Here is a 115,343-nt window from a genome sequence, read left to right as displayed (position 1 = left end):
TGAATGTATTAATGATATACAGGAAGTGATTTTGCAATTAAAGGAAGAAAAGAATAATAAGTGTAAATTATACAAATGCCTGGGAACCTTTTCAGGAATCCTAATTGCTGTTTTATTAATATGAGATGAAAGGAACAATTATGGAAATAAATATGATTTTTAAAATAGCGGCAGTAGGTATAATTGTGTCGGTTGTAGGTCAGATTTTAAAACACAGCGGTAGAGAGGAACAGGCTTTTTTGACAAGTCTGGCAGGTCTTATATTAGTCTTAACGTGGATTGTCCCATACATATATGAGCTTTTTGAAACAATAAAGAAATTATTCAGGTTGTAAGGACAGGTAAAAGATGATTGCAGTAGGAGTTATTAGTATTGCCACGGTGGTTTTAGGAATTCAGTTTAAAAATGTTAAACCCGAATATGGAATATTATTATCCATAACAGGATGTTTAATTATATTTATAATGATGCTTACAAAACTTACTTACATTATAAATATATTTAACCAGATATCAGAATTGACCAATGTTAGCAAAGAGTACATTAAAATATTGTTAAAAATAACAGGTATAACCTTTATATGCGAAATTACTTCAGATATATGTAAGGACTGTGGATATGTTGCCATATCCAATCAGGTTCAGATATTTGGAAAAATATCAATTCTGGTCATTAGTTTACCTATTTTTTCAGAGTTAATATTAAAAATAGGAAAAATGTTATCTTAGGGTTAATTGATTTATGAAAAAGATTATTTTAATTATAATGTGCATCACTGTTACTTTGTCAGTTGGCAATGTTGCAAAGTGTAGTGATAAAAATATTAAAGAAAAATCATATAATGAAGAAACGTTTATCAGTATGGATGATTTTCAATTTGATGAGCCACAAAGAATTCTTAGAGAGTCCGGTAACAGAGATATAAGTGTTAAGGAAATTATAAACAATATTATAAAAGGAAAGGTCATTACTATTTTAGGAGAAATAGTTAAAAGTATATATTATAAGACTTTTGGAAATAATTCTTATCTGTTTAATATTATTTGGCAATTATTCTTAACAATAATTATCTCGTGCTTTTTTACAAATTTTACAAAAGTTTTTTCAAAGGACGATGTTTCAGAAACAGGTTTTTTTATATGTTATCTTGTTTCAGTTACGTTTATGTTTGGTCTTTTTAGTGAACTGTGTAATATTGCTGTTGATTTTGTTGAGATGTTACTTAAATTTATGTATGGAATTGTACCAACATATTTTTTGTCAGTGGCAATTACGGGACAAGTTTCTGCTTCAGGTTTTTATCAGCTTTGTTTGGTAATTATATCAGTAGCCCAATTTGTTTTCCTACATATAATAATTCCGCTAATTAAAATATATGTTGCAGTTAGCATAGTGAACAACATATCAAAGGAAGACTTTTTGTCAAGAACAGCAGTGGTGGTTGGAAATATAGTGAATTTTCTTATGAAAACTTTTGTGGGAATCGTAACAGGACTGAATATAATACAGGCTCTTATTTTGCCATCAATTGATAGCACAAAAAATCAAACCATAAGAAAGGTAATAGGAAGTGTGCCGGTTGTTGGAAATAGTACAGATGCAATAACAGGCATATTTTTAGGATCTGCTAATTTAATAAAAAACGCTATTGGAACAACGGCTATTATAGTGATTGTTGTTTTATGTGCGGTGCCTTTTTTGAAAATTCAATTGTATTCTTTTTTGATGCAAATAGTGGCTGCTTTGGTTCAGCCTATTGCAGATTGTAGAATTGTTGCCAGTTTTAATTCCATGTCCATAGGAATGCGAATGCTTTCAAAAGTCATAACCGGTTGCAGTCTCTTATTTATAATAAGTATTGCTATAATATGTATGTGTACAGGAAAGGGGTAAAATGGAATTTATATATAGTTATATTAAAAATATTTGTATATTTATGTTGGTAATTACCATTATTACAAATATTTTTCCAGAAAGAAGATACATAAAATATATTAAATTTTTTGCAGGTATCCTTTTGATTTTGATTGTTTTGTCTCCGGTTTTTAAGATTACCAAAAAAAATATTAATGTGGATAGAATAATTACAGAAAATATTAATATAGATGCAAAAAATCAGTTAGACACCCGTCTAAATGATTTTGAAAAGAAAATAGAAGAGAGGCTAAGTGAAAAGTATGGAAATGAAACAGGAAATAATTGACAAGCTTACTAACCTGAAAAAAATAGGAAAAGAAAAAATAATTTTATTGGCACTTGCTGGCATATTATTAATTGGTTCATCATATTTTGAAAAAGTAGATAATAAAGAAAAAACAGTCAAACACACAGAAAAAAGCATATCAAAGGAAAGCTATGAGAACAAAACTAAAAAAGAAATAATAAATATTATAGAGAGTATAGATGGAGTTACAAATGTAAATGTAATGATTACTTTCAAATCAGGTAATGAAAAAATTTTACAGGTTGATAAAGAGGAAAGTCAAGAATCCGGGGAGAAAAAATCTTCTAAAGTTTCAACAGTTATCTTTAATGGAAGTCAGGAAGAATATCCTTACATTATAAAAGAAATATATCCGCAAATTGAAGGTGTGGCAGTTACGGCAAAGGGACTAAAGGATGCTGAAAAAATAAATGAGATAACAAATATGATTAATGCATTATTTAATATACCCGTTCATAAAATATCTATAATTAGTAATGATTAAAAGGAGGAAATATGAAAAAAATCTTAAAGAAAAACCAATTCATTGTTACGTTCTTAGCTGTGTTAATTGCAGTGGCAGGATATCTTAATTATTCTGCAAACCTTGATAAGAAAAATGAATCAAAAAAGGTAACTAATGATACATACGAATCAATTTATTCCAAAGATAATTTACTTACAAATAATGAAGACATAGAAAGTATGGATAAAGAAGAAGAGACTACAGAGGAACCGGGAGCTGCTGTTCTTACAAATGGAAGCACATTAAGTTCTTATATGGTTCAGGCAAAACTGAACAGAGAGCAGACAAGATCTAAAAACAAAGAAACACTGTTAGAAGTAATTAACAATAACGATATAGGCGATAAGGAAAAAAAGAAAGCTGTTAAATCAATGGTTAAAATTACTGAAAACAGTGAAATGGAAAACAATATTGAAACATTGCTTAAAGCAAAAGGATTTAACGATATTATAGTTACCATAAATGATAATCAGGCAGATGTTATTTTATCAGACACAGAAGTAAGTGATGAGAAAAGAGCACAGATTGAAGATGTTATAAAAAGAAAAACAAATATATCTGTTAACAATATAACTATTACACCGGCAAAATAAAAAAAGAAAAACGATATATGAAAGTCTTTATTAAAATATAAGAATCATATATCGTTTTCTTTATTTATGCATATGTTTTTTTATGGCATCAATTGTTTCCTGACTAATAACATGTTCAATTCTACATGCATCTTCAGTAGCAACATCTTCAGATACACCAAGTTTTATAAAACATTCAGTTAAAATCTGATGACGTTCATATATCATTTCCGCAAGACTTTTTCCGTCATCAGTTAAATATATAAAACCGGAATCTGTTACAGTTATATAGTTGTTTTCTCGAAGATGTTTCATGGCGATGCTGACACTTGATTTCTTAAATCCTAGTTCATTAGCAACATCAACAGAACGAACAACAGGAAGACGTTTACTTAAAACAAGAATTGTTTCTAAATACATCTCTGAAGATTCATTACTTTTCATTAATAAGCTCCTTTTCACATTTATAACAATGATTATATCAAAAAATAAGGCAAAATTCAATTTGTGTATTAGTGTGGTTTGTGTCAAGTAATCGTTGGCAACTTTCCTTTTCTCTTTTTCTATACGATTATTATCTACTTTTTTGTATGCCAAATAAACCCTGTCGGGTTTCTCTTTATGTTTTTTAACAGAATACTTTCTTAAATATTTTTCTTGATTCAGTCTGCACTGCATCCCTTATCGGTACATTTCCATTCATTAAGTCAATGTATCTGTTTCCCTTTCCGTCTTTTTTCGGAGCCTTTGCTGCACTTATGGTTTCTATTATTTCCTGCATCTGCATCGTGAATAACAGTCCGTCTGTATATCTGTCTATAGTTTCTATCAATTCCCTGTTTTCCCTTCGATACAATGCCTTTGCCAGGTTATTTGCTCCTGATTTTGACCATCTCATTCTACGATGTTTCATTCTTAATGTTATTACCGTACAGTTCTGGTTTTCCTGAACTCCCAACCCCTTATATACCATTCCTTTTGGTGGGGCAGATATTTCTATTCCCCTTTTGTCATAAGGTAACAGTCCTTCTTTGTTATTGGCAAGATATTTATATAACTTCATTGCTTTATTACTTCGGTTGTCTTTTTCATCCGGACTTTCAACACTTGTTGCGTATATCTGGATGTATTTAAGCATTTCTTCCATTTTCTCTTCCTCAAACAGTTGCCTTATGTCTGTCTGTGCCTTCTTATCCGTTATTTTTCTCAGTATTTCCTGATATATGTGATAACGGTCAAGCTGAAAAATTACATCAGGATCGTATTCGTCTTTTATCCAACTCCCTCCATCTCCGTTAAGTATTCGCTGTCCGATTTCATCAGCATTGTATTTCTTTCTGATGCATGCCTCACGTTTTTGGTGAAACTCACTGCTTTCTTCCATTCCCGCAAGCATGTGTTTTCCCACAAGAGTGCTTCGTTTCTGTTTTTCCTTTTCCTCATCCCAACCTTCATACATCGTGAAAACTTTCATTTCCTGCTTCTTTGTCTTTTTATGCTTTTTGTCCTGCATGTTCAGCCACACACCGTCCATTTCCTCAAACAGCACTGGTATCTCCCTTTTCCCTTCCGACTGATCCGCATTCATCTGTTTTACCGCATGTTTTTCTTCCTCACTTATTTTTTCTCCAAGACGCTGTATCACGTTCCACACACCTGCGGCACTTATGCTCTGACCGCACGTACTGCTTATTGTTTCCGCAGTTACACGATATGGTGTCTCCGTTACCGCCATTACAATCTTTTCCGCAAGATTTTTGGAAATCATACCTATCTTATCCATCTGCATTGCCTCATCCAACAGATATACATATGCCTTTTCTCCATCCGGTGTGATTGTTCCGTATATTCTCCGACTGTATTCAACAGTACCGTAAACTGTCTTTATGTTGGTTTTTCTTTTTCCCTTATCCCTGTAAGATTTTCTTTCTCTTTGTTTTGCAAGCTCGTCATCATATGTTTCCAGAATCATCTTTGTAATTTCACAACCAAGTTCACATACATGTTTAAACACTTTTTTCTCTAACTCCTTGAAAGAAATCTCTTTTTCAGCTAAACTATTAAACATCATACAGTCTCCTTTACGTATTTTTCTGAGCAGTTAATATCATAAAGAAAAACTGTATGATTGGGAAGTGGTTTTTTCTACTTCCCATTTTTTTATTTATTTTTTGCCAACTAAAATTTTACACTAACATTAGTGTGTTTTTTTACTATATTTACAATAAGGAATATACATAACAAACAAAAATTAGTAAGGACGAAAAAATATTATTGACATCTAATGAAAGTTAGACTATACTAACTAGAGTAAAAAATAGCAACAGAGAAAAGAGGAACTTATGATGCCTTTAACAATGGTGAATTCAGGGGAAGAAAATGAAATAAAAAGAGTTGGTGGAAAAGAAGAAACTAGACGCTTCCTTGAAAACTTAGGTTTTGTACAAGGAGCAAAAGTTACTGTTGTGTCTCAAATTGGAGGCAACGTTATTGTTAATGTTAAAGAATCCAGAGTCGCAATTGGCAAAGATATGGCCAATAAGATAATGGTTTAATTAATACATAAAGGAGAGGAGCTTTTTATGAAAACGTTAAGAGAAGTAGCAGTAGGTCAAACTGTTAAAGTTAAGAAACTTACTGGCGACGGCCCTGTAAAAAGAAGAATCATGGATATGGGAATAACTAAAGGCGTGGAAGTATACGTTAGAAAAGTTGCACCACTTGGTGATCCTGTAGAAGTAACTGTTAGAGGTTATGAATTATCTTTAAGAAAAGCAGATGCCGAAATGATTGAAGTAGAATAATTTTTTTTACTATACAGTTAGAAAACACTAACAAAAGATAGCAAAGACAAACAATGGGAGGAAAATAGTAATGTCGATTAAAATTGCATTGGCTGGTAATCCAAATAGTGGTAAAACAACTTTGTTTAATGCTCTAACAGGATCAAACCAATTTGTAGGTAACTGGCCCGGAGTAACAGTAGAAAAAAAAGAAGGTAAATTAAAAGGACATAAAGATGTTAAGCTTATGGATTTACCTGGTATTTATTCTTTATCACCATATACTTTGGAAGAAGTTGTGGCTAGAAATTATCTTATTAACGAGGTACCTGATGCAATCATCAATATTGTTGATGGTACAAATATAGAAAGAAACTTATATCTTTCAACACAGATTATGGAACTTGGTATTCCTGTAATCATGGCTGTTAATATGATGGATATCGTTGAAAAGAAAGGTGATAAGATTCATATTGACAAACTTAGCGAAAAGTTAGGTTGTGAAGTTGTTGAAATATCTGCTTTAAAAGGAAAAGGTATTAAAGAGCTTGCAAACAAAGCAGTTAAACTTGCTGAAAGCAAGCAGGAAAATAAAATAGCACATAAATTTAATGAAAAGCTTGAAACAATCATTGATGAGACAGAAGCTCTTTTATCATCAGAAGTTCCTGATGCACAGAAAAGATTCTTTGCAATTAAGTTGTTAGAAAAAGATGATAAGATTTCAGAAAACTTAAAGGATGTTCCAAATGTAAACAATCAGATTGAAGCATTAGAAAAAGAGTTTGATGATGATACAGAAAGTATTATTACAAATGAAAGATACGAATACATATCTTCAATAATTAACGGATGCTATACAAAGTCAAACAAAGAAAAATTAACAACATCTGACAAAATTGATAGAATTGTTACTAACAGATGGGCAGCTCTTCCAATTTTTGCAATTGTAATGTTTGTTGTATATTATATTTCAGTTACAACAGTTGGTACAATTGTAACTGACTGGACAAATGATGTATTGTTTGGTGAGATTATTCCACCTGCGATTGAAAAAGTATTAGTAGCGCTTAACTGTGCTGACTGGTTACAGGGACTTATCCTTGATGGTATTGTTGCGGGTGTTGGTGCTGTTCTTGGTTTTGTTCCACAGATGTTAGTATTATTCTTCTTCTTAGCTGTACTTGAATCTTGTGGTTACATGGCAAGAGTAGCGTTCATCATGGACAGAATTTTTAGAAAATTCGGTTTATCAGGTAAATCATTTATCCCTATGCTTATTGGTAGTGGTTGTGGTGTTCCTGGTGTAATGGCTTCAAGAACAATTGAAAATGACAGAGATAGAAAAATGACAATTATGACAACTACATTTATTCCATGTGGTGCTAAATTACCAATCATTGCGTTAATCGCAGGTGCGTTATTTGATGGTGCCTGGTGGGTAGCTCCAAGTTCATATTTTGTAGGTGTTGCAGCAATTATCGTATCTGGTATTATTTTAAAGAAAACTAAATTGTTCGCAGGAGATCCTGCACCATTCGTAATGGAACTTCCAGCATACCATTTACCAACAGCAGGTAATGTTTTAAGAAGTATGTGGGAACGTGGATGGTCATTCATCAAGAAAGCAGGAACAATTATTACACTTTCAACAATCTTACTTTGGTTCTTAATGAACTTTGGTTGGCTTGACGGACACTTTGGCATGCTTGATATGGAAACACAGTTAAATGACAGCATTTTAGCAAAAATCGGTGGTGTTATCGCGCCAATCTTCAAACCTCTTGGATGGGGTAACTGGAAAATGGCAGTTGCTGCTGTTACTGGTCTTATTGCTAAGGAAAACGTTGTTAGTACATTTGGTATGTTATTCGGATTTGGTTCTGAAATCGCAGAAGACGGTCAGGAAGTTTGGGGAACACTTGCTCATAGCATGAGTGCTATTGCAGCTTACTCATTCTTAGTATTCAACTTATTATGTGCTCCATGTTTTGCAGCTATGGGTGCTATTAAGAGAGAAATGAACAATACAAAATGGTTCTTCTTTGCAATTGGATACCAGTGTGGTTTAGCTTACTTAGTTTCACTTTGTATTTTCCAAATCGGTTCATTATTTACAGGAGCAACATTTGGATTTGGTACAATTTTTGCCGTTGCAATAATAATCGCATTTATTTACTTATTATTTAGACCTTATAAACAAAGTAAAACTTTAAAATATTAATAAAAATGGCAGACTTGCCGTGTAAATCATTATGAAATATGGAAATGAAACTGGGCATTTCGTTTCCGACTTGAAAGGAGAGGGTTTTATGAATGGAATAGTAGGAACATTTATTGTTTTAGCTGTTTTAGTAGTTATTGTGTGTTTAATAGTTAGAAGCATGATAAAGGATAAAAAAAGTGGAAAATCTCTCCAATGTGGTGGAGATTGCAGTAAATGTAGGGGCTGCCACTAAGGCTTAGAAAAGGACTGGATAGGTAATTGAAATTTAAAGTTCGTTACTTATTCAGTTTTTTTCTTTAATAATAAGATTAAGATTTAAAATTGAAAGTTTCAAATTGCCATTATATTAATATACAACTTAAAGTATAAACTCCAATAATATAAAAGGTTGTAGATTTTAGAAATAAATTGAAAACTTAATGTAAGTATTAATGAAGATTATTTTAAGAAAGGAATAAAGATGTTTTTAGAGGTAAAAAATTTAAAGAAAAGTTTTGGACAGGGAGAGAACTCTGTAGAAGTTTTAAAAGAAATTGATTTTAATGTAGCTAAAGGTGAAATCTGTGTAATGTTAGGACCTTCAGGTTCAGGTAAATCTACACTTCTTAACATAATAGGAGGTATAGATAACGGCGATGAAGGATATGTAGCAATTAATGGAGAAAAAACTTCAAATATGAGCGAAGGCGAATTAACGAATTACAGAAGAAAACACCTTGGCTATATTTTTCAAATGTATAATCTTATTCCTAATTTAAATGTAAAAGAAAATATTGAAGTAGGTGCATATTTAAGTGACAATCCTTTAGATATTGATGAACTTCTTAATACTTTAGGCTTGTATGAACACAGAAATAAGTTACCAAATCAGTTATCCGGTGGTCAGCAACAAAGAACAGCCATTGGAAGAGCTATTGTAAAAAATCCTGATATTTTATTATGTGATGAGCCAACGGGAGCTCTCGATTACAATACTTCAAAAGATATTTTACAGTTAATTGAAGATGTAAACAAAAAATATGGCAATACAATTATCATGGTTACACATAATGATGCAATAAAAAATATGGCAGATAAAATCATTAAATTAAAAGATGGACAAATAAGAAAAATAGTTGAAAATGAAAATAAAATATCTGCTAAAGATCTTGACTGGTAGGGGGGGATTGGTATGAGAAGTCCTTTACTGAAAAGATTACCAAGAGAGTTAAAAAGTGAACTTGGAAAATATATAGCAATATTTCTTTTTATGACATTAACAATCGGTTTCATATCAGGTTTCCTTGTTGCCGGTTCAAGCATGAAGAAAACTTATGATGACAGTTTTGAAAAATACAATATTGAAAATGGTCATTTTGTTTTAAAAAATGATTTGTCACATAGTGATAAAAAAGAAATAGAAAAAAATAATATAAAAATATATAAAAATTTTTATAAAGAGTTACAAAGTGACAAAAAACTATCAGGAAGTGAAAATGCAACTTTACGTTTGTTTAAAAACAGAAAAGATGTAAATAAAATCTGCATAATGGATGGTGAACTTCCTAAGAAAAATAACGAAATAGCTCTTGATAGAATGTTTGCGGATAACAATAAAATCAAAATAGGCGATACGGTTGGTTTTTCAAAAGAAAAATACAAAGTTACAGGTTTAGTGGCGTTGTCAGATTACAGTGCACTATTTTCAAATAATACAGATCTTATGTTTGATGCTGTGTTGTTCGGCGTGGCAATTGTTACAGACGATCAGTTTGATGCCATTGACAAAAATACATTTTATGATTATGCATGGAAATACAATAATGAACCTGCAAATGAAAAAAACGAAAAGAAGAAATCGGACAAGTTAGTTAAGGAAATATCAAAAGTAGTCTATGCAGGCGGAAATGAAATTAATGAATATGTACCAAGATATACTAATTCGGCTATTAATTTTACAGGCGATGATATAGGTAGTGATCATTCTATGATGATTGTGCTTTTATATATTTTAATTATAATTTTAGCATTTGTATTCGCTGTTACAATTAATCATACAATTGTAAATGAAGCAACGGCCATAGGTACACTTAGAGCCATGGGCTATTCAAAGAAACAGTTGGTAGTACATTATATGGCACTTCCAATCATAATTTCGCTTATAGCTGCAATTATTGGAAATGTTTTGGGCTATACAATATTTAAAAATGTTGCGGCAGGAATGTATTATGGAAGTTACAGCCTTACAAAATATAAGACAATTTGGAATGCAGAAGCGTTTATTTTAACTACGGTTGTTCCTTTGATAATTATGCTTGTAATTAATTTTATTACATTAATGTCTAAACTTTCCATAAGTCCACTTAAGTTTATCAGAAAGGATTTAACAAGAAAGAAGAACAGGAGAGCATTAAAATTACCAAACTTTAAATTTATTACAAGATTCCGTTTGAGAATAATTTTACAAAACAAAGGTAATTACATAACTTTATTTGTTGGTATTTTGTTTGCCAATATTATGCTGTTATTTGGTATGATGATGCATCCTTTATTAACACATTATCAAAATGAAATTGTAGACAATATGATTGCAAAAAATCAATATGTGTTAAAGAATTCTGTCCAGGTAAAAAATAAAGATGCTGAAAAATACAGTTTAACATCTTTACAGATTAACAGACGTTCTCTTAGTGAGGATATAAGCCTGTATGGTATTGAAGAAGACAGTAAATATTTTAAAAAGAACGTAGAAAATGGAATGTATATTTCCGATGGCTTATCAGAAAAATACAAAATAAATAAAGGTGATACTTTTACATTAAAAGATAAATACAGTGGTAAAAAATACAAAATAAAGGTAGCCGGAGTAATTAATTATCCGGGTAGTCTTTCAGTATTTATGACAAGAGATAAACTAAATTCATTAATTGATAAGGACAAGAATTATTTTTCAGGCTATTTTTCAAATGAAAAATTGTCCATTGACGACGAAGATGTTGCAAGTATAATAACAGAAAAAGATATGACCAAAACCTCCAGACAGCTAAACGTTTCAATGGGGAATATGTTTTATCTTATAAATGTTTTTGCAATTTGTCTGTTTGTTTTACTTATTTATCTTTTAACAAAATTAATAATTGAGAAGAATAAAAATTCAATCTCAATGGTTAAAATTTTGGCTACAATAATAGGGAAGTCGGTAAACTTTATATAACAGCAACAACCTGGATGGTTGGCTTGTCAATAATTATAAGCCTTATTTTATCAACAGAAATTATTGATCAGATTTATTTTGAAATGATGAAAGATTATAATGGTTGGCTAACTTTATATTTGGAACAAAAAACTTATGTTGAAATGTTTATCATAGGAATTGTCTGCTATGGTATAGTTGCATTTTTCCAGTTTAAAAAAATTAAGAAGATACCAATGGACAACGCACTTAAAAACGTTGAATAGGAAATTAAAACGTTAATATGGAAAATGTTTAAAAAAATCAAAAAAGTTGCATATTTTTTTCTTGTTTTCATATATCATAAAAAAGAATTGAATTATATTTCATAGTATGGTAATTATATACGTGAAAGTATATTTTCAAAACAAAAAATATTTTATAGAATGAGGCATGAATAATGAGAGATGAAATTATTGAAATTTTGGAGATGATTAGTCCGGGAATTAGTGTGGAAAACAATAATTTAAACCTTGTAGAATATTTAGAATCTATGGAAATGATTGAATTTATTGAGGAGCTGGAAAACAATTTTGACATCGAAATTCCTTCAGAAGAAAAGATTGAAGAAAATTTTGAAAATATTGAGTCAATAATGGAAATGATAGTGAAACTTCAATAAATTTATAAAAACAAAAACAGCCATTTGAAGGTAATGTGGTACCTGTCAGATGGCTGTTTCTGTTTTGCCTAAATGGTTGTAAATTTATATTATTAATGATATACTATCGTTAGTTTATAAGGTTATCCTTAAGGTAGGAGGTTTGAAATGGAAGATGTAAGAAACACATATAGAATAAACGAAAAATCAGAATTAGGTGATGTTCATATTAGTGATGATGTACTTGCTGTTATTTCAGCAATGGCAGCTTTAGAAGTTGATGGTGTTGTTGGTATGGCTGGTAATATCACATCAGAGATTGTTGCAAAACTTGGCATGAAGAAACTTTCAAAGGGCGTTAGAGTTGATGTAGCTGAAGGTAGCGTTATGGTAGATGTTTCAATTATTATCAGAATGAACGAAAAGATTATTGAAGTATCTAAGAAAGTACAGGACAGAGTTAAAACTACAGTTGAAAATATGACAGGCTTGAAGGTTGAGAATGTTAATGTAAACATTTCAAGTGTTTTATCAAAATAATTTAGATTAACGTAGGGTGTCTGTTAGGACACCCTTTTTGAACGTAATAACATAATTAATAATCAGATATGTGGAGGAAATATGAAGAGAGCCGAAATCAGAGAATATGTTTTTAAATTGTTATATTGTACAGAGTTCCATGAGGATGAAGATTTACAAAAACAATATAGATTATACATGGAGAATTTAGAACAGTTAGGCGAAATTAAAGAAATAAAGGAAAAAGATAAAGAATATATAATTAATCGTGTTACAGATATAGTTTCAAGAATTGATGATATTGATAAAGAAATTGACAAGGTAGCTGTATCATGGAAAACAGACAGAATGGCAAAAGCTGACCTAAATATTCTTAGATTAGCTTACTATGAAATGAATATTGATGATGATATACCAAAGCCTGTTGCCGTAGACCAGGCTGTTGAACTTGCCAAAAAGTACGGAACAGATGATTCACCATCATTTGTTAATGGGGTTCTTGCAAAATTATTTTAGGAGATAATATATGCCGTCTATATACACAGTTGGTCAGGTAAACACATATATAAAGCAAATGTTTAGTCAGGATTTTATGCTGGCTAATATTTGCATTAAGGGAGAAATAAGCAATGTAACTTATCATTCTTCAGGTCATATATATTTTACATTGAAAGATAAGACAGGTGTAATTTCAGCCATAATGTTTAAGGGTAACAGAAACAATTTGAAATTCACATTAGAAGAAGGACAGAAGGTAATTGTTTTAGGCAGCGTTAACGTCTTTGAAAGAGATGGAAAATATCAGTTATATGCAAAAAGTATAACCTTAGAAGGTGCAGGCCTACTATATCAGCGTTTTGAACAGTTAAAAAACGAACTTAGTGAAATGGGACTTTTTGATAACATGTATAAGAAACCCATACCTAAGTATTCTTTAAAAATTGGAATTTGCACAGCAAAAACAGGTGCTGCAATACAGGATATTATTAATATTACAAAGCGAAGAAATCCTTATGTGCAGTTATATTTATATTCAAGTCTTGTACAGGGGGCAGAGGCTGCAATAGATATTGTAAACGGTATCAGATATTTAGATTCATTGTCTCTAGATGTAATTATTGTGGGCCGTGGTGGTGGCTCCATTGAAGATTTGTGGGCTTTTAATGAGGAAATAGTGGCAAAAGCTATTTTCGATTGTAATACACCTATTATTTCGGCGGTAGGTCACGAAACTGATACAACAATTGCTGATTATGTGGCAGACTTAAGGGCACCAACTCCAAGTGCTGCGGCTGAGATAGCTGTATTTGATTACAATGAATATTTACTTAATATCACACGTTACAAACAGTTGTTACTATCTCAGATGGTTAATAAAATTTCAAACACACGTAACAATTTGAAATATATACAGACCAAACTTAATCTATATAATCCAATTAATCAGTTAAATACCAAAAAACAGTATTCAGATGAATTATATACAAAACTTAATGATGCTTTTAATAGTTTATTCACTAACAGAAAGCATATGCTTGCAATATATGCGGAGAAACTTAACGGTTTATCTCCTTTAAATAAAATTTCAAAAGGCTTTGCTTATTTTGCTAATGATAAGGGCGAAGCAATTAATTCTGTAAAACAGGTTAATGTAGGTGATGATGTTATGTTGACTGTTAAGGATGGACAAATAAAAGCAAAAACCTATGATATAACTGAAGGAGTTTATAATGGAAAATAAAAAAAATATAGAACAGAACTTTAATGAAGTTGAAAAAATTATTGAAGCAATGCAAAAAGAAGATGTTACATTAGATGAGTCTTTTAAATTATATAATCAGGGCTTGAAAATAATAAAAGACTGCAATCAGCAGATAGAGACTATTGAAAAACAAATTAAAATAATAAATGAAGAAGCACAGCAGAACGTTTAACAGACATTTAGGAGTTATTATGAACGATTTCAATACAAACTTAAAGTTAAAAACAAAAGAAGTAGAAGATATTATATATAATTATTTTCCAAAAGAAGAAGGCAAACAGAAAATAATTATTGAGGCAATGAATTACAGTCTTAAAGCAGGTGGAAAAAGACTTCGTCCAATGCTTATAATGGAAACGGCAAAATTGTTTAAAGACGATGTTACAAATGTTTATCCTTTTATGGCAGCGATAGAAATGATTCATACTTATTCTTTGGTACATGATGATTTACCTGCAATGGATAATGATGAATATCGTCGTGGCAAAAAAACTACACATGCGCAGTATGGCGAGGATTTGGGTATATTAGCAGGAGATGGTCTTCTTAATATGGCCTATGAGATTATGTCTCAGGCTGTAATAAAAAGTGATAAGCCTATGAAAGCTGCAGAGGCAATGGGTGTAATTGCAAAGAAAGCAGGCGTCTATGGCATGGTTGGCGGTCAGACTGTTGATGTAATAAATGAAAATAAAAAGATGGATATGGATACAATTATGTATATCCACAATTTGAAAACGGCAGCTTTAATAGAAGCTTCCATGATGGCAGGTGCAATTCTTGCAGGGGCAAATGAAGTTGAGATTCTAAATGTAGAAAAAATAGCAAAAAACGTTGGTATAGCCTTTCAGATACAGGATGATATTTTGGATATTACAAGTACAACAGATGTTTTAGGCAAACCTGTTCACAGTGACGAAAAGAACAACAAAACAACATACGTTTCTCTTTGTGGCATAGAACAATCAAAAAAGGATGTTGAAAAATATTCAAAAGAAGCAATTGAAATTTTAGATAATATTAACGGCAATAATGATTTCCTAAAACAATTAATAATTAAATTAATTAATAGGAAAAAATAAAACTAAAGCGTAAGAAATATGGGACAAATATTAGATAATATAAATAAAGAAAATGATATAAAAAAAATAGATAAGGATTTATATCCTATTTTGGCTGAAGAAATAAGAAGTTTTTTAATAGAAAAAGTCAGCAAAACAGGTGGTCATCTTGCGTCAAATTTAGGTGCTGTAGATATGACTATAGCTCTGCATGCAGTTTTAAATTTCCCACAGGATAAAATTGTATGGGATGTAGGTCATCAGTCATACACACATAAAATTTTAACAGGTCGTAAGGAACAGTTTGATACATTAAGACAGCTTGATGGTATAAGTGGTTTTCCAAAACGACACGAAAGCGATACTGATTCTTTTGACACAGGGCACAGCTCAACATCAATATCTGCGGCGCTTGGTATGGCTATGGCAAATAAGCTTAATAATAACAATAATAAGGTTGTGGCGGTTATTGGTGATGGAGCACTTACCGGTGGCATGGCTTTGGAAGCTCTTAATAATGTTGCAAGTTTAGGAAAGAATTTTGTAATTATTTTAAATGACAACAATATGTCTATTTCTCAAAATGTTGGCAGTATGTCAAACTATTTAAATAAGTTAAGAGTTGGAGAACACTACAATTACCTGAAGGAAGATGTTGAAACATCTTTAAGCAAAATTCCAAAAATCGGTAAAAAAATAGTTAAAAAAGTAAAGAAAACGAAAGATAATATTAAGAACTTTATTATACCAGGTGGTTTGTTTGACGATTTAGGAATCACATATATTGGACCCGTTAATGGACATGATATTAATGGAATGATTAGTATTTTTAAAAATGCCTTAAAAATAGACCATCCAATTGTTATACATGTAAAAACAACAAAGGGAAAAGGATATTTACCTGCGCAAAATAATCCGTCAAAATTTCATGGCATAGGAAAGTTTGATGTTGAAACAGGAGAGGAAGTAAAGTCTTCAGCTGCAGGAACAATGTCTTACACAGAAGTTTTTTCAAGAACATTAGTTAAATTGGCTAAGAAAAATAAAAAAATATTAGCTATTACAGCAGCAATGCCTGATGGCACAGGTCTTTCAAGATTTCAAAAAGAATATCCTGACAGATTTTTTGATGTAGGTATAGCTGAGGAACATGCAGTAACTTTTGCGGCAGGACTTGCAGCCAGTGGCTATAAACCTGTTGTTTCAATTTATTCATCTTTTTATCAGAGAGCTTATGATCAGATACTACATGATGTGTGTCTTCAAAACTTACCTGTTGTAATGATTGTTGACAGGGCAGGTCTGGTAGGTCAGGATGGTGAAACACATCAGGGAATATTTGATGTATCTTTTATGTCAGCAATTCCTAATTTAACAATAATTGCTCCAAAAGATACAAAGGAATTAATTGAATCTGTGAAATTTGCAATGGAATATAATGGTCCTATTGCCATACGTTTTCCTAGAGGTACAGCTTATGTGGCAGAGAAAAAAACGACTAGTCCGGTTGAACTTGGAAAAAGTGAAATTGTAAATTATGGTTATAATATTGCCATAATCGCAGTTGGAAATATGTTTGAAGAAGTAGAAAAAACCTATAATTTGCTTATGAAAGAAAACATTAATCCAACAATTGTAAATGCAAGATTCGTAAAACCATTAGACAAAGATATGATTGAACATGTTGCAAAAAGACATAAACAGATTATTGTAGTGGAAGAAGCTATAAAAAAAGGTGGTTATGGCGAGGCAGTATCCACATACGTTCAGGAAAACTGTTTAGATTGTAATGTAAAAATCATGGCAATTGAGGATTGTTTTGTTGAGCAGGGCTTGGTTGATGAATTAAGAGAAAAAATCGGCATTAGTAGCAAAAAAATATATGAGAAGGTTAAAGAGTTAGTATAATGAAAGAAAGATTAGATGTTTTACTTGTAAAAAGAGGTTTGGCACCTTCAAGAGAAAAAGCAAAAACAATAATTATGAGTGGCATTGTTTTTGTGGATAATCAAAGAGAGGACAAGGCCGGAACTTTTTTTAAGGATGATGTTAATATTGAAGTAAGAGGTAAAACTCTTAAATATGTAAGTCGTGGGGGCTTAAAGTTAGAAAAGGCAATGGATTGTTTTGGAGTACAGTTAGATGGAAAAATCTGTATGGACGTAGGTGCTTCAACAGGCGGTTTCACAGACTGTATGTTACAAAACGGAGCTGTAAAAGTTTACTCAGTTGATGTAGGTCATGGACAGCTTGCCTGGAAACTGGTTCAGGACGAAAGAGTTATATGCATGGATAGAACAAATATCCGTTATGTAACACCTGAAGATATTGATGAGGTTATAGATTTTGCCTCAATTGATGTTTCATTTATATCACTTACAAAAGTTTTATTACCTGTAAAAAATCTTCTTACAGAAAATGGTCAGATTGTTTGTCTTATTAAACCACAATTTGAGGCAGGAAGAGAAAACGTGGGAAAGAAAGGCGTTGTAAGAGATAAGAAGGTTCATAAAGATGTTATAGAAAGTGTTATAACATTTGCCATGAGTATTGGATTTGATATTATTAATTTGGATTTTTCACCTGTGAAAGGCCCTGAAGGAAATATCGAATATTTATTATATTTACAGAATACAAATAAAGAACAAGGCGAAAAATTATCAGATATAATACCTGAAGAGGTCGTGGAAAAATCACATCAGGAATTGGATAAATAGAGGATTACATGAAAAAGTTTTGCGTTATAACAAATAGTTTAAAAGATAATAAACTGGAAATTTCTTATAAAATATTAGATTATATTACAAAAAGTGGTTGCCAGTGCGTGCTAATCGATAATGTGGATTATAGCACAGGGGAGTACAAAGTTCTTAAAAGTAAGGATATACCAGGTGATACACAATGTGTAATCAGCATTGGTGGAGATGGAACTTTACTTCATGCCACAAAGGATTTTATAGACTTAGATGTTGTTTTTGTTGGTGTAAATAAAGGAACCCTTGGTTTTTTGGCTGAAATTTCACCGGACAATGTAAAAGAATCTTTAGACAAGTTAATAAATGATGATTTTAATATTGAGTCACGAATGATGCTTGATGGTAGAATTATAAGAGATGGCAAGCAGGTTTACTCATCAACAGTATTAAATGATATTGTAATACATAGAGGTGGAGATTTAGCCATTACTGACTATCAGGTGTACGTTAATAAAGAAATATTAGGTAACTATCATGCAGATGGCATAATTTTATCAACGCCAACAGGCTCTACTGCGTATAATTTATCGGCAGGTGGTCCTGTTGCAAGACCTGATTCAAATATGATTATACTAACACCTATATGTCCACACACACTTGCAAACAGAAGTCTTATTTTGTCAAGACACGATAATATAGAGGTTAAAATTGGTAAAAGTCGTATTGCAAACGAAGAAAATCGTAGGATTTCCTTTGATGGAGATGGCATTTTCAAAATTATATCAGGAGATATAATTAGTATAAGTGAGTCTGAAAAAACAACAAAGATTGCTAAGTTAGATGAAGGCAGCTTCTTACAGGCAGTAAAAGATAAACTAAATTAAGGTATGGGTAATTATGAAATCAAAAAGACAAAGAAAAATTATAGATTTAATTGGAGAATATGATATTGATACACAGGAGGAACTGGCAAAAAAATTAATTGAAAGTGGTTTTAAGGTAACTCAGGCAACAGTATCAAGAGACATAAGAGAACTTAATTTAATAAAAACATCATCTGCAAACGGTGGTCAAAAATATGCTGTGCCCGTTAATACGGCAATTACACATGACAGTAAATACATGAGAGTTTTAAATGATGGAATTGTTTCTATGCAGTGCGCAGAGAACATTTTGGTCATTAAGACAATTGCAGGCATGGCAATGGCAGTTGGAGCAGCAATAGATGCAATTGAAATTAATGAGATTGTAGGCTGTATTGCAGGTGATGACACAATTTTTCTTGCAATAACAAGTAAGGAAAATGCAAAAAAGGTTAAAGGAATTATTACGGAAATAATTGCTTAGTGGGACAAATGGAGAGAAGCACATAAAGGAGGAAATATGTTAATAAATTTACACGTAAAAAATCTGGCATTAATTAAAGAGGTTGACGTAGATTTTTCTAATGGACTTATTGTGCTTACAGGAGAAACCGGTGCCGGTAAATCATTACTTTTAGGTTCCGTTAATATTGCACTGGGGAATAAGGTTTCAAAGGACATTATTAGAAACGGTGAAGACTTTGCATTAGTAGAGCTGACTTTTTTAACGAAAAAAGAACAAGCCGATTTTATCAGAAATATGGATATTTTTGTTGATGATGACAATATTATTACTGTTTCAAGAAAAATAACGGAATCCAGAAGTGTTTCAAAAATTAATGGTGAAACAGTTAATGTTAAAACTCTTAAAACCATTATGGAAATGTTAATCGATATACATGGTCAACATGATCATCAATCATTATTATATCCTGCAAAACATCTTGAAATTTTAGATAAATTTGCAAAGGACAAAATTGAAGATAAGTTAGCTGATTTAAAAGAATTAAATAATAATTATAAAAAATTAAAACAAAAATTAGATGAATATTCTATGGATGAGGCACAAAGAGCCCGAGAAATAGAATTTGCCAAATTTGAAGTAGATGAAATAGAACAGGCTGATTTAAAAGAAAATGAAGATGTTGACTTGGAAACAACTTATAAAAAAATGGCAGGCGCAAAGGATGTGGCGGTGGAACTTTCGTCCATATATCAGCTTATAAGTTATGAAAATGAAAATGGTGTTGGTTCGCAAATTAACAGAGCTATTTCGCTTATTAATTCTGTTAAGTCTGATGATGAAAAGATTACACAGTTTAAAGAGTGCCTTTATGACATTGACTCCATGTGTAAGGATTTAGATTCTGACATTGTAGATTATACAGAAAGTCTTGAGTTTGATTCTAATTATATTAACGAAATTGAAAACAGATTAAATACAATTAATCATTTAAAAATAAAATACGGTAATTCAATTGAAAAAATCCTTGAATATCAAAATGAAAAACAAAATTATTTAGATGAATTAATTAATTATGAAGAGGAAATAAATAATATTAAAAGCGAAATTGATTCCATATATTTGGATATGGAAAAAATATCATTGGACATATCTGAGGAAAGAAAAAAAGCAGCTTTAGTTTTACAGGAACAGGTAACTAAATCTTTAATAGATTTGAATTTCATGGCTGTTAATTTTGAAATAAGTATTGAAAGAAGTAATACAATTACGGATAATGGATTTGATAATGTTAATTTTATGATTTCTACAAATCCGGGAGAGCCTGTAAGGCCGTTAAATAAGGTAGCATCAGGTGGTGAACTTTCACGTATTATGCTTGCCATAAAATCAATTCTTGCCTCAGAAGATGAGATAGATACTTTGATTTTTGATGAAATCGATACAGGTATTAGTGGTAAAACAGCCACTATGGTAGCAGAAAAAATGGCAAACATCAGTAGGCATCATCAGGTAATATGTATTTCTCATTTATCACAAATAGCTGCTATGGCAGACAATCATTATCTTATTGAAAAGAAGTTGGAAAATAATAGTACAATTACCAACATTAAGAAATTATCAGGTGATGAGTCAATAGAAGAACTTGTTAGAATTAATGGTGATGGTACTGTTAGTGAGGCGGCAATTTCTCATGCAAAAGAAATGAAAGAAATGGCAGAACGAACAAAAAGTTACTTGATTTAAAATTGAAAAATTAGAGATATTAAAAAGGAAGGCGAAAGTCTTCCTTTTGTTTATTTATGACGTAAGAAAATTCTCTGTAATTTCTTGCTACATAAATAAACGTTCCCCTAGGGATGCACATTCGTTTAAAAGAAATTAGTAATTTGGAGGTTATGTTATGAGAAAAATATATAGAAATACAATTATTGCATCCATATGTATTGCTGTTTTAATAATAGTTGTTTCAGTAATTTGGAATGTACAGAAAAATCTTCCAAATACTATTTTTGTTAATTCAAATGATAATGCTAATTATGAATTTGGGATTCCTGTTTCTTTAAATATTAATAAAACTACCGGAAAGGATAAAATAACTCTTACTGGCAAGAATAATATTATTACGGGAAAAGTAGGCTCTTATAGGGGAAAATATAAGCTTTTCGGGATTCTTCCTGTAAAAAACACAAAAGTAAATGTTATTGATAAAACTTATGTTTATCCTGTTGGCCTTCCCATAGGGCTTTATTTAAAAACTCAGGGTGTGATGGTAATTGGTAGTGGATGTTTTGAAAATGTTAAAGGAGAAAAAATAAATCCTGCCAAGGATAAAATTGAATCAGGAGATTATATTATAAAATTTAATAAACATATAATAAGTAATAAGGCACAATTAGTTTATTTGATTAAGGAAAATAAGAATAAACCGGTTGTTTTTACTATAAAATCAAATAGTGGAATTAAGTTAGTGAAACTAAAGCCTGTTAAAGCAAAAAATGGCAATTATATGTTTGGCATCTGGGTTAGAGATGATTCTCAGGGAATTGGAACAATGTCTTTTATTTACGAGAATAAATATTTTGCCCTAGGTCATGGAATAAGTGACATTGATACAGGTAAGCTTTTGTCCTCAAAAAATGGTTCTATTTATAATGCAAATATTTGGGGAATTAAAAAGGGACAAAACGGAGAGCCGGGTGGTCTTTTGGGAAGCATTATATACAATAATGAAAATTATTTAGGAACCATAAAGTCTAATAATAATTGTGGTATTAATGGCGAGATACAATATAATCTTGTAAAAAAATACAAATTAAAGAAAATGGAAATGGCATTAGGAAATAATGTGCATACAGGAAAAGCAAAGATTCAACTTATTTGGGACAATAAAGCCACCTGGTACAACATAGAAATCTTAAAAGTAAATAGAACAAATAAAGAAAAAAATATGATTGTTAAGATTACCGATAAGAATTTATTAAAAAAGACAAATGGAATTGTTCAGGGCATGAGTGGTTGTCCCATTGAACAGGACGGAAAAATAATAGGAGCAGTAACACATGTATTAGTCAACGACTCTACAAAAGGATACGGTATATTTGCAGAAAATATGTTTCTTGCAAATTAATATAATTTATAAAAATATTTCAAAAGAAAAAATGAATATTTCATATATAAATAAGTCGAAAAATGTAGTATAATGTATAAATAAACAAATTTAAGGAGACCTAAAATGGCAAGAAATAATACAGAAATTGTATATAAAATAGAAGAAATGATAAAAAAATATAACAAAAAACCTGAAAAGAAGGTTAAGAAAAAAGATATTGTAGATTTATTACAAAAAGCAGATATCATTATGGCGATGAAGAGTGATTTTGAAGATGCTTCTTTGTCATATGAAACTATAGAAGGTGTTTCAATGAAACCTGACATTGTGAAAGATGGTGGAAGAAGCAGATTGCTTCCGGTATTCACATCTTATGCACAGATACCTGATGATTATATGGAAAATTTTTCTTTTGTAAAGGTTTCTGCAACATACGCATACAATTTTATGAATGAATGTGAAGATTTAAACGGTATGGTTCTTAATCCGTTTACAGAATATAATTTAGAACTTAGAAAGAAACATCAGACATCAAAAGAAAACCTGGCTGCAACAAAGCATTACAAAACTCCAAAGAAGGCTGCTGCAAAGTCTGTGGAAAATGAAGTTCAGGCAATGATTATTTATAACAATAAGAAATATCAGATTAATAGAATTCCGTTTACAATTGGGAGAGAAAATGCAAATATTGTTGTGCCGGAAACTTACATATCCAAGATTCACGTGGTTATTTCATGTAAGGATGGAAAATACCGTATTGCAGATTATGATTCAACTAACGGAACTAAGGTTAATGGTACACAGTTGCGTCCGAAAGTATATTACGAACTTAGAGACGGCTATAGAATTGAACTTGCTGAAAAGGAAGAAATGGTAGTGTACATTAACTAAGAAAATATTGACATTATTTTAAAAAAATCGACATTTATATATGGTTTTTATAAGCTTTTTTACATTTTTTAACACTGTGAAAAAATATATGTAAACTTAATTGTCGAAAAAAGGATTTTTATGCGAATTCTTTAAGTTGAATATCTTCATCTAACAAACTATAATCTTCTTTGTCAAAAGAATTTAAACAGTGCTGTGTTTTGACAAAATTAGGAGGAATGATGAACACGAACTTAAATAATCGCAATATAAATAAAACATATACCGGAAACTCAGAAAAAATATCTGTTATTATTGTTGATGACAATGAAAAAGTAATCGAAAACATAGATTCAGCATTATCAAAAGATACAGCAATTCAGATTATTGGTAAGGCTAAAAATGGTCAGGAGGCTTATGAATTAATAAGAAAGTCAACACCTGATGTTGTTATTTTAGATTTAATTATGCCAAAGATGGATGGTTTATCGCTAATGAATAAGGTTAATGAAGATGGTGCAATGATTAAGATGCCTTTTTTCATTATAACTTCAGCAATTAGTAATGAGAATGTTATTCAGGATGCATTTGGTTATGGAGCAGGGTATTATTTACTAAAACCATTTGAAACAAACATGATAGCAGATAGGGTAAAAGGTGTAAAATCATACAACAAGAGAATACCTGAAACTAAAAAAATTATTGGTGCAGGAGAAGATAGAAAACATTTTATGGAGCGTAACATTGAAAATGATGTTACATCAATTATTCATGATGTTGGAGTGCCTGCACACATTAAGGGATATCAGTATTTAAGGGAAGCAATTATTATGTCAGTAAATGACAATGAAATGCTTAATTCCATTACGAAAATATTGTATCCTTCAATTGCAAAAAAATTCCAGACAACATCCAGCAGAGTAGAAAGAGCCATAAGACATGCTATTGAAGTGGCATGGAATCGTGGAAGAATGGATACTATTGATGAGTTGTTTGGATATACTATAAATGCAGAAAAAGGTAAGCCTACAAACTCTGAATTTATAGCATTAATAGCTGATAAGATTAGACTTGAATACAAATGTAGATAATTAATCATATAATACAAAAGAATTAATCTGGAGGAGGAAGATATGAAGAAGATATTATTTGCAGCATCAGAATGTGTACCTTTTATTAAAACAGGGGGATTGGCAGACGTTGTAGGTTCTTTACCAAAATGTTTTGACAAAGAAAAATATGATGTTAGAGTTATGATTCCAAATTATATGTGTATTGACCAGAAATGGAAAGAAAAAATGACTTATGTTGATCATTTTTATATGGACTTATGCTGGAGAAGACAGTACGTTGGAATTATGGAAATGGAATATGAAGGAGTTAAATTCTACTTCATTGATAATGAATATTATTTTTCAGGAGAGAGACCATACAGTGATCCAAGATATGATTTAGAGAAGTTTGCTTTCTTTTCAAGAGCAGTATTATCGGCTCTTCCAGTAATAGATTTTAGACCGGATATTATACATTGCCATGATTATCATACAGGTTTAATTCCTGTTTATTTGAAAGACAGTTTTGCCAATGGAGAATTCTATCAGGGCATTAAGTCTATTATGACTATACATAACTTAAAGTTCCAGGGTGTTTGGGATATTGATACAATCAAGGATTTAGCAGGTTTATCTGATTATTATTTTACATCAGATAAGTTAAAAGATTACGATAATGGTAATTACCTTAAGGGTGGTATTGTATATGCAGATATGGTTACTACAGTTAGTGATACTTATGCAGAAGAAATAAAAACACCTTTCTTTGGAGAAGGTCTTGATGGATTAATGAGAGCAAGATCTAATTGTCTTAGAGGTATTGTAAATGGTATTGATTATGATGAATATAATCCGGCTACAGACAAATTAATTGTAAAGAATTTCAGCAAAGATAATTTCCGAAGAGAAAAAGTTAAGAATAAAACAGCTTTACAGAAAGAGTTAGGCTTGGAAGTAAATCCTAAGAAGATGATGATAGGTTTGGTAAGCAGACTTACAGACCAAAAAGGTTTGGATTTGGTATCCTGTGTTATGGATGAAATGTGTCAGGATGAACTTCAGTTTGTTATTCTTGGTACAGGTGAAGAAAGATACGAGAATATGTTCAGACATTTTGACTGGAAATATGGAAAAGATGTTTCTGCTAATATATATTATTCTGAAGAACTTTCTCATAAAATATATGCAGCCTGTGATGCTTTCTTAATGCCATCATTGTTTGAACCATGTGGATTAAGTCAGTTAATGAGCATGAGATACGGTACATTACCTATTGTTAGGGAAACAGGTGGCTTGAAAGATACAGTAGAACCTTATAATGAATATGAAAATACAGGTACTGGATTCTCATTTAAGAATTATAACGCACATGAGATGATGGGAACTGTTAGATATGCAGAGCATATTTATTATGATAAGAAGCGTGATTGGAATAAGATGGTGGATAGAGCCATGGAAGTAGATTATTCATGGAATACATCAGCTAAGAAATACGAAAAATTATATGACGAATTAATCGGATAATAGTAGAACGTTTATATAAGTTTATAATTTATAATAGGGAATCTTAAGGAGATTCTATTAACTATAAAAAGCAGAGCTTTTATGGCTCTGCTTTTTAAGTACCTTCTTTTAGAATTAATATTTTATTTTTAGTTTAGGTTGTTAATGTTTAGCAATATTTAGCTACATTTATATTGTCGATATTTTGCCTTACTTTAGATTTCTTTTATATTGTTGATATTAGGCTCCGCAATCATGGAATAATTGGTATGATAAATAACAAATCCCGGCATTGCACCGGCAACTTTCTTTACATGCTTTTTCTGAATATAGTCTATTTCAACTTTATCCTGGTTTGAACCTTTGGAATAGAAAGCTGCAAGTCTTGCGGCCTCTTCAAAAGTGTTATCAGGCAATTCCTGATTGTTGCATTTTACAATTACATGTGAGCCAGGAAAGGATTTGCTGTGGAACCACCAGTCATTTCCGGTTGCAACTTTAAATGTAAGATGTTCATTTTGAATATTATTTTTGCCAACGTACATATCAAAGCCATCTGATGAAATAAAGTGTAAAGGTTTGCTATTGTTTTTAGCTTTCTTATTGGTATGTTTTTTCTTTATAAAACCTGTCTGAACCAATTCTTCGTTTATTGCTTTTAAGTCATCTTCAGTTGTTGCCATGTCTATTGCAACGTTAATTGACTCAAGATAGTCAATTGAATTTTTTGTTTCGACTATAATTGTTTCCAAGGCCTCGCTGGTTCGCTTTAATTTGGAATATTTATTAAAATATTTTTTGGCGTTTTCAATAGGCGAAATAGTAGGATCCAAAGTGATTTTAACTGTTTTACCATTATAGTAGTTGACAGTTTCAAATTCTTTAGAACCTTCTTTTATTGAGTAGCCATAAGTTGTTAAAAGGTCGCCATATTCTTTGAATTTGTCTTTTTTTTCTGTGTCCTTTAACTGCTTTAACTGTATGTTGTATTTTTTGTTATCTCGCTCTAGAGCATTAGTTACAATTTTTCTTAAATCTACAGATTTCTGTCTCATTCTTGTGTATAAGTTCTTTTTAGAATAATATGTTTCAAGTAAAGTGCTTATACTTTCAAAGGATGTTGTTGTGCAGTCACTGTAAGTTGACAAAATGGTTACACCATATTCCTCAGGTTTTCCGTTTTTCTCGTAAATTGTAGGTATAAAATCACAATTTTTAACTTTGTTAATTAGCTGATAAAAATACATCCAAACGATGTTCTGGTCCCCATGTTCTAAAACATTAGCAGGCATTGATGAATCAAATTTGCCCTCATAACAAATGTTTTCAGCAATAGTAGGACTGATACCTGTAAAAGATGTATAAATAGCTTTTGACAAAGGCATAGGCTTTGAAAAAACTGTTTTAAAGAAAACTTCCTTTTCTACATCAAGAGGGTTAAGCTTTTCAGAGGTATGAGGAATGAAATATTCTTTTCCCGGTAGAACCTGTCTGACTGAACTCATAATTGAATTAACATGCTTAATGCTGTCCAAAATGGTTCCTTCGTTTACAAAAATAATATTGCTGTGTTTACCCATTAATTCTATGATTAAATGTTTGGTTTTTATGTCGCCTAATTCATCTAAATGCTGTATTTCAAAATCAACAATTCGTTCCATCCCCGGCTGGGTAATTGAAATAATACGTCCATTATTTATATGTTTCCTAAGAAGCATACAAAAATTAGGTGCGGTAAGAGGAGCCGGTTTGTTTTTATCTGTAAGATATATTAAAGGAAGACTTGCGTTAGCACTTATCAGTAAACGATATTGATTTTTACCATTCTTGATTGTAAGTAATAATTCATCGCTTTCTGTCTGTGCAATTTTGTATAATCTTCCATTAAGTAATTTATCATTAAATTCTGCTACCAAAGCAGAAATGGTAACACCATCAAATGCCATATAATAATCTCCTTTAAAATTAAAAAATAAATTTTTTTACATCACACTTATTTTATAGGTTTTTAATGTTATTTGCAAATTATTATGTTATTAAAATTCAACATTAAAACTTGTACTTGATTTTTCTACATTTTATTAGTAAATAATATTCCTGTTTAGATGCAGTATTTGAAAAAATATCTGTATTAAAGGGAAAGTGTTACTTATATTTAAGTGTAACTTGACGGTCGTGTTTATATGAATTATAATAAATAGAACTGTGGATAGATGTACACAGAGGAGGAAAGATGCTAAAAAGTATGACAGGATTTGGCAGAGCTGAGGTTTCAGAGGGTGATAGAAAAGTCACTGTTGAAATGAAATCTGTTAATCATAGATATTTGGAATTAGGTATAAAGGTACCTAGAAAACTAAATTTCCTTGAAGGAAGTGTTCGTAATGAAATGAAGAAATTTGTTAGCAGAGGAAAAGTCGATGTATTTATTTCTTATGAAAATCTTGGCAAAGGTGACGAATGCATAAGATACAATTCAATGCTTGCAAAAGAATATTTTGATTGTTATGAACAAATCAGCAGGGAACTTGGGTTAGAAAATGATGTAAAAACAAGTTACATAATGAGAAGCCCTGATGTAATTACAATTGAAAATGCACAGGATGATGAAGAGGCAATTGAAGCTTTGGTAATTAAAGCAATTGATGAAGCTGTTATTAAGCTAATAGAAACGAGAGAAGAAGAAGGCAAACGTTTACAGGTTGATTTAATTTCAAAACTTGACGGTATGATTGAAAATGTTAAATTTATTACAGAAAAATCTCCGGTTATTGTTGCTGAGTATAAGGAAAAGATTACAAATAAGATTCACGAGTTGCTGGAAGATAACCAAATTGACGAGTCAAGAATCGCTCAGGAAGTCACTGTTTTTGCTGACAAGGTATGTGTTGACGAGGAACTTGTAAGACTTGACAGTCACATTAAGGCAATGCGTGAAGATTTAATAAAAGGTGGAACTGTTGGTAGAAGACTTGATTTCATTGCACAGGAAATGAACAGGGAAGCAAACACCACATTGTCAAAAACAAGTGATTCTGAAATATCAGACCATGCAATTATGTTAAAAACTGACATTGAAAAAGTCAGAGAACAAATACAAAATATAGAATAAAAGAGTGTGTATTATGAAAAAAGGTAAATTATTAGTAATTTCCGGTTTTTCCGGTGTTGGAAAAGGGACTGTTGTTAATTATCTAAAGGAACACAAGGATACTTACAAGGTTTCAGTTTCCGTAACAACAAGAGAACCCAGACCAAATGAAATCCCCGGAGTTCATTATCATTATATTTCAAATGAACAGTTTGAAACAATGATTAATGAAAACAAGCTTTTAGAATATGCTGGATATGTTGATCATTATTACGGAACACCAAGAGAATTTGTAGAGGAAAATCTTAACAGTGGAAATGATGTAATATTAGAGATTGAAACAAAGGGTGCTTTGCAGGTAAAGAAAAACATGCCTGAAGCTATTTTGATTTTTATATTACCTCCAAGTGCTGATGAACTTAGAAACAGATTAGTTGGTCGTAATACTGAAACAGAAGAAGTTATTAATGACCGTTTGAAAAAGGCGGCAGAAGAAACTGACAATATGGAAAAATACGACTATTTCGTATTAAATGATGAAGTTGAAAAATGTGCAAAGCACATTGAAAATATAAAAAATGACAACAATCCTCAGTCTCTAGACATGGATTTTGTTAATCAAATAAAAAGCGAAATATTAAAATTCGCCGAAAGGAGATAAAAATGTTACACCCATCATATTCAGATTTAATGGCAGTAGCTAATAGTGATGTAGAGGACGGTGAACAGCCGGTTGTACAGAGCAGATATTCAATTGTTATGGCTACATCAAAGAGAGCAAGACAGATTATAGCAGGTGACAAGCCACTTTTAGACAAGGACGCTGAAGGTATGAAACCATTGTCAATTGCTGTAGAAGAATTAGCAGAATCTAAAATTAGAATTTTAGGAGATGACGAAGAAGAATAAAGTGTCAACAGACACTTTATTCTATTTTAAAGTTTAAGGAGTTTATATTTTTGAAGGTACTTTTTATTTCATTAGGTTGTGACAAGAATTTAGTGGATTCAGAGCATATGTCTGGAATTTTATCTAAAGCCGGTTATGAATTTACTGACGATGAAAGAGAAGCAGACGTAATTGTTATTAACAGTTGCTGTTTTATAAATGATGCCAAAGAAGAAAGTATTAATACTATTTTTGAAATGGCAAGATACAAAGAAGAAGGAAATTGCAAGGCGTTAGTTTTAGCCGGTTGTCTGGCTCAAAGATATTATGAAGAAATGGATGAAGAAATTCCTGAAATTGATATTTGTATAGGAACTACAGCCATAGACAGTATTGCCAATGCCTTAAATGAATTTTTTATAAACAGGAAAAATATTCATGTTATTAATGATATAGATAAATTAGCGGGAGTTAATGCTCCAAGAAACCTTTCAACACCAGGCAATTACGCATATTTAAAAATTGCCGAAGGTTGTGATAAATATTGCACATATTGTATTATTCCAAAGATTCGTGGAAATTACAGAAGTGTAGATATGGATGTACTTATTGAAGAAGCAAAGGATTTAGCAAACAGAGGTGTAAAAGAACTTATATTAGTGGCTCAGGAAACAACAATGTATGGTAAAGATATTTATGGAAAAAAATCTTTGCATATTCTATTGAAAAAATTAGCTGAAATACAGGGAATTCAGTGGATAAGAATTTTGTATTGTTATCCTGAAGAAATCTATGATGAGTTAATAGAAACCATAGCTACTGAAAAGAAGATATGCCATTATTTGGATATTCCAATACAGCATGCCAGCGACGATATTCTTAAACGTATGGGAAGAAGAACTTCCAACAAACAGTTAAGAGAAATCATTGGTAAGTTAAGAAAAAGAATTCCTGATATAATTTTAAGAACAACTTTAATTTCAGGTTTTCCCGGAGAAACACAGGAAGACCATGACATATTAATGAAGTTTGTAAATGAAATGGAATTTGACAGACTTGGTGTATTTACTTATTCACCTGAGGAAAACACACCTGCAGCATCAATGCCTGATCAAATAGATGAAGAAGTTAAAAATTTCAGAAGAAATGAAATTATGGAACTTCAGCAGGATATTGTTTTTGACACTACAGAAAAATATGTAGGAAAAGAATTTATAGCAATGATAGAAGGAAAAATTTCTGGCGAACATGCCTATATAGCAAGAACATATATGGATTGTCCGGGAGTTGACAGTAATATATTTGTTATGACAGATGAAGAACTTATGACTGGTGATTTTGTAAAAGTTAAAGTCACAGGTACAAATGATTATGACTTAATAGGCGAACTGATATAGCCGGTAAGGAGACAAAATGAATTTAGCAAATAAATTAACAACATTCAGAGTTTTATGTATTCCAATTTTCGTTGTATTTATGTTAATTGAATCAATTCCATATAATTACTATTTAGCGGCAATTGTTTTTATTGTTGCAAGTATAACTGATTTGTTTGACGGAAAAATTGCACGAAAGTATCATTTAGTAACCAATTTTGGAAAATTTATGGATCCTTTGGCAGATAAAATGCTTGTTAGTGCAGCACTTATTTGTTTAACACCAAAAATGATACCATCATGGGTGGTAATAATTATAATTAGTAGAGAATTATTTATTAGTGGTTTTAGAATGCTTGCCGCTGATCAGGGCATTGTTTTAGCAGCCGGTTGGTGGGGCAAATTTAAAACTGCTTTCTCAATGGTTATGATTATTGTACTTATTGTTAATACACCATTAAACAATTCTGTTTTATATATTATTGGACAGATTTTAATATGGATATCATTGGCACTTACAATTATTTCTATGATTGAATATGTGTCTAAAAATTTTAATGTTTTAAAAAATTAATTTGGAGGAAATAATATGTTAGCTTACAGTGAAATGAGCAAGGATGAACTAAAGAAAGAACTTGAAGGTTTAAAAAAAGATTATGAAGAGATTTGTAAAAAGAATATAAGTCTTGATATGTCTAGAGGTAAACCTGGCAAAGAACAGTTAGACTTAAGTATGGATATGTTAGATGTTTTAACAAGTGAGTCTGATGTACATGCATCAAATGGAATTGATTGCCGTAATTATGGCGTTTTAGGTGGTATTCCTGAGGCAAAGAAGATGATGGCTGATATTATGGGTACAACAGAAGATCATGTTATTATATACGGAAATGCAAGCTTAAACATAATGTATGACTCTATTTCAAGAGCCTATTCACATGGTGTATTAGGATGCACACCATGGTGCAAGCTTGATAAAGTAAAATGGTTATGTCCTGTACCGGGATATGACAGACATTTTGCAATTACAGAATACTTTGGTATTGAAATGATAAATATTCCTATGAAGGCAGATGGACCTGATATGGATATGATTGAAAAATTAGTTGCAGAAGATGATTCAATCAAGGGTATTTGGTGTGTTCCAAAATATTCAAATCCAACAGGTGTTTCATATTCAGATGAAGTTGTAAAGAGAATGGCAGCACTTAAACCTGCAGCAAAAGATTTTAGAATTTATTGGGATAATGCATACGCTATTCATCATTTATATGAAGATAGACAGGATGAAATATTAGATATTATTTCAGAATGTGAAAAGGCAGGAAATCCTAATTTAGTATATGAATTTGCATCAACTTCAAAAGTAACATTTTCAGGTTCAGGTGTAGCTGCAATGGCTTCTTCAAAAGAAAATGTTAAGTCTATTTTGGAACAGATGGCAATTCAGACAATTGGTTATGATAAAATGAATCAGTTACGTCATGTAAGATATTTCAAGAATTTTGATGGTGTAAAGAAACATATGATGAAACATGCAGAGAAAATGAGACCAAAATTCAAAGCTGTTCTTGATATGTTAGAATCTGAATTAAAGCCATGTGGAGTTGGAGAGTGGACAAATCCTAACGGTGGATACTTTATTTCTTTTAATACAATGGAAGGTTGTGCAAAGAAAGTTGTTTCAATGTGTAAGGATGCAGGTATGGTATTAACAGGTGCAGGTTCACCTTTCCCTTATGGAAAGGACCCTGAAGACAAGAATATTAGAATTGCACCTTCATTTGCAACGCCAGATGAATTAAAGGAAGCTAGTGAAATCTTAATAATTTGTACAAAGATTACAGCTCTTGAGAAAATTCTTGGTTTATAAGAGAAGTATAAGATTATAAGTTTTAATAACATGGGTTATTGCATGTTGCTTTAAATTTAATTATTTAAAGATAACTTAGTAAAGTGAAACATATAAAGAGAAAATATATAAAAGAAAAAACTATTATAGAATGATTTATTTAAGATGACAGTTAAGTTGTTTGCGTAAATTTTTTATAATAGTTTTTTACATAATGGAGATAAAAAATAATGTCAAATAAATTTGTAGATGACCTTTTAAAATTTGAAATTATTAAAAATAATGATTTGGTTTGTAAAGATTGTGAATATTGTTTTGATGATGAAAAGTTACCTTGTAATACATCAAAATGTATGATATATGAAATGAAACCGGACGAAGTAATCGATGGCGGTGATTGTATAGAATATGAAAAGAGAATATAATTACCTTAACACAAAGCAACATAAAAGTAAAAATTAAACATATAAGTAAAGTGTTGCATAATAGTAAAAAAACATATATAATATTTATTAATTAATTGTTGACACAAAGAACGGATTGTACTATTATACTTATATGACGAACATAGGTTCGAACAGAAAGGACGAATTATGAATAAAGAAGAAAAATTAAAAGCATTAGATGCAGCAATATCTCAAATAGAAAGACAGCATGGAAAGGGTGCTATTATGAAACTGGGAGATTCGGGAAAGATTAACGTAGAAACAATTCCAACAGGCTCTCTTAGCTTAGACTTAGCATTAGGTTTGGGTGGTATACCTAAGGGTAGAGTAGTAGAAATATACGGACCTGAATCAAGTGGTAAGACTACAGTAGCTTTACATATGATAGCAGAAGCACAGAAAAGAGGCGGTGTGGCAGGATTTATTGATGCGGAGCATGCCTTAGATCCTGTATATGCCAAGGCAATTGGTGTAGATATTGATAATTTGTATATTTCGCAGCCAGATTATGGTGAACAGGCATTGGAAATCACAGAAACAATGGTTCGTTCAGGAGCTGTAGATATCATTATTGTTGACTCTGTTGCAGCATTAGTTCCTAAGGCAGAAATCGATGGAGATATGGGCGATTCTCATATGGGACAGCATGCCAGATTAATGTCACAGGCATTAAGAAAATTAACAGGTATAATGAACAAAACAGGTTGCACAGTTGTATTCATTAACCAGTTAAGAGAAAAAATTGGTGTAATGTTTGGTAATCCTGAAACAACAACAGGTGGTAGAGCGCTTAAGTTCTATGCATCAGTCAGACTTGATGTAAGAAGAGTTGAAACATTGAAGGCTGGTGGAGAAATGGTTGGTAATAGAGCCAGAGTTAAAGTGGTTAAGAATAAGATTGCACCTCCTTTTAAAGAAGCAGAATTCGATATTATGTTTGGTAAGGGAATCTCAAAAGAAGGCGATATTTTAGATTTAGCTGCTAAGAGTGGAATTGTTATAAAGAGCGGTTCATGGTATGCATATAATGGCGAAAAGATTGGTCAGGGACGTGAAAATGCAAAGAAATATTTTATGGAACATCCTGACATCATGGAAGAAGTAGATGCAAAGGTAAGAGAGTTTTACATTCATCCTGAAGATGAGGAAGAAACAGAGGCAGAAGCTAATAACACTGAAAAAACATCTGAGGAAGAATAATGCATAGAATCATTAAAATGGAACCTGTTGGAAATCGCTTTAAAATAACCTTGGATGGAGAGTTACAGTTCTATCTATATAAAGGTGAGGTAAGAAGATTAAAATTAATTGAAGATAATGAAATTTCCGATAGAGAATACAACGATATTATGGATATTTTATACAAAAGAGCCCGAGAAAGGGCTCTTTATATTCTAGATGATTCGTATAAAACAAGAAAACAAATTATAGATAAATTAAAGTCAGGTTTGTATCCTGAAAATATAATTTACAAAGTTATTGATTATTTAGAAGAGTATAATCTTATTAATGACAAGAGATATGCCATGTTATATCTTGATTACAAGAAAAGTGTTTATAGTAAACGAAAAATTATACAGGATTTATATACTAAAGGAATCTCAAAAGAACTTATAGATGAAGCTTTTATGGAAAGTGATTTTTCGGAAGATGATTCAATTTCTAGTGTATTAAAAAAACGTGCAAAAAGATATGATTTGTCTGATTCAAAGGATTTGCAAAAACTTTATAGGTATTTAGTTGGAAAAGGATATTCTTTTTCAATGGTAAAAAAAGCAGTTGATAACTATATTTTGGAACAGAAAAATTCTTTTTATGAGTAATGAAATCACATAATGTAAATATATATAAAATCAGTGTTTTAGAACTACTACTTTGCTTGACATTAAACGGGTAATAAAGTAAAATGGATATGTTGTAATGTACAATGAAAATTAAATAAGGAGGTGCTCCTGTGAATACTACTACTTGGATTATCATACTTGTTGCAGTGATTCTCGTGGACACTTTGATTTCAGCATTAGTTGCAATTTCTATAAAGAAAAATTCTGATGCCAAGAAAATTGGTACTGCTGAGGATAAAGCTCGTGGAATTATTGACGATGCAATTAAAACAGCAGAAGCAAAGAAAAAAGAAGCTCTTTTAGAAGCTAAAGAAGAGAATTTAAAAACTAAAAATGAGCTTGATAAAGAAATCAAAGAACGAAGATCAGAAGTTCAACGATATGAGAAGCGTGTTCTTAACAAGGAAGAAGCAGTTGAGAAAAAATCAGATGCCCTTGATAGGAAAGAAAATAGCTTAAAATCTCGTGAAGAAGAATTAAACAAAGCTAAGGAAAAAGTAGAACAATTAAGCGAACAGCGCATACAGGAACTGGAGAGAATCTCTGGATTAACCTCTGAACAGGCAAAAGAACAATTATTACAAACTGTTGAAGAAGAAATTAAGATTGAAACTGCAAAAGTAATTAAGGAACATGAAAAACAGGCCAAGGAGGAAGCTGATAAGAAAGCTAAGGAATTGGTTGTTAATGCAATTCAGAAATGTGCAACAGACCATGTTGCTGAAACAACTATTTCTGTAGTTTCATTACCTAATGATGAAATGAAAGGTAGAATAATTGGTAGAGAAGGAAGAAACATCAGAACTCTTGAATCTCTAACAGGTGTTGATTTGATTATTGATGATACTCCTGAAGCAGTTGTTTTATCAGGATTTGATCCAATTAGGAGAGAAGTAGCCCGTATTGCTCTTGAAAAACTGGTTGTTGATGGAAGAATTCAGCCAACTAGAATTGAGGAAATGGTTAATAAGGCTCAAAAAGAAGTTGAGACTATGATTAGAGAAGAAGGTGAGGCAGCAACTCTTGAAGTTGGTGTACATGGAATTCATCCGGAACTTGTTAAACTTTTAGGAAAGATGAAGTTTAGAACAAGTTATGGACAAAATGCCTTAAAACATTCTATTGAGGTTGCTCTTATCTCGGGTCTATTAGCTTCAGAGCTTGGATTGGACGTTAGAGTAGCAAAAAGAGCAGGCTTATTACATGATATTGGTAAGGCTGTTGACCATGAAAAAGAAGGTACACATATTCAGTTAGGTGTTGATTTATGTAGAAAATATAAAGAATCAGCTACAGTTATTAATGCGATTGAAGCTCACCACGGTGATGTTGAACCTGAAACATTAATAGCATGTATTGTACAGGCTGCTGATGCTATTTCTGCTGCAAGACCTGGTGCAAGACGTGAAACAGTGCAGACTTACACAAACAGACTAAAACAGTTAGAAGACATAACAAACTCATACGAGGGAGTTGATAAATCTTTTGCCATTCAGGCAGGTAGAGAGGTTCGTATTATGGTTATACCGGAAAAGGTTAGTGATGCTGACATGGTATTAATGGCTAGAAATATTGCAAAGCAAATCGAAGATGAGCTTGAATATCCTGGTCAGATAAAGGTTAATATCGTGAGAGAATCAAGAGCCATAGATTATGCAAAGTAAAATCTACGATAATAGGAAATGTGAGAAATCGCATTTCCTTTTTTTATGTAATAAGAAATTTCTGCAGAATTTCTTATTACATAAAAACGTTCCACTAGGGATGCACCCTCGCACAAAAAGAAAAATATTGCAAAAGCAATATGTGCTGGGTGCGTAGAATGTCGCAAGCGACATTCTTTAATCCATAATAAGAAATTCCACCACAGGATAACAGAATTGTGCTATAATTTTTATAGACTGAAAAAATAGGAGGAAATATGTTTAAATTAGGTTTTATTGGAATGGGAAACATGGGCAGTGCTATATTAAATGGAGTTTCTAAATTATATAATAAGGATGATATAGTATTCCATAGTAGTACCAAGAAAAAAATGGAAAAGATAAGTGAAGAAACAGGTGTTAAGTTTTTAAATAACAACGAAGATGTTATAAAGAATAGTAAGTACATAATATTAGCTGTTAAACCACAGATGTTTGATAGTGTTTTGCCACAGGTAAAAGAAAATGTTGCACAGGAATCTGTAGTTGTTTCACTGGCACCGGGGGTTACAATTGAGCAGTTGGAAGATATGTGTGGAACTAAGAAGATTGTAAGAACAATGCCAAATACTCCTGCAATGGTAGGGGAAGGCATGACAGGCGTATCCTACAATGAAGAATTTTTCTCTCAAGAAGAAAAAGAAGAAATTGAGAAAATTTTCTCATCATTTGGGAAAATGAGAGTTGTTGAGGAAAAAATTATGGATGCAGTTGTATGTGCAAGTGGTAGCTCGCCGGCATATGTATTTATGTTTATAGAAGCATTAGCAGATAGTGTTGTTAAATGCGGAATGAAAAGAAGTGATGCGTACGAGTTTGTGGCCCAAACTGTTTTAGGTTCTGCAAAGCTTATGCTTGAAACAAACGAACATCCGGGTGTACTGAAGGATAATGTATGTTCTCCAGGTGGGACAACAATTGCAGCGGTTGAACAGTTAGAAAATAATGGTTTTAGAAAAGCACTTTTTGCCGCAAGTGATGCATGTTATAAAAAATGTAAGGGTATTGAATAGGGTGATGAAATGGAAAAGTTTAAACGTATTAATAGAGAAAAAGTTTATGATGGAGCAATATTAGAATTCTGTAAAGATGAAATTATTACACCGGAAGGAAAGAAAGTATATTGGGATTTCTTGCAACATAAAGGTGCCGCGGCTGTTATACCGGTAATGTCTGATGGTAGAATTATTATGGTAAGACAGTGGAGAAATGCCATTGACAAGTATACTTTGGAAATCCCGGCTGGTGGAAAAGATTCGATTGATGAACCAACATTGAAATGTGCGGCTCGTGAGTTGGAAGAAGAAGCAGGATATAAGTCAGAGAAAATTGAATTTTTACAAACATTAGCTCCGGCAGTTGCATATTCAGGTGAAAAAATAGATGTGTATGTTGCCTTTGATCTTGAAAAAACACATCAACATTTAGATCCTGATGAATATATTGATTTAGAAGTTTATACTGTAGAAGAATTAATTGAGAAAATTTTAAGCAATGAAATCAATGATGCAAAAACAATATCATCTATTTTGACTTACTATCATAAATATTGTACAAAGTAATATAATATATAAAAGTATTAAAGGTATATTATGATAAATGAGCTTAAATAAAGTATTTGCAAATTATAAAGTCTATGGAATTGTAATTGGAGCTATTATTGGAATAATAGTTTACAATACAATAGCCATAGATTTTTTTGCAAGAAGAGAAGAAATTATATATACTGAACAATTAATTAATATATTTATTATTATGCTATGCAACAATCTGAAAAGATATATTTTTATATGTATACCCAATTTCTTGAAACATAGAGAAGCTTTTTGGGCGGTTTTAATATTTGTATATACAATAAAATTTACAGCAACACTTGTTATTGCAATAAGGCTGTCAGATGTCTCATGGGTTATATGCAGTTTTAGATGGTTTGCATTTTTAATAATGATTATGTATGAAACATATTGTAAGAAAAAATATAAAAGATTAGCATCTATATCTTTTCTTGTTGCAACTACATTTATTGAAAGCTTTCTTATAAATATTTTCTAAAATAATACAAATTAATTAAAAAAATTCCGAACTATAAAATAATTAAAATAGTTCTCAAAAACTATAAATAATTAAAATAATTCTAAAACTATAAATAATTAAAATAGTTCCCAATTTTATAATAGTAAAATATTACAAAGTTAAATATAAAATCAATCTAAAAGCATAGATGCAAAAATATACAATATGATATAAAAATATTAAATGGACTATTAAAAACAGTAAAAAAACATTTAGAAAAATATTATGAAAAATTATTAAGAAAATTTATCAAGAAAAAATATTAAAAATATTGAGAAAATCACAAAAATTACTATATATTGTTTCTTTCAAAAACCTCAATAATATATGTTGTATAATGTACATATTATGGTAAAAAGATAGATAAAAAAACAATTTGATTTTATAAAAAAACACTTATATAATAGGGAATACAGCGATAAGAAAAGGGATAAGTATATGCAGGATTTAATAAATGAATTTGTTTTACAATTGCATAAAAAGAAGAATATATCTCCCAATACAGAAGAATCGTATATTCGAGATGTAAGGAAATTATTTGAATATTTTGAAAAGGAAAATAAGAAAGTTCAAATTAACACTATTTTAAAAGAAGATTTGGAAGAATATATTATTCATTTACAAAGTATAGGAAGAGCGCCAACAACAATTTCCAGAACAATTGCATCCATTAAAGCGTTCTTTAATTTCCTGTATACAGAAGCATATATAGAATTTAATCCGGCGGCTAATTTAAAATCACCTAAAATAGTAAAGAAGACACCGGAAATCCTTTCTGTAAAAGAAATTGACTTGCTTTTAAGTCAACCATCGGGAAAAACACCAAAACAGTTAAGGGATAAGGCTATGCTTGAATTATTGTATGCAACAGGTATGAGAGTTACAGAACTTATTACATTGAAAATAACAGACGTTAATATTAATGTTGAAAAGATTACATGTCATGATCGAAAAAAAGATAGGGTTCTTGAATTTGGTCAGGAAGCACACAAGGCTTTAACTGAATATTTGGAAGAGGGAAGACCACAGTTGATAAGCAAGAACATAAAAAGTGATGTGCTTTTTCCTAATTGCACCGGTGGAGAAATGAGTAGACAGGGGTTCTGGAAACTGCTTAAAAAATACGGTGAAAAAGCTGGAATTAACAAGGATATAACACCTCACACATTAAGACATTCGTTTGCAGCACATTTAGTTGAAAATGGTGCGAATTTAAAGGTTATACAGAAAATGCTGGGGCATTCAGATATATCAACTACACACATGTACATGGAAACAGGTAGTAGTAGAGTAAAAAATATATATGATAAGACACAAAATATTGTATAATGACTTATGGTAAGATTAATAATCAGCTTTTAGTGTGCAGATTGTGATATATATATATTAAAGAGGGAAAGGGAAACTAAAGATGAATAAAAATTATGCTGAAAAAATGACGTACATAGCAAGAATTATAGGTGTTATTGTAATGGTAATTGGCATTGCAATTGCTTTTGTGATAAATATTAAATATCAGAACAGATATGAACTAGATGCATTATCAGAAGTTAATTATGGCATTGGCATTGCAACAGTATTTTTCTCGATTGTTTTAGGAACTTTGTTTATTTTTATTGGTGAGATTTTTAAGTTTTTTAATGCACAGAACGATAATAAATAATATAACATAAGTAGAACAGACAGTTAAAAAAGGAACGTTTACTTAACAATTATATTTAACCGATAAAATCGGCTAGGTATAATAAAGTAAACGTTCCTTTTATTTTCAGAATTATATATAGAAATTTAATGTATTAAAATTCTATAAAAGATTTGAATTCCAATTTAAATCACATTGTCTTTTTTTTATGCTTCTTCAGCAATGAGGTAAAGTAATTTTTCTGTATCTTCCCAGCCTAAACATGGATCAGTAATAGATTTACCATAACAATGACCATCAACAGGCTGATTTCCACCTTCAATGTAGCTTTCAATCATTAAACCTTTAACAAACCCTTTTAAGTCCTTTGAATGTTTACGGTTATGCATGATTTCTTTTGCAATTCTAATTTGTTCCATATATTTCTTGTTTGAATTTGAATGATTACAGTCAACAACAAGAGCAGGATTTGCAAAACCTTTTGCAACATATTTTTCATGTAAATTCACCATATCTTCATAATGGTAGTTTGGAATGCATGAACCATACTGGTTTACGGCACCACGTAAAATTGCATGGGCTAAATCGTTCCCTTCAGTTTGAACATCCCAACCTCTATATAAGAATGAATGTGAAGCCTGTGCAGCTTCAATAGAGTTTAACATAATTGAAATATCTCCACTTGTAGGATTCTTCATACCAACAGGAATATCTAAACCACTTGATGTAAGACGATGCTGCTGGTTTTCAACTGAACGGGCACCGATTGCAACGTATGATATGCAGTCTGAAAAATATCTTGCATTTTCAGGATAAAGCATTTCGTCAGCAATTGGTAATTTTGTATCTTCCATAATCTTTAAAAACATCTGACGAATTGTGATTAATCCCTGCAATAAATCAGGTTTCTTTTCAGGATCAGGCTGATGTAACATACCTTTATAGCCTTTACCTGTTGTACGTGGTTTATTTGTATATACTCTAGGAATAATATAAAGTTTATCTTTAACTTCTTCCTGAACTCGTGCTAATCTTTGAACGTAATCCTCAACAGCATCCTGATTATCTGCTGAACAAGGGCCGATGATAACAGCAAATTTGTCACTTGCACCTGTGAAAATATCACGAATTTCGGCATCGTTCTTTTTCTTTTGTTCTGCTACAGCCTCAGGAACAGGATACATAGTCTTGATTTCCATTGGTGTAGGTAATTTCCTAAAAAATGTACTTCCCATAATGTCTCCTTAAATATTAGTTATATAAATTTATCTAAAATTATGATGCATAATCATAAAGCAACATAAAATATGCTAAACAATTATAACATAAATTCATAATTATGCAAAAGTAGTATAACATATATATAAAATAATTCAACGGTTTAAAGTGTGAAAATCATAGCAGGATACTTGGATTTTTATAAAAATACTATCTAATAAAAATAGTTCATATTTTTTTCAAATATTTTGTTTATAGTAAACACAGTTACTATCTTATTATTATAAATATATAAGTAATCTTTCAAGGAATACAATGAAGTGCAATAATTATATTTACTATATTTATATAGGAACAAGATGAGAGTAAATATTAAAAATAACTTGAAAAAAATGTGAAATGTTGTATCATTGTGAAAGGGTACGCCCTAAAAAGAAATGTTTTTCTATATATTTATGTAATGGAGGAAGAATATTGGATAACGAAAATAAAGATATAAAATCAAATGAAAAAAAATCGGACAATGAAAATGTTGATAAAAAAATAGATGAAAAGAAATCAGATAATGAAATAGATGAAACAATATTAGATAATGAAAAAATAAAAAAAGATATTAGTGATATTGTTCAAAAAGGGAAAGAAAGATACAAAACTTACAGAGCTTTCTTTGCTAAAACATACAATAAACACATAATTTATATGTATATAACAATTGCTCTGTTGGTCAATCTATTAATCGAAATGATGGCAAGAGGTTCTTTTCTGAAAGGAATTTATTTCTTGATTGGTTCACCTTATGTATTTTTATGCAATTCAGTAATTATTTTGATGACACTGTCGGTTACATTGTTAATGAGAAGACGACTTTGGGGGTTATCTTTAATCTCTGTTATATGGATTATATCTGGTATAACAAATGCTGTTTTACTTGCAAACAGAGTAACGCCTTTTACTGCAGTGGACTTAATGCTTATTGATAGTGGCTTGGGCGTTATTACAAAGTATTTTTCATTTTTTCAAATTATTTTAGTAATTCTTGCTTTAATATTTGTAATTGCATTATTGGTTTACGGATTTTTTAAGGCACCAAAAGTCAGACATAGAATAAAATATCCAAGAAATATTATTGGAATTTTAATAATATGGTTAATAGGTTTTGGAACTTTATCCCTTGGTTTAGGTTCAAATTTAATATCGCTTAAGTTTGGAGAATTAAGAGTTTCCTATTACCAGTACGGTTTTGTTTATTGCTTTTCAAATAGTTTGATTAATACAGGAATTGCAAAACCAAACACATATTCAAATAAAGAAATTAAAAAGATTGTAAAAAAGAAGGATACAACCAAATTAAGCAAGGCAAAGAAAAAACCGAATATTTTATTTTTGCAGTTAGAATCATTTTTTGATATGAACAATATGAAAAATATTAAGTTGTCAAAGAATCCTGTTCCTAATTTTGAAAATCTTCTTAAGAATTATCCAAGTGGTTATTTTAATGTGCCAATTGTTGGTGCAGGAACTGTAAATACAGAATTCGAAGTAATGACAGGTATTAATTTGGATTTCTTTGGACCGGGAGAATACCCTTTTAAAACAAAATTAGTTGATACTACCTGTGAAAGTATTAGTTATAACCTGAAAGAATATGGTTATAAGTGTCATGCCATTCATAATAATACAGCTACATTTTATGGTAGAAATCAGGTATTTGCAAACTTAGGCTACGATACTTTTACAACAATTGAAAATATGGATGTAAAGAAGTTTACGCCTATGGGCTGGGCTAAAGACAAAATATTAACTAAATATATTATGGAAGCTCTTAATTCCACAAAAGATCAGGATTATATTTACACAATATCGGTTCAGGGACATGGAAGCTATCCAACAGATGGTAACTATAAATATCCTATAAAAGTCAGTGGTGATGTTGATGAAGCTACAAAGAATAAATATCAATATTATGCTATGGAAACATATCAGATGGATAAGTTTATAGGAAAACTTGTTAAGACTTTAAGTGAATTCGATGAAGACACAATTCTTGTAATGTATGGTGACCATCTACCAAGTTTCGGCTTAAGTGGAGAAGATTTGGTAAATGGGGATGTTTATCAGACACAGTATGTAATTTGGTCTAACTTCAAAAATGATTACTACAAAAATGAAGACATTGAAGCTTATCAGTTAGAATCAAAGATTCTTGGTGGATTGAACATGAATGCCGGTGATATTAATAAATATACACAGGAACACAAGAAAGATGATAGCAAATCGTATCAGGAAGGGTTAAAAAATCTTGCTTATGACCTGCTATATGGTGATAATTATGCCAGCAATGGTAGGAATCCTTATAAGCCAACAAATATACAGCTTGGTTTGCATGAAGTGAAAGTTAGTTCGGTTACACCGATGTATAACTCTGACGGTGAGGTTTGTGTATACGGAAAATATTTTACAAACTACAGCAAAGTTTATGTGAACGGTGAAAAGAAGGAAACAACATTTGTTGACAAAAACACCTTGACTATCGATTATCCTGATTTGAAAAATGGCGACCAGATTTCGGTTTACCAGCAAAATTCTGATGATCATGTATTGTCAAAAACTGAACCGTATACATTTACTGATGATGAATTAGCACCGGAAACAACTTCTTCTAAAAAAGCTGTTTCATCATCAAAAAATAAAAAACAAAAAAATAGCAAGAAAAAAACTAAAAATACAAAATAAAATAGCATATAAGTTTTAAAACTCCATTACAATATATAAAGATGTAATGGAGTTTTTTTATGAAAAAAATTATTACGTTTATATTAATAATGACTTTGACTTTAAATTGTACACAGGGGAATGCAATGGTCAAAGGACAAAATAATGATAAAAGTATGTCTAAAAACATTACTAAAAATGTTGCTAATTCAAATGTGGAAAATGATACTGCAAAGGATGAATATAATGCAAAGTCCTATGTTTTAATGGAAGCTAAATCAGGTAGCATTATTAAATCCAATAACGAAAATGAAAAATTAAGTCCTGCAAGTATTACAAAGATTATGACTTTGATTTTGATATTTGATTACATACATAGTGGCAAAATAAAGTTAGGGGATATGGTTACAACAAGTGCAAAAGCTAAAAGCATGGGTGGGTCACAGGTTTTTTTAGAAGAAGGAGAACAACAGAATGTGGAAACTTTAATAAAATGTATAATCATCGCTTCCGGTAATGATGCTTCAGTTGCTATGGCAGAACATATTGCAGGAAGTGAGGAAGAATTTGTAAAACAAATGAATACAAGAGCAAAGAAACTTGGTATGAATAATACAAACTTTATAGACTGCTGCGGTCTTACTGATTCAGATGATCATTATACTACAGCAAAAGATGTGGCAACAATGTCCAGAGAGCTTATTACAAAGTACCCGGAAATATTTAAGTATTCAACAATATGGATGGAAATGTTTACTCATAAAACTGCTAAAGGTGAATCAAAATTTATGCTTACCAATACAAATAAGTTACTTAAAGTAAATAAGTATGTAAAGGGCTTGAAAACGGGCAGCACCTCTAAGGCTAAATATTGTGTCTCTACAGTTGCTGAGAAAGATAATGTGGAATTAATTGCTGTAGTAATGGCTGCTGCTGACTACAAGGAAAGATTTAATATATCCCAAAAACTTATAAACTATGGTTTTGCAAATTGTAAAGTTTATACAGACAATAAAAAATATAATGGAAATATTAAAATATCCAATGGGAAAAAGGAAAGTTTAAAAATTAAAAAAACTGATTTTAGTTATGTTGATACAAAAAATAATGATTTATCGAAAATAAAAAGAAAAATCAGCATCAAGAAAGACCTTCAGGCACCGGTAAGAAAAGGTGAGATAGTAGGCAAAGCCTCATATTACTTAAAAGGAAAGAATATCGGAGAAGTAAATATAGTATCAGAGGAATGTGTAAATAAAATGAACTACGGTTTTTCATTAATTAAATGTATGCAGATGTTTTTTAGAATTGGATAATTAGGTATATGATAAAATCAGACAACTACAATGCATAATCATATTATATAAATACACTGGATAACTATGTTAGATAACTACATTAGTTAATTGCGTAAGATAACTGGATTTGATAACCGTATGTATAGTTAGTGTAAAATTTTAGTTGGCAAAAAATAAATAAAAAAATGGGAAGTAGAAAAAACCACTTCCCAATCATACAGTTTTTCTTTATGATATTAACTGCTCAGAAAAATACGTAAAGGAGACTGTATGATGTTTAATAGTTTAGCTGAAAAAGAGATTTCTTTCAAGGAGTTAGAGAAAAAAGTGTTTAAACATGTATGTGAACTTGGTTGTGAAATTACAAAGATGATTCTGGAAACATATGATGACGAGCTTGCAAAACAAAGAGAAAGAAAATCTTACAGGGATAAGGGAAAAAGAAAAACCAACATAAAGACAGTTTACGGTACTGTTGAATACAGTCGGAGAATATACGGAACAATCACACCGGATGGAGAAAAGGCATATGTATATCTGTTGGATGAGGCAATGCAGATGGATAAGATAGGTATGATTTCCAAAAATCTTGCGGAAAAGATTGTAATGGCGGTAACGGAGACACCATATCGTGTAACTGCGGAAACAATAAGCAGTACGTGCGGTCAGAGCATAAGTGCCGCAGGTGTGTGGAACGTGATACAGCGTCTTGGAGAAAAAATAAGTGAGGAAGAAAAACATGCGGTAAAACAGATGAATGCGGATCAGTCGGAAGGGAAAAGGGAGATACCAGTGCTGTTTGAGGAAATGGACGGTGTGTGGCTGAACATGCAGGACAAAAAGCATAAAAAGACAAAGAAGCAGGAAATGAAAGTTTTCACGATGTATGAAGGTTGGGATGAGGAAAAGGAAAAACAGAAACGAAGCACTCTTGTGGGAAAACACATGCTTGCGGGAATGGAATAAGAAGGCACAGACAGACATAAGGCAACTGTTTGAGGAAGAGAAAATGGAAGAAATGCTTAAATACATCCAGATATACGCAACAAGTGTTGAAAGTCCGGATGAAAAAGACAACCGAAGTAATAAAGCAATGAAGTTATATAAATATCTTGCCAATAACAAAGAAGGACTGTTACCTTATGACAAAAGGGGAATAGAAATATCTGCCCCACCAAAAGGAATGGTATATAAGGGGTTGGGAGTTCAGGAAAACCAGAACTGTACGGTAATAACATTAAGAATGAAACATCGTAGAATGAGATGGTCAAAATCAGGAGCAAATAACCTGGCAAAGGCATTGTATCGAAGGGAAAACAGGGAATTGATAGAAACTATAGACAGATATACAGACGGACTGGTATTCACGATGCAGATGCAGGAAATAATAGAAACCATAAGTGCAGCAAAGGCTCCGAAAAAAGACGGAAAGGGAAACAGATACATTGACTTAATGAATGGAAATGTACCGATAAGGGATGCAGTGCAGACTGAATCAAGAAAAATATTTAAGAAAGTATTCTGTTAAAAAACATAAAGAGAAACCCGACAGGGTTTATTTGGCATACAAAAAAGTAGATAATAATCGTATAGAAAAAGAGAAAAGGAAAGTTGCCAACGATTACTTGACACAAACGTATGTATAATAAAAGTTGAAAAAAATCTGATTTTTTTGTACAATACTATTTTGAGTAAAAATATAAATTATGAGGATTAATATTTAATGGAATTAGAAGTAAAGTTAGAAGCGTTTGAAGGTCCGTTGGATTTGCTTTTACATTTGATTGAAAAAAATAAGGTTGATATATACGATATACCAATTGTTGAAATTACAGAACAATATTTGGATTATGTAAGTAAAATGCCAAAAGATGATTTAGATCTTGCAAGTGAATTTCTTGTAATGGCTGCAACTCTTATTGATATAAAAAGTAAAATGCTCTTACCTAAAGAAATTGACGAAAATGGGGAAGAGATTGATCCAAGAGCCGAACTTGTTGAAAAATTAATTGAATATAAAATGTATAAATATGCATCTGTTGAGTTACGTGACATGCAGGTTTATGCCGGAAAGTCCTTATACAAAGAACCTACAATTCCTGAAGAAGTTAGCAAGTATCAGCAACCTGTTGATTTAGACCAACTTTTAGAGGGTGTTGATTTATCTAAACTTAATGAAATATTTCAGATGGTTTTAAAACGTCAGGTAGATAAAATTGATCCTGTTCGTAGTAAATTTGGAAAAATTGAAATGGAAGAAGTAAGTTTGCCGGACAAAATTGATTATGTGGCAAACACTGTAAGGAAAAAGAAAAAATGTAGCTTTAAACAATTACTTGAAAAATCAAAGTCAAAAGTTGAAGTTATTGTTTCTTTTTTGGCTGTTTTAGAATTAATAAAGATAGGAGAAATTGAGGTTCATCAGGAGAAAACTTTTGGTGATATATATATTGACTCAATAGTATAATTATGGAAATAAGTTACAAAGCACAGGTAGAGGCGATTCTTTTTACAATGGGAGAATCAGTTGAAAAAAATAGAATTGCAAAAGCTCTTGACATAACACAGGGACAATTGAAAAAAATTGTAAAAGAAATGCAGGAAGATTATGCAAAGGATGAAAGAGGAATTAAAATCATAGAATTGGAAAATTCCTATCAGTTATGTACAAAGCCTGAATTATATGAAACTTTAATAAAAGTGGCTAAGCAACCTAAGAGACAGGTTTTAACAGATGTCATGATGGAAACATTGTCAATTATTGCATATAAACAGCCTATTACTAAGTCAGAAATTGAAAGAATAAGAGGCGTTAAATCTGATTTCGCAGTTAATAAATTAGTAGAGTATATGCTTGTTGAGGAAGTTGGCAGATTACAGACTCCAGGAAGACCCCTTCTTTTTGGAACAACGGAAGAATTTTTAAGAAGATTTGGAGTTGAGTCTTCAGATAAATTACCAATTATATCTCCTGATATGATTGAAGAGTTTAAACATGAGGCAGAAGACGAAATAACATTGAAATCAAATGACTAATAAAATTATGCCTAAAAAGTCAGAAGAATAATTAAAGTTAAGACATAGATATGTATTTTAGCAACAATGTAAGAAGAATAAATAAGTAAAAAGAAAAATGATATGTATTCCTGTAATAAAGTAAGGAGACATATCATTTTTTTGTGTAATAAAAAATAAAACCATGAATATATTTAATAGATAACAATTAAACAGGTATATGGTATGCTACGTGAGAAAACAATATTTATTAAATTAACTAAAATAATATTTACTAAATCAACTAAAATATCAAAAAGAAAAATAAGTAGAATGGTTATATTTGCTCTTTTGTGTTCTTCTATAAATTTTGTAAATAATACATATGCAAAAGAGAGAAGTATAGATGAAAGTGATTTGTCAGCCAAGGCTGCTGTCTTAATTGATGGTGAAAATGGTAGGATTCTTTTTGGAAAAAATGAAAAAGAAAAAAGAGCAATGGCAAGTACCACGAAAATTATGACTTGCATTGTAGCACTGGAAAACTGCAAAGCAAATCAAGTTGTGGAAATAAGTTCAAAGGCTGCATCCATGCCGAAAGTGAAAATGAATGTTATAAAAGGTGAGCAATATTACCTGAAAGATTTACTATATGCAATGATGCTTGAATCTTATAATGATGTAGCTGTTGCAGTGGCAGAGAGCATTGGTGGAAATGTTGAAAACTTCGCAAAGATGATGAATGAAAAAGCAAAAAAAATCGGTGCAAATAATACAAGTTTTGTAACTCCAAACGGATTAGATGCAAAGGAACATTATTCCACAGCCTATGATATGGCAAAAATCGGAGCCTATGCCATAAAAAATAAAAGTTTTTTAGAAATTATAAATACAAAAAAATATAATTTGACGGAAATAAAAAACAAACGTAACATAACGGTGTTTAATAAAGACAATTTTTTGAATTTAGAAAATGATGCCATAGGAATTAAAACAGGCTTTACATGTAATGCAGGATATTGCTTTGTAGGTGCAATAAAAAATAATAGTCGGACATTTGTATCCTGCGTTTTGGCTTCCGGTTGGCCACCAAATAAAGGGTATAAATGGAAGGATACTATTAAACTTATGGATTACGGAAAAGATAACTACGAATTCAAGAATATTATTGAAAAGAACAAACCGATAATGCTACCTGTTGAAAACGGAATAAAAAGTGAAATAAAGTGTACTTTAGATTCTTCCCTGAAAGCACTTGTTAGTAATGAAGATAAAATAAACATAAAAACAAAAATAGATTACAAACTTCCTATTAATGTTAAAGATAAAGTAGGAAGTGTGTGGGTTTATATAAACAACAAAAAAGTAAAAAACATTAAAATTATCTCAAAAGAAAAAGTATATAAATTTGATTTTACTTATTGTTTAAGAAAAGCTCTTTCGTATTTTATTTTGTAAGAAAATAGTAAAAGGAATAAAGCAAATATATTGTAATATTAACTTTATTTATATAGTTAGATGTGGTATATTTAAAGCTAATGTGGGTGTAAAAAAACTTACATGAATAATGGTAGATGACGCATATTTAGGAGGCATTATGGAATTTACAAAAATGCAAGGGTGTGGAAACGATTATGTTTACGTGAATGGCTTTGAAAATAAAATTGATAATCCAAATAAATTATCAGAAATAGTTAGCGACAGACATTTTGGCATTGGCTCAGATGGACTTATTGTTATTAATCCTTCAGAAAAGGCAGATTTTAAAATGAGCATGTATAATGCAGATGGCTCAGAAGGAAAAATGTGTGGCAATGGAATTAGATGTGTGGCAAAGTATGTTTATGATAACAAGATGACTGATAAAACAACAATTACAGTTGAAACTCTTTCAGGTATAAAAACTTTAGAATTAAATGTTAAGAATGATAAAGTTGAAACTGTAAAGGTTAATATGGGAACACCTATTTTGTTACCAAAATATGTGCCGGTTGTTTCTGATAAAGATAAGGTTGTTGACGAACCTATTGTTATTGATGATAAAGAATATAGAATCACATGTGTTTCTATGGGAAATCCACATGCTATAACATTTATAGAGAACACTGATGATTTGGAAATAGAAACAATTGGACCGAAGTTTGAAAATAATCCTATTTTCCCAGACAGAGTTAATACAGAATTTATTCAGGTATTAGACAGAAATACTGTTAAGATGCGCGTGTGGGAAAGAGGTTCAGGTGAAACATTTGCCTGTGGTACAGGTGCCTGTGCAACAGTTGTGGCCTGCGTGCTTAATGGATTAACAGACGACAAAGTTACAGTGAAACTTTTAGGTGGTGACTTGTTTATTGAATATAACAGAGAAGAAAATACTGTTTATATGACAGGTCCGGCAAAAGTTTCTTTTACAGGAAAAATTGAAGTTTAAGTTAGTGGAAAATGTACTAATAGCTTTATGTGTAGGCAATGTTATACAGAAGGTTTGTACACGAAAATATTTATACAAAGTTTTTTAAAGAAGGCGGAAATATGTTATTAAAAGATTTATTGGAAAAACTTGAATATAAAGTTGTAAATGGTGATGATTCCGTAGAAATCAATCACTTACAGAATGATTCAAGAAAAGTAGAAAAAAACGATGTTTTTGTTTGCATTAAAGGTGCAGGTTTTGACGGACATAAATTTGTCAAAGATGTTTATGATAAAGGCGCAGTAGCTGTAGTAGTTATGGAAGATGTAGAACCTGTAGAGGGGCTTACAATAATTAAGGTTGAAGATACAAGACTTGCTTTGGCATATATGTCTGCTGCATATTTTGGCAATCCTGCAGAAAAAATTATTACTGTAGGTATTACAGGAACAAAAGGTAAAACAACTACTACATATATGGTAAGACAGGTTCTTGAAAGTGTTGGTATTAAAACAGGTTTAATTGGTACAATTGAAACTATTATTGGCGATAAAGTTATACCGGCAAAAAATACAACCCCTGAGTCCTATGTTGTACAGGAAACTTTTGCTGAAATGGTAAAAGAAGGTTGTAAGTGTGTTGTAATGGAGGTTTCATCACAGGGACTAATGCTTCACAGAGTGTCAGGCTTTACATTTGATTATGGTATTTTTACAAACATTGAACCGGACCATATTGGCCCAAATGAACATAAGGATTTTGATGATTATCTAAGATGCAAGAGCATGTTATTGAAACAATGTAAACATGGCATTGTAAATATGGATGCAGATTTTATTGATCAGGTTCTTGAAGGCCATACCTGCGATTTGGAAACATTTGGCGTTAACGGAGATTATGATTTTAAGGCTTCTGATATTAATTTGTTTACTAAACCCGGTTGCCTATGTGTTTCATATAATTTGTCAGGCAAGATGAACTTCTCGGTGGAAATTCATGTTCCGGGAAATTTCAGTGTATATAATTCCCTTTGTGCCATTGCAATTTGCAGTCATTTTACACAGGATATTGAGGCGATAAAACAGGGACTTTTAGATGTTAGGGTAAAAGGCCGAGTTGAAATTGTACCGGTTTCAAAAAGATTTACTTTAATGATTGATTATGCTCATAATGCCATGAGCTTAGAAAGTCTTTTGACAAGTTTAAGAGAGTACAATCCTAAACGTTTGGTAACTGTGTTTGGCTGTGGTGGTAACAGGTCAAGAGACAGACGTTTTGAAATGGGTGAAGTTTCATCAAAACTTGCAGATTTTACAATAGTAACATCTGATAATCCAAGATTTGAAGAACCTATGGATATTATAAATGACATTTTAGTTGGTATTAAAAAAGGTGACGGAGAACATGTTACCGTTCCTGATAGAAAAGATGCTATCAGATATGCAATACAACACGCAAAAGACGGCGATGTAATTGTTCTTGCAGGTAAAGGACATGAAGATTACCAGGAAATTAGAGGTGTTAAACATCCAATGGATGAACGTGTTTTAATAAAGGAAATTATTAATGAAGATGAAATAAAAGCAATTTTGTAAATAATAACTAATGAAAGAGAGAATTTATTATGTGTGGAATTTGTGGCTTTATAGGAGAAGTTGAAAACAGTAAAGCAGTTTTAAAAAGAATGATGGACAAGATTGCCCATAGGGGACCTGATGACGAGGGAATGTATGTTGATGAACATGCTGCAATCGGTCATAGAAGACTTAGTATTATTGATTTAAATCATGGTGCACAGCCAATGTACAACGAAACAGGAGACATTGCTATTGTGTTTAATGGAGAAATATATAACCATTTAGATGTAAGAAAAGAACTTATTGCAAAAGGACATGTTTTTGCAAATGAGTCTGATACAGAATGTTTGGTACATGCTTATGAAGAGTACGGTACAGACATGCTGTCAAAACTTCGTGGTATGTTTTCTTTTGTGATTTGGGACAGCAAAAACAAAACAGCATTTGGTGCAAGAGACCATTTTGGAATTAAACCTTTTTATTATTCACAAATTAATGGCTCTTTAGCATTTTCATCAGAAATAAAAGCAATTTTGGAATTTCCGGGCTTTAAGAAGGAAGTAAATGAAGAAGCTCTTGAACAGTATTTAAGTTTCCAGTATTCTGTTCTTCCTGAGTGTTTCTTTAAGGGAGTGTATAAACTTCCGGCAGGACATTATATGATTTATAAAAATGGTGAAATGACTGTTAAAAGATATTTTGACCCGATGATGGAACCAAAGGAAAAGGGTGATTTGGAAAAAACTGTATCAAAGATAGAAGAAATTGTTGACAATACAGTAAATGCGCATATGATTGCTGACGTAGAAGTAGGTTCACTTTTATCAAGTGGTGTTGATTCAAGTTATGTTGTTTCAGAGTTCCCTGGAACAAAAACTTTTACAGTAGGATTTCTTGATAAACAAAGCAAGTACAATGAAATACGTTATGCTGAAAGTCTTGTTGATGAATTAGGAAAAGAAAATTACAGTAAAACAATTGACAGTGATGAATATTTTGATTCTATTTCATCAGTAATGTATTATATGGATGAGCCTTTAGCAGATCCATCATGTATAGCTCTTTATTTTGTTGACCAGCTTGCGGCTGAACAAATTAAGGTAGTTTTATCAGGTGAGGGGGCTGACGAATTCTTTGGGGGGTACAATATTTATCATGAACCATTGTCATTAAAAGGTTATCAGAAGATACCTAAGTGTATAAGAAAAGGTTTAGCTAAAGTTGCAAGTGTTATGCCTGATATAAAAGGGCGTGATTTTATTATAAGAGGTAGCAAAACAGTTGAAGAGAGATTTATTGGTAACGCTAATATGTTCTCAGTAAAAGACAGAGAAAAACTTCTTAAGACAAAATTAACACACAAGTCACCACAGGACATCGTTGCTCCAACATATAAGAAAGTAAGTCATTTAAATGATATAGCTAAAATGCAGTATATTGATACAAATTTCTGGCTTCAGGGAGATATCCTATTGAAAGCAGATAAAATGAGTATGGCTCATTGTCTGGAATCAAGAGTACCTTTCCTTGATGTTGAAGTGTTCAATTATGCAAAAACATTACCTATTGATTTTAGATGTAATGAAGAGGCTACAAAGAGAGCTTTTAGAATTGCAGCTAAGAGACATATACCTGAAAAAACAGCGAACAAGAAAAAATTAGGCTTCCCTGTTCCAATCAGAGTATGGTTAAAAGAGGAGAAATATTACAACAAAGTAATGGAAACATTAACATCAGATGCATCAAAGAAATTCTTTAATACTGACATTTTGGTTAAGTTAATGGAAGACCACAGAAACGGAAAAGCAGATAACAGCAGAAGAATCTGGACTGTATATGTTTTCCTTGTTTGGTATAATGTTTACTTTGAAACAGAGGACTTTAAACCTATTAATAGTGAATGGATTAAAAACAGAATAAGAACAGCATAAAATAATTAAGTTTTTGTTTGGAAAAATTTTGAAATATAAATTGCTATTTGACACGAAAAGTGTTAATCTATACAAGGCGAAAAAGTGGTTGTTTTTTGCAAACACAAGTAAAGCCAATGACGGTATTTAGAATATTGTCAGTGGCTTTTACTATGTAAAACTTTATTAATATAATGGAGGACTGATTATGAGTACATCAGCTAAAACTTCAGCAAGAACGAGAATTGAAGCTCTTCTTGATGACAACAGTTTTGTTGAAATCGGTGCATTAGTAACAGCTAGAAGCACAGATTTTAACATCAAAGCCATTGATACTCCATCAGACGGTGTTGTTACCGGTTATGGATTAATTAATGGTAGATTAGTTTATGTATTTAGCCAGGATTCATCAGTGCTTGGTGGCTCTGTTGGTGAAATGCATGCTAAGAAAATTTCAAATATCTATGATATGGCTCTAAAAATGGGAGCACCTGTTATTGGTTTAGTGGATAGCACAGGCCTTAGATTACAGGAATCAGTAGATGGACTTGAAGCATTTGGTTCAATTTATATGAAACAAAGCGAAGCTTCAGGAGTAATTCCTATGGTAACAGCCATATTTGGAAATTGCGGTGGAGCATTAAGTGTAATGGCAAATCTTTCTGATTTTACATTTATGGAGAAAGATAATGCTGCATTATTTGTTAACTCACCTAATGCTATTGATGAAAACAGAAAAGAAGTATGTGATACTTCAGCAGCTAAATTCCAGAGCGAAGAAGCTGGTAATGTAGATTTTGTTGGAACAGAATCAGAAATAATTTCAGGTATTATTAACTTGGTTTCAATTTTACCTTCAAATTATGAAGATGAAGTTTTGTCAGACTGCACAGATGATTTAAACAGAGCAGCAACAGGCTTTGATTCAGGATTAGAAGATACAAAGTTAGCTTTAACAGCTATTTCTGATGACGGTTTCGTTGTTGAAACAAAGAGTGCTTACGCACCTGAAATGTTAACTGCATTTATAAAATTAAATGGAGCAACAGTTGGTGTAGTAGCTAATAGAACAAAAGTTTACGACGACAATATGGAAGTTGTAGCAGAATACGAACCTAAGCTTACAGCTAATGGTTGCGATAAGGCTGCACAGTTTGTATATTTTTGTGATGATTTTTCAATTCCTGTTCTTACACTCACAAATGCTACAGGATTCAAAGCATGCAAGTGTCAGGAAAAACGTGGCGCTAAGGCAACTGCAAGATTAACTTATGCATTTGCAAGTGCGACAGTTCCAAAAGTAAATGTTATTATTGGTGAAGCTTTTGGTAGTGCCTATGTAACAATGAACAGCAAGTCAATTGGTGCAGATATGGTATTTGCTCTTCCAACTGCAAAGGTAGGAATGATGGATGCAAACGCTGCAGCAAAGATTATGTATGCAAAAGAAATTGAAGAAGATGCAAGCGTTCTTGCTGAAAAGACAGCAGAATATGCTCAGTTACAGGGAAGTGTAACAAAGGCAGCATCAAGAGGATATGTTGATAATATCGTAGAACCTGTTGATGTAAGAAAATATGTTATCGGTGCCCTTGAAATGTTATACACAAAGAGACAGTAGGAGGATATTATGAAGGTTATGAAAAGATTGCGTTTAGTAATTTCTCTTGCTTCATTACTTATGTGTTTAGTATTTTCAAACACATGTGTTTTTGCAGATCAAACTGTTGATTTAGGTGGCACAAATGCTGCTGAAACAACTTTATCAGCAGAAGATCAGAAAACATTTGCAAACGGTAAAATTACAATGGCACAGATTAAGTCATTGTTTGAAAACTATGTAACAAACGGATTAGCTAATTATGGAGAATGTTCTAAGGATGAGTTAGACTATCTTGGTGAATATTATAGTTCACAGACAGATATGTTTGAAAACTTTGCTAAAACTGTTGGAGATGAACCTTGTGGTACATACAAAGACTATGGCAAGATTGAAGTAACAGAAAATGAAGATGGAACAATTGATGCAACTTCAATGTTACATTTTGAAAATAAAGATTTAAAGATGATTATGCATATTTCTTTATTTGATACTTTAGGACCACAGGCTACATCTGTAGAATTCAGTTTGCCTGACACAGCAGAAAATTCTATCGGAGCAAAAATGGCTTCTGCAGGAGCTAATACATTAATGGGAATGGGAACAGTATTCGCTGTACTTATTTTTATTTCATTAATTATTTCATGCTTTAAGGTTATTCCAAAGATTACTGAAGCTAGAGCAAATAAAAACAAAAAAGCAAATATTACAACAGAAGAAGGCAAGTCTGAAACTGTATCAGCAAATGAAACAGTTGATGCGTCAGATGATTTGGAATTAATTGCTGTTATTGCATCAGCTATTGCAGCCAGTGAAAATACATCAACAGACAGCTTCGTTGTAAGATCAATTAGAAGAAGATAAATTACTTTTGTAAATTTAGGAGGAATTTAAAAATGAAAAGTTATACAATAACAGTAAATGGTAATGTTTATGACGTTACTGTAGAAGAAACAGGTTCTACACCTAGTGCACCTGTAAAGGCAGCTGCACCTGCAAAGGCTCCAGCCGCTGCTCCAGCTCCAGCTGCAACAGGCAGTGAAGGAAGCGTTAAGGTAACAGCACCAATGCCTGGTAAGGTATTATCAATTAATGCTAACCCTGGACAGTCAGTAAAGAAGGGTGACACAATTTTAGTATTTGAAGCAATGAAAATGGAAAACTCTGTAGTTGCTCCTGAAGATGGAACAGTTGCAAGTGTTGCATTTGGCGTAGGTGATTCATTTGAAGCAGGCGCAGTTATTGCAACATTAAATTAGTTGTTTTACAAAGAACTGGAGGTAACAAATGAACATCTTAGATACATTGGGAAATTTGGTAAACCAAACAGCATTTTTCAGCTTAACTGTTGGAAACTACATTATGATTTTGGTTGCCTGTGTTTTCCTATATTTAGCAATAAAAAAAGGATATGAACCATTGCTTTTGGTTCCAATCGCTTTTGGTATGCTATTAGTTAATATGTATCCGGACATTATTAAAGCTCCTGTAGGAGATGAAGCAGGTGGATTACTTCACTATTTTTATATTTTAGATGAATGGAGTATTTTACCATCACTTATTTTTATGGGTGTAGGTGCAATGACTGACTTTGGTCCGCTTATTGCAAACCCTAAGAGTTTCTTACTTGGTGCTGCAGCACAGTTTGGTATATATTCAGCATACTTTTTGGCAATTTTCATGGGATTTGGTGGAAAGGCAGCTGCTGCAATTTCAATTATCGGTGGAGCTGATGGACCTACATCAATCTTCCTTGCTGGTAAATTAGGTCAGACAGATCTACTTGGACCTATTGCTGTTGCGGCTTATTCATACATGGCATTAGTTCCAATTATACAGCCACCAATTATGAAATTGTTCACAACTGAAAAAGAAAGAAAAATCAAAATGGAACAGCTTAGACCTGTTTCAAAGTTAGAAAAGATTCTTTTCCCAATTATTGTTACAATAATTGTAGTAATGATTTTACCTACAACAGCACCATTAGTAGGTATGCTTATGTTAGGTAATTTATTTAGAGAATCTGGTGTTGTTAAACAGTTACAGGAAACAGCTAGTAATGCACTTATGTATATCGTAGTTATTTTACTTGGTACAAGTGTAGGTGCAACAACATCTGCTGAAGCATTCTTAAATGTTAGTACAATTAAGATTGTTATTTTAGGACTTGTAGCATTTGCTGTTGGTACAGCGGCAGGTGTACTGTTTGGTAAATTATTGTGTTTAGCAACTCATGGTAAGGTTAACCCACTTATTGGTTCAGCTGGTGTATCAGCGGTACCAATGGCAGCAAGAGTTTCACAGAAGGTTGGAGCAGAAGCTGATCCAACAAACTTCTTATTGATGCATGCTATGGGACCAAACGTAGCCGGTGTAATTGGTACTGCAGTAGCAGCCGGTACATTTATGGCTATTTTTGGAATCTAAAGTTATCCTATTACATGAGAAATATTGGAGGAAAATTAAAATGGCAGAAAAAAGACCAGTAAAAATTACTGAAACTATATTACGTGATGCTCATCAGTCATTAATCGCAACAAGAATGCCTACTGAAGAAATGCTTCCTATCATTGATACAATGGATAAGGTTGGATATCATGCTGTAGAATGTTGGGGTGGTGCAACTTTTGATGCTTCACTTAGATTCTTAAAAGAAGATCCATGGGAAAGATTAAGAAAATTAAGAGATGGATTTAAGAATACAAAATTACAGATGCTTTTTAGAGGACAGAATATTTTAGGATACAGCCATTATTCAGATGATGTTGTTGAATATTTTGTTCAAAAGTCAATTGCTAATGGTATTGATATTATTAGAATTTTTGACTGCTTAAATGACTTAAGAAACTTAGAAACAGCAGTAAAGGCTGCTAATAAGGAAAATGGTCATGCACAGATTGCATTATCATACACACTTGGTGATGCGTATACACTTGATTATTGGAAAGAAACAGCTAAGAGAATCGAAGATATGGGTGCTAACTCACTTTGTATCAAGGATATGGCCGGCCTTCTTACACCATATAAGGCAACTGAATTAGTTCAGGCTTTAAGAGAAGGAACAGATATCCCTATTGATCTTCATACACACTATACATCAGGTGTTGCAGCTATGACATACATGAAGGCTGTAGAAGCAGGATGCGATATTATCGATACTGCAATTTCACCATTCTCAATGGGTACATCTCAGCCTGCTACAGAAGTTATGGTAGAAACATTTAAGGGAACACCATACGATACAGGCTTAGATCAGAAGTTATTAAAAGAAATAGCAGATTACTTCAAACCATATAGAGAAGAATGTTTAGCTAATGGATTATTAAATCCAAAGGTTATGGGTGTTAATATCAATACACTTCTTTATCAGGTACCAGGTGGTATGCTTTCAAACCTTGTTTCACAGTTGGATGAAATGGGTGCGTCAGATAAGTTTGATCAGGTGTTAGAAGAAGTTCCTAGAGTTCGTAAAGACTTTGGTGAACCACCACTTGTTACACCATCAAGCCAGATTGTTGGTACACAGGCAGTTCTTAACGTAGTTATGGGCGAAAGATATAAGATGATTAACCAGCAGGCTAAAGATCTTCTTGCAGGAAAATATGGCCAGACAGTTAAGCCATTTAACGAAGAAGTTCAGAAGAAGGCTATCGGTGATGAAGAAGCTATTACATGCAGACCTGCAGATTTACTTGAACCATCACTTGATAAGTTCGAAAAGGAATGTGCTCAGTGGAAACAGCAGGATGAAGATGTGTTAACATACGCTTTATTCCCACAGGTTGCAAAAGAATTCTTTGAATACAGAGAAGCTCAGCAGACAAAGGTTGATCCATCTGTAGCAGACAAAGAAAACGGAGCATATCCAGTTTAAATTTGTATTATATGACACCTTATGCTTTAATAGGCATAGGTGTCATATTTATATAACGATTAGGATGTTTTAATATATGAGTAGTGTTTTAATTATTGGCGGTGGAGCTGCTGGAATGATGGCTGCGATTGCTGCCGGATATAATGGAAATGAAGTTCATTTATTTGAAAAAAATGACAGATTAGGTAAAAAAATTTTTATAACAGGAAAAGGCAGATGCAATATTACAAATGCATCTTCAATTGAAAATCATTTTTCGAATATAATTTATAATGAAAAATTTCTGTACAGTGCATATAATAATTTTTCCAGTGAAGATATATGCAATATGATAGAAAGTACAGGCGTAGAAACAAAGATAGAAAGAGGGAACAGAGTTTTTCCTTTAAGTGATAAATCATCTGACGTTATATGGGCGCTTGATAAAATGATGAAAGATATTGGCGTTAAGGTTCATTTAAAGTCAGAGATTATTAAAATTGAAAATTCTAACAATAAGGTTATTTTAATAGATAAACACAATAATAAGTTTGCAGGTGATAAATGTATAGTGGCTACAGGTGGTATGTCTTATGAGTCTACCGGGTCAACAGGTGATGGCTATAAGTTCGCAGAAAAAATGGGACATACTGTAAGTAAAACATATCCATCACTTGTGCCTTTCAATATTAAAGAAGAAATGTGCAAGCGATTGCAGGGGCTTTCCCTGAAAAATATAAAACTTACTATAACCGATGAAAAGGGAAAGGTTTATTTCCAGGAACAGGGCGAAATGCTTTTTACTCATTTTGGTATAAGCGGGCCCCTTGTATTATCAGCAAGCTGTTATATATGCGATAAATTTAAAGAGCATGATTTTTATGCATATATAGATTTGAAACCAGCATTGGATAAAGAAACTTTAGATAAGAGAATTCTAAAAGATTTTAATGAAAATATAAATAAGAATTTCAATAATTCTTTGGACAAGTTATTGCCTAAAAAGATGATTGAACCAATTATTGAATTGTGCAATATAGATCCTTATAAAAAAGTCAATGAAATTACAAAAGAAGAACGAGAAATTCTTATTGAAAACATAAAAAACATACCTTTAACAATTTCAGGAACGAGAGGATTTAATGAGGCAATTATAACCAGAGGAGGAATTTCTGTTAAAGATATTAATCCGAAAACAATGGAGTCGAAAATTGTTCCGAATATGTACTTTGTTGGTGAAGTATTGGATTTGGATGCAAAAACAGGTGGCTATAACCTGCAAATCGCCTGGAGCACAGGATATTTGGCAGGAAGTAGTATATATTAAATAGTGGAGGAACAAATGTATAATATAGCAATTGATGGTCCTGCAGGAGCGGGAAAAAGTACAATAGCAAAAATTGTGGCAAAGGAGTTAGGCTTTATTTATGTTGACACAGGTGCAATGTATAGAACAATGGCTTTAGCTTGTTATAGAGAAGGCATTAGTGCAAAAGAACATAAAAAGGTGGCAGAAAAATGTGAGTCCGTAGATGTTTCCCTTGGCTATGAAGATGGAACACAGAAAGTATTTCTTAATGGAGAAGATGTGAGTACATTAATTAGACAGGAAGAAATTGGTAATATGACAAGTGCTATTGCAGTATATCCTGAAGTTAGAAAAATTTTGGTTGAAATGCAAAAGAAACTTGCAAAAGAAAACAATGTAGTTATGGATGGCAGAGATATTGGTACAGCAGTATTACCAAATGCTGATTTGAAAATATATTTAACTGCCAGCTCAAGAACAAGAGCAATGAGACGTTATAAAGAACTTGTGGAAAAGGGAGAACAATGTGATGTTGATGCAATAGAGGCAGACATCAAAGACAGAGATTATAGAGACATGCATAGAGAAGTTTCTCCCCTTTGTCAGGCAGAAGATGCAGTGCTAGTTGATTCATCTGACATGTCAATTGAACAGGTTGTGGAAAAAATTACAGGTTTAGTTAAATAAAAAATTACACAGGTGTTTAAATGGAAATATTAGTGGCAAAAAGCGCCGGATTTTGCTTTGGAGTTGAAAAAGCGATTGAAAGTGTTTATAAAGAAATTGAAACAGGAAAGAAACCGATATATACTTTTGGACCGATAATTCATAACGAACAGGTTGTGGAAGATTTGGAGAAAAAAGGCATTTCGGTTATTGATACAGTTGAAGAACTTGAAAATCTTCAATCAGGAAGTGTTGTAATCAGATCCCATGGTGTTCCAAAGAAAATCTATGATGCCATAGAAAAACAAAATTTGGAAATAGTAGATGCTACCTGTCCTTTCGTTAAAAAGATTCATAACATTGTTAAGAAAGAAAGCGAAGAAGGTAAAAGAATTGTAATCATAGGAAATGACAATCACCCTGAAGTTGAAGGTATAAAAGGTTGGGTTGTAGGTGAAGCTATAGTTATAAAAGATGAGGAAGACATAGAAAAAATAGATTCCTTTAGAAATGAAAGTATATGTATTGTTTCACAAACGACATTTAACTACAATAAATTTAAATATTTAGTTGAAATTATAACTAAAAAGGGTTATGATATAAATGTTGTAAATACGATTTGCAATGCGACACACTTAAGACAAGTTGAGGCAAAAGAAATTGCATCAAAAGTGGATGCAATGATTGTTATTGGAGGTAAGAATAGTTCCAATACACAGAAGTTATATGACATATGTAAGAATGAGTGCAAGGATACTTATTATATACAAACTGTTAGTAACCTTAATTTGAAGAATGTCGATTCATTGAGGTCTATAGGTATTACAGCAGGGGCATCGACCCCAAAGAAAATTATTGAGGAGGTCGTTCTTAATGTCAGAGATGAGTTTTGAACAAATGTTGGATGAATCATTCAAGACAATTCATAATGGAGAAGTTCTTGAAGGAAAGGTAATCAGTGTAAGAGAAGACTATGCAGTTCTTAATGTTGGATATAAGGCTGACGGTATTCTTACAAGAGATGAATACTCTAACACACCAGTAGATCTGACAACTGTAATTTCAGTAGGCGATGAACTGACAGTTAAAGTTCTCAAGGTAAACGACGGCGAAGGTCAGGTTGCTTTATCTTATAAGAGACTTGCTGCAGAGAAAGCAAATGAGAAGATTAAAGAAGCTTTTGAAAATAAAGAAGTTCTTAAAGCACCAGTTGTACAGATTTTAAAAGGTGGTTTGAGTGTTGATGTTGAAGGTGGTAGAGTATTTATACCTGCAAGCCTTGTATCAGACGTATTCGAAAGAGATTTAGATAAATATTTAAATCAGGAAATCGAATTTGTAGTAACTGAATTTGATCCAAGAAGAAGACGTATTATTGGAGACAGAAAGCAGTTAGTTGTTGCAGAAAAAGAAGCAGCTAAGAAAGCTTTATTTGAAAAGATTCAGGTTGGAGACACAGTTGAAGGTGTAGTTAAGAGCGTTGTTGATTTTGGAGCATTCATTGATATCGGTGGTGCTGACGGACTTTTACATATCTCAGAAATGTCATGGGGTAGAGTTGGAAATCCTAGAAAGTTATTTAAGCCGGGCGACAAGGTTACAACATTTATTAAAGAAATTAATGGTGATAAGATTGCATTAAGCTTAAAGTTCGAAGATACAAATCCTTGGGCTAACGCTGAAGAAAAATTTGCAGTTGGAGCAATTGTTACAGGTAAGGTAGCAAGAATGACAGACTTTGGAGCATTCGTTGAAATCGAACCTGGTGTTGATGCTTTACTTCATGTATCACAGATTGCAAAACACCATGTTGAAAAGCCATCTGATGAATTAAAGGTTGGTCAGGAAATTGAAGCTAAGATTGTTGATTTTAATGAAGAAGAAAAGAAAATCAGCTTAAGTATCAAAGCTTTACTTCCAGATGAAGACGAAACTGAAGATGTTCAGGAAGATGTAGCTTCAGAAGAAGAATAATTTTTAAACAATATAGATTAAAGGCAGGCATTTTTTGCTTGCTTTTAATTTTATAAGGCTTATGGAGAATTAATGAGAGTAATAGCAGGAACAGCAAGAAGAATACAATTAGAAACAGTTAAAGGAAATAATACAAGACCTACAACTGATAGAATTAAAGAAACATTGTTTAATATTATAAATAATGATTTATATGATATTGATTTTTTGGATTTATTTAGTGGAAGTGGCGCTATTGGAATTGAAGCTTTAAGTCGTGGAGCTAGTAGTGCAACTTTTGTAGAAAATAATAGAAATGCTATTAAATGTATAGAGGCTAATTTGGAAAAAACTCATCTAAAAGAACAGGGAAATGTTGTTTTTGGTGATGTTATGCGAGCACTTGAAAGTTTACAATTAAAAAAACAGACATTTCACATTATTTTCATGGATCCACCTTATAATAAGCAATTAGAAAACAAGGTTTTAGAGTTTCTAAAAGATTCATGTATTTTAGATAATGACACTTTGATAATTGTTGAAGCTTCGTTGGAGACTGATTTCTCTTTTGCTTTGAATTTAGGATACGAAATTATAAAAGAAAAAATATACAAAACAAACAAACATATATTTTTGAAAAAACTAGGAGAATAATATGACAAGAGCAATTTATCCTGGAAGTTTTGACCCGGTTACGCTAGGACATTTAGATATTATTAAAAGAGCATCTAAAATATTTGATGAACTAATAGTAGGTGTTTTAAATAATAATTCTAAATCTCCGTTGTTTTCAGTTGAAAAACGTGTTAAAATGTTAAATGATGTTGTAAAAGATTTACCAAATGTCAAGGTTATGTCTTTTGAGGGATTACTTGTGGATTTTGCAAGAAAAGTAGATGCTCAAATTATTGTTAGAGGTTTAAGAGCTGTGACAGATTTTGAGTATGAACTTCAAATGTCTCAGACAAACACAGTTTTAAATGAAAATGTAGATACAATATTTTTTACAACAAGCTTGGAATATGCTTACCTTAGCTCAAGTACAGTAAGGGAAGCAGCGTATTTTGGAGCTGATATTAGCAAATTTGTACCAGAATCTGTTGTACAACAGGTTTACGATAAATTTAAGGAAAGAGGAGAATAAAAATGAGTAGTAAGATTGAACAGATTATTACAGAAATTGAGGAATATATTGATAACTGTAAGTTTCAGCCTTTATCAACATCTAAGATTGTAGTAAATAAAGACGATATTGATGAATTATTAGCTGAATTAAGATTAAGAACTCCTGATGAAATCAAGAAATATCAGAAGATTATTGCTAATAAGGATGCAATCTTAAACGATGCTAAGGAAAGATCAGAAGCTATGATTGCTGAAGCTACAGCACACATTAATCAGTTGGTTAGTGAACATGAAATTATGCAGAAAGCATATGATGAAGCTAACAAGGTTATTGAACAGGCACAGCAGGAAGCTCAGGATATTTTGAACAATGCTACATCAGAAGCAAATGATTATAGAATGAGAGCTATGCAGTATACAGATGATATTTTATCAAATGTTCAGAGCATACTTACAACAGGTATGAATAGCTTTGAAAATGCACAGAGCCAGATGATGACATCGTTAAACAGTTCATTAAATGTTGTTGTTGAAAGCAGAAAAGAATTAAATGGTCAGGATGAAGATAATTCACAGCCTGAAAATAATGATGACATTGCAGTTGATTTAATGTAATTATTATACTTTATACAGAAAAGAAAGCTATGTTTAGCTTTCTTTTTTGTATATTTAAATAACACTAAGAAAATTATTTACTATTTCTATTTATGAAATTGTTATTTGTTATTACCGTTGCATAAAAAATGTTGTTTGTTATAACTATCACACAAAATTACAAACTATAGATAATTAAATATAAAATAGTAAAAAATAAACAACATTCTATTTTGCCTAAAACATAATATAACATAATTGATTTATCTTTTATTTGGGATAAGGATTGCATAAAAATAGAAATACCACCCAATATTACACATAGAAGCATAAAATATATTTTATAAACATCCTCTAATTGACACTTTGTTATAAGAAAGCAACCGTTTGTAATTTCTAAAAATGAAATTGCTATTTTTTTGAAAAAAAGATAGTGGTATGATATTGATTAACTGCGTTAATGCTGAAAAAAATATAACGTATGTACATAATGTCATTATAGAAAAATATGTTTTTTTAATTATGTTTTCGTTTTTGCTTAATGTGTTTATGCTTGTTTGAAAAGCGGGATAATGTGTTTCTCTAAAATTTAGAATTAATTTATTTAATATCCCGGTTATGATGGAAGGCAGAAAAACAAACAAAACAATATGCAAAGTGGTAAGTTTAGTATCACCCAAAACTGGTAACGAACTTTTCAAACATGTGCATATTATATAATTTATAAGAAAAGAGATGCTTGTGTTATTACAAAAAGTTATAAGGTATTTCCCTTCGGCTTTTGAAATATTGCCCGATGAGACCATTTCTCCAATAACTTTTGCACCTAACGGATAGCCTGACAAAAAGCCCACAAGTATAATGTAAGCACCATTTATTGTTACTTTGAAGAAAAAATTTAGTAATGGATACAAAAGTTTTCCGATGTAATAGCATAAACCTTTTTCGTACATATAATTAGTAATTAGTATGAAAGGTAATAGCGATGGAATTACAGAGTACAATGAAAGTATAATGCCTTTTTTTATACCTGCAGAAATTTCAACGGGAAAAGTTAAAGTTAAAGTTATGCATAGTGCACAAAATATTAATAAATATAATTTTTTCATAGGCCTTTTTTATTATAATATTATTTTGAAACAAATTATATTACTTTAATGTGTTGAAATTAATTGCAAAATACAATAAAATATATGGAGAAGAATTGAGGTATATATATGGAATTATTTTCAATTTCCAGTAGCAGTAAAGGAAATTGTATTTTATTAGATAATAAAGAAACAACATTGATGATAGATGTTGGAATAAGTAGGAAAAGAGTTGTCGAAGGGTTTGAGCATTTTGACAAAGATCCGGAAGATTTAGATGGGATATTAATTTCTCATGAACATAGTGACCATATTAAAGGGTTGGGAGTATTTTTGAGAAAATATCATATTCCTGTTTATGCTACTGAAGATACAATAGACTATATTTTAAATAAATCATCCATTGGAGAAGTTGATAAAGAATTATTTTTTCCAATAGAAAAAAATAAAAGCTTTTACATAAAAAATACTAAAATATCACCGCTTCAAATTAGCCATGATGCTGTTGATCCTGTATGCTATAGGTTTGATGATGACTCTGTGGACAATTCATCAGGTGCCATAGTTACGGATTTAGGTACATATGATGGAAAGTTGGTTAATGGCTTACAGGAGTTAGACAGTATTTTAGTGGAATCAAATCATGATGTAAGAATGTTACAGATGGGCCCATATCCCTTTCGTTTGAAACAAAGAATATGGGGAACTAAAGGTCATTTGTCAAATGAAGCATGTGGTGATTTTCTTAATAAAATCATTAATAAAAGAATGAAACATATTATTTTGGGTCATTTAAGTGGCGAAAATAATTATCCCGAATTAGCGTTTCAGGCTGTAAAAAACGAGTTGAATTTTGCCAAGGCGGTAGAGGATGTAAATCAAATTGATTTAAAAGTTGCAAGTAGGTACGAACCTTCCTGCAATATTAAATTTTAAATATATAATATCATAATTACTAGGAGGAACTTATGAAAAAGACAATTATTACAGTGGTAGGTAAAGACACAGTAGGCATTATAGCAGCGGTATGTTCATACTTAGCAGACAATAAAGTAAACATACTTGATATTTCTCAGACAATTGTTCAGGAATATTTTAACATGATGATGATTGTTGATTGCAATAACGCATCAAAGCCTGTGCATGAATTATCAGATGATTTAGAAAAAATCGGCGATGAAATCGGTGTTGTAATTAAAATGCAGCATGAAGATATTTTTAACAGTATGCACAGAATCTAGTTAATGGGAGAAAAAACATGATTAATAAATTTGAAGTTATTGAAACTAATAAAATGATTGACGATTACAATCTGGATGTAAGAACTATTACATTAGGTATTAGTCTTATGGATTGTATTAGTAATGATTTAGAAACGTTAAATAATAATATTTATAATAAAATTAAAAAACTTGCAGGTAATTTAGTTCAAACAGGAGAAGATATCTCAAAAGAATACGGTATTCCTATTGTTAATAAAAGAATTTCCGTTACACCAATTGGTTTAGTTGGGGCAAGTGCCTGTAAGACACCTGATGATTTTGTGACTATTGCAAAAACATTAGACAAGGTAGCAAAGGAAGTTGGTGTTAATTTCCTTGGTGGATACACAGCATTAGTTAGCAAGGGTATGTCAAAGGCAGAAGAAAATCTTATTAAATCTATACCAAAGGCTTTAGCTTGCACAGAACGTGTATGCAGTTCAGTTAATGTTGGTTCAACAAAAACAGGTATTAACATGGATGCTGTAAGATTAATGGGAGAAATTGTTAAGGAAACAGCAGAAGAATCAAAAGAGGATGATTCATTAGGTTGCGCTAAACTTGTTGTTTTTTGTAATGCTCCTGACGACAATCCTTTTATGGCAGGTGCTTTCCATGGTGTTACTGAAGCAGATGCAATTATTAATGTAGGTGTTTCAGGACCTGGCGTTGTAAGACATGCATTAAAGAAAGTTCGTGGAGAAAACTTCGAGGTTCTATGTGATACAATCAAAAAGACAGCTTTCAAGATTACAAGAGTTGGCCAGTTAGTTGCAAAGGAAGCTTCGAAGAGATTAAATGTTCCTTTTGGTATTATAGATTTATCTTTGGCACCTACACCTGCAATTGGTGATAGTGTGGCTGATATTTTAGAGGAAATTGGTTTACAGAGAGCCGGTGCGCCTGGTACAACAGCAGCTCTTGCACTGTTAAACGATCAGGTTAAAAAAGGTGGCGTAATGGCATCTTCATATGTTGGAGGTTTAAGTGGTGCCTTTATTCCTGTAAGTGAAGATCAGGGTATGATTGATGCTGTAAAAGAAGGCGCTTTAACTATTGAAAAATTAGAAGCAATGACATGCGTATGCTCAGTTGGACTTGACATGATAGCAATTCCGGGAGATACAAAGGCTACAACAATTGCCGGTATTATTGCAGATGAATCAGCAATTGGTATGGTCAATGCTAAAACAACAGCTGTAAGAATTATTCCTGTAATTGGAAAGGGAGTTGGAGAAACAGTAGAATTTGGTGGCTTACTTGGATATGCACCTATTATACCTGTAAATAATTTCTCTTGCGATAATTTCGTAAATAGAACAGGTCGTATTCCTGCACCAATTCATAGCTTTAAAAATTAATATTATATTTGAATTTTATAATATATAGAAAATATAGAAAAATAAAAAAGTTGGCTTATGTTTTCTATCAAATTTAATATAAGTACAAAAAAGAAGATTATAAAACAATTGCTTTTATAATCTTCTTTTTGTTGTGAATACAAGTGATGATTATTCTAAAATGTTTATTTTAAATTACATATTATAAAACAATAATTTTTCTTTGAAATTCCCTTGGAATCTTCTTTTGGCATTTATTCATGTAAACTAATCGGTATAAATCATCAGCCTGCAAGGATAAGTTTAACATCTTTTTTGTTAAACCTGATGAATAGTTGTAGTAGCTTGAAAATTTTCCAATTAAGTCTATGGATGCGTTCTTTTTTAATAATCTCATTATAGATGAATCTCTGTTAAAACCTAAAACTCTTGCGTAGAAAACATAGCCGTTGGAAATAAAGGAATTTACGTCTTCCTGCTTAATGTTAAGTGCAATATGCATTAAAACTCTTGATAATCCGGCACAAGTATAATTTTTTGATTGTAAATCTTTTATAAATTCTTCTACATTACAAAAATTATATTTCAAATTATTGATTCGATTGCTTAAATCTTCGTTTATATCATAATAAACAGTAAAATCTTCTTCGCTTAAAAGTTTGTAAGCAAGTATTTGACTAAAATCATTTAGTTCCAAATAATTGTTACCATATAAATTATTACAGTTTGAAGGAATCAGGCTTTCAATGGGATTACCTGATGCTATTTCATTTCTTATACCTGTAGCAGAAGCAAAAGTTGTGTTAGTCTTTTTAGAATTATATCCTGCACCCACTCTTTTTATGGCAACTGGTTTGATACTTGAATTTAATCTTTTAATAGCCTTTAAATATTCAATAGCAAGAATATTATTAGGTTTGTTAAGAAGATTATCCAATTCATCAAATTGTAAAATATTATTTTCTAAACAATAATCTGTAAGAGCTTTGGCTCTTGCTTTTGGAAAAGAATATCCGTTTTTTAAATATAATGACAGCATATTTTTGAAATCATCAGGTTCCTTTAAAAGAATACTTACGATATTAGGTAAAACTTTTATGTTGTCAGTTTCGCAGCCGAAACACAAATAGTCCACACAATTTAAACTGTCCAAAAGTTTAACTGCTGATGCTGCGAAAGTTTCTGCAGAAGCAGTTGCATAGCAACATGGAAGTTCTAAAACAACATCTGCACCATTTCTCAATGCTGCTTTGGTGCGAAGGGATTTATCATAAAAAGCAGGCATCCCCCTTTGAACATAATTGCCGCTGCAAACTATAATGGCATTTTCGGCACCTGTAATTTTTTTAGCTTTTTCTATTAAATATTTATGTCCGTTGTGAAACGGATTGAATTCTGCTATAATTCCCATTGTTTTCATATATTGTCACCTCACAAGTGAATATTTTATCATTATTGCACCAACCTTTCAACAAATTAGGGCACTTTTAGGTGTTGTTTAAAATTTATGCTTATACTATAATAAATATTGGATTGAAGAATAATTTTTAGAAGGAGAAAAATATGAGCTTTATTGAAGAGTTAAAAGAAAAAGCAAGAAAGAACAGAAAAAAGATTGTATTACCGGAAGGAATGGACAAACGTACATACGAGGCTGCTGAACAAATTATAAAAGAAGATTTTGCGGACATTATAATTTTAGCAACTGACGAAGAATTAGAAACATATGGAAGTGGTTATAACATTGAGGGTGCTACGATAATTAATCCTTTAAATTATGAAAAAACAAAGGAGTATGCTGAAGGTTTTTATGAGTTAAGAAAAGCAAAAGGAATGACACAACCCCAGGCTTTAGCCATGGTTGTTAGTGATCATATGTATTTTGCATGTATGATGGTTAAATGTGGAGATGCAGACGGCGTAGTATCAGGTGCGTGCCACTCATCAGCTAACACACTTAGACCTTCACTTCAGATTATAAAGACAAAACCTGGTAGCAAGTTAGTATCAGCATTTTTTGTAGTTTGTGTAAAGAATAAAGATATGGGAGCTAATGGTGTATTTGTTATGGGAGATTGTGGTCTGAATCAGAATCCTAACCCAACACAGCTTGCAGATATTGCTGCAAGTAGTGCAGAGTCATTTGAATATTTAGTTGGTAAAAAGGCGAGAGTAGCAATGTTATCACATTCTTCATACGGAAGTGCTGCTCATAACGATGTGGATAAAGTTGTTGAAGCAACAGCTATTGCAAAGAAAGAATATCCACAGTTCTTAATAGATGGCGAATTGCAGACAGATGCAGCTTTAATTCCTGAAATTGCAGAATTTAAAGCACCGGGAAGTCCTGTTGCAGGAAAAGCTAATGTTTTGGTTTTCCCTGATTTGGATGCAGGAAATATCGGTTATAAATTATTACAGAGATTAGGTGGTGCAGAAGCTTACGGACCATTATGTCAGGGAATTGCAAAACCTATTAATGACTTATCAAGAGGTTGTAGTGCAATGGATATTGTTGGTGTAGTAGCAATTACAGCAGTTCAGGCAAAAATAGTTTAATTTTTATTTGAAAAATCTTTTGAATTTGATATTATAATATATGTATTTATTAGCTTGTATTTTTTTAATACAAGCTAATTTTTAGGATAACAGAAAATATAATTATATTTAAAACAATTTATATGGGAGGAGCAAATGGAAGTATTAGTTATAAATTGTGGAAGCTCATCACTTAAATTTCAGTTAATTGATTCAGAAAAAGAGCATGTTTTAGCTAAAGGTTTGTGTGAGAGAATAGGAATTGATAAAAGTTCTATTACATACCAGAGCGATAAATGTGAGAAAATGACTAAAGAAGTTGACATGCCTACTCACAATGAAGCAATCAATGCGGTTATATCTGCTTTAACAGATGAAAAAACAGGTGTTATAAATGATATGAGCGAAGTTAAGGCTGTTGGTCATAGAGTTGTTCATGGTGGAGAATATTTTTCATCTTCAGCTATTGTTGATGAAGATGTTCTTGAAAAGATTGAAAAGTGCAATTATTTAGCACCTCTTCATAATCCGGCAAATGTAATTGGAATTAAGGCGTGTATGAAGATAATGAAAGATACACCAAACGTTGTTGTGTTTGATACAGCCTTTCATCAGACTATGCCAGAAGAAGCATATTTATATGGTATTCCAAGAGAATACTATGAAAAACATAAGATAAGACGTTATGGTTTCCATGGTACTTCGCATAGTTATGTATCAAAGAGAGTTGCTCAAATTATGAATAAGCCTGTAGAAGAACTTAAAACAATTGTTTGCCATTTAGGAAACGGTGCAAGTATTTGTGCAGTAGATGGGGGAAAGTCGGTTGATACAAGTATGGGACTTACACCCCTTGCAGGAGTTATGATGGGTACAAGATCAGGTGATATTGATCCCGGAATTTTAGAAGTATTAGCTAAAATGGAAAACAAAGATGTATCTGAAATAACTAATATTCTTAATAAAAAATCGGGTGTTGCCGGCTTGTCACAGGTTTCAAGTGACTTCAGAGATATAACTAAAGCTATTGAAGAAGGCAATGCAGTTGCAAAATCAGCCCTTGATGCTTACATTAGAACTGTTGTAAGATTTGTTGGTGCTTATGTTGCCGTTATGAATGGTGTTGATACAATTGTATTTACAGCAGGTGTTGGCGAAAATAACAGTGCAGTAAGAGCAGGAGTTGTAAAGCATCTTAAATATTTAGGTGTAGAGTTAGATGAAGAAGCTAATAAGATAAGAGGTGAAGAGAAACTTATCTCAACTGCAGACTCAAAAGTTAAAGTTTATGTAGTGCCAACTAATGAAGAATTAGCTATTGCAAGAGAAACAGTAGAACTTGTTAAGTAAAGCAATTTTGTAAGATATAAGCGTTTTTCAAGCTTGTTATTACAAAATTAAATATAAAACAATTCTTAAATTATATAAAAAAATAATGACGCTTGACAAATATATGATGGATATGTATAATTGTTTAGGTGTCTTTGAAGAAGGAATATTATGATAATTGATTTATATGAACTTCTACAGGAAGAAGACGGGGAGAAAGTTTTTTCTCCAACTTATGAAAATGAGAAATTCAAAACTAAAAGAGAATCATATCCTGTAAAGGATTGTGATATTAAGTTTATTTTTCATAATGATGGTAAGAAGCATATTGCTTTTACATCAAAGGGATATGTTGTATTGGCTATTCCTTGTAATAAGTGTTTAGAACCTGTAGATTACAAGATTAATATTGACAGTTTCAAGGACTTAGATTTGAATAAAACATCTGAACAACGTATAGCAGATCTGGATGAAACTAATTATCTGGACGGTACAAAGATTGATTCAGAGGTATTTATTAATAACGAGATTCTGGTTAATTTTCCTATGAAAGTTCTTTGCAGTGAAAACTGTAAGGGAATTTGTAATAGATGCGGCGCAAATCTCAATTTGAGATCCTGTAATTGCGAAGACGCAAAACCAGGAACGGGAATGTCGAAAATATTAGATGTTTTTAATCAGTTTAAGGAGGTGTAAACCATGTCTATCTGTCCAAAGAACAAATCTTCAAAAGGAAGAAGAGATAAGAGAAGAGCAAACTGGAAGATGTCAGCTCCAAACCTTGTAAAGTGCAGCAAGTGTGGAACATTAATGATGCCACATAGAGTATGCAAGGCATGCGGAAGCTACAACAAAAAAGAAATAGTTTCAGTTGACTAATTATAAAAATAAGACTTTGTGAGTTTTCACAGAGTCTTATTTTTGTGTGATAGGAAGTTTTGATACTGTATATTGCTATACATATAGCATGTACAGTATTTTTCTTTTAGTATATGTTTCTTGATTTTATTAGGATTTTTTAGTATATTATCATTATGCGTAAAAGGAGGACTATATATGTCGAAGACTATAATTGCATTAGATTGCATGGGTGGAGATAATGCACCTGGTGAAATAGTAAAGGGAGCTGTTTTAGCTGCTAATGAAAATAAAGATATGCTAATAAAGCTTGTTGGTAGGGAAGACGATATAAAAAAAGAACTTGAAAAATATCCTTCATCTGACAAGTTGGAGATAGTTGATGCTAAAGAAGTTATTGAAACAGGAGAACCCCCAGTGGCAGCTATTAGAAAGAAAAAAGATTCTTCTTTAGTGAAATGTATGTATATGGTCAAAAAAGGTGAAGCAGATGCTATGGTTTCCGCAGGTAGTACAGGAGCCAATCTTGTTGGTGGACATGTTATTATTGGCAGAATAAAAGGTGTCGAAAGACCTCCTCTAGCACCATTAATTCCCACAAAAACAGGTTTTTCTTTATTAATTGACTGTGGAGCAAATGTAGACGCAAGACCATCACATTTATTACAGTTTGCTAAGATGGGTTCCGTTTATATGGAAAATGTTGTTGGAGTAAAGAATCCAAAAGTCGCACTTGTTAATATTGGTGCTGAAGAAGAAAAAGGAAATGCTTTAGTTAAAGAAACATACCCACTATTAAAAGAAATGGAAGGCATTAATTTTATTGGCAATATAGAAGCAAGAGACATTCCTAACGGGGATGCAGATGTTATTGTTTGTGATGCTTTTGTAGGTAATGTAATTCTTAAATTATATGAAGGTGTTGCAAGTGTTTTAATTGACAAGATTAAAGGTTCTATGATGAATTCTATCAAAACAAAGATTGGAGCACTTTTAATTAAGAAAGATTTAAAGAAAACTCTTAAGGGATTTTCTTTGGAAGAACATGGTGGAGCACCGTTATTAGGACTAAATGGGTTGTTAGTTAAGACACATGGAAGTTCAAAAGCAATTGAAATTAAAAATTCAATTTTACAATGTATAACATTTAATGAATTGGATATTAACAATAAATTTAAGGAAAAGCTTTCATTAGAAAGCAAGGAGGATTAATTATGGAATTAGATAGACTTATTAATGCCATTGCAGAGGTTTTAGATTTAGACAAGGATAAAATTACTGCCGACAGTAAGTTTGTAGATGATTTAGGAGCAGATTCACTTGATGTTTTAGAAATAATTATGGGAATTGAAGATGAATTTGGTATTGAAATTCCAACAGATCAGGCAGAATCAATTGTAACAGTTGGAGATGCTTACGAAAAGATAAAGGAAGCTCTTTAAGAACAAAACATTACAAGTATACTAAAGCCCTATTTTAATAGGGCTTTAAGTTGCGTTATAGAGGTATTTTTATGAACACAGATTATTCTATTTTGGAAGACAATATAAATTATGTATTTAAAGATAAAGATTTATTGATAAATGCTCTTACACATACGTCTTTTGCAAATGAACATAAGGTTAAGAAAATCAAAGATAATGAAAGATTGGAATTTTTAGGCGATGCCGTACTTGAAATGGTTTCAAGCGAATTTTTATTTGAAAACATGAATGAAATGCCTGAGGGAGAAATGACAAAACTTCGAGCAAGTCTTGTGTGTGAACCTACTTTGGCAATTGACGCAAGAGAAATTGAATTGGAGTCTTTTATTTATCTTGGAAAAGGTGAGGAAGCAACAGGCGGTAGAAAACGTGATTCCATAGTTTCAGATGCTTTTGAAGCTTTAATCGGTGCAATATTCCTAGATGGGGGTGTTGATGCTGCAAGAAGTTTTATTTTACAGTTTGCATTAAATGATATTGAAAAGAAAAGATTATTCCATGACTGCAAGACTGTTTTGCAGGAAAGAGTAAATATGGTGAAAATAGGAAATCTGTCTTATGAGATTGTAGGCGAAAGTGGACCGGACCATGACAAAAATTATGAAGCTGTTGCCAAAATTGACGAACAGGTAATTGGACGAGGTAGTGGTCATACTAAGAAAGCTGCTGAACAGCAGGCAGCGTATAATGCACTTAAAACTTTAGATAACAGGAGTTAGTATGTATTTAAAAAATATAGAAATTCATGGATTTAAGTCCTTTGCAAATAAAATAAATTTTCAGTTTCATAACGGAATTACAGGTATTGTAGGACCAAACGGTTCAGGAAAAAGTAATGTTGCTGATGCGGTAAGATGGGTACTTGGTGAGCAGAAAACAAAACAGCTTCGTAGTTCAAAAATGGAAGATGTTATTTTCGCCGGTACAGAAAACAGAAAACCTATGGGTTATGCTTATGTGGCAATTACTTTTGATAATGCAGACCATAAGCTCAACATTGATTATGATGAAGTTACAGTATCAAGAAGACTTTTCCGTTCAGGTGAAAGTGAATACATGATTAATGGTACACAGGTGCGATTAAAAGATGTAAATGAACTTTTCTATGATACAGGTATTGGTAAAGAAGGTTATTCCATTATTGGACAGGGGCAGATTGATCAGATTCTAAGCGGTAAACCGGAAGAGAGAAGAGAACTTTTTGATGAAGCTGCAGGAATTGTTAAGTTTAAGCGTCGTAAAAATGATGCCATGAAAAAACTTGATGACCAAAATCAGAATCTTGTTCGTGTTACGGATATTTTAGGAGAACTTGAACGACAGGTTATACCTCTTGAGAAACAGTGTGAAAAGGCTAAAAGGTATTTACTTTTAAAAGAAGACTTGAAAGTAAATGATGTAAATATGTTCTTAATTGAATTTGATGAAATTAAAAACAGATTAGTTCAATTAGATGAAAAAATAAAAATTGCTTCATCAGACATGCAAATTGCAAACGATGAATTTGAAAATATAAAGAAAGATTACACAAAGTTAGAGCAGATAATAGAAGATATTAATAGTTCAATTGAGACTAAAAAGGCTACTTTAAATGAGACAATTTTAAACATTGAGAAATTTGAAGGTCAGATTAATGTTATTAAGGAACAGATTAATTCTGCCAAAAACAATGAGTCATATATTAACCAGAGAATTGATTCAATTACAAAGGAAATTGAACAACAGTCAAAAGAATTAGATGACTCCACAAAAGAAAAAGAAGAAAATGAAAAGCAGTTAAATGAGATTATCGAAACACAAACAAAGTCTAATGGAGAAATTGCAAGTGTTAATGACGAAATATCTCATTTAGAACAGGAAATTGAGCATGATAAAGAAGAAATAATTAATCTTTTAAATACAAAGTCATCTATCAAAAGCAAAATTCAAAGATTTGATACTTTGTTAGAGCAGATTAATATTAGAAAGTCACAGCTTAATCAGAAACTGATTGATTTTCAAAATAGAAAAGATGGTCAGGAAAATGCTATTAAACAGTTTGAAGAACAGTTAGAAGATGTTAATAAGGAAATTAAAGAAGTTCAGGGAAAACTTCAGGAATACAAAGAAAAAATAGTTTCTCTTAGAATTGAAAACAGTAAATTAAGTAAACGTTTATCTGAAAATCAGGAGAAATATCATAAATTAAAATCTAATTTAGAAACTTTAAAGAATATTACTGAAAGATACGAAGGCTACGGCAATAGTATTAAGAGAGTAATGGAACTTAAGGAATCTAAAAAAGGTATCATTGGTGTTGTTGCGGATATTATTAAGGTTGATAAAAAATATGAAGTGGCAATTGAAACAGCCCTTGGCGGAAATATTCAAAATATTGTAACTGATACAGAAACAACAGCCAAAGGTACAATTGAATATTTGAAGAAAAACAGATATGGTAGAGCCACATTTCTTCCTTTAAGCAGTATGAGTAATAAGACAAACTTTAATGCTCCGGATGCTTTGGAAGAAAAAGGAGTTGTAGGTCTTGCCAGTGACTTAGTGGAAATAAAGAAAGAATATGAGGGTGTTGCTAAATATCTTTTAGGAAGGGTTATGGTTGTTGATACAATTGATAATGCCATTTCCATTGAAAGAAAATATAGATACACTGTTAGAATTGTAACTCTTGAAGGTGAATACTTAAATGTAGGTGGTTCTATTTCAGGTGGTGCATTTAAGAATAACAGCAATCTTTTAGGAAGACGTAGAGAAATTGAAGAAATCGAAAAGTCTTTAACTAAATTAAAAAAGGAAAAAGAAGATTTAGACAAACAACTTTTAAAAAATAAAAGTGAGTCAGGTGTTTTAAGTGAAGAGGAAGAAAAAATAAATAAAGCTCTTCAGGAACAAATGATTATTAAAAACACATTGGAAATTAATCTTAAGCAGGCTAATGCACGAAAAGACAGTATTATGCTTGAGTATCAGAGTTTCGAACAGGAAAATTCTGATATGCAGTCTGAAATTAGTGACATTAGTAAAAACAACACACAGTTAAACGAAGAACTAACCGGAACTGAAAATAAAAACAGTGAATTAGAAGAACAGGTAGTTGAAAAGACTAAGAAGTTAAATTCTCTAAAAGAAAGTATTGGTGAGAAGAGCTCAATTTTAGAAGAAATTAACATTGAAATTGCTAACTATAAGCAAAAGCATGAATTTATTGTTGAAAAAATCAATAAGGCAAAAGATGTTATTAATTCCCTTACAAAAGAACTTGATAACATAAAAAATAATTCGGAAGAAAACAATGTTGAAATTTCTGCAAGATTGGAAGCTATAGAAAATCTCACGAAAGAGGCTAATAAAGCAAGAGATTTAACTGAACAGTTAAATAAAGAGATTGAAGAGGCAATTACTGAAAAAGAAAATCAAAGTAAAGAACATAAGGAATTCTTTGAGAAGAGAGAACAATTGTCAGAAAGAATTTCATCTCTTGATAAAGAAATTTATCGTTTAAGTAGCCAAAAAGAAGCTCTGGAAGAAAAGAGTGAAAACAAAGAAGCTTATATGTGGAATGAATATGAAATCACATATAGAACAGCTGCTGAAATGAAAAATTCTGATTTTACAAATAAGAGTGAAATTAGAGACAACATTAATTCAATTAGAAAGCAAATGAAGTCTTTAGGTGATGTAAATATTAATGCCATTGAAGAATTTAAGGAAGTAAATGAGCGTTATCAGTTTATGAAATCGCAACATGAAGACTTAATGGAAGCAAAAGAAAATCTTCTTAAAATAATTGATGAGCTTGAAGTTGGAATGCGTAAGCAGTTCAAAGAAAAGTTCGAAGAAATAAAAACAGAATTTGATATTGTGTTTAAGGAATTATTTGGTGGTGGAAAAGGAACAATTGAATTAACTGATGCTGAAGATATTTTAGATGCAGGAATTAATATTATTTCTCAACCACCAGGCAAAAAACTTCAAAATATGATGCAGTTATCCGGTGGTGAAAAAGCATTAACTGCCATTAGTTTGTTATTTGCAATACAGAATTTGAAACCATCGCCTTTCTGTCTGTTAGACGAAATTGAGGCAGCGCTTGATGGTTCTAACGTTGTAAGATTTGCTGAATATTTACATAAACTTACAAAGAACACTCAGTTTATTGTAATTACACACAGACGTGGTACAATGAATTGCACAGACCGCTTGTATGGTATTACAATGCAGGAAAAGGGTATTTCAGCTCTTGTTTCTGTAGACTTACTTGAAAATGATTTAGATAAATAAAATAGGAGGAAGTTATGGCAGGAAAATTCTTTTCGAAACTTGTATCAGGATTAACAAAAACAAGAAATAATATTGTTTCAGGTTTGAATTCTATTTTTACAGGTTTTTCTCACATTGATGAAGATTTCTATGAGGAATTAGAAGAAATCCTTATTATGAGTGACATTGGTGTTAATACAACAGAAGAAATCCTTGATAATTTGCGTGCTCAGGTAAAAGAAAAAAATATAAAAGAGCCTATGGAATGTAAGGAATTACTTATTGAAAACATAAAAGAACAAATGTACATTGGCGAAAACGCTTATGATTTTGAAAATGAAAAATCTGTTATTTTAATGATTGGTGTAAATGGTGTAGGTAAAACAACATCAATAGGTAAACTTGCAAGCCAGTTTAAGAATAATGGTAAGAAAGTAGTTTTAGCTGCTGGGGATACATTTAGAGCTGCTGCTGCGGATCAGCTTATAGAATGGGCTAATAGGGCAGGGGTTGATATTGTATCAGGAAAGGAAGGTTCCGATCCTGGTTCAGTATTATTCGATGCAATTAGTTCTGCTAAAAATAAAAATGCAGATATTTTACTTTGTGATACAGCAGGCAGACTCCATAATAAGAAGAATTTAATGGAAGAATTAAAAAAGTTAAATCGAATTATTGACAAAGAATTTCCAGGAACAAGACGTGAGAATTTTATTGTACTTGATGCAACAACCGGTCAGAATGCTCTGGAACAGGCAAGACAGTTTAAGGAATGTGCTGATATAACAGGTGTAATTCTTACTAAAATGGATGGCTCGGCAAAGGGTGGTATAGCAATAGCAATACAGGCTGAACTTGGGATACCGGTTAAATATATTGGTGTTGGTGAACAGATTGATGATTTACAGAGATTCGATTCAAAAGAGTTTGTAGAGGCTCTATTTACAGAATAAAAAGAAAGTGTGGACAAAAATGAGTGACAAATTAGATTTAAAAAAATTTGAAGAAGCTAGTGAAATAGTAAAAAAAGTAACATTGAATACTAATTTAATTTACAGTGATTATTTTAGTGAACAGACAGGAAATAATGTTTATATTAAACCTGAAAACATGCAGTTTACAGGTGCCTATAAGGTAAGAGGTTCTTACTACAAAATAAGTACTTTATCTGAAGCAGAAAGAGAAAGAGGTCTTATTACTGCTTCGGCCGGTAACCATGCACAAGGCGTTGCCTATGCTGCAAAACTCTTTGGCGTTAAGGCAACAGTAGTTATGCCAACTATAACACCTTTAATGAAAGTAAACAGAACAAAGAATTATGGGGCAGATGTTATTTTATATGGGGATGTATATGATGATGCATGCAAGTATGCTCTTAACCTTGCACAAAAAGAAGGTTATACATTTATTCATCCATTTGATGATTTAGATGTTGCTGCGGGTCAGGGTAGTATTGCAATGGAAATTTTCAAGGAACTACCAACAGTTGATTATATTTTAGTTCCAATTGGTGGTGGTGGACTTGCAACAGGTGTAAGTACACTTGCCAAGCTTTTAAATCCTAGAATTAAGGTAATTGGTGTTGAACCTGAAAATGCAGCCTGCATGAAAGCAAGCTTAGAAGCAGGACATATTGTAACTTTACCAAGTGCCAACACTATCGCTGACGGTACAGCTGTAAAAACACCGGGAGAAAATATTTTCCCATACATACAGAAAAATATTGATGAAATTATCACCATTAAAGACGATGAATTAATAGATGCGTTCCTTGATATGGTAGAAAATCATAAATTAGTTGCTGAAAACTCAGGTCTTCTTACAATTGCTGCATTAAAGCATTTGAAATGTAAGGATAAGAAGATTGTTTCAATTATCAGTGGTGGTAATATGGATATTATTACAATGTCCTCTACATTACAGCATGGTTTAATTCAAAGAGGACGTGTATTTACAGTTTCTGTTTTACTTCCTGATAAGCCAGGCGAACTTGTTAAGGTTGCAAATACAATTGCAAAACAGCAGGGTAATGTAATTAAGCTTGACCATAACCAGTTTGTATCAGTAAACAGAAATGCGGCTGTGGAACTTAAAGTTACATTAGAATGTTTCGGTCATGACCATAAGGAACAGATATTAAAAGCATTAAGCAAAGCAGGCTATAATCCTGTAGAGCAGGCTCCAAACTTATAGAAAATAAATTGCTGAAAAATAAAGCTGGAAGGTGTCAAGAAAAAATACTTGACACCTTCTTTTCTTTAGTGTAATATATGTCAGGTAGGCAAGGTGCGTTTTTATGAAAGATATATTTAAAAGTTCTTTATTATATGATTTTTATGGAGAACTATTAACTAATCATCAAAAAGAAATATATGAAGATTTTATTTTAAATGACTTAAGTTTAGGAGAAATCGCAGAAGAAAGAGGTATATCCAGACAGGGTGTACACGATTTAGTAAAAAGATGTGACAAGACTTTGAATGGTTATGAAGAAAAGTTACATTTACTTGAAAGATTTTCCAAAACTAAAGAGGATGTTGAAAAAATATGTCAGTTAGCAGACAGCGGTGACAAGAACAACATTCATGAAATAAAAACAATTGCACAGGAAATTTTAGATAATTACTAGGAGGTAGGGCTTTGGCATTTGAAAGCTTATCCGATAAATTACAAAATATATTCAAAAATTTGCGTGGCAAGGGGCGTCTTACAGAAGAAGATGTTAAAGTAGCTTTAAAAGAAGTAAAGATTGCTTTACTTGAGGCTGACGTAAACTTTAAGGTTGTTAAAGATTTTATTAAAAAAGTAAATGAAAGAGCCATTGGTCAGGATGTTTTAACAAGTTTAACACCAGGTCAGATGGTTATAAAGATTGTAAACGAAGAACTTACAGCTTTAATGGGTTCTGAAACAACAGAACTTAAATTGTTACCGGATAATGAAATTACCGTTATTATGATGATGGGACTTCAGGGTGCCGGTAAAACTACAACAACTGCTAAGATTGCAGGCAAGCTTAAAGGAAGAGGTAAGAAACCTTTACTTGTAGCCTGTGACGTTTACAGACCGGCTGCCATTGAGCAGTTAAAGATTAACGGTGAAAAACAGCAGGTACCTGTTTTCTCAATGGGAGATAAACAAAAGCCTTTAAATATTACAAAGGCAGCTATTGAACATGCAAAGAAAAATGGCAACAATGTTGTAATCCTTGATACAGCAGGTCGTTTACATGTAGATGAAGACATGATGAACGAACTTGTGGAGATTAGAGATAATGTAGACATTACACAAACTGTTTTGGTTGTAGATGCTATGACAGGACAGGATGCAGTTAATGTTGCAAAAGAATTTAACGATAAGATTGGTATTGACGGTATTATTGTTACAAAATTAGACGGTGATACAAGAGGTGGTGCTGCTCTTTCAATTAAGGCAGTTACAGGCAAGCCAATTTTATATATAGGTATGGGCGAAAAGTTATCAGATTTAGAACAATTTCATCCGGACCGTATGGCATCAAGAATTTTAGGAATGGGAGATGTTCTTTCTCTTATTGAAAAGGCTGAGCAGTCAATTGATCAGGATAAGGCAAAAGAAATGGAACAGAGGCTTAAGAAAGCCCAGTTTACTTTTGATGATTATCTTGAATATATGGCTCAGATTAGAAACATGGGTGGTTTATCATCCTTGCTTAAGATGATACCGGGAGTTGGTGGTCAGATAAAGGAAGATATGCTTCCTGATGATAAACATCTTGGAAAGATTGAAGCAATTATTTATTCGATGACGAAAGAAGAAAGAGGCAATCCTGACCTTATGAATCCTTCAAGAAAGAAGAGAATTGCAAAGGGTGCCGGTGTTGATATAAGCGAAGTTAATAAGCTTGTAAAACAGTTTGAACAGGCAAGAAAAATGATGAAGACCATGCCTGGCATGATGGGTGGAAAAGGAAAACGTAAAGGTGGATTTAAAATGCCTTTTGGCTTTTAAACATAAATATTAGAAATTAAATTATTTTACGGAGGTAAAGAAAAAATGGCAGTAAAGATTAGATTAAAGAGAATGGGAAAGAAGAGACATCCAATCTACAGAATAGTAGTTGCTGACTCAAGAGCACCTAGAGATGGAAGATTCATCGAAGAAATCGGAACATACGATCCAAATCAGGAACCAAGTATATTTGATTTAAACGAAGAAGCTACAAAGAAATGGTTATCAACAGGAGCACAGCCAACAGAAACAGTTGGAAAGCTTTTAAAGATTGCTGGTATTGAAAAATAATATCGGAGGGCAAATTCATGAAAGAATTGGTAGAAACAATTGCAAAAGCACTTGTTGACTCTCCTGATGAAGTTGTAGTATCTGAAACTGAAAACGAAAGAGAAATACTTATTACTTTACATGTTGCCAGTGACGATATGGGAAAAGTAATCGGAAAGCAGGGAAGAATTGCTAAGGCTATTCGTTCAGTAGTTAAGGCTGCATCTTCTAAAAGCGACAAAAAAGTTAAAGTTGAAATTCAATAAAATCACTTTAGTACAAGTGCAACAAGGCTGGAAAATTTTCCAGCCTTGTTATGTATAGAAGACAATGTCCAAGTTCATTTTATGTGAGAGGGAGAAATTATGGAACAGTATTTAAGAGTTGGAGTTATTACAAACTCTCATGGAATAAAAGGAGAAGTTAAAGTATTTCCTACTACAGATGATATAAAAAGATTTGATTATTTAGAAGAAGCTGTAATTAATACGGGAAAAGAATATATAAATGTAAATGTAACAGGTGTAAAATATTTCAAAAATATGGTTATTTTAAAATTTAAGCAATACGATAACATTAATGATATTTTGAAATTTAAAGGGCTGGATTTGCTTGTGTCTAGAGAAAATGCAATTCCATTAGGCGAAGATGAACATTTTATCGTTGATTTAATAGGGTGCAATGTTGTTGATGAAGAAAAAAATTACATTGGTGAACTGGTTGATGTAATGGAAACAGGCGCCAATGGGGTATATGTAGTAAAAACACCTGAAGGTAGGGAAGTACTGTTCCCTGTTATAGAGCAATGTGTTTTAAATAAGGATATTGAAAATAAAACTATTACAGTTCATGTTATGAAAGGATTAATGGATTAATGAATTTTCATGTTTTAACATTATTCCCTGAAATGATTAATCAGGGAGTAAATACAAGTATTACCGGTCGTGCCATTAAAAACGGTCTCATTAGCTTGAATGCTATAAATATAAGAGATTTTGCCGGCAATAAATATGGTCAGGTAGATGATTATCCCTACGGTGGTGGGGCAGGCATGGTAATGCAACCATTACCTGTATATAAAAGTTATGAATCGGTAGTAGAACAAATTGGTTATAAACCAAGGGTTGTATACTTAACTCCACAGGGAAAAGTTTTTAATCAGTTAATGGCGGAAGAGTTTTCAAATGAAAAAGATTTAGTGTTTTTGTGTGGTCATTATGAAGGCATTGATGAAAGAGTTCTTGAAATGATAGTTACAGATAATGTCTCAATAGGAGATTATGTCCTTACAGGTGGTGAATTGCCTTCCATGGTTATGATTGATGCAATTTCAAGACTTGTTCCCGGAGTGTTAAATAATGAGGTGTCTGCAGAGTTTGAGTCATTTAATGATAATTTACTTGAATACCCACAATACACACGACCTGCTGAATTTATGGGCAAGGAAGTACCACCTATTCTTTTATCGGGGAATCATCTGAAGGTTGATGAATGGAGAAGGAAACAATCTATTATTAGAACAATTGAAAGACGTCCTGATTTAATGGAAGAAGCTAATTTGACAAAAGAAGATATAAAATTCATAAAAACACTTGATAAATAAAGTTTTTTATGTTATTATAACAAACGCTGTATAAAAAAAGATGGTCCTCTGTTACATTATGTATTAAGAACATCGGAATAAATAAGGAGGAAATTATGCAGGAATTAATTAAAGAAATTGAAGATGCACAGATTAAGGAAGTAACACCTTTTAACGTAGGTGACACAATTAAGGTTCACGCTAAGATCGTTGAAGGAAACAGAGAAAGAATTCAGATTTTCGAAGGTCTTGTACTTAAGAAACAGGGTGGAAGCAACAGAGCTACTTTCACAGTAAGAAAGAATTCAAACGGTATTGGTGTAGAAAGAACTTGGCCTTTATACTCACCAAACATTGCTAAGATTGAAGTAGTAAGACAGGGTAAAGTAAGACGTGCTAAACTTAACTACATTAGAAGCAGAGTTGGTAAGGCTGCTAAGGTAAAAGAATTAGTTAAATAATTATTACTTTAAAAAAGGAGCGGGTTTATTCTCGTTCCTTTTTTATTTAATAGAAAATTTAGGAGAAAGATTATGGATTATCAATGGTTTCCGGGACACATGACAAAAGCCATGCGTCAAATGAAGGAAGATATAAAATTAATAGATTTAATAATTGAATTATTAGATGCAAGAATTCCGTTAAGTAGTAGGAATCCTGAAATTGACAATCTTGGTCAGAATAAGGCAAGACTTGTTTTATTAAATAAAGCTGATTTAGCAGATGAAAAGCAAAATAATAAATGGATTGAATATTTTAAGGAAAAAGGAATTGTTGCTTTAAAAATCAATTCTAAAAATAAGCAGGGCATTAAGGAAATTAATAATGCTGTTAATATTGCCTGTAAAGATAAAATAGAAAGGAATTTAAAAAGAGGCATAAAAAACAGACCAATTAGAGCTATGGTAGTTGGTATACCAAATGTTGGTAAATCTACTTTTATTAACGCTTATGCAGGAAAGAACTGTGCAAAAACAGGTAACAAGCCGGGAGTAACAAAAGGAAAACAATGGATTCGACTTAATAAGAATCTTGAACTTTTGGACACACCGGGGGTTTTATGGCCTAAATTTGATGACCAGAAAATCGGTATGCATTTAGCTTTTATTGGCTCAATGAATGATAATATTTTAGATGTATCTGAACTTGCATTCCAGCTAATTAAACTATTAGAAAACTTATATCCAAATGCAATCAAAGACAGATATAGTATTGAAGGCGATGATAACATTCTACAGATTATGTATCAGATAGCAGAGGTAAGAGGTTGCAAATTGAAAGGAAATCAGCCTGATTTGGACAAAACAAGTAAGATAGTTTTAGATGACTTTAGAAGTGGAAAATTAGGCAGAATCACTTTAGATAGAAATTAAAAGGTAGAAACAATGGGAAAAAGTATTGTAGATATTAAAAAAGAATTATCATTTTTGGATGAAAAAGACTTATTACAGTTTGCTGAAGAATATAAAAGTGATGAAAGAAGCGGTGTTTTAAAGTTAGTTGAAAAGGCAAGGAAAGACCATCAAAAGTATCTTTTAGAGTTAGAAAGAATTTATAATTTACAATATTTTGAAAGAAAATATTCTGATTATGAATTAATATGCGGTATAGATGAGGTTGGTAGAGGTCCTTTGGCCGGTCCTGTTGTTGCAGGAGCTGTGATTTTACCAAAAGAATGTAATATTTTATACATTAATGACTCAAAAAAACTTTCTGCCAAAAAAAGAGAAGAGTTGTATCCACAAATAATGGAAAAAGCCATATGTGCAAAAACTGCTCAATCAAGTCCTGAGAGAATAGATGAAATCGATATTTTACAGGCAACATACGAGGCAATGAGAAAAGCAATTGCTTCAATGGAAAAACAGCCTGATTTGTTGTTAAACGATGCTGTAAACATTCCGGGGCTTGATATGAAGCAGGTTCCCATTATAAAGGGTGATGCAAAAAGCATTTCCATTGGTGCAGCAAGTATAATAGCAAAAGTTACAAGAGATGCAATGATGGTTGAATACGATAAGATTTATCCTGAATACGATTTTGCTTCAAACAAAGGTTATGGTTCGGCAAAACATATTGAAGCTTTGAAAAAAGTAGGTCCATGTCCTATACATAGAAAAACTTTTATAAAGAATTTTGTGTAGATTATTATAATTTACCCTTTATTTGTTTGTAAAAAGATAAATGATTTATTAAATTATTTTTGTAAGATAATGATTTTAAGGGGGACTATGAATACAAGAAAAGTTGGTAGTTTTTACGAGAAAAAAGCCATTGAATATTTGAAAAAAGAGAATTTCAAAATTATTGCATCAAACTATTCCTGTAAAATAGGGGAAATCGATGTAATTGCATCTAAGGAAGATACATTGCATTTTATTGAAATAAAATATAGAAAAAATCTTATGTATGGCAATCCTTTAGATGCGGTAAATTATAGAAAACAACAGAAAATCTACAAAACAGCAATGTGGTTTTTAAATGAAAACCAGATTTTTATGGATTTTCAGTGCAGTTTTGATGTTATAGCAATAACAGAGGAGCAAATTCGGTATATTTATAATTGTTTTGGAGTAATGTAATGAATATAGTATTGTTAAACAAAAAAAGCAGAAATTCAACTGTTATAAAATTTAAAAACGATGTTCCATATATTTCATATAAAGCAATGGATGAAATACCATGGCTTACACATGGCTTTTCCACAAGAATAGGTGGTGTAAGCCAGGGAGTTTTAAGTTCTATGAATTTAGGCTTTGGTCGAGGCGATTTAGAAGAAAATGTAGTAAATAATCACAAGATAATTGCAAATGCAATTGGGTTTGAAAGTAAAAATATCGTTTGTAGTAAACAGACTCATACTACAAATGTAGCTGTAGTTGGAAAAGAATTTAAGGGAAACGGTATTTATAAAGAAAATTGTTTTACTGACATTGATGGAATGATTACAAATGAAAAGAATGTAGTTTTGGCAACATATTTTGCAGACTGTGTTCCATTATATATGGTAGATGTAAAAAACAAGGCCATAGGTCTTTCTCATTCCGGCTGGAGAGGTACAGTTGGGAAAATAGGCGCATGTACTCTAAAGAAAATGAAGGAAAACTACGGTACTGATTCCAAGGATGTTATTGCCTGCATTGGTCCTTCAATATGTATGAGTTGCTATGAAATTAGTGAAGATGTGGCTAATGAATTTAAGATGGCATTTCCTGACAATATAGACAATATCCTTTTGAATAAAGGAAATGGTAAATATATGTTGGACTTATGGGAGTGTAACAGAATAGTTTTCAGGGAATGTGGTGTATTAGAAGAGAATATTCATTTACCTGATATTTGTACATGCTGTAACGATAAGATGCTCTTTTCCCATAGAGCCACTAACGGAAAAAGAGGAAATCTGGCGGCTTTTTTGGAAATAAAATAAGCAATTTACAAATAATGGTACTTATTGTAAAATCTAATGGTGAGGTGAGAGAATATGAGTAAACCAATTGTGGCTATAGTAGGTAGACCTAATGTTGGAAAATCAACATTATTTAATGCTTTAGCAGGACAAAAAATTTCGATTGTAAAAGACACACCGGGTGTCACAAGAGACAGAATATATGCTGATATTGATTGGCTTAATTATAATTTCACAATGATTGATACAGGTGGTATTGAACCTGACAGCAGTGACATTATTTTAGCACAGATGCGTGAGCAGGCGCAGATTGCCATTGATACAGCAGATGTTATTATATTTATGACAGATGTAAAGCAGGGCTTAATTGATGCTGATGCAAAGGTTGCAGATATGCTTCGCAGAAGTCAGAAACCGGTTGTTTTAGTAGTAAATAAAGTAGATAATTTTAATAAAATGATGGCAGATGTTTATGAATTCTATAATTTAGGTATAGGTGATCCTGTTCCAATTTCTGCATCACAGAGAAGTGGTATAGGTGACATGCTTGATAAGGTTGTTGAACATTTTAAATCACTTGATTTAGAAGAAGATGAAGATGACAGGCCAAAGGTCGCCATTGTTGGTAAGCCAAATGTTGGAAAATCATCAATTATCAATAAACTAACAGGTGAAAGCCGAGTTATTGTTTCTAATATTGCAGGCACAACAAGAGATGCCATTGACACTGATGTTAAATGGAATGGAAAAGAATATGTTTTTATTGATACTGCAGGTATTAGAAGAAAATCAAAAGTAAAAGAAGATATTGAAAGATACAGTGTTATTAGAACTGTTACTGCTGTAGAAAGAGCAGACGTGGTGGTTATTGTTATTGATGCAACTGAAGGGGTTACTGAACAGGATGCAAAAATTGCTGGGATTGCCCATGAAAATGGAAAAGGTATAATTATTGCCGTAAATAAATGGGATGCAATTGAGAAAAATGACAAGACTGTTTATGAGTATACTAATAAAGTAAGACAGATTCTTTCTTTTATGCAGTATGCAGAAATTATGTTTATTTCAGCAAAAACAGGTCAAAGATTACCTAAGTTGTTTGATATGATTGATATGGTAATTGAAAATCACACTATGAGAATAGAAACAGGTGTTGTAAATGAAATTATGGCAGAAGCAGTAGCAATGCAACAGCCACCATCAGATAAGGGTAAACGTTTAAGACTTTACTATATTACTCAGGTATCAGTAAAGCCGCCAACATTTGTTATTTTTGTAAATGATAAGGAATTAATGCATTTCTCCTATACAAGATACATTGAAAACCGTATCAGAGAAGCTTTTGGTTTCAGAGGAACTCCATTAAGATTTATTATTAGAGAAAGAAAAGAAAAATAAACATTTTAATTTAAGGAGTATTTGCGATGGTTTGGCAGAAAATAATTTGCATTGTTATCGGTTATATTTTCGGCTTATTTCAAACAGGTTTTATAATTGGTAAAATGCATAATATAGACATTAGAGAATTTGGCAGTGGCAATTCAGGAACAACGAATGCCATGCGTACACTTGGGAAAAAATATGGTTTTATGACATTTTTTGGCGATGCACTTAAAGCTGTTTTTGCCGTAGGTGTTACATATTTACTTTTTAGAAATTCATGTAATGACAGTTTAATTGCAATTGCCTTATATACAGGGCTTGGGACAATTTTAGGCCATAATTTTCCTTTTTATATGAATTTTAAAGGTGGGAAAGGCATTGCAGCATCATCAGGAGTTATTTTCTCACTTGTCTTTTTTGACTGGAAATTTTTAGCTCTTGGCATAATAACTTTTTTTGTTGCACTTGCTTTAACTAAATATGTTTCGTTTAGTTCATTATGCTTAATGACAGGTTTCTTTTTGGAAATGATAATATTCGGTCAGTTAAACATGGTGCATAACTTAAATCAAAGTGAAAAATTAGAATCGTATATTTTGGTTGGAATCATGATGGTTTTGTCTTATATACGACATAAAGATAATATAAAAAGACTGGCCAATGGAACAGAACGAAAAATTGGTCAGAAAAAGGAGGCGTAATATGTCAAAAGTTACAGTATTAGGCGGTGGTGGTTGGGCCATTGCTCTTGCAAAAATATTATATGGAAACGGACATAATGTAACAATATGGTCTGCATTGCAGAAAGAAGTAGATTTATTAAGCAAAGATAGAGAAAATAAAATAAGTTTGCCTGGAATAAAAATTCCAGAAGATATTATAATTACAAATAATATTGAAGAAGCTGTTAAGAATTCTGAATTAATCGTTATGGCAGTTGCTTCATCATTTGTGAGAAGTACATCTAAATTATTAAAAGATATTATACCTGACGGTCAGATAATTGTTGATGTTGCAAAAGGAATTGAAGATAAGACTTTTGATACAATGACAGAAATTATGGAAGAAGAATTACCAACATGCGAGGCTGTTGTACTTTCAGGTCCAAGCCATGCTGAAGAGGTAGGACGTAACATACCTACAGTTGTAGTTATTGGTGCTAAGAAGAAAGAAGTAGCACAGAAAGTTCAGACAATGTTTGCAAATAAATATTTTAGAACATATATAAGTCCTGACAGAAAGAGTATTGAATTAGGTGGCTCTTTAAAGAATGTTATAGCCCTTGCAGCCGGCATAATTGACGGCCTTGGTTTTGGTGATAATACAGAGGCTGCTTTAATTACAAGAGGTATCAAGGAAATTACAGCTCTTGGTGTTAAAATGGGTGGTCATTCAAGAACTTTCAATGGCCTATCAGGAATTGGAGACTTAATTGTAACATGCAACAGTAAGCACTCAAGAAACAGAAGAGCCGGTGTCCTTATTGGCAAAGGCTACACATTAGATGAGGCTGTTAAAGAAGTAAAAATGGTTGTTGAAGGTGCAGTTTCAGCTAAAGCCGCTTTAGAACTTGCAAAAAAATATAATGTGGACATGCCTATAGTAGAAGCTGTAAATGAAGTCCTTTTTGACAACAAACCTGCTGAAGAAGCAATGTGGGAATTAATGGAGCGTGAACAGACAAACGAATTTCATGATTTAGAATGGAGATAAATTAATATAATATAACATATATTATATTCAAGGGGAGTTTAATGGATAAGACCAAATTAGATAAGACAAAAAATAAAGGAAAAAAAGGCATTGCAACATTTTTATTTAGTCGAATTTTTATATTTGCCTTAATGATTATCATACAAGTTTTATTTTTTTGGGCAGTTGCCTACAATGCTGTTTTAGATAAAAGCGTTTCTTACGTTGTAACATTGTTACAGGTTTTATCGGTTGTATATATAGTTAGCGATAAATCAGATCCCACAATGAAACTGATATGGGTTATTTTTATCGTTGTAGTTCCGGGATTTGGTGTTTTGATGTATTTGTACACTAAATTGCAACCTGGTTCAATAAAACTTCGAAAAAAAATAGAACATATTGATTTAAAGTCTCAACGATATTTGCAACCTGAACAGCAAATATACAATGATTTACAAATACAGGATAAACAGGTCTCGATGATTGCAAAGTATGTTTATGACTACACCGGTTGTCCTGTTTATAAAAATACTGATGTTACATATTTTAGTTGTGGAGAGGAAAAGTACACAGCCTTAATTGAAGAATTGGAGAATGCCACAGATTTTATTTTTATGGAATATTTTATTATTCAGCAGGGAAAAGTCTGGGACTCAGTTCTTAATATTCTTGAAAGAAAGGCAAAAGAAGGCGTAGAAGTAAGAGTAATGTATGATGGCCTTTGTTCCCTTACAAAGTTACCGGTTGGCTATTATAAGAAACTACGTCAAATGGGCATAAAGTCAAAAACCTTTGCTCCTGCGAGACCTTTTTTTACAACTGAGCAAAACAACAGAGATCATAGAAAGATTCTTGTTATTGACGGTAAAGTTGCTTTTACCGGTGGTATTAATCTGGCAGATGAATATATGAACCTTGTTGAAAAATTCGGTTATTGGAAAGATACTGCGGTTATGTTAAAAGGTGATGCAGTAAAAAGTTATACACTTTTATTCTTACAAATGTGGAATGTAACAGAGCGGACAATTGGAAATTTTGACAGATATTTAGATATAAAAATTCCAAAAATATATGACGATAATGGTTATATAATAGGCTACGGTGATGAGCCGGTTGGAAAAGAAAGAGTTGGTGAATCTGTTTATTTTCATATGATTAATACAGCCAACAGATATCTTCATATTGTCACACCATATTTAATTTTGGATAATGTTATGATGTCTGCGTTAAAATTTGCGGCAAAACGTGGTGTAGATGTAAAAATTGTCATGCCAGGTATACCTGACAAACCATACGCTTATTGTATAGCAAGAACATATTACAGTGAGTTAATCGAAGCTGGTGTGGAAATTTATGAATACACACCCGGTTTTACTCATGCTAAAATGTTTATTAGTGATGATGAAAAAGCAACTGTTGGAACAATTAATTTAGACTATAGAAGTTTATATTTACATTTTGAAAATGGATGCTTTATTTATAAAAATAATGTAATTTATGATATAGAAGCCGACTATGAAAATATGCTTGCTGTATCAAAAAAGGTTTCTTTAATAGAATGTAGAAACAGGCCTTTATGGTATAAAGTATGTGGGAAATTATTAAGACTAATTTCTCCGTTAATGTAAAAAGTAATAAAAAACCTCTCATTGCCATATATTTTAGTATTAATATATGCACTGGGAGGTTTTTATGGATTTTAATGTATATAATGACATTGAAAAAAGAACAAAGGGGGAAATTTACATAGGGGTTGTGGGGCCTGTTAGAACTGGAAAATCAACTTTTATTAAGAATTTTATGGATGTGGCTGTAATGCCAAATATAAAAGATGAAAATGAGGTTAAACGAGCAATGGATGAGCTGCCACAATCGTCAGCCGGTAAAACAATAATGACAACAGAGCCTAAATTTATACCTAATAAAGCGGTGACAATTAATATTGGTAACAAAGCTAATATTAATGTTAGACTAATAGACTGTGTTGGCTTTATGGTTGATGGGGCTACAGGTCACATGGAGGAAGATTCTGAAAGAATGGTAAAAACACCTTGGTTTGAACAGTCAATTCCTTTTTCAAAAGCTGCTGAAATTGGTACAGAGAAAGTAATTTCAGAACACTCAACAATTGGTGTAGTTATAACAAGTGACGGAAGTTTTACTGACTTGAATGTTGAAGACTACAACAAGGCATTAGATAAAACAGTTAATGAGTTAAAAAAAATTAATAAGCCTTTTATTATTCTTGTTAATTCAATGGAGCCTACATCAAAAGAGTGTCTGGAATTGAAAAAAACTATTGAAAGCAAATATGATGTATCAACAATAGCAATAAACTGTCTTAAATTAAACGAAGATGACATTAATAATATTTTAGAAAATATATTATTTGAATTTCCAATTACCGAAATAGTATTTAATGTTCCAAAATGGCTTGAAATAATCAATTTAGACAGTGATCTGATGAAATACATAATAGAATATTCTAAACAGATTTTAGAAAAAATTACTAAAATTAAAGATATAAAAAATTTTATTTTTAGTCCTGACAAAAATTATGTAAAAAACATGTCTGTATCAATGGTTGAGTTATCCAATGGTAAAGTTGTTATGGACTTTTCTGTGGACGAAAGTTCTTATTATGACACATTATCAGAAATTACAGGCAGCAAAATTGAAAATCAGTTGCATCTTATAAGATTTATCAAAGAGCTTGCAGCAAAAAAAACAGGTTATGATAAAGTGAATTCTGCCATAACAAAAGTGAAGGAAACAGGTTATGGAATTGTTATGCCTGACAAGGAAGAAATAGTTTTAGATAGTCCCGAATTAATAAAGAACGGTAGCAATTATGGTGTAAAAATAAAAGCAACAGCACCGTCTATTCATTTTGTAAAAGCGAATATATTAACTGAAATTTCTCCAATTATAGGTAACGAAGAGCAGGCGAAGGATTTAATAGAATTTATAAATGCCAATGAAGAACATGATGATATTTGGGATACAAATATTTTCGGAAAAACAATTGGTCAGATAGTGGAAGAAGGCATTAGCAATAAAATTGATAATTTAACTGAAGATACAAGAGCCAGAATGCAGGGGACTGTTGAAAAAATAACAAATGATCAAAGCAAAGGAGTTATTTGTATTTTGCTTTAAATAACGAAAAGGGGTTATTGTAAAATTTTAACTACTATGATAAAATTGTTATTTGATTGAGCATAAATAATGCTATAGAAGGAGAAGATAAGATTATGAACACATACGAAGAGTTGAAAGCGCGTGGCCTTATAGCACAGGTTACTGATGAAAAATTAATTAGTGATTTAATAAATAAAGGTGAAGCTGTTTTCTATATTGGCTTTGATCCAACAGCAGACAGTCTTCATGTAGGTCATTTTATGGCTTTATGTCTTATGAAGAGACTTCAAATGGCCGGCAATAAACCAATAGCTCTTTTAGGTGGCGGAACTGCAATGATTGGTGACCCATCAGGAAAGACTGATATGAGAAAAATGATGACAAAAGAAACTATTGACCACAACATTGAATGTTTCAAGAAACAGATGAGCAAATTTATCGACTTTTCTGACGGAAAAGCATTAATGGTAAACAATGCAGACTGGTTAATGGATTTAAATTATATTGATGTTTTAAGAGAAGTTGGACCACATTTCAGTGTAAACAGAATGCTTACTGCTGAATGTTACAAGCAGAGAATGGAAAGAGGACTTAGCTTCTTAGAATTCAACTATATGATTATGCAGAGTTATGACTTCTACAAATTATTCCAGGATTATGGTTGTAATCTTCAGTTTGGTGGAGATGACCAGTGGAGTAATATGCTTGGTGGTACAGAACTTATTAGACGTAAATTAGGAAAAGATGCCTCAGCTATGACAATTACATTACTTCTTAACTCAGAAGGTAAGAAGATGGGTAAGACAGTTAGTGGTGCAGTTTGGCTTGATCCTGAAAAAACATCACCATACGAATTCTTCCAGTATTGGAGAAACGTTGATGATGCAGATGTTATTAAATGCTTGAAGATGCTTACATTCCTTCCATTAGAAGAAATTGAAGAAATGGGAAAATGGCAGGGTGCTGAACTTAATAAGGCAAAAGAAATTTTAGGCTATGAATTAACTAAGTTAGTTCATGGTGAAGAAGAAGCTAAAAAAGCATTAGATGCAGCTAAGAATATATTTGCTAAAGGAGGAATTTCAGGTGATATTCCTACAACAACATATGCAAAGGCTGAATTAGAACAGGGAATTGATATTTTAACAATTTTAGTAGATACAAAACTTGCAAAATCAAGAAGTGAAGCAAGAACTTTAGTAAACCAGAACAGTGTTTCTGTTAATGGTGAAAAAGTAAATGCTATAGATAAAACATTAACTACAGCTGATTTTAATGATGAAGGTGTTATCTTAATTAAGAAGGGTAAAAAAGCTTTCCATCAGATTAAAGCTGATTAGTTTAGGAGGAACTTACAATGAAGAAATACGGATTAAATGAATTAAGACAAATGTTCCTTGATTTCTTTGAGTCAAAAGGACATTTAGTAAAAAGCAGTTATTCATTAGTGCCACACAATGATAACAGTTTATTGCTTATTAATGCAGGTATGGCGCCTTTAAAGCCTTATTTTACAGGGCAGGAAGTTCCACCTAGAACAAGAATGGCGACATGTCAGAAATGTATTAGAACAGGCGATATTGAAAATATTGGTAAGACTGCAAGACATGGTACATTCTTTGAAATGCTTGGTAATTTTTCATTTGGAGATTATTTTAAACATGAAGCTATTCATTGGTCTTGGGAATTTTTAACAGAAGTTGTTGGACTTGAAGCTGACAGATTATACCCTTCTGTTTATTTAGAAGATGATGAAGCTTTTGATATTTGGAATAAAGAAATGGGTATTCCAAAAGACAGAATTTTCAAATTCGGTAAAGAAGATAACTTCTGGGAACATGGTGCAGGCCCTTGTGGTCCTTGTTCAGAAATTTATTATGACCGTGGTGAAAAATATGGTTGTGGTAAACCAGATTGTACTGTAGGTTGCGAATGTGACAGATATATTGAAATCTGGAACAACGTATTTACTCAGTTTGAAAATGACGGCAAAGGAAATTATACAACATTAAAGCAGAAGAACATAGATACAGGTATGGGACTTGAAAGACTTGCAACAGTCGTTCAGGATGTTGATTCTATTTTTGATGTTGATACTATTAAAGCTTTACGTGATAAAGTATGCGAAATTTCAGGAAAAGAATATAAGAAAGAATATAAATGGGATGTTTCAATAAGAATCATTACTGATCATATCCGTTCAGCTACATTTATGATTTCTGACGGTATTATGCCATCAAATGAAGGTAGAGGATATGTATTAAGAAGATTAATCAGACGTGCTGCAAGACATGGAAGATTATTAGGTATTGATGGAATGTTCCTTTCAGACCTTTCAAAAACTGTAATTGAAAGTTCTAAAGATGGTTATCCTGAACTTGAAGAAAAGAAAAATATGATCTTCAAAGTATTAACTGAAGAAGAAAATAAATTTAATAAAACAATTGATACAGGTCTTAATATTTTGGCTGAAATGGAAGCAAAAATTTCAGAAGAAGGAAACAAGACTTTATCAGGGGACGATGCCTTTAAGTTATATGATACTTATGGATTCCCACTTGATCTTACAAAAGAAATTCTTGAAGAAAAAGGATTTAGCGTAGATGAAGAAGGTTTCAAAAAAGCTATGGAAGTTCAGAGAGAAAAGGCAAGAAATGCCCGTAAGACAACTAACTACATGGGTGCAGATGAAACAGTATACGAAAGTCTTGATAAGAATTTAACATCAAAGTTTGTTGGATATGACAAATTGGAAAATGAATCAGAAATTACAGCTTTAACAACAGAAAAAGAAGTTGTTCAGGCATTAGCTGAAGGCGATAATGGCACAATTCTTGTAAATGAGACTCCATTTTATGCAACAATGGGCGGTCAGACAGGTGATAAAGGTATTATTGAAACAGCTAACGGAAAATTTAAAGTTGTAGATACAATTAAGCTTCATGGCTCAATGATTGGACATGTTGGATATGTTGCAGAAGGTATGGTAAAGGTTGGAGATAAAGCAGCTCTTAAAGTTTACAGTGCTAACAGAGAAGCAATTGCTAAAAACCATAGTGCAACACATTTATTACAGAAGGCATTAAAACTTGTTTTAGGCGAACATGTTGAGCAGGCAGGTTCTTATGTTGATGCTGAAAGATTAAGATTTGACTTTACACATTTCCAGGCAATGACAAAAGAAGAAATTGCCAAAGTTGAATCTATTGTCAATGAACAGATTGCTAATGGATTAGATGTTGTCACAAAAGAAATGACATTAGAAGAAGCTAAGAAAACAGGTGCTATGGCATTATTTGGAGAAAAATACGGAGATACAGTTAGAGTTGTATCTATGGGAGATTTCTCTATTGAATTATGTGGTGGTACTCATGTTTCAAACACAAAGGAAATTTCATACTTAAAGGTTATTTCTGAAGCCGGTATTTCTGCAGGTGTTAGAAGAATTGAAGCCTTAACAGGAAATGGTTTAATTAAGCATTTTGAAGAAATGGAAAAATTATTAAATGAAGCTGCAAAGGCTGCCAAAAGTGATGCACATAATTTAACAAAGAAGATTCATTCATTAAATGATGAAATCAAATCATTATCAAGTGAAAATGAAAAGTTAAAAGCAAAATTAGCTAACGAATCTGTTGGAGACGCATTAGACAACGTTGTAGAAGTAAAGGGAGTTAAACTTCTTGCTACAAAGGTAGCTGATGTGGATATGAATGGTTTAAGAAATCTTGGTGATCAGTTAAAAGAAAAAATGGGTGGCGGAGTTGTTGTTATTGTTTCAACAACAAATGACAAAGCCAATGTAATTGTTATGGCTGATGATGATGCGATTTCAAAGGGAGCTCATGCCGGAAATATGATTAAAGAAATTGCTAAATGTGTCGGAGGTGGCGGCGGTGGTCGTCCAAACATGGCTCAAGCAGGTGGTAAAAATCCAGCTGGTGCTGATATGGCAATTGAAAAGGCAAAAGAGATTTTGGAAAGCCAGTTATAATTTTGTATTATTTCAAAAATAAGGTTGACGCATTGAAAAAATATGTTATAATATTTAAGGTGTTTTAACACAAATACCTACAGTTTTAGGAATCTATAACTGAAGGGAGGGAAGAACAGATGTCAAGCGTTATCGTAAAAGAAAACGAATCAATCGACAGTGCATTACGTCGATTCAAGAGAAATTGCGCAAAGGCTGGTATTCAGCAGGAGATTCGTAAAAGAGAACATTACGAAAAACCAAGCGTAAAGCGTAAGAAGAAATCAGAAGCTGCTAGAAAGCGCAAATATAATTAATTATAAAAAGTCAGGACTTAAATGGGCAGTCAGAAGTTACCTCAATGGCTTCATTTAGTGCATTCATCACATTTGCTGCTGAAGGACGTTTATCTATTCCATAACTTATTATTTCACCATTGAACATATCCATGAATGGATCTAAATATAGCTTATGCATTGTCATTTTACCTTTAGAATCTACTTCATAGTATTTAAACTCTGTTGTATCAGTTGTAATCTTCTGATGAGGTATATGTGTATTAAATCTTCTTTTGATTCTATTAGGAGCAACAGTTCCAATTCTACCTTTGTAAGAACTATATTTACGGCTCTTCCTCGTAAATGACATCACCTGAAGATTATATTTCTGCATAATGCGTTGAACCTTCTTCTTGTTCACGATATAGCCTTGATTACGGAGTTCACCACACATGCGACGGTAGCCATAATCTTTGTTACGTTTATGTATTTCATGAATCTTTTCTTCTAATTCTATATCTGGATTTTCTCTATCAAATCTTTTTTGCCAATACATATATGTTGCCTTTGGAAAACCAACAACTGCGAGAATGTCTTTTAGTTTGAATTCTCCCCGGAGGCTGTGGACGATTCTCGCTGTTTTTTCAGAAGAGCTTCCTCCTCTAAACGCAGCCTCCTCAGTTCTTTTAAATATGCATACAGATTTGAGAGGGATTATATATTCCTTCACGAAGAGCCAGCTCCTGATATGAGAGTTCACTTGTTAAATATAATTCTACAACAGAAAGCTTCTTTTCAAAAGAGTATTTATCTTGTTTTCGCGAACGCATAAGTCCTTTGTCACCATGAGTTTCATAATTCCGAACCCATTTCTTAATGTTTGACCAGGCAGGTACACCATATCGTTTGGCTAAGTATTCATAGCCACCTTCACCGCTAAGATATGCTTCAACAACCTGCTTTTTGAATTCATAACTGTATTTTGCCATAAAAATACCGACCTCCAATCGTTAGATTTTTAGGTCTAACTTTTGGGGGGCGGTACATTATGTCCTGGCTTTTTTATGTAATAAAATCTTTACCTTTAACATAATCTAATAAATATAAATAATCTGCTTAATACTGCCTAATTAATTCCAAAGGAGCAAACGCCATGTTTAATGTTGATGATAAATACGACCTTCCAAGAGACGTTGTACATAAAGATTCGTTAATAGAAATTATTGGCAGAAATGAATTTGTTGTAGAAAACTATAGATGTTTAAAAGAGATAAAAGATAATGAAATATTAATTATGTGCAAAAAATATAATTTATTAATAAAAGGCGAAAAGTTAAACATAAAATATTACAATAGCGAGTCTATGGTTGTAAGTGGGGTATTAAATGAAATTTCATTTATATAGAATAACAATAAATTCCAAACATATTTACAGATTCTTAAACAATACTAAAGAGATAAAAATAAGAGATATAACTTTCAATCAAAATGGAAATGATTCCCTGGCATCTTTTACAATTAATTCGTCAGATTATAATACTGTTACAGAAATAGCGAAAGATAATAATATAAAAATAATAAATGTTCACGAGTTTGGTTTGTATAAAACAATTACTCATAGTTTTTTTATTAAATTAGCTGCCACATTTGCTATATTTTTTATTTTATTTATAGTTATTTGCACTCAATTTATTTGGAAGATAACAATAAACGGCAACTATTCATATACCCAAAAAGAAATTTTAGATTATGTCAGCTGCCTTAATGTAACAGAAGGGGTTTTGAAAAATAAAGTAAATTGCGAAAATATAGAAAAAAACATCAGAGAAAATTATAATGACATAAGTTGGGTATGTGCTGAAATAAAAGGCACTAATCTTATAATTCACATAAAGGAAAATTATATTACTGAAATTGCAAAAAAAGAAAGCCGTCCTTATAACATTGTTTCCAAATATTCAGGAAAAATTCAATCTATAGTGGTTAGAAAAGGTACGCCATTAGTTAAGAAAAATCAATATGTACATAAAAATCAAATTCTTATTAAGGGTGTAACAGACGTTGCAGATGAATCAGGTCAAAAGCTTTACTCGGTTATTACCGGCTCTGACGGAGATATTTTAGGGAAAATTAAATTTAATTATAATGACCAAATTCCTGTTAAACATAAATATAAAATATATAATTCGTCTAAAACCTATTACATCCCTTTTATAAAAAACTACAGATGGCATATTAAAAGTAAAAAAAATAAAGATATTGAATACAGCGAATCAAAAATAAAATTTTTTGAAAATTATTATTTTCCAATAGGCTTTAGCAAGTATGTAAGCAAAGATTATACAATAAAAACTGCAAATTATTCAAAAAAGCAGGCAGAAAAAGTTTTATCCTCTAAGTTAAACAATAAATTAGCAATATTAGAACAAAAAGGCTACAAAATATTAGCAAAAAATGTTAGAATAGTACGGAAAAAAGAATTTTACCAATATAAGGGTGATGTTATATGCATTTTACCAGTTGGCAAGGTGCAATACATAAAAGATTCAACCTTAAACAAAATAAAACAAGAAAAGGAATCTGTTGAGCAGACAACAGCAGACAGGTAAATTAATGAGTGTAATAGAAAATATTATAGATATTCCTGCAGAATATGAGAAAACTGTATTTGGTCAATTTGATTATAATATTAAGAAGATTGAAAAGACCTTACATGTTACGATTATTTCACGAGATGGAGATTTGAAAATAATCGGTGGTGAAACGGCCACCAAAAGAGCTAAAAGCGTGTTTAACCAATTAATTGAATTGGCAAAAAGAGGAAATGAAATCACAGAACAAAATGTTGATTATGCATTGTCTTTAAGCTTTGAGGAAAAAGAATCTGCAATAGTTGAATTAGATGATAACATTATTTGTAGAACAATAATGGGGAAGCCTATTAAACCCAAAACATTAGGTCAAAAGAAATATGTAGACTTAATAAGAGATAAAATGATAGTTTTTGGTGTAGGGCCTGCCGGTACAGGTAAAACCTATCTGGCAATGGCAATGGCAATTACAGCCTTAAGAAATAATGAAGTAAATAAAATTATTTTAACAAGACCTGCCATTGAAGCCGGTGAGAATTTAGGCTTTTTGCCAGGAGATTTACAAAGCAAGGTTGATCCCTATTTGCGCCCGTTATATGATGCCCTTTATCAGATTATGGGAGCCGAAAGTTTTATTTCTAATTCAGAAAAAGGAATTATTGAAGTTGCACCACTTGCTTACATGCGTGGTAGAACTTTAGATAATGCTTTCATAATACTTGACGAAGCTCAAAATACAACACCTGCTCAGATGAAAATGTTCTTAACCAGAATAGGTTTCGGTTCAAAGGTTATAGTTACCGGTGATAGAACCCAGAAGGATTTACCAAGAGATGTTGTATCAGGTTTGGATATAGCACTTAAAGTTTTGTCGAAAGTGGATGATATTGGCTTTGCCTTTTTAGATAACAACGATGTTGTCAGACATCCTTTAGTTCAAAAAATTGTCAAGGCATACGAAGAATATGAAAATAGAAAATCATCATATTCAAAAAATAAAACAAATGGCAAAACTAAGGATAAATAAAAAAGATTGGCAAAAAAATAATTAAAAACTCGTACAGAGTTAATTAATAATGTTAATTCAATCAGATAATAAAAAAGGAAAAAACATGAATATATATATTGAAAATCAATACAAAAATAATATTGACATTGATTACGAAAATTTAATTAATATGGTTGTATCAGAAGCTATTGATTATGTAAAATGTCCCTACGAATGTGAGGTGAATGTTACTATAGTTGACAACGATGAAATACATGAAATAAACAACAGTCAACGAAATATTGACAGACCTACAGATGTTTTATCATTTCCAATGCTGGAATATGATAAACCAGGTGATTTTGATAAATTCGGAAATGATTTATATGCTTTTGATCCTGACACAGGAGAACTTACATTAGGAGATATTGTGATTTCCTACGACAAAGTGATTTCTCAGGCAGAAGAGTATAATCATTCTGTTAAAAGAGAGTTTGCTTTTTTAGTGGCACATAGTATGCTTCATTTATTTGGCTATGACCATATTGATGATAACGAAAGAATGGAAATGGAACGAAAGCAAAAAGAAATTTTAAATAATTTAGGAATAACAAGGGAGTAATTATGAAGAGAAACAAAATCATAGCTATAACAATTTTAGTTGCAGTAATAATAGTTGGTGTTATTCTTGCAGTTGTGTTTGGTAGTGCCAAAAAGCAGACAAATACGCCTACAACAACACCTGAACAGACAACAGTTACTGAAACAACTACAGCAGATCCAAATGCAGGCAAGGTAATCAGTAAATTAACAGGAGAGTATGTTAAGAAATCTATTGCCAATAAAAGACCTGTTGCTTTAATGTATAACAACATTATTAACGCAATTCCACATTCAGGACTTTATAATGCAGATGTATGTTATGAAGCACCGGTAGAAGGCTCAATTACAAGAATTATGGGCATTTTTGAAAATTATTCAAAACTCAAGAAAATGGGTTCGGTTAGAAGCTGCAGAATATATTATTGTGCCTTTGCAAATGAGTGGGATGCTATTTACAGTCACTTTGGACAGTCAAAATATGCACTTGATTATTTAAAAAGTGGTTCAATTGACAAAGTAGGTTCACTAAATGCTGAGTCAGCTTTTTATCGTACATCAGACAGAGTTGCCCCTCATAACTGTTTTACATCAGGAAAAGGACTTGATTCTGCAATTAAAAAGTTTAAATATAGAACTTCATACAAGAAAAAATATACATCTCATTTCAACTTTGCAAAAAGTGGAAGCAAGATTGCTTTAGACAGTAAAAAAACAGCTAAAAAAGTTGAAATTGGTTATAGAATAAATCATACATATTTTGTATATAACAAAAAAGACGGTCAATATTACAGATATCAATATAACCAGAAGCATATTGATGATCAGAACAAGAAGCAGTTACATTGTTCTAACATTATTGTTCAGTTTGTAAACTATACATTATATCCTGATAATAAGAGCTTGGATATTACTCTAACAGGCAAGGGTAGTGGCTGGTTTATTACAAATGGCAAAGCCGAAAAAATTACCTGGTCAAAAGATAAAAAAATGACAGGCAGAACAAAATACCTTGATAAGAATGGAAAAGAAATAACATTAAACACAGGTAAGACATGGATATGCGTTGTGGGAAATGATGACAAAGCTAATTTTAAAATTTCAAAATAAACAACCAAATATAACAAGACAATAACATAAGGAAAATGGAAGATAAAAAAATGAGTAGTAAGTCTAAAAAAGATAGTTTTATAATACAGGGCAGCATTTTGGCAATGGCAGGTATACTTGTTCGTGTAATAGGATTAATTTATAGAATACCTTTAAACAGAATTTTAGGGGATGTTGGTTTAGGATATTATGGCACAGCTTTTGAGTTTTACAATGTGTTGATTTTGTTATCATCACAAAGTATGCCATTAGCCGTATCAAAGATAGTATCTGAAAAGCTTGAAAAAAAGGAATATAAAAACGCTCACAAGGTTTTTAAGGGAGCATTATTTTATGGTGGTTTTATAGGACTTGCCTTTGGACTATTCTTGTTCTTTGGAGCAGATTTCATTGCAGGAGTTTACAAACAGCCACCAATAGCAATAGCATTAAGAGTATTGGCACCAACCCTTACAATTGCCTGTGTTTTAGGTGTAGTAAGAGGCTATTTTCAGGGTATGGGCAATATGGTTCCAACTGCTGTTTCGCAGATTTTTGAGCAGATAGTAAATGCCGTAGTCAGTGTTATAGCTGCTTATGAATTAGGTGCCTACGGTTATACTTTATCAAAAATTGCCAGTGAGCAGAAAGTATTAAAAAGTTCTTATGCTGCTGCCGGGGGAACATTAGGAACATTATCAGGTGCTTTAATTGCATTGATTTTTATGTTCTTTATAGTATATGTAAATAGAAATTATTTCCGCAAAAAAATGAAGAAAGACAGAACAGGAGTCCAGGACAGCTATGGTCAGATTACCAAAGTTATTCTTTTAACAATTACTCCGGTTTTGTTTAGTACAACAATATACAATATTGGGAATCTTTTGGACAACCCAATATATCAGAATATAATGTCAAGTATCTTCCACGTAAGTGAAACAACCAATAGTGCTGCATGGGGCGTTTATTCAGGCTATTACAGACTTTTGACTACAATGCCAATAGCAATAGCCTCTTCCCTGTCGACGGCTATTGTACCATCATTAGTTAGGTCGTATATAGCAAAGGACAAAGTAGTCGTTAAAAGCAAAGTTATGTTAGCACAGAAGTTCTCAATGTTAATTGCTTTTCCTTGTGGTATGGGATTATCAGTTTTAGGTGGGCCAATTAACTCACTTTTATTTGGTGGAAAAATTGAATCCACATCAATTATTATGATTTTCAGTATTTTTACTGTAGTAGCTTTTAGTTTATCAACAATCAGTAATGCAATATTACAGGGTATAGATAAATTAAATGTGCCAATTAGAAACTCGGCAATATCACTTGGTATACACATTATTTTCTTACTGATACTTTTATTAGTATTCAGACTTGGTATATATGCCGTTGTAATTGGAGACTTTACATTTGCAATGACAGTTGCAGTACTTAACTCATTTTCCATTAAGAAATACCTTGGCTACAAGCAGGAAGTACATTACACTTTAGTTTGCCCATTTGTTTGTTCAGCCATAATGGGTATCTTCTGTTTAGTAGTTTACAAACTTGGAATGATGATTCTACCATCTAATTTCATTTGGACAGTTTTATCAATACTTATTGCAGTGGTAATATATGCTGTTTCTTTAGTATTTACTAAGACAATAACTGAGGATGAGTTGTATTCTATGCCAAAGGGAAATCAGATTGTAAGAATTTTGAAGAAATTCAGATTATTGAAATAATTAAGGTATAAATATACAAATATTGTAAAAAATATATGCAGGTAAAGGAATATTTTATCAGATAAAAGGAGTGGTAATTTATGAATAAGCGTGCATATATTTTTTATTTAATTATATTTGTTGTTGGATTCAGTATTTCATATTTATGTGGATACAAAATGGGAACTTCAGATTTGAAAAATGTAACCATTAAGTCTGATGTGGTTAAAGCTAACAATGAAAATAAAAAAGAAGGCTACTGGCTTATTGCAAAAGATAATATTTTGTATGTATATAAAAGTGATAAAGAAACAGAAATTGCTGAAACGGACATAAACATATCGAATATGTCTTTAAAAGATAGAAAAGTAATTATAAATGGTATTTATGTTGAAAGCTCTGAGGAACTGTTTAAATTTCTCGAGGCAAACACCAGTTGATGAAAGGACAATAAATGAAAACAATTGTTATTGGTGCAGGAGCATCAGGTCTTGTGGCAGCGATAGCTGCTGCTAATGCTGGCTCAAGTGTTACGGTAATTGAACATAACAAACAGGTAGGGAAAAAAATACTTATAACAGGAAACGGTCGTTGTAATATTACTAATGAGGCTATGGATGAGAATAAGTTTTATGGCGACAGTTCTTTTATTAAAAAAGTATTAGAAGCTTATTCAACTGATGATATACGAAGTTTTTTTGAAAATATTGGTATATGCACAGTGTCGAAAAAAGGCTATATTTATCCTTCAAGTATGCAGGCACAGACCGTATGCGAATTTTTAAGAGAATATGCCATGGAGCTTGGTGTTAAAATCAAAACTAACAATAATATTAATAGTATACAGCAGATTAATGGGAAATATGTTGTTGATATAGGTATACCTTTGGAATGTGATAATTTGATTTTGGCAACAGGTGGAAAAAGTTATGAAGTTACAGGCTCTGATGGAAGTGGTTATGAATTAGCCATGAAATTTGGGCACACTATAACAAAACTTTCCCCAGCTCTTACAGCTCTTGTAATAAAAAAAGATATTCTCACAAAAAGCTCAGGCGTAAGGGTAAAAGGTACAGTTTCAAAGGGAAATTATAAGCACACCGGTGAAATTCAAATAACAGATTATGGTGTATCAGGAATTCCGGTTTTTAATATAAGCAGAACATTAGAAACAAATGATAATTTGGTAATAGATTTTGCACCTGATTTTTCTACAAATGAATTAAGAGAAATAATATTAAAATTTTCAAAAATATACAAAGATTTAGCAACTGAAAAAATACTTAAAGGCTTATATAATGAAAAACTGGCATCAGTTTTAGCTGAGAAATCAGGTTTAAAGAAAATTAAGGCAAAAGATTTATCAACAGAAAACATTGAAAGTCTTATTAATACTATTAAGAATTATAACGTTATTATTGATAAAAAAAGAGGTTTTGATTACGCCCAGGTAACAGCAGGTGGTGTAGATACATCCGAAATCAATGCTGAAACCATGGGATCTAAATTATCACCTAATTTATATATTGTTGGTGAAATGTTGGATGTAGATGGAATCTGCGGTGGCTATAATCTTCATTTTGCCTGGTGTACAGGACTTATTGCAGGAGGAAATTGTAACTAATGAAACTATTACAGGTATCGAACATAAAAGTTGACATAACAGAAGATGAAAAAACAGCCTTTAAAAAAGCTCTCAAAAAGGCAGGTCTTTCAAAAGATAAAGTCAGTAGTTGGAAAATAATAAAACTATCCATAGATGCAAGAAAAAAAGCGGAAATACATAAGGTATATGTTATTGGTTTGTATGTAAAAGAATATAACAAAACAAGAAAAGACGTGCAGATAATTGCAAAGGATAAAGAATATACATACGAAATTTCAGGCACGAAAAAAATCACCTTTTCACCTGTAGTTGTTGGCTTTGGACCAGCAGGTATGTTTTGTGCATATCTTCTTGCACTTAATGGCTACAAACCTATTATTGTAGAACGTGGCAGTATGGTCGAAAACAGAACAAAAATCGTAGAAGACTTTTGGAACACAGGCGTTTTAAATACAAACTGCAATGTCCAATTTGGTGAGGGGGGAGCCGGAACCTTTTCTGATGGTAAATTAAACACAGGCATTAAAGATAAACAAAACCGAATAAAATTTGTTCTTGAAACTTTTGTTAAATTTGGTGCAGACGAAAAAATTCTATATGAAGCCAAACCACATATTGGAACGGATATATTGAAAAATGTTGTAAAAAACATGAGAGAATTTATCAAGGAAAAAGGCGGTAAGTTTTACTTTGATACAAGATTTGAAGGCTTTGAATGTGAAAATGGTAACCTTAGCAGGGTTATTTTAAGTAGCAAAAAAGTAATTGAGACAAACCTTTGTATTCTGGCAATTGGTCACAGTGCAAGAGACACATTTGAAATGTTATATAACAACGGTGTAGAAATGACACAGAAACCGTTTGCGCTAGGTGTAAGAATAGAACATAAACAGAGTACAATTAATAATAGTATGTATGGTTTTCCTGATGACAGATTAGGTGCGGCAAATTATAAACTTACTCATACAACAACAGCAAACAGAGGTGTTTATTCATTTTGTATGTGCCCAGGTGGCTTTGTTGTTGATTCTTCTTCAGAAGAAGGTGGGAAAGTTGTTAATGGCATGAGTTACTCCAAAAGAGATGGAGAAAATGCCAACAGTGCTATTGTTGTTACAGTTACTCCAAATGACTTTGATGGAGATAGTCCCTTAGCAGGGATTGATTTCCAACGTGCTCTTGAAAGAAAAGCCTACAAAGAAGGAGCTGGCTCAGTTCCATTACAAAAATATGGAGATTTCAAGAATAATGTTAAAACAACAGATTTAGGTACAATTACAACAAACATAAAAGGTAAGTATACATTATCTAACTTAAACAACATTTTTCCTAACTTCATTGTTAAATCCCTAATTGAAGGAATTGAAGCTTTTGGAAAAAGAATAGAACATTTTAACGATGATGATGCTGTTTTATCAGCTATAGAAACAAGAACATCATCACCAATTAGAATTACCCGTGATGAAAACTTTAATTCAAATATAAAAGGGCTAATTCCTGCAGGAGAAGGAGCCGGTTATGCAGGTGGAATTACATCTGCTGCCATTGACGGCATGAAAATTTTTGAAGAAATTATAAAAAATTATTGGGTGTAAGATACTAAAATATTTCGTATAGGTTATTTTAATATTTTGCAAATATTTCGTATAAGTTGTTTTAAAGTGACTTTTTTACAAATATGTAGTATTATATAAAGATGTATGTGAATAATTAGAAAGGTTATTGGGTTTATTAATTTTAAAAGAACCAACTAACAACATACATAGATTTTGTTAGTTAAGGAGAGGCATTATGAATATACGTTTTTTAGCGCAGTCAGAATACTTCAACGGATTACATATAAAGGACGACATAGTTTTAGAAAAAGAATACGAACAGGGTCCTTTTACTAATTTACCAAAGGTAAGATATTATCTATATTATTTAGAGGAAAATGTAAGAAAAGAAGTTATGCCATTTTCTGACAAAGTAGATGTGTTTAATATTACTAATTGCCAAAATGAATCAGAATACTTATATTTTACAGAATATTCTGACATGCATGACGGTACATATGTGTTTAGTATTGTAAGATACAATATTACAGATCATACCCATACCAAAATAATATCTTTGAAGGATAATATTAATTTATATCCTGACAATAAGCAGATTAAGATTTTTATATTGGATGAGTCAAATCTTATAATACAAAGAGCTCTTCCAAGAATCAGCAAAAACGGAATTTTAAAAGAGTTTTTTGATTATTCACTTATTTTATTTAATTTTGATAAAAATAAACAGATTTTCATTAAAGATGAAAACTTAGTAAAAAATGGAATTGAATTTATTCTTCCATATAATGAAAAAAGCTGTATAATGAAAACCGGCTATTCTGTTGCGGAAAATAACAGACATGAGAATCTTACAAAAGAAGAGGCAGCAGTTGAATCATTATTTGTTTTAAACATACAGCAGTTTATAAGTGACTTACAGCTTGACCAGTCTAATTTAATAATGAATGCTGTAGATCAGGCATATTATGACACAACAATTGTAAGTGCAAAAATCATAGAAAACTTTTTGATTTATTCGAAAGTAAATTACGAAAGTAATGACGAGAATATTATTTTCTATGACATTGAAACAAAAGAAATATATACATGTATTAATAAGACAACTTCAGGAGAGTATCTTCTAAAAAATGCAACAGTAATAGAAGATATACCATATATGATAATGAATACTGCATCAGGAACTCAATTTTTCAATTTAATTTCCAACGAAATTGATGCAACTTATTCAGAAGAATATGATATTAGATTTGTAAATAATAATACAGTGATTTCAACAACAACAGAAAAAACATTGTTTGGTAAAGAATTTCAGGTGGTTTGCATCCACAAGTTTCCAAACAAAAAAGTAATTTTACAGGAGAAAGGAGAGTATATAGGATGTGTTACCTCAGATAAGAATACATCATATATATTTTTAAAATAAATGGACAAGAAAAAAATAAACAGAATTAACGAGTTATATCATAAATCAAAAGAAACAGGACTTACCCTTGAAGAAATTGAAGAACAAAAACAGCTTAGAACAGAATATAGAATGGCTGTCATTAATAATCTGTCAGCTAATCTTGATAATGTTAGAATCAAGAATCCTGACGGTTCAATTTCAAAAGTAGAGCCAAAAAGAAAGCATTAAGATGAATATTAGTGAAGAAAAAAACAGATTAAGAAAAGAAATAAAACAGAAAAGATTAAAAATGACTGAAAGTGATGTACAGGTAAAAAGTAATATTATCTGTAATAAGATTATTAATAGTCAGTTTTACAAAGAAAGCAAGTGTATTTATTGTTATATGGCAATTCAAAATGAGGTTGATTTAAGTTTAGTTATAAGGGATGCACTATTGGCAGATAAAACTGTGGCAGTCCCTAAAGTTGTCAATAAAAACGGACAAATGTACTTTGCTGCAATAAACAAAAATGATAAATTTGAAAATGGTCTATATAACATTCCGGAGCCAAGCAACACAGAAATTGCACCTAGTGCCGACTTAATTTTGGTTCCCGGAGTGGTTTTTTCGACTAAAGGGGAAAGAATAGGTCAGGCAGGTGGATTTTACGACAGATATCTTAGAAATAGCAGTTGTCATTCAATTGGTGTAGCGTATGATTTTCAGGTATTTGATAAAATTCCAACCGAGTTACATGATGTTCCCGTAAATGAAATTATAAGTAATAACTAAAAAGATAAAATAGGAGATTTATATGAGTTTTACAAGCGAAGGCGAAAAGCAACAATATTATATTGATAAATGTAAAGAAATAATCAAGGCAAAAGAGGCTGCTTTAGGAAGAAAATTAACAGCGTGTGTCTGTACATTCGGTTGCCAGATGAATTTCAAGGATTCAGAGAAACTTCTTGGTATTCTTACTGAAATTGGCTACGAAGAAACAGAAGATGAGCATGCTGATTTAGTTTTATATAACACATGTACCGTAAGAGAAAACGCCAATTTAAAAATTTATGGCAGACTTGGATATCTTTCAAAAATTAAAGAGAAGAACCCTGACATGATTATCGGCCTTTGCGGTTGTATGATGCAGGAGCCACAGGTTGTGGAAAAATTAAATAAAAGCTACAAGTTTATTGATTTGATTTTTGGTACACATAATGTATTTTTATTAGCTGAATTATTATATGAAAGATTAATAAGCGGTCACAAAATCGAAGATATCTGGGATGGCACAACAGAAATTGTAGAAGATTTACCTGCTGTTAGAAAGTATGACTTTAAATCAGGCGTTAATATTATGTATGGTTGCGATAATTTTTGCAGTTACTGTATTGTTCCTTATGTAAGAGGTCGCGAAAGAAGTAGAAATCCTGAAGATATTATTAACGAAATAAAGGATTTAGTTGCTAATGGAGTTGTAGAAATCATGCTTTTAGGTCAGAATGTAAACTCTTATGGAAAAAATCTTGAAAATCCTATTACATTTGCTCAGTTATTAGAGCAGGTTGAGAAAATAGACGGCTTAAAGAGAATCCGTTTTATGACATCACATCCAAAGGATTTATCAGATGAATTAATTGAAGTAATGGCAAAATCTAAAAAGATTTGTAAGCAGATGCATTTACCACTTCAATCAGGTAGTACAGCTTTGCTTCAAAAAATGAACAGACATTACACTAAAGAACAATATTTAGAATTAGTAAGAAAACTTAGAGAAGCAATACCTGATATTGGGATTTCAACAGATATAATTGTAGGTTTTCCGGGAGAGACAGAAGAAGATTTCCTTGAAACCCTTGATGTTGTTAAAAAGGCTGAATATGAATCAGCATTTACATTTATTTATTCAAAGCGTTCGGGAACACCTGCTGCAAAAATGGAAAATCAGGTAAGTGATGATGTTATTAAAGACCGTTTTGACAGATTACTTGCAGTAGTTAATGAAATTTCAAAAAAGAAAACTGAAAAATATCAGGGGACTGTTCAGGAAGTTTTAATAGAAGAAGTAAACAAAAAGATTCCAGGCTACGTTACAGGAAGATTAAGTAATAATGCAGTTGTTCACTTTGAAGGAAACAAAGAAGATATTGGTCAGCTTGTAAATGTTAGATTAAACGAAGCTAAAGGATTTTATTATATGGGAGAAATAGTGAGATAGTTATGAGTTTACCGCAGATGATGAAAGATGTGTGGGACAATCATTTTGAAAGTCTTACACCAATGATGAAAAATTACTTAGAAACAAAGAAACAGCATGAAGACTGTATAATTTTCTATCGTTTAGGAGATTTCTATGAAATGTTTTTTGACGATGCCTTAGAAGCATCAAAAGTTATGGAAATCACTTTAACAGGAAAAAGTTGTGGTTTAGAGGAGAGGGCACCAATGTGCGGTGTTCCTTACCATGCCGTTGACATATATATAAATAAATTAGTTACAAGAGGTTATAAGGTCTGTATTGTAGAACAGGCAGAAGATCCTGCACTTGCAAAGGGCTTAGTAAAAAGAGAAGTTTCAAGAATTGTTACACCGGGTACTAATTTAAACCTTACTGCAATGGACGAAGGCAAAAACAACTACTTAATGTCAATTGCGTATATCGGTGGTAAGTTTGGCATATCAATAGCTGATGTTACTACAGGTGATTACTATGTAACAGAAGTTTATTCTGAAAGAAATGTTCTTGATGAAATCAATAAATTCATGCCTACTGAAATCATCTGTAATCATGCATTTTTAATGTGCGGTATGGATATTGACGATATTAAGAACAGACTTTCCATTTCAGTATTTGAGCTGGAAGAATGGTATTTTGACGAAAATAATTGTTCAGAAGTTTTAAAAGATCATTTTGGGATTATGGACTTATCAGGTCTTGGAATTTCTGAAATGTCACTTGGTGTTATAGCATCAGGTTCCTTACTTAAATATTTGTATGAAACACAGAAAAATTCATTAACACATTTATCTAAGTTAGTACCTTATTCAACAAGTACATTTATGATTCTTGATACATCTACAAGACGTAATCTTGAGTTATGTGAAACCTTAAGGGAAAAACAAAAACGTGGTTCACTTTTATGGGTACTTGATAAAACAAAAACAGCAATGGGTGCCAGAACTTTAAGAGGCTACATTGAACAGCCACTAATTTCTAAAGAAAAAATAATCAACAGACAAAAAGTAATTGAAGAGTTAAATAAGTCCATTATAACAAGAGACGAATTAAGAGAGTATTTATCTCCAATTTATGACTTGGAAAGACTTCTTAGTAAGATTTCCTACAAGTCAGCTAACCCAAGAGACTTAATCGCTTTTAAAACGTCATTGGAGATGTTGCCCCATATTAAGAATATTATAAAGGATTTTAAATCACCTTTATTTATAGAATTATATGAGCAGCTTGATACATTAGAGGATATAACTTCGTTAATTACTAATTCAATTACAGATGATCCACCGATTAATATCAAGGAAGGCAGTATCATAAGAAGTGGTTTTAATGAAGAAATTGATAAGTTACGCTCTGCTAAAACAGAAGGCAAAGGTTGGCTTGCTGATTTAGAAGCTCAGGAAAAAGAAAAAACAGGCATAACCAAATTAAAAATCAAATTTAACAAAGTATTTGGTTATTACATAGAGGTATCCAATTCCTTTAAAAATCTTGTGCCTGATTATTATGTTAGAAAGCAGACTTTAACTAATGCTGAAAGA

General features: G+C 31.9%; 119 protein-coding genes (2 of these 119 only partly in view). 112 read left to right on the top strand and 7 right to left on the bottom strand.

The genetic code is table 11. The features are described 5' to 3' along the window. The 7 genes in view from ACQY63_RS03175 to ACQY63_RS03145 are tightly spaced (at most 16 nt apart) and all read left to right on the top strand, a layout consistent with a single transcriptional unit that may run on beyond the window. On the top strand, positions 1–124 hold the end of the coding sequence (locus ACQY63_RS03175) for a stage III sporulation protein AB (protein ID WP_412622620.1). It extends 395 nt beyond the left edge of the window; only the last 124 of its 519 coding nucleotides appear in the window; the start codon falls outside the window, past its left edge; the stop codon is at positions 122–124. A gap of 16 nt (positions 125–140) precedes the next feature. Then, entirely contained in the window at positions 141–335 is a 195-nt protein-coding gene (gene spoIIIAC, locus ACQY63_RS03170) for a stage III sporulation protein AC (RefSeq protein ID WP_022164787.1), read from the top strand. 13 nt (positions 336–348) lie between these two features. After that, a complete protein-coding gene (locus ACQY63_RS03165; protein ID WP_412622618.1) occupies positions 349–729 on the top strand; it encodes a SpoIIIAC/SpoIIIAD family protein in 381 nt (126 codons plus the stop codon). 13 nt (positions 730–742) lie between these two features. After that, a complete protein-coding gene (locus ACQY63_RS03160) occupies positions 743–1,894 on the top strand; it encodes a stage III sporulation protein AE (protein ID WP_412622616.1) in 1,152 nt (383 codons plus the stop codon). Position 1,895: 1 nt separating this feature from the next. Beyond that, entirely contained in the window at positions 1,896–2,204 is a 309-nt protein-coding gene (locus ACQY63_RS03155) for a stage III sporulation protein AF (RefSeq protein ID WP_428244695.1), read from the top strand. Continuing rightward, on the top strand, positions 2,185–2,709 hold the full coding sequence (locus ACQY63_RS03150) for a hypothetical protein (protein WP_412334748.1): 525 nt from the start codon (positions 2,185–2,187) through the stop codon (positions 2,707–2,709). The genes ACQY63_RS03155 and ACQY63_RS03150 overlap by 20 nt, the downstream gene beginning before the upstream one ends. Positions 2,710–2,720: 11 nt before the next feature. Next, positions 2,721–3,323: a SpoIIIAH-like family protein gene (locus tag ACQY63_RS03145; protein WP_296964392.1), complete on the top strand. Its 603-nt coding sequence runs from the start codon at positions 2,721–2,723 to the stop codon at positions 3,321–3,323. A gap of 60 nt (positions 3,324–3,383) precedes the next feature. On the opposite strand, the gene ACQY63_RS03140 is transcribed toward ACQY63_RS03145, so the two are convergent. Both ACQY63_RS03140 and ACQY63_RS03135 read right to left on the bottom strand, forming a co-directional pair. Continuing rightward, on the bottom strand, positions 3,384–3,746 hold the full coding sequence (locus ACQY63_RS03140; RefSeq protein ID WP_022164731.1) for a metal-dependent transcriptional regulator: 363 nt from the start codon (positions 3,744–3,746) through the stop codon (positions 3,384–3,386). Positions 3,747–3,930: 184 nt separating this feature from the next. Beyond that, a complete protein-coding gene (locus ACQY63_RS03135; protein ID WP_428244694.1) occupies positions 3,931–5,373 on the bottom strand; it encodes an ISLre2 family transposase in 1,443 nt (480 codons plus the stop codon). Between the two features lie 271 nt (positions 5,374–5,644). On the opposite strand from ACQY63_RS03135, the gene ACQY63_RS03130 reads away from it, so the two are divergent. From ACQY63_RS03130 to glgA, 22 genes are all read left to right on the top strand, one after another. Beyond that, entirely contained in the window at positions 5,645–5,857 is a 213-nt protein-coding gene (locus ACQY63_RS03130; protein WP_022164732.1) for a FeoA family protein, read from the top strand. Between the two features lie 27 nt (positions 5,858–5,884). After that, the gene (locus tag ACQY63_RS03125) at positions 5,885–6,106 is read left to right on the top strand and encodes a FeoA family protein (RefSeq protein WP_022164733.1); all 222 of its coding nucleotides are present in this window, start codon (positions 5,885–5,887) and stop codon (positions 6,104–6,106) included. A 70-nt stretch (positions 6,107–6,176) separates the two neighbouring features. Beyond that, positions 6,177–8,309: a ferrous iron transport protein B gene (feoB, locus tag ACQY63_RS03120; protein ID WP_412622613.1), complete on the top strand. Its 2,133-nt coding sequence runs from the start codon at positions 6,177–6,179 to the stop codon at positions 8,307–8,309. Positions 8,310–8,397: 88 nt separating this feature from the next. Continuing rightward, complete coding sequence (locus ACQY63_RS03115; RefSeq protein WP_117999505.1) at positions 8,398–8,544, top strand: FeoB-associated Cys-rich membrane protein; 147 nt, start codon at positions 8,398–8,400, stop codon at positions 8,542–8,544. Positions 8,545–8,772: 228 nt separating this feature from the next. Continuing rightward, positions 8,773–9,471, top strand: a complete 699-nt coding sequence (locus ACQY63_RS03110; RefSeq protein WP_302689511.1) for an ABC transporter ATP-binding protein — start codon at positions 8,773–8,775, stop codon at positions 9,469–9,471. 12 nt (positions 9,472–9,483) lie between these two features. After that, positions 9,484–11,505: an FtsX-like permease family protein gene (locus ACQY63_RS03105; protein WP_428244693.1), complete on the top strand. Its 2,022-nt coding sequence runs from the start codon at positions 9,484–9,486 to the stop codon at positions 11,503–11,505. 23 nt (positions 11,506–11,528) lie between these two features. Continuing rightward, the gene (locus tag ACQY63_RS03100) at positions 11,529–11,750 is read left to right on the top strand and encodes a hypothetical protein (RefSeq protein ID WP_428244692.1); all 222 of its coding nucleotides are present in this window, start codon (positions 11,529–11,531) and stop codon (positions 11,748–11,750) included. A gap of 173 nt (positions 11,751–11,923) precedes the next feature. Then, positions 11,924–12,145 carry a phosphopantetheine-binding protein gene (locus ACQY63_RS03095; RefSeq protein WP_022165604.1) on the top strand — a complete coding sequence of 74 codons (222 nt, stop codon included), beginning with the start codon at positions 11,924–11,926 and terminating at the stop codon, positions 12,143–12,145. 147 nt (positions 12,146–12,292) lie between these two features. After that, complete coding sequence (locus ACQY63_RS03090; RefSeq protein ID WP_022165603.1) at positions 12,293–12,664, top strand: Asp23/Gls24 family envelope stress response protein; 372 nt, start codon at positions 12,293–12,295, stop codon at positions 12,662–12,664. 81 nt (positions 12,665–12,745) lie between these two features. Continuing rightward, positions 12,746–13,159: a transcription antitermination factor NusB gene (gene nusB / locus ACQY63_RS03085; protein WP_412622608.1), complete on the top strand. Its 414-nt coding sequence runs from the start codon at positions 12,746–12,748 to the stop codon at positions 13,157–13,159. A 10-nt stretch (positions 13,160–13,169) separates the two neighbouring features. Then, positions 13,170–14,384: an exodeoxyribonuclease VII large subunit gene (xseA, locus tag ACQY63_RS03080; RefSeq protein WP_428244691.1), complete on the top strand. Its 1,215-nt coding sequence runs from the start codon at positions 13,170–13,172 to the stop codon at positions 14,382–14,384. Then, positions 14,374–14,577, top strand: coding sequence for an exodeoxyribonuclease VII small subunit (gene xseB / locus ACQY63_RS03075; protein WP_117999510.1), 204 nt, complete (start codon positions 14,374–14,376; stop codon positions 14,575–14,577). Before xseA ends, xseB begins: the two co-directional genes overlap by 11 nt. A 19-nt stretch (positions 14,578–14,596) precedes the next feature. Further along, positions 14,597–15,487: a polyprenyl synthetase family protein gene (locus tag ACQY63_RS03070; RefSeq protein WP_428244690.1), complete on the top strand. Its 891-nt coding sequence runs from the start codon at positions 14,597–14,599 to the stop codon at positions 15,485–15,487. An 18-nt stretch (positions 15,488–15,505) separates the two neighbouring features. Continuing rightward, positions 15,506–17,374 carry a 1-deoxy-D-xylulose-5-phosphate synthase gene (gene dxs / locus ACQY63_RS03065; protein WP_022165599.1) on the top strand — a complete coding sequence of 623 codons (1,869 nt, stop codon included), beginning with the start codon at positions 15,506–15,508 and terminating at the stop codon, positions 17,372–17,374. Beyond that, positions 17,374–18,183 carry a TlyA family RNA methyltransferase gene (locus tag ACQY63_RS03060; RefSeq protein WP_428244689.1) on the top strand — a complete coding sequence of 270 codons (810 nt, stop codon included), beginning with the start codon at positions 17,374–17,376 and terminating at the stop codon, positions 18,181–18,183. The genes dxs and ACQY63_RS03060 overlap by 1 nt, the downstream gene beginning before the upstream one ends. Before the next feature lie 8 nt (positions 18,184–18,191). Next, complete coding sequence (locus tag ACQY63_RS03055; RefSeq protein ID WP_428244688.1) at positions 18,192–19,046, top strand: NAD(+)/NADH kinase; 855 nt, start codon at positions 18,192–18,194, stop codon at positions 19,044–19,046. 13 nt (positions 19,047–19,059) lie between these two features. Next, positions 19,060–19,509, top strand: a complete 450-nt coding sequence (argR, locus tag ACQY63_RS03050; RefSeq protein WP_022165597.1) for an arginine repressor — start codon at positions 19,060–19,062, stop codon at positions 19,507–19,509. Between the two features lie 36 nt (positions 19,510–19,545). Next, a complete protein-coding gene (gene recN, locus ACQY63_RS03045; RefSeq protein WP_428244687.1) occupies positions 19,546–21,234 on the top strand; it encodes a DNA repair protein RecN in 1,689 nt (562 codons plus the stop codon). Between the two features lie 157 nt (positions 21,235–21,391). Beyond that, a complete protein-coding gene (gene spoIVB, locus ACQY63_RS03040; RefSeq protein WP_412622596.1) occupies positions 21,392–22,618 on the top strand; it encodes a SpoIVB peptidase in 1,227 nt (408 codons plus the stop codon). Positions 22,619–22,723: 105 nt separating this feature from the next. Continuing rightward, positions 22,724–23,491 (top strand): FHA domain-containing protein, encoded by a 768-nt coding sequence (locus ACQY63_RS03035; protein WP_302689502.1) that lies wholly within the window; start codon positions 22,724–22,726, stop codon positions 23,489–23,491. A 221-nt stretch (positions 23,492–23,712) separates the two neighbouring features. Further along, positions 23,713–24,561, top strand: coding sequence for a sporulation transcription factor Spo0A (gene spo0A, locus ACQY63_RS03030; protein ID WP_290987280.1), 849 nt, complete (start codon positions 23,713–23,715; stop codon positions 24,559–24,561). A gap of 42 nt (positions 24,562–24,603) precedes the next feature. Next, positions 24,604–26,046 carry a glycogen synthase GlgA gene (gene glgA, locus ACQY63_RS03025; protein ID WP_412622593.1) on the top strand — a complete coding sequence of 481 codons (1,443 nt, stop codon included), beginning with the start codon at positions 24,604–24,606 and terminating at the stop codon, positions 26,044–26,046. A 194-nt stretch (positions 26,047–26,240) separates the two neighbouring features. Here glgA and ACQY63_RS03020 read toward each other — a convergent pair whose 3' ends face one another. Next, on the bottom strand, positions 26,241–27,971 hold the full coding sequence (locus ACQY63_RS03020; protein ID WP_428244686.1) for an Rqc2 family fibronectin-binding protein: 1,731 nt from the start codon (positions 27,969–27,971) through the stop codon (positions 26,241–26,243). 287 nt (positions 27,972–28,258) lie between these two features. Here ACQY63_RS03020 and ACQY63_RS03015 point away from each other — a divergent pair, with 287 nt between their 5' ends. From ACQY63_RS03015 to ACQY63_RS02945, 15 genes are all read left to right on the top strand, one after another. Then, positions 28,259–29,137 carry a YicC/YloC family endoribonuclease gene (locus ACQY63_RS03015; protein WP_022165721.1) on the top strand — a complete coding sequence of 293 codons (879 nt, stop codon included), beginning with the start codon at positions 28,259–28,261 and terminating at the stop codon, positions 29,135–29,137. 13 nt (positions 29,138–29,150) lie between these two features. Next, positions 29,151–29,777 (top strand): guanylate kinase, encoded by a 627-nt coding sequence (gene gmk, locus ACQY63_RS03010; protein ID WP_299055217.1) that lies wholly within the window; start codon positions 29,151–29,153, stop codon positions 29,775–29,777. 2 nt (positions 29,778–29,779) lie between these two features. Next, positions 29,780–30,025: a DNA-directed RNA polymerase subunit omega gene (gene rpoZ / locus ACQY63_RS03005; RefSeq protein ID WP_022165723.1), complete on the top strand. Its 246-nt coding sequence runs from the start codon at positions 29,780–29,782 to the stop codon at positions 30,023–30,025. A gap of 50 nt (positions 30,026–30,075) precedes the next feature. After that, positions 30,076–31,401 carry a 30S ribosomal protein S12 methylthiotransferase RimO gene (gene rimO, locus ACQY63_RS03000; RefSeq protein WP_412622590.1) on the top strand — a complete coding sequence of 442 codons (1,326 nt, stop codon included), beginning with the start codon at positions 30,076–30,078 and terminating at the stop codon, positions 31,399–31,401. 16 nt (positions 31,402–31,417) lie between these two features. Beyond that, on the top strand, positions 31,418–31,954 hold the full coding sequence (pgsA, locus tag ACQY63_RS02995) for a CDP-diacylglycerol--glycerol-3-phosphate 3-phosphatidyltransferase (RefSeq protein ID WP_022165725.1): 537 nt from the start codon (positions 31,418–31,420) through the stop codon (positions 31,952–31,954). A gap of 15 nt (positions 31,955–31,969) precedes the next feature. After that, positions 31,970–33,253: an aminotransferase class I/II-fold pyridoxal phosphate-dependent enzyme gene (locus ACQY63_RS02990; RefSeq protein WP_022165726.1), complete on the top strand. Its 1,284-nt coding sequence runs from the start codon at positions 31,970–31,972 to the stop codon at positions 33,251–33,253. 209 nt (positions 33,254–33,462) lie between these two features. After that, positions 33,463–33,657, top strand: coding sequence for a hypothetical protein (locus ACQY63_RS02985; RefSeq protein WP_022165727.1), 195 nt, complete (start codon positions 33,463–33,465; stop codon positions 33,655–33,657). 168 nt (positions 33,658–33,825) lie between these two features. Then, positions 33,826–34,878, top strand: a complete 1,053-nt coding sequence (gene recA / locus ACQY63_RS02980; RefSeq protein WP_022165728.1) for a recombinase RecA — start codon at positions 33,826–33,828, stop codon at positions 34,876–34,878. Further along, entirely contained in the window at positions 34,878–35,501 is a 624-nt protein-coding gene (locus ACQY63_RS02975; RefSeq protein WP_302689498.1) for a regulatory protein RecX, read from the top strand. Before recA ends, ACQY63_RS02975 begins: the two co-directional genes overlap by 1 nt. Positions 35,502–35,632: 131 nt before the next feature. Continuing rightward, positions 35,633–37,186, top strand: coding sequence for a ribonuclease Y (gene rny, locus ACQY63_RS02970; protein WP_022165730.1), 1,554 nt, complete (start codon positions 35,633–35,635; stop codon positions 37,184–37,186). A gap of 257 nt (positions 37,187–37,443) precedes the next feature. Beyond that, positions 37,444–38,238, top strand: a complete 795-nt coding sequence (proC, locus tag ACQY63_RS02965) for a pyrroline-5-carboxylate reductase (RefSeq protein WP_022165731.1) — start codon at positions 37,444–37,446, stop codon at positions 38,236–38,238. A 9-nt stretch (positions 38,239–38,247) separates the two neighbouring features. After that, entirely contained in the window at positions 38,248–38,787 is a 540-nt protein-coding gene (locus ACQY63_RS02960; RefSeq protein WP_428244685.1) for an NUDIX domain-containing protein, read from the top strand. 37 nt (positions 38,788–38,824) lie between these two features. After that, positions 38,825–39,277, top strand: coding sequence for a hypothetical protein (locus tag ACQY63_RS02955; RefSeq protein WP_302689496.1), 453 nt, complete (start codon positions 38,825–38,827; stop codon positions 39,275–39,277). A gap of 459 nt (positions 39,278–39,736) precedes the next feature. After that, complete coding sequence (gene xerA, locus ACQY63_RS02950; RefSeq protein WP_022164526.1) at positions 39,737–40,627, top strand: site-specific tyrosine recombinase/integron integrase; 891 nt, start codon at positions 39,737–39,739, stop codon at positions 40,625–40,627. 82 nt (positions 40,628–40,709) lie between these two features. Further along, complete coding sequence (locus ACQY63_RS02945; protein ID WP_022164527.1) at positions 40,710–40,961, top strand: hypothetical protein; 252 nt, start codon at positions 40,710–40,712, stop codon at positions 40,959–40,961. A gap of 185 nt (positions 40,962–41,146) precedes the next feature. Here ACQY63_RS02945 and ACQY63_RS02940 read toward each other — a convergent pair whose 3' ends face one another. Beyond that, the gene (locus ACQY63_RS02940; protein WP_022164528.1) at positions 41,147–42,175 is read right to left on the bottom strand and encodes a 3-deoxy-7-phosphoheptulonate synthase; all 1,029 of its coding nucleotides are present in this window, start codon (positions 42,173–42,175) and stop codon (positions 41,147–41,149) included. A 457-nt stretch (positions 42,176–42,632) separates the two neighbouring features. Between ACQY63_RS02940 and ACQY63_RS02935 the strand changes: the two genes are divergently transcribed. The 25 genes from ACQY63_RS02935 (at position 42,633) to ACQY63_RS02815 (ending at position 69,873) form a co-directional block, all read left to right on the top strand. Then, entirely contained in the window at positions 42,633–44,891 is a 2,259-nt protein-coding gene (locus ACQY63_RS02935) for an LTA synthase family protein (RefSeq protein WP_022164529.1), read from the top strand. Between the two features lie 59 nt (positions 44,892–44,950). Beyond that, positions 44,951–46,186, top strand: a complete 1,236-nt coding sequence (locus ACQY63_RS02930; protein WP_022164530.1) for a D-alanyl-D-alanine carboxypeptidase family protein — start codon at positions 44,951–44,953, stop codon at positions 46,184–46,186. 252 nt (positions 46,187–46,438) lie between these two features. Further along, entirely contained in the window at positions 46,439–47,134 is a 696-nt protein-coding gene (locus tag ACQY63_RS02925) for a UPF0236 family transposase-like protein (protein ID WP_428244684.1), read from the top strand. 43 nt (positions 47,135–47,177) lie between these two features. Further along, positions 47,178–47,696, top strand: a complete 519-nt coding sequence (locus tag ACQY63_RS02920; protein ID WP_428244683.1) for a hypothetical protein — start codon at positions 47,178–47,180, stop codon at positions 47,694–47,696. Between the two features lie 195 nt (positions 47,697–47,891). Further along, on the top strand, positions 47,892–48,635 hold the full coding sequence (locus tag ACQY63_RS02915) for a segregation and condensation protein A (RefSeq protein WP_022165305.1): 744 nt from the start codon (positions 47,892–47,894) through the stop codon (positions 48,633–48,635). 2 nt (positions 48,636–48,637) lie between these two features. Beyond that, a complete protein-coding gene (gene scpB / locus ACQY63_RS02910) occupies positions 48,638–49,204 on the top strand; it encodes an SMC-Scp complex subunit ScpB (RefSeq protein ID WP_022165306.1) in 567 nt (188 codons plus the stop codon). 204 nt (positions 49,205–49,408) lie between these two features. Next, positions 49,409–50,620, top strand: a complete 1,212-nt coding sequence (locus tag ACQY63_RS02905) for a D-alanyl-D-alanine carboxypeptidase family protein (protein WP_022165307.1) — start codon at positions 49,409–49,411, stop codon at positions 50,618–50,620. A gap of 139 nt (positions 50,621–50,759) precedes the next feature. Beyond that, a complete protein-coding gene (gene dapF, locus ACQY63_RS02900; protein ID WP_412622577.1) occupies positions 50,760–51,593 on the top strand; it encodes a diaminopimelate epimerase in 834 nt (277 codons plus the stop codon). A 101-nt stretch (positions 51,594–51,694) separates the two neighbouring features. Further along, positions 51,695–53,170: a UDP-N-acetylmuramoyl-L-alanyl-D-glutamate--2,6-diaminopimelate ligase gene (locus tag ACQY63_RS02895; protein WP_428244682.1), complete on the top strand. Its 1,476-nt coding sequence runs from the start codon at positions 51,695–51,697 to the stop codon at positions 53,168–53,170. Positions 53,171–53,199: 29 nt separating this feature from the next. Next, the gene (gene asnB / locus ACQY63_RS02890; protein ID WP_428244681.1) at positions 53,200–55,083 is read left to right on the top strand and encodes an asparagine synthase (glutamine-hydrolyzing); all 1,884 of its coding nucleotides are present in this window, start codon (positions 53,200–53,202) and stop codon (positions 55,081–55,083) included. Positions 55,084–55,270: 187 nt separating this feature from the next. Further along, entirely contained in the window at positions 55,271–56,683 is a 1,413-nt protein-coding gene (locus ACQY63_RS02885) for an acyl-CoA carboxylase subunit beta (RefSeq protein ID WP_428244680.1), read from the top strand. A 9-nt stretch (positions 56,684–56,692) separates the two neighbouring features. After that, positions 56,693–57,526 (top strand): OadG family protein, encoded by an 834-nt coding sequence (locus ACQY63_RS02880; protein ID WP_302689671.1) that lies wholly within the window; start codon positions 56,693–56,695, stop codon positions 57,524–57,526. A gap of 32 nt (positions 57,527–57,558) precedes the next feature. After that, positions 57,559–57,921 carry an acetyl-CoA carboxylase biotin carboxyl carrier protein subunit gene (locus ACQY63_RS02875; protein ID WP_117999545.1) on the top strand — a complete coding sequence of 121 codons (363 nt, stop codon included), beginning with the start codon at positions 57,559–57,561 and terminating at the stop codon, positions 57,919–57,921. 28 nt (positions 57,922–57,949) lie between these two features. Further along, entirely contained in the window at positions 57,950–59,089 is a 1,140-nt protein-coding gene (locus ACQY63_RS02870; protein WP_302689670.1) for a sodium ion-translocating decarboxylase subunit beta, read from the top strand. Positions 59,090–59,129: 40 nt separating this feature from the next. Continuing rightward, the gene (locus ACQY63_RS02865) at positions 59,130–60,536 is read left to right on the top strand and encodes an oxaloacetate decarboxylase subunit alpha (protein WP_022166043.1); all 1,407 of its coding nucleotides are present in this window, start codon (positions 59,130–59,132) and stop codon (positions 60,534–60,536) included. 76 nt (positions 60,537–60,612) lie between these two features. Further along, entirely contained in the window at positions 60,613–61,842 is a 1,230-nt protein-coding gene (locus tag ACQY63_RS02860) for an NAD(P)/FAD-dependent oxidoreductase (RefSeq protein ID WP_428244679.1), read from the top strand. A 15-nt stretch (positions 61,843–61,857) separates the two neighbouring features. Further along, positions 61,858–62,511, top strand: coding sequence for a (d)CMP kinase (cmk, locus tag ACQY63_RS02855; protein ID WP_022166045.1), 654 nt, complete (start codon positions 61,858–61,860; stop codon positions 62,509–62,511). A 20-nt stretch (positions 62,512–62,531) separates the two neighbouring features. Continuing rightward, positions 62,532–63,383 carry a 4-hydroxy-3-methylbut-2-enyl diphosphate reductase gene (gene ispH, locus ACQY63_RS02850; protein ID WP_022166046.1) on the top strand — a complete coding sequence of 284 codons (852 nt, stop codon included), beginning with the start codon at positions 62,532–62,534 and terminating at the stop codon, positions 63,381–63,383. After that, positions 63,364–64,464 carry a 30S ribosomal protein S1 gene (gene rpsA / locus ACQY63_RS02845; protein WP_022166047.1) on the top strand — a complete coding sequence of 367 codons (1,101 nt, stop codon included), beginning with the start codon at positions 63,364–63,366 and terminating at the stop codon, positions 64,462–64,464. The genes ispH and rpsA overlap by 20 nt, the downstream gene beginning before the upstream one ends. Positions 64,465–64,536: 72 nt before the next feature. Then, positions 64,537–65,097, top strand: coding sequence for a 16S rRNA (guanine(966)-N(2))-methyltransferase RsmD (gene rsmD / locus ACQY63_RS02840; protein ID WP_022166048.1), 561 nt, complete (start codon positions 64,537–64,539; stop codon positions 65,095–65,097). 1 nt (position 65,098) lies between these two features. Then, a complete protein-coding gene (gene coaD / locus ACQY63_RS02835; RefSeq protein WP_022166049.1) occupies positions 65,099–65,587 on the top strand; it encodes a pantetheine-phosphate adenylyltransferase in 489 nt (162 codons plus the stop codon). A gap of 2 nt (positions 65,588–65,589) precedes the next feature. Continuing rightward, on the top strand, positions 65,590–66,183 hold the full coding sequence (locus ACQY63_RS02830) for a hypothetical protein (RefSeq protein WP_022166050.1): 594 nt from the start codon (positions 65,590–65,592) through the stop codon (positions 66,181–66,183). A gap of 1,196 nt (positions 66,184–67,379) precedes the next feature. Next, positions 67,380–68,186 carry an MBL fold metallo-hydrolase gene (locus ACQY63_RS02825; protein ID WP_022166052.1) on the top strand — a complete coding sequence of 269 codons (807 nt, stop codon included), beginning with the start codon at positions 67,380–67,382 and terminating at the stop codon, positions 68,184–68,186. A 32-nt stretch (positions 68,187–68,218) separates the two neighbouring features. Then, on the top strand, positions 68,219–68,491 hold the full coding sequence (locus ACQY63_RS02820) for an ACT domain-containing protein (RefSeq protein WP_117999554.1): 273 nt from the start codon (positions 68,219–68,221) through the stop codon (positions 68,489–68,491). 17 nt (positions 68,492–68,508) lie between these two features. Then, on the top strand, positions 68,509–69,873 hold the full coding sequence (locus ACQY63_RS02815; protein ID WP_022166054.1) for a PFL family protein: 1,365 nt from the start codon (positions 68,509–68,511) through the stop codon (positions 69,871–69,873). Between the two features lie 181 nt (positions 69,874–70,054). Here ACQY63_RS02815 and ACQY63_RS02810 read toward each other — a convergent pair whose 3' ends face one another. After that, complete coding sequence (locus ACQY63_RS02810; protein ID WP_428244678.1) at positions 70,055–71,272, bottom strand: nucleotidyltransferase; 1,218 nt, start codon at positions 71,270–71,272, stop codon at positions 70,055–70,057. A 143-nt stretch (positions 71,273–71,415) separates the two neighbouring features. Here ACQY63_RS02810 and pta point away from each other — a divergent pair, with 143 nt between their 5' ends. From pta to rpsU, 29 genes are all read left to right on the top strand, one after another. Next, entirely contained in the window at positions 71,416–72,411 is a 996-nt protein-coding gene (gene pta / locus ACQY63_RS02805) for a phosphate acetyltransferase (RefSeq protein ID WP_428244677.1), read from the top strand. Positions 72,412–72,546: 135 nt separating this feature from the next. Next, on the top strand, positions 72,547–73,740 hold the full coding sequence (locus tag ACQY63_RS02800; RefSeq protein ID WP_412335002.1) for an acetate/propionate family kinase: 1,194 nt from the start codon (positions 72,547–72,549) through the stop codon (positions 73,738–73,740). 150 nt (positions 73,741–73,890) lie between these two features. Continuing rightward, positions 73,891–74,415: a YceD family protein gene (locus tag ACQY63_RS02795; protein ID WP_022166058.1), complete on the top strand. Its 525-nt coding sequence runs from the start codon at positions 73,891–73,893 to the stop codon at positions 74,413–74,415. A 3-nt stretch (positions 74,416–74,418) separates the two neighbouring features. Next, complete coding sequence (gene rpmF, locus ACQY63_RS02790) at positions 74,419–74,598, top strand: 50S ribosomal protein L32 (protein WP_022166059.1); 180 nt, start codon at positions 74,419–74,421, stop codon at positions 74,596–74,598. A gap of 177 nt (positions 74,599–74,775) precedes the next feature. Then, positions 74,776–75,789 (top strand): phosphate acyltransferase PlsX, encoded by a 1,014-nt coding sequence (gene plsX / locus ACQY63_RS02785; RefSeq protein ID WP_022166060.1) that lies wholly within the window; start codon positions 74,776–74,778, stop codon positions 75,787–75,789. A 2-nt stretch (positions 75,790–75,791) separates the two neighbouring features. Then, positions 75,792–76,019 (top strand): acyl carrier protein, encoded by a 228-nt coding sequence (acpP, locus tag ACQY63_RS02780; RefSeq protein WP_022166061.1) that lies wholly within the window; start codon positions 75,792–75,794, stop codon positions 76,017–76,019. Positions 76,020–76,090: 71 nt separating this feature from the next. Then, entirely contained in the window at positions 76,091–76,780 is a 690-nt protein-coding gene (gene rnc / locus ACQY63_RS02775; RefSeq protein ID WP_022166062.1) for a ribonuclease III, read from the top strand. Between the two features lies 1 nt (position 76,781). Further along, entirely contained in the window at positions 76,782–80,342 is a 3,561-nt protein-coding gene (gene smc, locus ACQY63_RS02770; RefSeq protein WP_428244676.1) for a chromosome segregation protein SMC, read from the top strand. 14 nt (positions 80,343–80,356) lie between these two features. Continuing rightward, entirely contained in the window at positions 80,357–81,274 is a 918-nt protein-coding gene (gene ftsY, locus ACQY63_RS02765; protein ID WP_302689661.1) for a signal recognition particle-docking protein FtsY, read from the top strand. A gap of 19 nt (positions 81,275–81,293) precedes the next feature. Beyond that, positions 81,294–82,514: a threonine ammonia-lyase gene (gene ilvA, locus ACQY63_RS02760; protein ID WP_022166065.1), complete on the top strand. Its 1,221-nt coding sequence runs from the start codon at positions 81,294–81,296 to the stop codon at positions 82,512–82,514. Positions 82,515–82,617: 103 nt separating this feature from the next. Beyond that, on the top strand, positions 82,618–82,950 hold the full coding sequence (ylxM, locus tag ACQY63_RS02755) for a YlxM family DNA-binding protein (RefSeq protein WP_022166066.1): 333 nt from the start codon (positions 82,618–82,620) through the stop codon (positions 82,948–82,950). A gap of 11 nt (positions 82,951–82,961) precedes the next feature. Further along, entirely contained in the window at positions 82,962–84,311 is a 1,350-nt protein-coding gene (gene ffh, locus ACQY63_RS02750; RefSeq protein ID WP_022166067.1) for a signal recognition particle protein, read from the top strand. Between the two features lie 45 nt (positions 84,312–84,356). After that, positions 84,357–84,602 carry a 30S ribosomal protein S16 gene (rpsP, locus tag ACQY63_RS02745; protein ID WP_022166068.1) on the top strand — a complete coding sequence of 82 codons (246 nt, stop codon included), beginning with the start codon at positions 84,357–84,359 and terminating at the stop codon, positions 84,600–84,602. A gap of 17 nt (positions 84,603–84,619) precedes the next feature. Next, positions 84,620–84,847, top strand: a complete 228-nt coding sequence (locus ACQY63_RS02740; protein ID WP_022166069.1) for a KH domain-containing protein — start codon at positions 84,620–84,622, stop codon at positions 84,845–84,847. Positions 84,848–84,946: 99 nt separating this feature from the next. Beyond that, on the top strand, positions 84,947–85,456 hold the full coding sequence (gene rimM / locus ACQY63_RS02735; protein WP_022166070.1) for a ribosome maturation factor RimM: 510 nt from the start codon (positions 84,947–84,949) through the stop codon (positions 85,454–85,456). Beyond that, positions 85,456–86,184, top strand: a complete 729-nt coding sequence (trmD, locus tag ACQY63_RS02730; RefSeq protein WP_428244675.1) for a tRNA (guanosine(37)-N1)-methyltransferase TrmD — start codon at positions 85,456–85,458, stop codon at positions 86,182–86,184. The genes rimM and trmD overlap by 1 nt, the downstream gene beginning before the upstream one ends. Before the next feature lie 95 nt (positions 86,185–86,279). Next, the gene (gene rplS, locus ACQY63_RS02725; protein WP_022166072.1) at positions 86,280–86,624 is read left to right on the top strand and encodes a 50S ribosomal protein L19; all 345 of its coding nucleotides are present in this window, start codon (positions 86,280–86,282) and stop codon (positions 86,622–86,624) included. A gap of 72 nt (positions 86,625–86,696) precedes the next feature. After that, positions 86,697–87,536 (top strand): ribosome biogenesis GTPase YlqF, encoded by an 840-nt coding sequence (ylqF, locus tag ACQY63_RS02720; RefSeq protein ID WP_022166073.1) that lies wholly within the window; start codon positions 86,697–86,699, stop codon positions 87,534–87,536. A 12-nt stretch (positions 87,537–87,548) separates the two neighbouring features. Continuing rightward, positions 87,549–88,307: a ribonuclease HII gene (locus tag ACQY63_RS02715; RefSeq protein WP_022166074.1), complete on the top strand. Its 759-nt coding sequence runs from the start codon at positions 87,549–87,551 to the stop codon at positions 88,305–88,307. Between the two features lie 87 nt (positions 88,308–88,394). Further along, on the top strand, positions 88,395–88,745 hold the full coding sequence (locus tag ACQY63_RS02710) for a YraN family protein (RefSeq protein ID WP_022166075.1): 351 nt from the start codon (positions 88,395–88,397) through the stop codon (positions 88,743–88,745). Beyond that, positions 88,745–89,593 carry a peptidoglycan editing factor PgeF gene (pgeF, locus tag ACQY63_RS02705; RefSeq protein WP_022166076.1) on the top strand — a complete coding sequence of 283 codons (849 nt, stop codon included), beginning with the start codon at positions 88,745–88,747 and terminating at the stop codon, positions 89,591–89,593. Before ACQY63_RS02710 ends, pgeF begins: the two co-directional genes overlap by 1 nt. Before the next feature lie 54 nt (positions 89,594–89,647). Then, a complete protein-coding gene (der, locus tag ACQY63_RS02700) occupies positions 89,648–90,970 on the top strand; it encodes a ribosome biogenesis GTPase Der (protein ID WP_022166077.1) in 1,323 nt (440 codons plus the stop codon). A gap of 26 nt (positions 90,971–90,996) precedes the next feature. Next, positions 90,997–91,656 carry a glycerol-3-phosphate 1-O-acyltransferase PlsY gene (gene plsY / locus ACQY63_RS02695; protein WP_022166078.1) on the top strand — a complete coding sequence of 220 codons (660 nt, stop codon included), beginning with the start codon at positions 90,997–90,999 and terminating at the stop codon, positions 91,654–91,656. A gap of 1 nt (position 91,657) precedes the next feature. Further along, a complete protein-coding gene (locus ACQY63_RS02690; protein WP_022166079.1) occupies positions 91,658–92,668 on the top strand; it encodes an NAD(P)H-dependent glycerol-3-phosphate dehydrogenase in 1,011 nt (336 codons plus the stop codon). A 41-nt stretch (positions 92,669–92,709) separates the two neighbouring features. Continuing rightward, positions 92,710–94,278: a cardiolipin synthase gene (gene cls, locus ACQY63_RS02685; protein WP_302689656.1), complete on the top strand. Its 1,569-nt coding sequence runs from the start codon at positions 92,710–92,712 to the stop codon at positions 94,276–94,278. Between the two features lie 64 nt (positions 94,279–94,342). After that, positions 94,343–95,809 (top strand): stage IV sporulation protein A, encoded by a 1,467-nt coding sequence (gene spoIVA, locus ACQY63_RS02680; protein ID WP_428244674.1) that lies wholly within the window; start codon positions 94,343–94,345, stop codon positions 95,807–95,809. Between the two features lie 95 nt (positions 95,810–95,904). Next, positions 95,905–97,131 (top strand): tyrosine--tRNA ligase, encoded by a 1,227-nt coding sequence (tyrS, locus tag ACQY63_RS02675; protein WP_022166083.1) that lies wholly within the window; start codon positions 95,905–95,907, stop codon positions 97,129–97,131. Positions 97,132–97,148: 17 nt separating this feature from the next. Continuing rightward, complete coding sequence (gene alaS, locus ACQY63_RS02670) at positions 97,149–99,785, top strand: alanine--tRNA ligase (RefSeq protein ID WP_428244673.1); 2,637 nt, start codon at positions 97,149–97,151, stop codon at positions 99,783–99,785. 119 nt (positions 99,786–99,904) lie between these two features. Continuing rightward, positions 99,905–100,081, top strand: coding sequence for a 30S ribosomal protein S21 (gene rpsU, locus ACQY63_RS02665; protein ID WP_005362674.1), 177 nt, complete (start codon positions 99,905–99,907; stop codon positions 100,079–100,081). 10 nt (positions 100,082–100,091) lie between these two features. Here rpsU and ACQY63_RS02660 read toward each other — a convergent pair whose 3' ends face one another. Next, entirely contained in the window at positions 100,092–100,598 is a 507-nt protein-coding gene (locus tag ACQY63_RS02660; RefSeq protein WP_428244672.1) for a transposase, read from the bottom strand. Between the two features lie 130 nt (positions 100,599–100,728). Next, the gene (locus ACQY63_RS02655; protein WP_428244671.1) at positions 100,729–101,031 is read right to left on the bottom strand and encodes a transposase; all 303 of its coding nucleotides are present in this window, start codon (positions 101,029–101,031) and stop codon (positions 100,729–100,731) included. Between the two features lie 164 nt (positions 101,032–101,195). On the opposite strand from ACQY63_RS02655, the gene ACQY63_RS02650 reads away from it, so the two are divergent. The 14 genes from ACQY63_RS02650 to mutS form a co-directional block, all read left to right on the top strand. Continuing rightward, positions 101,196–101,447 (top strand): YabP/YqfC family sporulation protein, encoded by a 252-nt coding sequence (locus ACQY63_RS02650; protein WP_022166085.1) that lies wholly within the window; start codon positions 101,196–101,198, stop codon positions 101,445–101,447. Beyond that, positions 101,428–102,651, top strand: a complete 1,224-nt coding sequence (locus ACQY63_RS02645) for a sporulation protein YqfD (RefSeq protein WP_302689652.1) — start codon at positions 101,428–101,430, stop codon at positions 102,649–102,651. The genes ACQY63_RS02650 and ACQY63_RS02645 overlap by 20 nt, the downstream gene beginning before the upstream one ends. Positions 102,652–102,655: 4 nt before the next feature. After that, complete coding sequence (locus ACQY63_RS02640) at positions 102,656–103,660, top strand: PhoH family protein (RefSeq protein ID WP_302689674.1); 1,005 nt, start codon at positions 102,656–102,658, stop codon at positions 103,658–103,660. A gap of 85 nt (positions 103,661–103,745) precedes the next feature. Then, positions 103,746–104,243, top strand: coding sequence for an rRNA maturation RNase YbeY (gene ybeY, locus ACQY63_RS02635; protein WP_412622142.1), 498 nt, complete (start codon positions 103,746–103,748; stop codon positions 104,241–104,243). A gap of 2 nt (positions 104,244–104,245) precedes the next feature. Further along, positions 104,246–105,331, top strand: coding sequence for a DUF3048 domain-containing protein (locus ACQY63_RS02630; RefSeq protein ID WP_022166089.1), 1,086 nt, complete (start codon positions 104,246–104,248; stop codon positions 105,329–105,331). Between the two features lie 50 nt (positions 105,332–105,381). Next, complete coding sequence (locus tag ACQY63_RS02625) at positions 105,382–107,037, top strand: putative polysaccharide biosynthesis protein (RefSeq protein ID WP_428244670.1); 1,656 nt, start codon at positions 105,382–105,384, stop codon at positions 107,035–107,037. Between the two features lie 80 nt (positions 107,038–107,117). Then, positions 107,118–107,456 carry a BofC C-terminal domain-containing protein gene (locus ACQY63_RS02620; RefSeq protein WP_022166091.1) on the top strand — a complete coding sequence of 113 codons (339 nt, stop codon included), beginning with the start codon at positions 107,118–107,120 and terminating at the stop codon, positions 107,454–107,456. 14 nt (positions 107,457–107,470) lie between these two features. After that, positions 107,471–108,640, top strand: a complete 1,170-nt coding sequence (locus ACQY63_RS02615) for an NAD(P)/FAD-dependent oxidoreductase (RefSeq protein ID WP_022166092.1) — start codon at positions 107,471–107,473, stop codon at positions 108,638–108,640. After that, complete coding sequence (locus ACQY63_RS02610) at positions 108,640–110,217, top strand: NAD(P)/FAD-dependent oxidoreductase (protein ID WP_428244669.1); 1,578 nt, start codon at positions 108,640–108,642, stop codon at positions 110,215–110,217. The genes ACQY63_RS02615 and ACQY63_RS02610 overlap by 1 nt, the downstream gene beginning before the upstream one ends. Positions 110,218–110,413: 196 nt before the next feature. Continuing rightward, positions 110,414–111,601 (top strand): hypothetical protein, encoded by a 1,188-nt coding sequence (locus tag ACQY63_RS02605; RefSeq protein WP_117999586.1) that lies wholly within the window; start codon positions 110,414–110,416, stop codon positions 111,599–111,601. Beyond that, positions 111,602–111,811 (top strand): DUF896 domain-containing protein, encoded by a 210-nt coding sequence (locus tag ACQY63_RS02600; RefSeq protein ID WP_428244668.1) that lies wholly within the window; start codon positions 111,602–111,604, stop codon positions 111,809–111,811. Between the two features lies 1 nt (position 111,812). Then, positions 111,813–112,358, top strand: a complete 546-nt coding sequence (locus tag ACQY63_RS02595; RefSeq protein ID WP_022166096.1) for a 5-formyltetrahydrofolate cyclo-ligase — start codon at positions 111,813–111,815, stop codon at positions 112,356–112,358. 22 nt (positions 112,359–112,380) lie between these two features. Further along, positions 112,381–113,787 (top strand): tRNA (N6-isopentenyl adenosine(37)-C2)-methylthiotransferase MiaB, encoded by a 1,407-nt coding sequence (gene miaB / locus ACQY63_RS02590; protein ID WP_428244667.1) that lies wholly within the window; start codon positions 112,381–112,383, stop codon positions 113,785–113,787. 2 nt (positions 113,788–113,789) lie between these two features. Next, positions 113,790–115,343, top strand: partial view of a DNA mismatch repair protein MutS gene (gene mutS / locus ACQY63_RS02585; RefSeq protein ID WP_022166098.1) — the 5' portion only. It continues 1,137 nt past the right edge of the window; only the first 1,554 of its 2,691 coding nucleotides appear in the window; the start codon lies at positions 113,790–113,792; the stop codon falls past the right edge of the window.

This window comes from Eubacterium sp. Marseille-QA0814 (assembly GCF_965119675.1).
GTDB lineage: Bacteria > Bacillota > Clostridia > Lachnospirales > Lachnospiraceae > Eubacterium_G.
The sequence above is the reverse complement of the archived record's forward strand: the minus strand, read 5'-3'. Positions and strand labels throughout refer to the sequence as shown.

What these genes read in the sequence shown, in the direction of transcription:
- spoIIIAC (WP_022164787.1), top strand. Translation starts at nt 141, where the DNA reads ATGGAAATAAATATGATTTTTAAAATAGCGGCAGTAGGTATAATTGTG.
- ACQY63_RS03165 (WP_412622618.1), top strand. Translation starts at nt 349, where the DNA reads ATGATTGCAGTAGGAGTTATTAGTATTGCCACGGTGGTTTTAGGAATT.
- ACQY63_RS03160 (WP_412622616.1), top strand. Translation starts at nt 743, where the DNA reads ATGAAAAAGATTATTTTAATTATAATGTGCATCACTGTTACTTTGTCA.
- ACQY63_RS03155 (WP_428244695.1), top strand. Translation starts at nt 1,896, where the DNA reads ATGGAATTTATATATAGTTATATTAAAAATATTTGTATATTTATGTTG.
- ACQY63_RS03150 (WP_412334748.1), top strand. Translation starts at nt 2,185, where the DNA reads ATGAAACAGGAAATAATTGACAAGCTTACTAACCTGAAAAAAATAGGA.
- ACQY63_RS03145 (WP_296964392.1), top strand. Translation starts at nt 2,721, where the DNA reads ATGAAAAAAATCTTAAAGAAAAACCAATTCATTGTTACGTTCTTAGCT.
- ACQY63_RS03140 (WP_022164731.1), bottom strand. Translation starts at nt 3,746, where the DNA reads ATGAAAAGTAATGAATCTTCAGAGATGTATTTAGAAACAATTCTTGTT.
- ACQY63_RS03135 (WP_428244694.1), bottom strand. Translation starts at nt 5,373, where the DNA reads ATGATGTTTAATAGTTTAGCTGAAAAAGAGATTTCTTTCAAGGAGTTA.
- ACQY63_RS03130 (WP_022164732.1), top strand. Translation starts at nt 5,645, where the DNA reads ATGATGCCTTTAACAATGGTGAATTCAGGGGAAGAAAATGAAATAAAA.
- ACQY63_RS03125 (WP_022164733.1), top strand. Translation starts at nt 5,885, where the DNA reads ATGAAAACGTTAAGAGAAGTAGCAGTAGGTCAAACTGTTAAAGTTAAG.
- feoB (WP_412622613.1), top strand. Translation starts at nt 6,177, where the DNA reads ATGTCGATTAAAATTGCATTGGCTGGTAATCCAAATAGTGGTAAAACA.
- ACQY63_RS03115 (WP_117999505.1), top strand. Translation starts at nt 8,398, where the DNA reads ATGAATGGAATAGTAGGAACATTTATTGTTTTAGCTGTTTTAGTAGTT.
- ACQY63_RS03110 (WP_302689511.1), top strand. Translation starts at nt 8,773, where the DNA reads ATGTTTTTAGAGGTAAAAAATTTAAAGAAAAGTTTTGGACAGGGAGAG.
- ACQY63_RS03105 (WP_428244693.1), top strand. Translation starts at nt 9,484, where the DNA reads ATGAGAAGTCCTTTACTGAAAAGATTACCAAGAGAGTTAAAAAGTGAA.
- ACQY63_RS03095 (WP_022165604.1), top strand. Translation starts at nt 11,924, where the DNA reads ATGAGAGATGAAATTATTGAAATTTTGGAGATGATTAGTCCGGGAATT.
- ACQY63_RS03090 (WP_022165603.1), top strand. Translation starts at nt 12,293, where the DNA reads ATGGAAGATGTAAGAAACACATATAGAATAAACGAAAAATCAGAATTA.
- nusB (WP_412622608.1), top strand. Translation starts at nt 12,746, where the DNA reads ATGAAGAGAGCCGAAATCAGAGAATATGTTTTTAAATTGTTATATTGT.
- xseA (WP_428244691.1), top strand. Translation starts at nt 13,170, where the DNA reads ATGCCGTCTATATACACAGTTGGTCAGGTAAACACATATATAAAGCAA.
- xseB (WP_117999510.1), top strand. Translation starts at nt 14,374, where the DNA reads ATGGAAAATAAAAAAAATATAGAACAGAACTTTAATGAAGTTGAAAAA.
- ACQY63_RS03070 (WP_428244690.1), top strand. Translation starts at nt 14,597, where the DNA reads ATGAACGATTTCAATACAAACTTAAAGTTAAAAACAAAAGAAGTAGAA.
- dxs (WP_022165599.1), top strand. Translation starts at nt 15,506, where the DNA reads ATGGGACAAATATTAGATAATATAAATAAAGAAAATGATATAAAAAAA.
- ACQY63_RS03060 (WP_428244689.1), top strand. Translation starts at nt 17,374, where the DNA reads ATGAAAGAAAGATTAGATGTTTTACTTGTAAAAAGAGGTTTGGCACCT.
- ACQY63_RS03055 (WP_428244688.1), top strand. Translation starts at nt 18,192, where the DNA reads ATGAAAAAGTTTTGCGTTATAACAAATAGTTTAAAAGATAATAAACTG.
- argR (WP_022165597.1), top strand. Translation starts at nt 19,060, where the DNA reads ATGAAATCAAAAAGACAAAGAAAAATTATAGATTTAATTGGAGAATAT.
- recN (WP_428244687.1), top strand. Translation starts at nt 19,546, where the DNA reads ATGTTAATAAATTTACACGTAAAAAATCTGGCATTAATTAAAGAGGTT.
- spoIVB (WP_412622596.1), top strand. Translation starts at nt 21,392, where the DNA reads ATGAGAAAAATATATAGAAATACAATTATTGCATCCATATGTATTGCT.
- ACQY63_RS03035 (WP_302689502.1), top strand. Translation starts at nt 22,724, where the DNA reads ATGGCAAGAAATAATACAGAAATTGTATATAAAATAGAAGAAATGATA.
- spo0A (WP_290987280.1), top strand. Translation starts at nt 23,713, where the DNA reads ATGAACACGAACTTAAATAATCGCAATATAAATAAAACATATACCGGA.
- glgA (WP_412622593.1), top strand. Translation starts at nt 24,604, where the DNA reads ATGAAGAAGATATTATTTGCAGCATCAGAATGTGTACCTTTTATTAAA.
- ACQY63_RS03020 (WP_428244686.1), bottom strand. Translation starts at nt 27,971, where the DNA reads ATGGCATTTGATGGTGTTACCATTTCTGCTTTGGTAGCAGAATTTAAT.
- ACQY63_RS03015 (WP_022165721.1), top strand. Translation starts at nt 28,259, where the DNA reads ATGCTAAAAAGTATGACAGGATTTGGCAGAGCTGAGGTTTCAGAGGGT.
- gmk (WP_299055217.1), top strand. Translation starts at nt 29,151, where the DNA reads ATGAAAAAAGGTAAATTATTAGTAATTTCCGGTTTTTCCGGTGTTGGA.
- rpoZ (WP_022165723.1), top strand. Translation starts at nt 29,780, where the DNA reads ATGTTACACCCATCATATTCAGATTTAATGGCAGTAGCTAATAGTGAT.
- pgsA (WP_022165725.1), top strand. Translation starts at nt 31,418, where the DNA reads ATGAATTTAGCAAATAAATTAACAACATTCAGAGTTTTATGTATTCCA.
- ACQY63_RS02990 (WP_022165726.1), top strand. Translation starts at nt 31,970, where the DNA reads ATGTTAGCTTACAGTGAAATGAGCAAGGATGAACTAAAGAAAGAACTT.
- ACQY63_RS02985 (WP_022165727.1), top strand. Translation starts at nt 33,463, where the DNA reads ATGTCAAATAAATTTGTAGATGACCTTTTAAAATTTGAAATTATTAAA.
- recA (WP_022165728.1), top strand. Translation starts at nt 33,826, where the DNA reads ATGAATAAAGAAGAAAAATTAAAAGCATTAGATGCAGCAATATCTCAA.
- ACQY63_RS02975 (WP_302689498.1), top strand. Translation starts at nt 34,878, where the DNA reads ATGCATAGAATCATTAAAATGGAACCTGTTGGAAATCGCTTTAAAATA.
- proC (WP_022165731.1), top strand. Translation starts at nt 37,444, where the DNA reads ATGTTTAAATTAGGTTTTATTGGAATGGGAAACATGGGCAGTGCTATA.
- ACQY63_RS02960 (WP_428244685.1), top strand. Translation starts at nt 38,248, where the DNA reads ATGGAAAAGTTTAAACGTATTAATAGAGAAAAAGTTTATGATGGAGCA.
- ACQY63_RS02955 (WP_302689496.1), top strand. Translation starts at nt 38,825, where the DNA reads ATGAGCTTAAATAAAGTATTTGCAAATTATAAAGTCTATGGAATTGTA.
- xerA (WP_022164526.1), top strand. Translation starts at nt 39,737, where the DNA reads ATGCAGGATTTAATAAATGAATTTGTTTTACAATTGCATAAAAAGAAG.
- ACQY63_RS02945 (WP_022164527.1), top strand. Translation starts at nt 40,710, where the DNA reads ATGAATAAAAATTATGCTGAAAAAATGACGTACATAGCAAGAATTATA.
- ACQY63_RS02940 (WP_022164528.1), bottom strand. Translation starts at nt 42,175, where the DNA reads ATGGGAAGTACATTTTTTAGGAAATTACCTACACCAATGGAAATCAAG.
- ACQY63_RS02930 (WP_022164530.1), top strand. Translation starts at nt 44,951, where the DNA reads ATGAAAAAAATTATTACGTTTATATTAATAATGACTTTGACTTTAAAT.
- ACQY63_RS02925 (WP_428244684.1), top strand. Translation starts at nt 46,439, where the DNA reads ATGATGTTTAATAGTTTAGCTGAAAAAGAGATTTCTTTCAAGGAGTTA.
- ACQY63_RS02920 (WP_428244683.1), top strand. Translation starts at nt 47,178, where the DNA reads ATGGAAGAAATGCTTAAATACATCCAGATATACGCAACAAGTGTTGAA.
- ACQY63_RS02915 (WP_022165305.1), top strand. Translation starts at nt 47,892, where the DNA reads ATGGAATTAGAAGTAAAGTTAGAAGCGTTTGAAGGTCCGTTGGATTTG.
- scpB (WP_022165306.1), top strand. Translation starts at nt 48,638, where the DNA reads ATGGAAATAAGTTACAAAGCACAGGTAGAGGCGATTCTTTTTACAATG.
- ACQY63_RS02905 (WP_022165307.1), top strand. Translation starts at nt 49,409, where the DNA reads ATGCTACGTGAGAAAACAATATTTATTAAATTAACTAAAATAATATTT.
- dapF (WP_412622577.1), top strand. Translation starts at nt 50,760, where the DNA reads ATGGAATTTACAAAAATGCAAGGGTGTGGAAACGATTATGTTTACGTG.
- ACQY63_RS02895 (WP_428244682.1), top strand. Translation starts at nt 51,695, where the DNA reads ATGTTATTAAAAGATTTATTGGAAAAACTTGAATATAAAGTTGTAAAT.
- asnB (WP_428244681.1), top strand. Translation starts at nt 53,200, where the DNA reads ATGTGTGGAATTTGTGGCTTTATAGGAGAAGTTGAAAACAGTAAAGCA.
- ACQY63_RS02885 (WP_428244680.1), top strand. Translation starts at nt 55,271, where the DNA reads ATGAGTACATCAGCTAAAACTTCAGCAAGAACGAGAATTGAAGCTCTT.
- ACQY63_RS02880 (WP_302689671.1), top strand. Translation starts at nt 56,693, where the DNA reads ATGAAGGTTATGAAAAGATTGCGTTTAGTAATTTCTCTTGCTTCATTA.
- ACQY63_RS02875 (WP_117999545.1), top strand. Translation starts at nt 57,559, where the DNA reads ATGAAAAGTTATACAATAACAGTAAATGGTAATGTTTATGACGTTACT.
- ACQY63_RS02870 (WP_302689670.1), top strand. Translation starts at nt 57,950, where the DNA reads ATGAACATCTTAGATACATTGGGAAATTTGGTAAACCAAACAGCATTT.
- ACQY63_RS02865 (WP_022166043.1), top strand. Translation starts at nt 59,130, where the DNA reads ATGGCAGAAAAAAGACCAGTAAAAATTACTGAAACTATATTACGTGAT.
- ACQY63_RS02860 (WP_428244679.1), top strand. Translation starts at nt 60,613, where the DNA reads ATGAGTAGTGTTTTAATTATTGGCGGTGGAGCTGCTGGAATGATGGCT.
- cmk (WP_022166045.1), top strand. Translation starts at nt 61,858, where the DNA reads ATGTATAATATAGCAATTGATGGTCCTGCAGGAGCGGGAAAAAGTACA.
- ispH (WP_022166046.1), top strand. Translation starts at nt 62,532, where the DNA reads ATGGAAATATTAGTGGCAAAAAGCGCCGGATTTTGCTTTGGAGTTGAA.
- rpsA (WP_022166047.1), top strand. Translation starts at nt 63,364, where the DNA reads ATGTCAGAGATGAGTTTTGAACAAATGTTGGATGAATCATTCAAGACA.
- rsmD (WP_022166048.1), top strand. Translation starts at nt 64,537, where the DNA reads ATGAGAGTAATAGCAGGAACAGCAAGAAGAATACAATTAGAAACAGTT.
- coaD (WP_022166049.1), top strand. Translation starts at nt 65,099, where the DNA reads ATGACAAGAGCAATTTATCCTGGAAGTTTTGACCCGGTTACGCTAGGA.
- ACQY63_RS02830 (WP_022166050.1), top strand. Translation starts at nt 65,590, where the DNA reads ATGAGTAGTAAGATTGAACAGATTATTACAGAAATTGAGGAATATATT.
- ACQY63_RS02825 (WP_022166052.1), top strand. Translation starts at nt 67,380, where the DNA reads ATGGAATTATTTTCAATTTCCAGTAGCAGTAAAGGAAATTGTATTTTA.
- ACQY63_RS02820 (WP_117999554.1), top strand. Translation starts at nt 68,219, where the DNA reads ATGAAAAAGACAATTATTACAGTGGTAGGTAAAGACACAGTAGGCATT.
- ACQY63_RS02815 (WP_022166054.1), top strand. Translation starts at nt 68,509, where the DNA reads ATGATTAATAAATTTGAAGTTATTGAAACTAATAAAATGATTGACGAT.
- ACQY63_RS02810 (WP_428244678.1), bottom strand. Translation starts at nt 71,272, where the DNA reads ATGAAAACAATGGGAATTATAGCAGAATTCAATCCGTTTCACAACGGA.
- pta (WP_428244677.1), top strand. Translation starts at nt 71,416, where the DNA reads ATGAGCTTTATTGAAGAGTTAAAAGAAAAAGCAAGAAAGAACAGAAAA.
- ACQY63_RS02800 (WP_412335002.1), top strand. Translation starts at nt 72,547, where the DNA reads ATGGAAGTATTAGTTATAAATTGTGGAAGCTCATCACTTAAATTTCAG.
- ACQY63_RS02795 (WP_022166058.1), top strand. Translation starts at nt 73,891, where the DNA reads ATGATAATTGATTTATATGAACTTCTACAGGAAGAAGACGGGGAGAAA.
- rpmF (WP_022166059.1), top strand. Translation starts at nt 74,419, where the DNA reads ATGTCTATCTGTCCAAAGAACAAATCTTCAAAAGGAAGAAGAGATAAG.
- plsX (WP_022166060.1), top strand. Translation starts at nt 74,776, where the DNA reads ATGTCGAAGACTATAATTGCATTAGATTGCATGGGTGGAGATAATGCA.
- acpP (WP_022166061.1), top strand. Translation starts at nt 75,792, where the DNA reads ATGGAATTAGATAGACTTATTAATGCCATTGCAGAGGTTTTAGATTTA.
- rnc (WP_022166062.1), top strand. Translation starts at nt 76,091, where the DNA reads ATGAACACAGATTATTCTATTTTGGAAGACAATATAAATTATGTATTT.
- smc (WP_428244676.1), top strand. Translation starts at nt 76,782, where the DNA reads ATGTATTTAAAAAATATAGAAATTCATGGATTTAAGTCCTTTGCAAAT.
- ftsY (WP_302689661.1), top strand. Translation starts at nt 80,357, where the DNA reads ATGGCAGGAAAATTCTTTTCGAAACTTGTATCAGGATTAACAAAAACA.
- ilvA (WP_022166065.1), top strand. Translation starts at nt 81,294, where the DNA reads ATGAGTGACAAATTAGATTTAAAAAAATTTGAAGAAGCTAGTGAAATA.
- ylxM (WP_022166066.1), top strand. Translation starts at nt 82,618, where the DNA reads ATGAAAGATATATTTAAAAGTTCTTTATTATATGATTTTTATGGAGAA.
- rpsP (WP_022166068.1), top strand. Translation starts at nt 84,357, where the DNA reads ATGGCAGTAAAGATTAGATTAAAGAGAATGGGAAAGAAGAGACATCCA.
- ACQY63_RS02740 (WP_022166069.1), top strand. Translation starts at nt 84,620, where the DNA reads ATGAAAGAATTGGTAGAAACAATTGCAAAAGCACTTGTTGACTCTCCT.
- rimM (WP_022166070.1), top strand. Translation starts at nt 84,947, where the DNA reads ATGGAACAGTATTTAAGAGTTGGAGTTATTACAAACTCTCATGGAATA.
- trmD (WP_428244675.1), top strand. Translation starts at nt 85,456, where the DNA reads ATGAATTTTCATGTTTTAACATTATTCCCTGAAATGATTAATCAGGGA.
- rplS (WP_022166072.1), top strand. Translation starts at nt 86,280, where the DNA reads ATGCAGGAATTAATTAAAGAAATTGAAGATGCACAGATTAAGGAAGTA.
- ylqF (WP_022166073.1), top strand. Translation starts at nt 86,697, where the DNA reads ATGGATTATCAATGGTTTCCGGGACACATGACAAAAGCCATGCGTCAA.
- ACQY63_RS02715 (WP_022166074.1), top strand. Translation starts at nt 87,549, where the DNA reads ATGGGAAAAAGTATTGTAGATATTAAAAAAGAATTATCATTTTTGGAT.
- ACQY63_RS02710 (WP_022166075.1), top strand. Translation starts at nt 88,395, where the DNA reads ATGAATACAAGAAAAGTTGGTAGTTTTTACGAGAAAAAAGCCATTGAA.
- pgeF (WP_022166076.1), top strand. Translation starts at nt 88,745, where the DNA reads ATGAATATAGTATTGTTAAACAAAAAAAGCAGAAATTCAACTGTTATA.
- der (WP_022166077.1), top strand. Translation starts at nt 89,648, where the DNA reads ATGAGTAAACCAATTGTGGCTATAGTAGGTAGACCTAATGTTGGAAAA.
- plsY (WP_022166078.1), top strand. Translation starts at nt 90,997, where the DNA reads ATGGTTTGGCAGAAAATAATTTGCATTGTTATCGGTTATATTTTCGGC.
- ACQY63_RS02690 (WP_022166079.1), top strand. Translation starts at nt 91,658, where the DNA reads ATGTCAAAAGTTACAGTATTAGGCGGTGGTGGTTGGGCCATTGCTCTT.
- cls (WP_302689656.1), top strand. Translation starts at nt 92,710, where the DNA reads ATGGATAAGACCAAATTAGATAAGACAAAAAATAAAGGAAAAAAAGGC.
- spoIVA (WP_428244674.1), top strand. Translation starts at nt 94,343, where the DNA reads ATGGATTTTAATGTATATAATGACATTGAAAAAAGAACAAAGGGGGAA.
- tyrS (WP_022166083.1), top strand. Translation starts at nt 95,905, where the DNA reads ATGAACACATACGAAGAGTTGAAAGCGCGTGGCCTTATAGCACAGGTT.
- alaS (WP_428244673.1), top strand. Translation starts at nt 97,149, where the DNA reads ATGAAGAAATACGGATTAAATGAATTAAGACAAATGTTCCTTGATTTC.
- rpsU (WP_005362674.1), top strand. Translation starts at nt 99,905, where the DNA reads ATGTCAAGCGTTATCGTAAAAGAAAACGAATCAATCGACAGTGCATTA.
- ACQY63_RS02660 (WP_428244672.1), bottom strand. Translation starts at nt 100,598, where the DNA reads ATGTATTGGCAAAAAAGATTTGATAGAGAAAATCCAGATATAGAATTA.
- ACQY63_RS02655 (WP_428244671.1), bottom strand. Translation starts at nt 101,031, where the DNA reads ATGGCAAAATACAGTTATGAATTCAAAAAGCAGGTTGTTGAAGCATAT.
- ACQY63_RS02650 (WP_022166085.1), top strand. Translation starts at nt 101,196, where the DNA reads ATGTTTAATGTTGATGATAAATACGACCTTCCAAGAGACGTTGTACAT.
- ACQY63_RS02645 (WP_302689652.1), top strand. Translation starts at nt 101,428, where the DNA reads ATGAAATTTCATTTATATAGAATAACAATAAATTCCAAACATATTTAC.
- ACQY63_RS02640 (WP_302689674.1), top strand. Translation starts at nt 102,656, where the DNA reads ATGAGTGTAATAGAAAATATTATAGATATTCCTGCAGAATATGAGAAA.
- ybeY (WP_412622142.1), top strand. Translation starts at nt 103,746, where the DNA reads ATGAATATATATATTGAAAATCAATACAAAAATAATATTGACATTGAT.
- ACQY63_RS02630 (WP_022166089.1), top strand. Translation starts at nt 104,246, where the DNA reads ATGAAGAGAAACAAAATCATAGCTATAACAATTTTAGTTGCAGTAATA.
- ACQY63_RS02625 (WP_428244670.1), top strand. Translation starts at nt 105,382, where the DNA reads ATGAGTAGTAAGTCTAAAAAAGATAGTTTTATAATACAGGGCAGCATT.
- ACQY63_RS02620 (WP_022166091.1), top strand. Translation starts at nt 107,118, where the DNA reads ATGAATAAGCGTGCATATATTTTTTATTTAATTATATTTGTTGTTGGA.
- ACQY63_RS02615 (WP_022166092.1), top strand. Translation starts at nt 107,471, where the DNA reads ATGAAAACAATTGTTATTGGTGCAGGAGCATCAGGTCTTGTGGCAGCG.
- ACQY63_RS02610 (WP_428244669.1), top strand. Translation starts at nt 108,640, where the DNA reads ATGAAACTATTACAGGTATCGAACATAAAAGTTGACATAACAGAAGAT.
- ACQY63_RS02605 (WP_117999586.1), top strand. Translation starts at nt 110,414, where the DNA reads ATGAATATACGTTTTTTAGCGCAGTCAGAATACTTCAACGGATTACAT.
- ACQY63_RS02600 (WP_428244668.1), top strand. Translation starts at nt 111,602, where the DNA reads ATGGACAAGAAAAAAATAAACAGAATTAACGAGTTATATCATAAATCA.
- ACQY63_RS02595 (WP_022166096.1), top strand. Translation starts at nt 111,813, where the DNA reads ATGAATATTAGTGAAGAAAAAAACAGATTAAGAAAAGAAATAAAACAG.
- miaB (WP_428244667.1), top strand. Translation starts at nt 112,381, where the DNA reads ATGAGTTTTACAAGCGAAGGCGAAAAGCAACAATATTATATTGATAAA.